Annotated in this window: 65 protein-coding genes, 1 tRNA gene and 3 pseudogenes (1 of these 69 cut by a window edge); 42 read left to right on the forward strand and 27 right to left on the reverse strand. The window is 71.6% G+C overall.

The genetic code is table 11. The annotated features are described in order from the left end of the window. Positions 1–889, forward strand: partial view of a pyridoxal-dependent decarboxylase gene (locus tag AB0C46_RS25940; RefSeq protein ID WP_362830640.1) — the 3' portion only. 545 nt of this gene lie to the left of the window's left edge; 889 of the gene's 1,434 nt are visible here — the last part of the coding sequence; its start codon lies off the left edge, out of view; the stop codon is at positions 887–889. Next, complete coding sequence (locus AB0C46_RS25945; protein WP_362830642.1) at positions 886–2,316, forward strand: SidA/IucD/PvdA family monooxygenase; 1,431 nt, start codon at positions 886–888, stop codon at positions 2,314–2,316. The genes AB0C46_RS25940 and AB0C46_RS25945 overlap by 4 nt, the downstream gene beginning before the upstream one ends. Positions 2,317–2,382: 66 nt before the next feature. Here the strand turns inward: AB0C46_RS25945 and AB0C46_RS25950 are convergent. Then, positions 2,383–3,261: pseudogene (locus AB0C46_RS25950) on the reverse strand (5'-nucleotidase C-terminal domain-containing protein); the annotation flags it as partial. Between the two features lie 136 nt (positions 3,262–3,397). On the opposite strand from AB0C46_RS25950, the gene AB0C46_RS25955 reads away from it, so the two are divergent. Continuing rightward, a complete protein-coding gene (locus AB0C46_RS25955; RefSeq protein ID WP_362830643.1) occupies positions 3,398–4,132 on the forward strand; it encodes an SIMPL domain-containing protein in 735 nt (244 codons plus the stop codon). A gap of 145 nt (positions 4,133–4,277) precedes the next feature. Continuing rightward, positions 4,278–5,714 carry a pyruvate kinase gene (gene pyk / locus AB0C46_RS25960; RefSeq protein ID WP_362830644.1) on the forward strand — a complete coding sequence of 479 codons (1,437 nt, stop codon included), beginning with the start codon at positions 4,278–4,280 and terminating at the stop codon, positions 5,712–5,714. A gap of 52 nt (positions 5,715–5,766) precedes the next feature. Here the strand turns inward: pyk and AB0C46_RS25965 are convergent, their stop codons facing one another. Continuing rightward, the gene (locus tag AB0C46_RS25965) at positions 5,767–6,540 is read right to left on the reverse strand and encodes a transcriptional regulator (RefSeq protein WP_362830645.1); all 774 of its coding nucleotides are present in this window, start codon (positions 6,538–6,540) and stop codon (positions 5,767–5,769) included. 110 nt (positions 6,541–6,650) lie between these two features. Next, positions 6,651–6,724, reverse strand: a tRNA-Leu gene (locus AB0C46_RS25970). A 97-nt stretch (positions 6,725–6,821) separates the two neighbouring features. Between AB0C46_RS25970 and AB0C46_RS25975 the strand changes: the two genes are divergently transcribed. Beyond that, positions 6,822–7,475 carry a response regulator gene (locus tag AB0C46_RS25975; protein WP_327227083.1) on the forward strand — a complete coding sequence of 218 codons (654 nt, stop codon included), beginning with the start codon at positions 6,822–6,824 and terminating at the stop codon, positions 7,473–7,475. Positions 7,476–7,564: 89 nt separating this feature from the next. Here AB0C46_RS25975 and AB0C46_RS25980 read toward each other — a convergent pair whose 3' ends face one another. The 7 genes from AB0C46_RS25980 to AB0C46_RS26010 all read right to left on the reverse strand — a co-directional run bounded on the left by AB0C46_RS25980 (position 7,565) and on the right by AB0C46_RS26010 (position 16,717). Next, positions 7,565–8,281, reverse strand: a complete 717-nt coding sequence (locus AB0C46_RS25980; RefSeq protein WP_362830646.1) for an ABC transporter ATP-binding protein — start codon at positions 8,279–8,281, stop codon at positions 7,565–7,567. Continuing rightward, positions 8,278–9,234, reverse strand: coding sequence for an ABC transporter ATP-binding protein (locus tag AB0C46_RS25985; RefSeq protein WP_362830648.1), 957 nt, complete (start codon positions 9,232–9,234; stop codon positions 8,278–8,280). Before AB0C46_RS25985 ends, AB0C46_RS25980 begins: the two co-directional genes overlap by 4 nt. Positions 9,235–9,239: 5 nt before the next feature. Continuing rightward, on the reverse strand, positions 9,240–11,036 hold the full coding sequence (locus AB0C46_RS25990) for a branched-chain amino acid ABC transporter permease (protein WP_362830650.1): 1,797 nt from the start codon (positions 11,034–11,036) through the stop codon (positions 9,240–9,242). 5 nt (positions 11,037–11,041) lie between these two features. Next, entirely contained in the window at positions 11,042–11,971 is a 930-nt protein-coding gene (locus tag AB0C46_RS25995; RefSeq protein ID WP_362830652.1) for a branched-chain amino acid ABC transporter permease, read from the reverse strand. A gap of 151 nt (positions 11,972–12,122) precedes the next feature. Next, complete coding sequence (locus AB0C46_RS26000; protein WP_362830727.1) at positions 12,123–13,343, reverse strand: branched-chain amino acid ABC transporter substrate-binding protein; 1,221 nt, start codon at positions 13,341–13,343, stop codon at positions 12,123–12,125. A gap of 483 nt (positions 13,344–13,826) precedes the next feature. Beyond that, on the reverse strand, positions 13,827–14,300 hold the full coding sequence (locus AB0C46_RS26005; protein WP_362830654.1) for a PaaI family thioesterase: 474 nt from the start codon (positions 14,298–14,300) through the stop codon (positions 13,827–13,829). Positions 14,301–14,416: 116 nt separating this feature from the next. Beyond that, positions 14,417–16,717 carry an FdhF/YdeP family oxidoreductase gene (locus AB0C46_RS26010; protein ID WP_362830656.1) on the reverse strand — a complete coding sequence of 767 codons (2,301 nt, stop codon included), beginning with the start codon at positions 16,715–16,717 and terminating at the stop codon, positions 14,417–14,419. A gap of 248 nt (positions 16,718–16,965) precedes the next feature. Between AB0C46_RS26010 and polA the strand changes: the two genes are divergently transcribed. Further along, positions 16,966–19,704 (forward strand): DNA polymerase I, encoded by a 2,739-nt coding sequence (gene polA, locus AB0C46_RS26015; protein ID WP_362830658.1) that lies wholly within the window; start codon positions 16,966–16,968, stop codon positions 19,702–19,704. Between the two features lie 194 nt (positions 19,705–19,898). Next, positions 19,899–20,603, forward strand: a complete 705-nt coding sequence (locus tag AB0C46_RS26020; RefSeq protein ID WP_362830729.1) for a rhomboid-like protein — start codon at positions 19,899–19,901, stop codon at positions 20,601–20,603. Between the two features lie 49 nt (positions 20,604–20,652). Here AB0C46_RS26020 and AB0C46_RS26025 read toward each other — a convergent pair whose 3' ends face one another. Then, positions 20,653–21,603: a DUF4184 family protein gene (locus tag AB0C46_RS26025; protein WP_362830660.1), complete on the reverse strand. Its 951-nt coding sequence runs from the start codon at positions 21,601–21,603 to the stop codon at positions 20,653–20,655. A 150-nt stretch (positions 21,604–21,753) separates the two neighbouring features. Here AB0C46_RS26025 and AB0C46_RS26030 point away from each other — a divergent pair, with 150 nt between their 5' ends. From AB0C46_RS26030 to AB0C46_RS26040, 3 genes are all read left to right on the forward strand, one after another. Further along, entirely contained in the window at positions 21,754–23,556 is a 1,803-nt protein-coding gene (locus tag AB0C46_RS26030) for a lytic transglycosylase (RefSeq protein ID WP_362830662.1), read from the forward strand. A 183-nt stretch (positions 23,557–23,739) separates the two neighbouring features. After that, entirely contained in the window at positions 23,740–23,874 is a 135-nt protein-coding gene (locus AB0C46_RS26035; protein WP_362830664.1) for an SPW_0924 family protein, read from the forward strand. Between the two features lie 96 nt (positions 23,875–23,970). Next, the gene (locus AB0C46_RS26040; RefSeq protein ID WP_362830730.1) at positions 23,971–24,984 is read left to right on the forward strand and encodes a DUF3068 domain-containing protein; all 1,014 of its coding nucleotides are present in this window, start codon (positions 23,971–23,973) and stop codon (positions 24,982–24,984) included. A 6-nt stretch (positions 24,985–24,990) separates the two neighbouring features. On the opposite strand, the gene hrpB is transcribed toward AB0C46_RS26040, so the two are convergent. Further along, positions 24,991–27,597 (reverse strand): ATP-dependent helicase HrpB, encoded by a 2,607-nt coding sequence (gene hrpB, locus AB0C46_RS26045; protein WP_362830666.1) that lies wholly within the window; start codon positions 27,595–27,597, stop codon positions 24,991–24,993. A gap of 94 nt (positions 27,598–27,691) precedes the next feature. Then, a complete protein-coding gene (locus AB0C46_RS26050; protein ID WP_362830668.1) occupies positions 27,692–28,513 on the reverse strand; it encodes a class I SAM-dependent methyltransferase in 822 nt (273 codons plus the stop codon). Positions 28,514–28,892: 379 nt separating this feature from the next. Here AB0C46_RS26050 and rpsA point away from each other — a divergent pair, with 379 nt between their 5' ends. The 5 genes from rpsA to AB0C46_RS26075 all read left to right on the forward strand — a co-directional run bounded on the left by rpsA (position 28,893) and on the right by AB0C46_RS26075 (position 34,018). Further along, on the forward strand, positions 28,893–30,416 hold the full coding sequence (rpsA, locus tag AB0C46_RS26055; RefSeq protein WP_362830670.1) for a 30S ribosomal protein S1: 1,524 nt from the start codon (positions 28,893–28,895) through the stop codon (positions 30,414–30,416). Between the two features lie 643 nt (positions 30,417–31,059). Beyond that, positions 31,060–32,013 carry a PAC2 family protein gene (locus tag AB0C46_RS26060; protein WP_362830672.1) on the forward strand — a complete coding sequence of 318 codons (954 nt, stop codon included), beginning with the start codon at positions 31,060–31,062 and terminating at the stop codon, positions 32,011–32,013. Positions 32,014–32,061: 48 nt separating this feature from the next. Further along, on the forward strand, positions 32,062–32,652 hold the full coding sequence (gene coaE, locus AB0C46_RS26065) for a dephospho-CoA kinase (protein WP_362830674.1): 591 nt from the start codon (positions 32,062–32,064) through the stop codon (positions 32,650–32,652). A gap of 23 nt (positions 32,653–32,675) precedes the next feature. Next, complete coding sequence (locus tag AB0C46_RS26070; RefSeq protein ID WP_362830676.1) at positions 32,676–33,137, forward strand: cupin domain-containing protein; 462 nt, start codon at positions 32,676–32,678, stop codon at positions 33,135–33,137. Positions 33,138–33,604: 467 nt separating this feature from the next. Then, entirely contained in the window at positions 33,605–34,018 is a 414-nt protein-coding gene (locus AB0C46_RS26075; protein ID WP_362830678.1) for a tetratricopeptide repeat protein, read from the forward strand. Positions 34,019–34,446: 428 nt separating this feature from the next. On the opposite strand, the gene AB0C46_RS26080 is transcribed toward AB0C46_RS26075, so the two are convergent. Beyond that, the gene (locus AB0C46_RS26080) at positions 34,447–34,761 is read right to left on the reverse strand and encodes a DUF6343 family protein (protein ID WP_362830679.1); all 315 of its coding nucleotides are present in this window, start codon (positions 34,759–34,761) and stop codon (positions 34,447–34,449) included. Between the two features lie 46 nt (positions 34,762–34,807). Then, positions 34,808–36,351: pseudogene (locus AB0C46_RS26085) on the reverse strand (UvrD-helicase domain-containing protein). Positions 36,352–36,855: 504 nt separating this feature from the next. On the opposite strand from AB0C46_RS26085, the gene AB0C46_RS26090 reads away from it, so the two are divergent. From AB0C46_RS26090 to AB0C46_RS26100, 3 genes are read left to right on the forward strand one after another with little or no spacing between them, the layout of a single operon-like run. After that, on the forward strand, positions 36,856–39,801 hold the full coding sequence (locus AB0C46_RS26090; protein ID WP_362830681.1) for a DEAD/DEAH box helicase: 2,946 nt from the start codon (positions 36,856–36,858) through the stop codon (positions 39,799–39,801). Further along, positions 39,798–41,243: an SWIM zinc finger family protein gene (locus AB0C46_RS26095; protein ID WP_362830682.1), complete on the forward strand. Its 1,446-nt coding sequence runs from the start codon at positions 39,798–39,800 to the stop codon at positions 41,241–41,243. Before AB0C46_RS26090 ends, AB0C46_RS26095 begins: the two co-directional genes overlap by 4 nt. After that, on the forward strand, positions 41,240–43,189 hold the full coding sequence (locus AB0C46_RS26100; RefSeq protein ID WP_362830683.1) for a helicase-associated domain-containing protein: 1,950 nt from the start codon (positions 41,240–41,242) through the stop codon (positions 43,187–43,189). Before AB0C46_RS26095 ends, AB0C46_RS26100 begins: the two co-directional genes overlap by 4 nt. A 161-nt stretch (positions 43,190–43,350) precedes the next feature. Here AB0C46_RS26100 and AB0C46_RS26105 read toward each other — a convergent pair whose 3' ends face one another. Next, positions 43,351–44,982 carry an FAD-dependent monooxygenase gene (locus AB0C46_RS26105; RefSeq protein ID WP_362830685.1) on the reverse strand — a complete coding sequence of 544 codons (1,632 nt, stop codon included), beginning with the start codon at positions 44,980–44,982 and terminating at the stop codon, positions 43,351–43,353. 735 nt (positions 44,983–45,717) lie between these two features. On the opposite strand from AB0C46_RS26105, the gene AB0C46_RS26110 reads away from it, so the two are divergent. From AB0C46_RS26110 to AB0C46_RS26120, 3 genes are all read left to right on the forward strand, one after another. Further along, positions 45,718–46,662 (forward strand): zinc-binding dehydrogenase, encoded by a 945-nt coding sequence (locus AB0C46_RS26110; RefSeq protein ID WP_362830686.1) that lies wholly within the window; start codon positions 45,718–45,720, stop codon positions 46,660–46,662. Between the two features lie 150 nt (positions 46,663–46,812). Then, positions 46,813–47,742, forward strand: a complete 930-nt coding sequence (locus AB0C46_RS26115) for an IclR family transcriptional regulator C-terminal domain-containing protein (RefSeq protein WP_362830687.1) — start codon at positions 46,813–46,815, stop codon at positions 47,740–47,742. Between the two features lie 75 nt (positions 47,743–47,817). After that, on the forward strand, positions 47,818–48,456 hold the full coding sequence (locus AB0C46_RS26120) for a uridine kinase (protein WP_362830688.1): 639 nt from the start codon (positions 47,818–47,820) through the stop codon (positions 48,454–48,456). A gap of 49 nt (positions 48,457–48,505) precedes the next feature. Here the strand turns inward: AB0C46_RS26120 and AB0C46_RS26125 are convergent. Then, positions 48,506–48,653 (reverse strand): annotated as a pseudogene (locus AB0C46_RS26125) (WGR domain-containing protein); the annotation flags it as partial. A gap of 136 nt (positions 48,654–48,789) precedes the next feature. Between AB0C46_RS26125 and AB0C46_RS26130 the strand changes: the two are divergent. After that, positions 48,790–49,251 (forward strand): type II toxin-antitoxin system PemK/MazF family toxin, encoded by a 462-nt coding sequence (locus AB0C46_RS26130; protein ID WP_362830690.1) that lies wholly within the window; start codon positions 48,790–48,792, stop codon positions 49,249–49,251. A 19-nt stretch (positions 49,252–49,270) separates the two neighbouring features. On the opposite strand, the gene AB0C46_RS26135 is transcribed toward AB0C46_RS26130, so the two are convergent. The 3 genes from AB0C46_RS26135 to AB0C46_RS26145 all read right to left on the reverse strand — a co-directional run bounded on the left by AB0C46_RS26135 (position 49,271) and on the right by AB0C46_RS26145 (position 51,422). After that, a complete protein-coding gene (locus AB0C46_RS26135; protein ID WP_362830691.1) occupies positions 49,271–49,813 on the reverse strand; it encodes a DUF1697 domain-containing protein in 543 nt (180 codons plus the stop codon). A gap of 53 nt (positions 49,814–49,866) precedes the next feature. After that, positions 49,867–50,448, reverse strand: a complete 582-nt coding sequence (locus AB0C46_RS26140; RefSeq protein WP_362830693.1) for a methylated-DNA--[protein]-cysteine S-methyltransferase — start codon at positions 50,446–50,448, stop codon at positions 49,867–49,869. Between the two features lie 86 nt (positions 50,449–50,534). Then, on the reverse strand, positions 50,535–51,422 hold the full coding sequence (locus AB0C46_RS26145) for a glycerophosphodiester phosphodiesterase family protein (protein WP_362830694.1): 888 nt from the start codon (positions 51,420–51,422) through the stop codon (positions 50,535–50,537). Between the two features lie 704 nt (positions 51,423–52,126). Between AB0C46_RS26145 and uvrB the strand changes: the two genes are divergently transcribed. From uvrB to AB0C46_RS26165, 4 genes are all read left to right on the forward strand, one after another. Next, positions 52,127–54,259, forward strand: a complete 2,133-nt coding sequence (gene uvrB / locus AB0C46_RS26150) for an excinuclease ABC subunit UvrB (RefSeq protein WP_362830695.1) — start codon at positions 52,127–52,129, stop codon at positions 54,257–54,259. Positions 54,260–54,496: 237 nt separating this feature from the next. Beyond that, positions 54,497–55,075: a TerD family protein gene (locus AB0C46_RS26155; RefSeq protein WP_362830696.1), complete on the forward strand. Its 579-nt coding sequence runs from the start codon at positions 54,497–54,499 to the stop codon at positions 55,073–55,075. Positions 55,076–55,173: 98 nt separating this feature from the next. Then, positions 55,174–57,264, forward strand: coding sequence for a TerD family protein (locus tag AB0C46_RS26160; protein WP_362830698.1), 2,091 nt, complete (start codon positions 55,174–55,176; stop codon positions 57,262–57,264). Between the two features lie 215 nt (positions 57,265–57,479). Further along, entirely contained in the window at positions 57,480–58,463 is a 984-nt protein-coding gene (locus AB0C46_RS26165; protein WP_362830700.1) for a TerC family protein, read from the forward strand. A 98-nt stretch (positions 58,464–58,561) separates the two neighbouring features. Here AB0C46_RS26165 and AB0C46_RS26170 read toward each other — a convergent pair whose 3' ends face one another. The 4 genes from AB0C46_RS26170 to AB0C46_RS26185 form a co-directional block, all read right to left on the reverse strand. After that, positions 58,562–59,629, reverse strand: a complete 1,068-nt coding sequence (locus tag AB0C46_RS26170) for a S66 peptidase family protein (protein WP_362830702.1) — start codon at positions 59,627–59,629, stop codon at positions 58,562–58,564. A gap of 94 nt (positions 59,630–59,723) precedes the next feature. Next, positions 59,724–60,380 carry an MBL fold metallo-hydrolase gene (locus AB0C46_RS26175; RefSeq protein WP_362830703.1) on the reverse strand — a complete coding sequence of 219 codons (657 nt, stop codon included), beginning with the start codon at positions 60,378–60,380 and terminating at the stop codon, positions 59,724–59,726. Positions 60,381–60,389: 9 nt separating this feature from the next. Beyond that, entirely contained in the window at positions 60,390–61,133 is a 744-nt protein-coding gene (locus AB0C46_RS26180; protein ID WP_362830704.1) for a maleylpyruvate isomerase family mycothiol-dependent enzyme, read from the reverse strand. Between the two features lie 127 nt (positions 61,134–61,260). Then, the gene (locus AB0C46_RS26185; RefSeq protein WP_362830705.1) at positions 61,261–62,817 is read right to left on the reverse strand and encodes an FAD-dependent monooxygenase; all 1,557 of its coding nucleotides are present in this window, start codon (positions 62,815–62,817) and stop codon (positions 61,261–61,263) included. Between the two features lie 60 nt (positions 62,818–62,877). Here AB0C46_RS26185 and AB0C46_RS26190 point away from each other — a divergent pair, with 60 nt between their 5' ends. After that, a complete protein-coding gene (locus AB0C46_RS26190) occupies positions 62,878–63,603 on the forward strand; it encodes a TetR family transcriptional regulator (RefSeq protein WP_362830707.1) in 726 nt (241 codons plus the stop codon). A 263-nt stretch (positions 63,604–63,866) separates the two neighbouring features. Continuing rightward, positions 63,867–66,836 carry an excinuclease ABC subunit UvrA gene (gene uvrA / locus AB0C46_RS26195; protein ID WP_362830708.1) on the forward strand — a complete coding sequence of 990 codons (2,970 nt, stop codon included), beginning with the start codon at positions 63,867–63,869 and terminating at the stop codon, positions 66,834–66,836. A gap of 312 nt (positions 66,837–67,148) precedes the next feature. Here uvrA and AB0C46_RS26200 read toward each other — a convergent pair whose 3' ends face one another. Together AB0C46_RS26200 and AB0C46_RS26205 are read right to left on the reverse strand one after the other, a co-directional pair. Next, positions 67,149–68,162 carry a carbohydrate kinase gene (locus AB0C46_RS26200; RefSeq protein WP_362830709.1) on the reverse strand — a complete coding sequence of 338 codons (1,014 nt, stop codon included), beginning with the start codon at positions 68,160–68,162 and terminating at the stop codon, positions 67,149–67,151. Then, positions 68,159–69,217, reverse strand: coding sequence for a LacI family DNA-binding transcriptional regulator (locus AB0C46_RS26205; RefSeq protein ID WP_362830710.1), 1,059 nt, complete (start codon positions 69,215–69,217; stop codon positions 68,159–68,161). The genes AB0C46_RS26200 and AB0C46_RS26205 overlap by 4 nt, the downstream gene beginning before the upstream one ends. A 227-nt stretch (positions 69,218–69,444) precedes the next feature. On the opposite strand from AB0C46_RS26205, the gene AB0C46_RS26210 reads away from it, so the two are divergent. Further along, on the forward strand, positions 69,445–69,858 hold the full coding sequence (locus tag AB0C46_RS26210) for a Rieske (2Fe-2S) protein (RefSeq protein ID WP_362830711.1): 414 nt from the start codon (positions 69,445–69,447) through the stop codon (positions 69,856–69,858). A 28-nt stretch (positions 69,859–69,886) separates the two neighbouring features. Here AB0C46_RS26210 and AB0C46_RS26215 read toward each other — a convergent pair whose 3' ends face one another. Further along, positions 69,887–70,825, reverse strand: coding sequence for a hypothetical protein (locus AB0C46_RS26215; RefSeq protein WP_362830713.1), 939 nt, complete (start codon positions 70,823–70,825; stop codon positions 69,887–69,889). Positions 70,826–71,065: 240 nt separating this feature from the next. Here AB0C46_RS26215 and AB0C46_RS26220 point away from each other — a divergent pair, with 240 nt between their 5' ends. From AB0C46_RS26220 to pgi, 13 genes are all read left to right on the forward strand, one after another. Continuing rightward, a complete protein-coding gene (locus AB0C46_RS26220) occupies positions 71,066–71,716 on the forward strand; it encodes a papain-like cysteine protease family protein (RefSeq protein WP_362830714.1) in 651 nt (216 codons plus the stop codon). A 4-nt stretch (positions 71,717–71,720) separates the two neighbouring features. Beyond that, positions 71,721–72,614, forward strand: a complete 894-nt coding sequence (locus AB0C46_RS26225; RefSeq protein WP_362830715.1) for a hypothetical protein — start codon at positions 71,721–71,723, stop codon at positions 72,612–72,614. 463 nt (positions 72,615–73,077) lie between these two features. Further along, positions 73,078–75,168: an excinuclease ABC subunit UvrC gene (gene uvrC, locus AB0C46_RS26230; RefSeq protein ID WP_362830717.1), complete on the forward strand. Its 2,091-nt coding sequence runs from the start codon at positions 73,078–73,080 to the stop codon at positions 75,166–75,168. Next, positions 75,165–76,109, forward strand: a complete 945-nt coding sequence (gene rapZ, locus AB0C46_RS26235) for an RNase adapter RapZ (RefSeq protein ID WP_362830718.1) — start codon at positions 75,165–75,167, stop codon at positions 76,107–76,109. Before uvrC ends, rapZ begins: the two co-directional genes overlap by 4 nt. After that, complete coding sequence (gene yvcK / locus AB0C46_RS26240) at positions 76,106–77,167, forward strand: uridine diphosphate-N-acetylglucosamine-binding protein YvcK (protein ID WP_362830720.1); 1,062 nt, start codon at positions 76,106–76,108, stop codon at positions 77,165–77,167. The genes rapZ and yvcK overlap by 4 nt, the downstream gene beginning before the upstream one ends. After that, on the forward strand, positions 77,158–78,147 hold the full coding sequence (whiA, locus tag AB0C46_RS26245) for a DNA-binding protein WhiA (protein WP_018091880.1): 990 nt from the start codon (positions 77,158–77,160) through the stop codon (positions 78,145–78,147). Before yvcK ends, whiA begins: the two co-directional genes overlap by 10 nt. A gap of 313 nt (positions 78,148–78,460) precedes the next feature. Next, on the forward strand, positions 78,461–79,465 hold the full coding sequence (gene gap, locus AB0C46_RS26250) for a type I glyceraldehyde-3-phosphate dehydrogenase (RefSeq protein ID WP_362830722.1): 1,005 nt from the start codon (positions 78,461–78,463) through the stop codon (positions 79,463–79,465). A 114-nt stretch (positions 79,466–79,579) separates the two neighbouring features. After that, the gene (locus tag AB0C46_RS26255; RefSeq protein ID WP_362830723.1) at positions 79,580–80,782 is read left to right on the forward strand and encodes a phosphoglycerate kinase; all 1,203 of its coding nucleotides are present in this window, start codon (positions 79,580–79,582) and stop codon (positions 80,780–80,782) included. Between the two features lie 5 nt (positions 80,783–80,787). Further along, positions 80,788–81,564: a triose-phosphate isomerase gene (tpiA, locus tag AB0C46_RS26260; RefSeq protein ID WP_362830724.1), complete on the forward strand. Its 777-nt coding sequence runs from the start codon at positions 80,788–80,790 to the stop codon at positions 81,562–81,564. Positions 81,565–81,704: 140 nt separating this feature from the next. Next, a complete protein-coding gene (gene secG / locus AB0C46_RS26265; RefSeq protein ID WP_018091876.1) occupies positions 81,705–81,941 on the forward strand; it encodes a preprotein translocase subunit SecG in 237 nt (78 codons plus the stop codon). 155 nt (positions 81,942–82,096) lie between these two features. Further along, the gene (locus AB0C46_RS26270) at positions 82,097–82,432 is read left to right on the forward strand and encodes an RNA polymerase-binding protein RbpA (RefSeq protein WP_078518748.1); all 336 of its coding nucleotides are present in this window, start codon (positions 82,097–82,099) and stop codon (positions 82,430–82,432) included. Between the two features lie 212 nt (positions 82,433–82,644). Continuing rightward, a complete protein-coding gene (locus AB0C46_RS26275) occupies positions 82,645–83,946 on the forward strand; it encodes an MFS transporter (protein WP_362830725.1) in 1,302 nt (433 codons plus the stop codon). Between the two features lie 57 nt (positions 83,947–84,003). Next, positions 84,004–85,656, forward strand: coding sequence for a glucose-6-phosphate isomerase (gene pgi, locus AB0C46_RS26280; protein ID WP_362830731.1), 1,653 nt, complete (start codon positions 84,004–84,006; stop codon positions 85,654–85,656). Positions 85,657–85,811: the final 155 nt, after the last annotated feature.

Below are 85,811 nucleotides of genomic sequence, written 5' to 3' on the forward strand. Positions count from 1 at the left end.
CCGGCCCGCCCGCCCCCTCCGGATCGTCTGCGGCGCCAACGCCCACCACAGCATCCACCGCTCCGCCTGGCTCCTGGGCCTCCCCGAACCCCTCACCCTCCCCACCCCGGACGGTGTCCTCACCCCCGACACCGTCCACAGCTGCCTGGCCAACCTCGCCGGACGCACCGGCCCCGTCCTCCTCGTCGCCACCGCGGGCACCACCGACTCCGGCGCCATCGACCCCCTCCCCGCCCTCGCCGACGTCGCCGGACGGCACGGCGCCCGCTTCCACATCGACGCCGCCTACGGCGGAGCCCTCCTCTTCAGCGACACCCACCGCGCCGCCCTGCAAGGCCTCGCCCGCGCCCACACCGTCGCCCTCGACCTGCACAAACTCGGCTGGCAACCCGTCGCGGCCGGCCTCCTCGCCGTCCCCGACCCCGCCACCCTGGCCCCCCTCGCCCACCAGGCCGACTACCTCAACGCCGACGACGACACCGAAGCCGGCCTCCCCGACCTGCTCAGCCGCTCACTGCGCACCACCCGCCGCCCCGACATCCTCAAAATCGCCGTCACCCTCAAAGCCCTCGGCCGCCACGGCCTCGGCGCACTCGTCGACCGCACCCTCGCCGCCGCCCAGACCCTCGCCGACCTCATCGAGGCCCACCCCCGCTACGAACTCCACTCCCGCCCCACCCTCAGCACCGTCCTCTTCCGCCCCACCGGCGCCGACCACACCACCCTCGCCACCATCCGCCGCACCCTCCTCACCGACGGACAGGCCGTCCTCGGCCGCGCCACCACCCCCACCGGCCTCTGGCTCAAAGCCACCCTCCTCAACCCCCACACCCAAGCCGGAGACCTCACCACCCTCCTCAAACTCGTGGAAGGCCACACCCCCAGATGAGCAGCACTCCCGAAGCGCCCCCCACCACCGACACCACGAGCCCCGACGCACCCCTCGACCTCGCCGGCATCGGCGTCGGCCCCTTCAACCTCTCCCTCGCCGCCCTCGCCCACCCCCTCACCCAGCTCCGCACCGCCTTCTACGACCAGCGCCCCGCCTTCCACTGGCACCCCGGTCTCCTCATCGACGGCGCCACCCTCCAAGTCCCCTTCCTCGCCGACCTCGTCACCCTCGTCGACCCCGCCAGCCCCTGGACCTTCCTCAACTACCTCAAGACCCGCGAACGCCTCTTCCCCTTCTACTTCGCCGAGCGCTTCCATATCCACCGCGCCGAATACGACGCCTACTGCCGCTGGGTCAGCGAAAAACTCCCCACCCTCCACTTCGGCCACCAGATCGACGCCATCCGCTGGAACCCCGAACGCGAACTCTTCGAAGTCGACTTCACCCAACTCGACCCCGAAGGCGAAGCCGAAGCCCTCGGCCGCACCTACGCCCGCAACCTCGTCCTCGGCATCGGCACCACCCCCCACATCCCCGTCCCGCTACGCCCCCTCGCCGACGCCCCCGCCGTCCCCGTCATCCACTCCGCCGACTACCTCGACCACCGCGAACGCCTGCTCGCCGCCGACCACCTCACCGTCATCGGCGCCGGCCAGTCGGGCGCCGAGATCTTCCTCGACCAGCTCCGTGCGCGCCCCGCCGGCCGCGAAGGCCTCCACTGGCTCGCCCGCACCCCCGCCTTCGCCCCCATGGAATACAGCAAGCTCGGCCTCGAACACTTCACCCCCGACTACACCCGCTACTTCCACGCCCTCCCCGAACGCATCCGCGACGACCTCGTCCCCGGCCAATGGCAGCTCCACAAAGGCATCGACCACACCACCCTCGCCGCCCTCCACGACGAGCTCTACCGCCGCACCCTCGACGGCGGCTGGCCCGACACCACCCTCACCCCCGGCGTCTTCGTCCGCACCGCGGGCCGCGTCGGCACCACCAAGGTCGAACTCCACCTCGACCACATCCAGCAAGGCACCCGCTCCCGCCTCACCACCGACGCCGTCATCCTCGCCACCGGCTACCGCGAACGCCGCATGGACACCCTGCTTGCCGCCCTCGACCCCTACGTACGCCGCGACTCCGGCGCCCGCCCCCGCATCGACGCACACCACCGGCTGGTCCTCGACCCCGCCATCACCGGCTCGGTCTACGTCCAGAACGCCGAAACCCACACCCACGGCGTCGGCGCCCCCGACCTCGGCCTCGCCGCCTGGCGCAGCGCCACCATCCTCAACTCCCTCACCGACAACACCCCCTACCCCCTCCCCACCCGCACCGCCTTCACCAGCTTCGGCCTCCCACAGCCCTCGACGGGCCGCACGGGCACCGTCCCCCGCCAGGGCTCCACCCTCGTCCCCCGCCGCTGACCCGCACCCGCACCTCCCGCCCAGGGCCTCCCGACAACACCCCGCCGCCCCGGCCCCCCGCCGGACTCAGAACACCGGCACCCCGTCTCGGGTCAACCTCCAGTCCAACGAAGCAAATACCGCCGGGTCGATTTCCCTGCTCTCCTGCACCCACCCGATCATCAGGTTCCGGATCTCGTCCGACGTCGACCACACCTGCTCAGCAGCCGCCACATGCGGGAAATTACCGCCACCACTCGCCCGGTAATTGTTCACCGCCAGCACGAACCGCGCCGCATCATCCAACGGCTTCCCGCCAAACATCAGCTTCCCGATCCGCTGCCCCGCCGGCTTCGCGATATCGACTTCGTACGACACCCCGTACACCACGTCGTAGTGGTAATCCGGGACACCGTCCGCATTCGTCACCTTCGACGGATCCACCGGGCCCCCACCGGCCGGCGTCCGCACGTAATACCGCGCCGAGAACTCCAAATACTCCCGCAGCTGAGCACCCGTCAACACCCGGGCCTCCAGAGTGTTGTCGAACGGATAAAGCGCCGCCATCGACCGGATCGTCACATCCCCCTCCGGTACCCGCGCGGAACGCGAAAAGCACGACGCCTGCGACAACACCGGCAACGACGCATACGCCGACCCCGCCAGCGCCTTGCGCACCACCTCCGCCTGCACCCACGCGATGAAATCCAGCAGAGGCGTGTCCTTCACCGGCGCCTCGGCCGCCGTCATCTCCGCCTTCGACCGGCCGATCACCCGGTTCGCCTACGCCACGACCTTCCGGTGCTCCGCCCGCAGCAGACCCGTGATCCGCGCATCCTCCGCCACCGCATTCGAATTCAAGACCCGAGAACCAACCGACCCCACCTCCCCACGCCCCCGACGCCACTCCACCACCACATCGAAAAGCGCCAGCCGCTGCCCCCACGTCAACGGCTCCGACAACAGATTCCGGCGCAGCCGCCCCCACGGGACACCCCTCACACAAGGCGGCCCGATGACCCGCCACCGGCCGCCCCGATATGCGACCCTTCACCACCCACACCCCACCCCACCCACCGATCTCGCACCCCGGGAGCCACCCATGACCGACCCCGCCGACGGCGCCCCCGCCGCCCCCACCACCGGCACCACCCCCACCGCTCTTCCCTACGGCACCCCCGACACCCCCCGCCTCGCCGTACGCGGCGAAGCCCGCCTCGAAGTCGACCCCGAAATCGCCCGCATCGCCCTCACCGTCAGCGCCCGCGGCACCGACCGCACCACCGCCCTCACCGACCTCACCCGCCGCAACGAAGCCGCCCTCACCCTCATCAAGAGCTACGGCGACGCCATCGAAAAACTCGAAACCGGCACCTTCAGCCTCACCCCCCAGCTCACCGAAAAGGGCCGCCACGAACGCATCCGCGCCTACCACGGACGCGTCACCCACACCGCCACCCTCAACGACTTCACCCTCCTCGGCGAACTCACCACCCGCCTCGCCGACCTCGACCTCACCAGCGTCGACGGCCCCTGGTGGGCACTGCGCCCCGACTCACCCGCCCACCGGGCCGCCCGCACCCAAGCCGTCCACGAAGCCGTCCAGCGCGCCCGCGAATACGCCGAAGCCCTCGGCGCCCGCCTCGACGCCCTCCTCGAAATCGCCGACCTCGGCGCCGAAAACACCGCCCCCACGGCCGCCCCCGCCATGCGCTCCTTCGCCGGCTACGGCGGCGCCACCCAGGAATCCGCCCCCGCCCTCGATCTCGAACCCCAGCGCCAAGCCGTCTACGCCAATGTCAATGCACGCTTTACGATGACCCGTCCCGTACTGTGAGACCGCCCCGCGCGAGGGCTATATTCCGCTCATCGGAGCGCCTTCGCGCGCATTCCATTACTTGTCAACAGCCTTTCACCAAGCGCTCGTTGAGCAGTCACTTTCTTACAGTTCCCTACCGTCCGGTAAGTCATAGAGTCGAAACATGCGCCGAGCAAAGATCGTCTGCACTCTGGGACCCGCCACCGACTCGTACGAGCAGATCAAAGCCCTCGTCGACGCCGGAATGGACATCGCCCGCTTCAACCTCAGCCACGGCACCTACGCCGAGCACGAGGCACGATTCGACCGGGTCCGCAAAGCATCCGAAGAAACCCGCCGCAGCGTCGGCATCCTCGCCGATCTTCAAGGTCCGAAGATCCGCCTCGGCCGATTCCGCGAAGGCCCCGTACTTCTCGAACGCGACGACGAGTTCACCATCACCGTCGAACCGTCCGTCGAAGGCGACCGCCAGATCTGCGGCACCACCTACGACGGCCTCGCCGCCGACGTCACCACCGGCGAACGCATCCTCGTCGACGACGGCAAGGTCACCCTCGAAGTCACCGGCGTCGACGGACCCCACGTCCACACCAAGGTCATCGAAGGCGGCATGGTCTCCGACCACAAGGGGCTCAACCTCCCCGGCGTCGCCGTCTCCGTCCCCGCCCTCTCCGAAAAGGACCGGGACGACCTCCGCTGGGCCCTGCGCTACGGCGCCGACATCATCGCCCTCTCCTTCGTCCGCAGCGGCCGCGACATCGAAGACGTCCACCGCATCATGCGCGAGGAAAACCGCTTCCTGCCCGTCATCGCCAAGGTCGAAAAGCCCCAGGCCGTCGACAACATCGACGACATCGTCGCCGCCTTCGACGGCATCATGGTCGCCCGCGGCGACCTCGGCGTCGAAATGCCCCTGGAAACCGTCCCGATCGTCCAGAAGCGCGCCATCAAGCTGGCCAAGCGCAACGCCAAACCGGTCATCGTCGCCACCCAGATGCTCGACTCGATGATCGACAACTCCCGCCCCACCCGCGCCGAGGCCTCCGACGTCGCCAACGCCGTCATCGACGGCACCGACGCCGTCATGCTCTCCGGGGAAACCAGCGTCGGGAAGTACCCCACCGAGACCGTCAAAACCATGAGCCGCATCGTCGAGGCCGCCGAGGAAGACCTCCTCGCCAAGGGCCTCCCGCCGCTCACCGAGGCCAACAAGCCCCGCACCCAGGGCGGCGCCGTCGCCCGCGCCGCCGCCGACATGGGCGACTTCCTCGGCGCCAAGTTCCTCGTCGCCTTCACCCAGTCCGGCGACACCGTCCGCCGCCTCTCCCGCTACCGCTCACCCATCCCGCTCCTGGCCTTCACCCCCGACCCGGCCACCCGCTCCCAGCTCAACGTCAGCTGGGGCGTGGAAACCTTCCTCGGCCCGACCGTCAACTCCACCGACGAGATGATCGACCAGGTCGACGAGCAGCTCCTCAAGATCGGCCGCTGCCGGAAGGGCGACGTCGTCATCATCACCGCCGGCTCCCCGCCCGGCATCCCCGGCTCCACCAACCTCGTCCGCGTCCACCACATCGGCGAGGACGACTCCCCGAAGTAGCCCCACCCGTACCGCGATCCCGCTGGGCCGAGGTACCTGACTGCCGTCCCTGTCAGTACTTCGGCCCGATGTGTTGGTCCATGAGGGCGACGGAGCCCTTGCGGGCCACGGAGATGTTGAATGGATCGCTGCCGCGGGCGAGGACGGTCCACTCGACGCCGACCTTGGTGAGGGTGTCCGAGAAGAGCCTGCGGATGTCATCGGACTTGTTGGTGAAGAAGTACCGCGGATACTCGTAGCGTTTGTGCTCGCCGGCCACCATCCTGGTCGTCCAGTTGGTGATACGGCAGCCGTCGGAGTGGATGAGTCCGCGGAGGAACTCCCAGGGATGCGCGTCCACGATCTGCTGCTGCCAGCCTTCGAGGACGATCGGCCGCTCGTGTTTCTTGCCGGGGCCGTGCTGGGGGAACAGGCAGGGCCAATGGTGGCTGTAACTCGTCACCATGACGCATCCTTGGCGCTGGATCACGCACACGCTGTTCATGGGGCGGACGTCTTTGACAGCCTGGCGGCACGCTCCGATCAGCCCGGGCCACGCATCCGCACAGGCAATGCGCAGCGCGTACCCGCCGCGGTGTGGCTGTCGGCTGAGGCACCCGTCGCCCAGGTAGAGGCCGAGTAAGTACGCGTACTGCTCGGCGCATTCCGGTAATCGCGGCACGGGCTCACACCGCGGGCACTGCGTCGTACGGGGGGTGGGCTCGATTCGGGTCTGCCAGGAGCGGATCGCGTATCGGGATATCCCGGTTTGCCGGCTCACCGAGTTGAGGCTGCGGCCTTGCTTGACGAGGGCGAGGGCCCGCTCGCGCGTTTCACGGTCGTACATGAAGGCGAGCGTGAGCGCCGCCGTACCTTCGCGAGGCAAATCGAAGAGATGTTCACCTGGGCGAGTGAAAGATCGCCAACGGTTCACAAATCTTCGAATCGAAGGTGAAGTGCCCCGGGTGGGACTCGAACCCACACTGAATACCTTTTGAGGGTATCGTCTCTGCCGATTGGACTACCGGAGCCCCTGCAATCCGAAGGATAGTGTAGCCCCTCCGTGACTCAAACATACAGGAGATAGGTAGGCTCATGGGGCACCACCTGCCTGGAATGAGGAGTCCCGTGAGCGCCGCCGAGCCCGAGCAGCCCGCCGCCGATGACGATCTGTCGCACGTCCCGCCGCTGACCACGCGCGTCGTGATCGCCGAGGACGAGGCCCTCATCCGTCTCGATCTCAAAGAGATGCTGGAGGAGGAGGGCTACACCGTCGTCGGCGAGGCCGGGGACGGTCAGACCGCCGTGGAGCTGGCCCGGGAGCACCGTCCCGACCTGGTGATCCTGGACGTGAAGATGCCGGTGCTGGACGGTATCTCGGCGGCCGAGAAGATCGCCGAGGAGAGCATCGCGCCGGTGCTGATGCTGACCGCGTTCTCGCAGCGTGAGCTGGTGGAGCGGGCGCGGGACGCGGGGGCGATGGCGTATCTGGTGAAGCCGTTCTCGAAGACCGACGTGGTTCCGGCGATCGAGATGGCGGTGAGCCGGTTCACCGAGCTGAGGACGCTGGAACAGGAGGTCGCGGACCTCACGCAGCGGCTGGAGACGCGGAAGCTGGTGGACCGGGCGAAGAGCATTCTGCAGACGCAGTACGGGCTGACGGAGCCGGCTGCGTTCCGGTGGATCCAGAAGACGTCGATGGACCGCCGGCTGTCGATGCAGCAGGTGGCCGAGGCGGTCATCGAGGACGCCGAGGAGAAGAAGCAGCAGAAGGATCAGTAGAGGATCCGCAGGGCTCGTACCGAGCGCGCGAGCGGCCCCGTACCGGTGTTGACCGGTGCGGGGCCGCTCGCGTTGCGGCGCTGTGCGGGTCAGTCCTCGCCGAGGTAGGCCTTGCGGACGGATTCGTCGTGGAGGAGGGATGCGCCGCTGCCGGAGTGGACGATGCGGCCGATTTCCATGACGTGTCCTTGGTCGGCGAGGGAGAGCGCGGCCTGGGCGTTCTGTTCGACGAGGAGGATGGTGGTGCCTTGGGAGCGGAGTTCGCGGATGGTCTCCATGATCTTCTGCATCATGATCGGGGAGAGGCCCATGGAGGGCTCGTCGAGCATGAGGAGTTTGGGGCGGGACATCAGGGCGCGGCCCATGGCGAGCATTTGCTGTTCGCCGCCGGACAGGGTGCCGGAGGCCTGTTTGCTGCGTTCGCCGAGGATGGGGAAGAGGTCGTAGACGCGCTGGATGTCCTTCTCGATGCCGTCGGCGTCTTTGCGGAGGAAGGCGCCGAGCTTGAGGTTTTCGGCGATGGTGAGGCGGGGGAAGAGGCGGCGGCCTTCGGGGGAGTGGGCGAGGCCGCGTTCGACGATCTTGTGGGCGGGGACGCCGTTGAGCGGTTCGCCGTCGAAGGTGATCTTGCCGGCGAGGGGCTTGAGGAGGCCGGAGAGGGTGCGCAGGGTGGTGGTCTTGCCGGCGCCGTTGGTGCCGATGAGGGTGACGGCCTGGCCTGCTTCGACGGAGAACGAGATGCCTTTGACGGCTTCGATCTTGCCGTAGGCGACGCGGAGGTCCTCGACTTCGAGCAGTGCGGTCATGGGGTGTCTCCGGTCTGTCCCTGGGCCGGCCGGTCTGCGGGGGCCGCCCCGTCTGCTGCGTCGGGTTCTGCTGCCGCGTCCGGGGTGTCGGGTGGGGTGCCGGGGCCGGCCGGGGCCGGTGCGGCTGCCGGGTCCGTGGCCGGGTCCGGGGCCGCGACGTCCTCGACGGGGGTGCCGAGGTAGGCGGCGATGACGCGTTCGTCGGCCTGGACGACTTCCGCGGTGCCTTCGACGAGTTTCTGTCCTTGGACGAGGACGGCGACGCGGTCGCACATGTTGAAGATGAAGCGCATGTCGTGCTCGATGACGAGGACGGCGATGCCCTGTGCGCGGATGGCGAGGACGAGTTCCTGGGTGGCGCGGGTTTCCTGGGGGTTCATGCCGGCGGTGGGTTCGTCCAGCAGCAGCAGTCCGGGTTCGCTGGCGAGGGCGCGGGCGATTTCGAGCTTGCGTTGTTCGCCGTAGGGGAGGTTGCGGGCGAGGTGGTCGCGTTTGTGGGCGAGGCCGGTGAACTCCAGGAGTTCCATGGCGCGTTCCTCGCTGGTGCGTTCCGCCTTCTTGAAGCCTGGGCCGCGCAGGAGGGCTGACCAGAGGCCTTCCTTGGTGCGGGTGTGGCGTCCGACGAGGACGTTTTCCAGGACGGTCATGTTGGCGAAGAGCCGGATGTTCTGGAAGGTGCGGGCGACGCCGGCCTGGGTGACGAGGTGGGGTTTGCAGGAGAGGCGGGTGCCTCGGTAGCTGACGGTGCCTTCGGTGGGCACGTAGAGGCCGGTGAGGCAGTTGAAGAAGGTGGTTTTGCCGGCGCCGTTGGGGCCGATGAGGCCGACGATTTCGCCGGCGCCGACGGTGAGGTCGACGCCGCGTACGGCGGTGAGTCCGCCGAAGCGCATGGTGACGCCGTCGGCCTTGAGGACGGTGTCGGTGGCGGGGGCGAGGGTGGCTGGTGTGGTCATGGTCGTCACGCCTTTGCCTTGGTGGCGCCGAGGGTGGCGTCTGCGTCGGGGAGGCGCTGGTCGGGCACGTCGAGTTGGCCGGTCTCGTGGAATTCGAGCTGCTTCCTGCGGTCGGGGATGAGGCCTTCGGGGCGGAAGCGCATGAGCAGGACGAGGGCGATGCCGAAGAGGAGGAGTTGGTAGTCCTGGAGGAAGTCGAGTTTGGCGGGGATGAGGAAGAGGAGGGCGGCGCCGACGAGGGGGCCGCTGAGGGTTCCCATGCCGCCGAGGATGACGGCGGCGAGGAGGAAGGCGGAGTTGGGGGGCTGCGGCCCGGCGAACTGGAACTGTTCGGGGGTGGCGGTGGTGACGACGTGGGCGTGCACGGTGCCGGCGAGTCCGGCGAGGGCGGCGCCGAGGGCGAAGGCCAGGAGGCGGAGGCGGAAGCTGTTGATGCCCATGGCGATGGCGGCGGTTTCGTCCTCGCGGATGGCGATCCAGGCGCGGCCGATGCGGGAGGCCGCGGCGCGCCGGAAGACGAGGACGACGAAGGCCGTCACGAGGATCATCAGCAGGTAGTAGTTGCCGTAGGTGGCGATGGGGATGCCGAGGATGGTGTGGGGTTCGCCGAAGTTGAAGCCGAAGATTTCGAGGTTGGGGATGTTGGGGATGCCCATGGCGCCGTTGGTGACGTCGGGGCCGGTGGTGCCGTTGAGGTTGAGCATGGCGATGCGGAAGATCTCACCGAAGCCGAGGGTGACGATGGCGAGGTAGTCGCCGCGCAGCCGCAGGGTGGGGGCGCCGATGAGGACGCCGAAGATGAGGGAGGCCGCGGCGCCGGTCAGGAGGGCTGCCCAGAAGGGGAAGTGGAGCCCGAGGGCGGATTCGGGGGAGCCGGAGACGAGGGCGGCGGCGTAGGCGCCGACGCCGAGGAAGGCGACGTAGCCGAGGTCGAGGAGGCCGGCGAGGCCGACGACGACATTGAGGCCCAGGGCGACGGTCGCGAAGATCAGGATGTTGGCCCCGATGAGCGTGTACTGGTCGGTGTCCTGGGTGAGGGGGAAGCAGGCGGCGGCGATGAAGGCCGCGCCGAGGGCCACGCCGCGGTGGGTGTGGGTGAGTGCGGTGAGCCGTGCGATGAGTCCGGCCCGGTTGAGGGCGGGGAGGGCCAGCACCATGAAGATCAGGTAGCCGACGAAGGGGGCGCCGTCGTCGGTGTCGATGCCGTAGGTGAAGGCGAGGAGGCCGGCGGCGAAGGCGGCGGCGATGATCAGGATCTCGGCCCAGGAGGGGAGTTCGCGGGTGCGGGGCCGTAGGGGGGAGGCGGCGAGGCTCGCGGTGAAGCGCTGCCAGGGGGTGCCGGGTTGCTTGTCGGCGGCCTGGTCGGGGGGCAGCGCGAGGGCGCCGGCGAGGGTGATCAGGGAGGTGACGGCCGCGAGGGCGCCGCCCGGTTCGAGGTTGATCAGGCCGTTGAGGTGGACGGCGATGGCGATGAGGGTGAACCAGGTGGCGGCGAAGGTGGCGAGGGCCGCGAGGAGGGTGGGGGCGTTGCGCCCTGCGGGGGTGAGCCATTGCAGGCCGCGGACGCCGAGGGCCGCGAGGGCGAACAGCAGGGTGAGGACGCCGCCGACGAGGGTGACGATCTGCAGTCCGGCGGGGGAGAAGTAGTAGGTGAGGTCGCCGGGGAAGTCGCTGCTCCAGGTCCAGGCGAGGCCGGTGGTGGCAGCGGTGGCCAGGGCGCCCGCGGCGGTGATGAGGCGTGCGGTGCGCTCGGGGAGCGGGATCAGGCCGCGGGCCGGGGTGGTGGTGGTCTTCGTGGTCATCGGTATCACGCCCGATCCGCGACGCGTTCGCCCAGGAGGCCTTGTGGTCGGAGCAGCAGTACGAGGATGAGGAGGACGAAGGCCCAGACGTCCTTCCAGGCTCCGCCGCCGAATTGCTCCATGCCGGGTATTTCCTCGATGTAGGCGGTGGCGAGGGCTTCGGCGACGCCGAGGACGACGCCGCCGAGCATGGCGCCGTAGATGTTGCCGATGCCGCCGAGCACGGCCGCGGTGAAGGCCTTGAGGCCCATGATGAAGCCCATGCGGAACTGGACCTCGCCGGTGCGCAGTCCGTAGGCGACGGCGGCGACACCGGCGAAGGCGGCGCCGATGGCGAAGGCCAGGACGATGATGCGGTCGGTGTTGATGCCCATGAGCTTGGCGGTGTCGGGGTCCTGCGCGGTGGCCTGCATGGCCCGGCCGCTGCGGGTCTTGGCGACGAAGAAGCCGAGGGCGATCATGCAGGCGGGGGCGGCGATGAGGACGAAGAGGTCGCCGCGCTGGACGGTGGCGCCGAGGATGTCGAAGGCGTGGCCCTTGAACTGGGGGAAGACGCGGGCCTGTTTGCCGTCGGGGTACCACTTCCAGATGGCTTGCTGGAGGGCGATGGACAGGCCGATGGCGGTGATGAGGGGGGCGAGGCGTGGGGCGCCGCGCAGTGGTCGGTAGGCGAATCGTTCCGCTGCGATGCCGACGAGGACGGATACGGCGACGCCCCCGAGGAGCATGATCGGCAGGGCGAGGGCGAGTGAGGTGCCGGCGGGCAGTGCGAGGAAGACGCTGAGCGCTCCGAAGCCGCCGACCATGAAGATCTCGCCATGGGCGAAGTTGATGAGCTGGACGATTCCGTAGACCATCGTGTAGCCGATCGCGATGAGTCCGTACATCGCGCCGAGGATGAGTCCGTTGGCCAGCTGTTGCGGCAGTTCGCTCACCGCAGGGCCTCCGTTGCGTGGGAGTGAGAAGAGTCCGGGGTGTCCCGGTGTGCGCCACGGGCCACCGGGGGTGTCCCGGTGTGCCACGGGCCGCGCCAGGGTCGTTCGTGCGTCCTGGCGCGGCCCGGGTGGTGTGGGGTGGTGCGGTCGGTCAGCTCTTGTCGAACTTCTTGAATTCGGCGCTGAAGCGGGAGGCCCACTTCCCCTTGTCCACCTGGTAGGCGGTGATCATGGTGTTGGTGGTGTCGCCGTATTTGTCGAAGGCGATGGGGCCGGTGACACCGTCGAAGGTGACCTTGTTCATCGCGTCGACGACCTTCTTGCGGGCGTCGTCGGGGAGCTTGCCGTCGTTGTCCTCGACGACCTTCTTCACGGCCTGGATGATGGCCCAGGTCGAGTCGTAGGTGGAGCCGCCGTAGGCCTCGTAGGACTCCTTGAAGCCGGCTGCCTTGTAGTCGGCGATGAACTTCTTGGCGGAGGGGAGCTCCTCGACGGGCTTGCCGACGGAGGAGGCGTAGTCGCCCTGCGCCTTCTTGTTCAGCTTGATGTAGTCGCCGCTGTACATGCCGTCGCCGCCCATGAGGGGAACGGTGACGCCGCCGTCCTTGAGCTGCTGGCTGAGCGGGCCGGAGGCGGGGTACTCGCCGCCGTAGAAGACCAGGTCGGGCTTGGCGGACTTGACCTTGGAGACGACGGCCTTGAAGTCACGGTCGTCGGGGCTGACGTGTTCGGTGCCGGCGATCTTTCCGCCGAGCTTGCTGAACTGGTCCTTGAAGGAGGAGGCGAGGCCGACGCCGTAGGTCTTCTGGTCGTCGATCACATAGGCCTTCTTGGCCTTCATCTTCTCCCACGCGTACTGGCCGTCGAAGGCGCCCTGCACCTCGTCGGTGGTGGCGGTGCGGAAGTAGGTGGGGAAGGGGCGGACGCGCTTGTTCTGCTTCCAGTCCTTGCCCTGGGTGAGGTCGGGCGTGGTGTTCGCCGGCGATATCAGGGTGAGGTTGTTCTGCTTGGAGACCTGCTGCATGGACTGGGCGACGCCGGAGTTGAGCGGGCCGACGACGCCGAGCACGTCCTTGTCGCCCGCGAGCTTGGTGGCGTTCTGCTGGCCGACGTTGGGGAGGGCCTTGTCGTCGAGGGCTTCGAGCTTGAAGGTGACGCCCTTGACCTCACCGGCCTTGTTGGCGGTGTCGATGGCGAGCTGGGCGGAGTTGCGGATGCCCAGGCCCAGGGCGGAGAGCTCGCCGGTGGTGGGGGCGTCGAGGCCGATGACGACGGTGGTCTTGGAGCCGTCGCCGCTCTTGTTGTCGCCGCGGGAGCCGCACGCGGAGAGCGTGAGGGCGCCGGCGGTGACTGCGGTGGTGAGGAGAAGCAAGGAACGGTGACGCACGATCAGTCCTTTCCCTGGCGCGGCCACGGCTGTCGCATGGCCGTTCCGCGGCCGGGCGAGCTGGAGCGCGAGGGTGCGTGCCCCGTCAGCGGGCCCGGCGGCGCGGTGACTGGCGGTGACTCTAAGCCGGTGTTCGTCGCACCGGCAGAGGCGCCGACCAGGATGTGACGCTCTTGTTATGACCTTCGATGAGCGTTATGCCGTTATGGTCCTTACACCGCAGGGCGAACGCGGTGCGGAGGGTGAACTCGCACTTCCACGGGGGGATGGGGCGCGTGGTGACGGAACGGCGTCCGGATAGCGGATGCGCCGGTCAGGGTGGTGCCGATGCCCGTGGGGGGTACGGGAGTTGCGCCGGGCGGCGCACGGCACACGGGTTACTCAGAGTTACGGATACGTGGACGGCCCCGCTCCCGGGATCGGGGCGGGGCCGTGGCGGCGGGCCGGCGGAGCGCCGGCCGGGGTGGGTCAGCCGCGGTAGGCGTCGGTGTCCGCATCGCGCAGCATGCAGGTCAGCCGGGCGGTGCAGACCCGCTTGTCCTGTTCGTCGGTGATCACGATCTCGTAGGTGGCGGTGGAGCGGCCACGGTGTACGGGGGTGGCGACGCCGGTGACCAGTCCGGAGCGGGCGCCGCGGTGGTGGGTGCAGTTCAGGTCGACGCCGACGGCGAGCTTGGTGGGGCCGCCGTGGAGCATGGCGCCGACGGAGCCGAGGGTCTCGGCGAGGACGGCCGAGGCGCCGCCGTGCAGCAGCCCGTAGGGCTGGGTGTTGCCCTCGACGGGCATGGTGCCGACGATGCGCTCGGGGGCGGCTTCGGTGACCTGCACGCTCATCCGCTCGCCGAGGTGTCCGGCGGAGAAGAAGGAGGGCAGGTCCAGGCCGAGGCCGGTCCACTGGTCGAGGATTTCCTGCGGAAACTTGGTCGTGCTGCGCTCACCCATGCCTACGGCTCCGTTCGCTCGCCCGTGATCGTCGTCGATCCGTGCCTGTTCCTATCAGGCCCCTGAGCAAGCGCTCAGCGCGGGGTCGTCGTTCCCGCCGGCCTCCCTGTGGGCGGTCAGTCCTCCCGGGGGCTCTCCAGGCGGATCACGATCGACTTGGCGGCGGGGGTGTTGCTGGTGTCGGCGGTGTGGTCGAGCGGGATGAGGACATTGGTCTCGGGGTAGTAGGCGGCCGCGCAGCCGCGGGCCGTCGGGTAGTGCACGACGCGGAAGCCGGGCGCGCGCCGCTCGCTGCCGTCCGTCCATTCGCTGACCAGGTCGGTGTACGCGCCGTCGGCCAGGCCCCGTTCGCGGGCGTCGTCGGGGTGGACGAGCACTACCCGGCGGCCGTTCTTGATGCCGCGGTAGCGGTCGTCGAGGCCGTAGATGGTGGTGTTGTACTGGTCGTGCGAGCGCAGCGTCTGCAGCAGCAGCCGCCCTTCCGGGGCGGTGGGGTATTCGACGGGCGCGGCGGTGAAGTTGGCCTTCCCGGTGGCGGTGGGGAAGCTGCGGCTGTCCCGGGGGGCGTGCGGGAGGGCGAAGCCCCCGGGGCGGGCGACCTGGGTGTTGAAGTCCTCGAAGCCCGGGATGACCTGGGCGATACGGTCGCGGATTGTCGCGTAGTCCCGCGCGAACTCCTCCCAGGGGGTGCGGCTTCGGGCGCCGAGGACGCGGCGGGCCAGGCGGGAGACGATGGCCGTCTCGGACAGCAGCTGGGGGCCGGCGGGCTCCAGGCGGCCGCGGGAGGCGTGCACCATGCCCATGGAGTCCTCGACGGTCACGAACTGTTCGGCGCGCTTGCCGTCCGGGCCGGTCTGCACATCGCGTTCCGTACGGCCCAGTGTCGGCAGGATCAGTGCGCGGGCGCCGGTGATCACATGCGAGCGGTTGAGCTTGGTGGACACATGGACGGTCAGCCGGGCGCGGCGCATCGCGGCCTCGGTGACGTCGGTGTCGGGGGTGGCGGAGACGAAGTTGCCGCCCATCGCGAAGAACACCTTGGCCTGCCCGTCGCGCAGGGCGCGGATGGCGCGGACGACATCGAGGCCGTGCTCCCGGGGCGGGGCGAAGCCGAACTCCTTCTCCAGGGCGTCGAGGAAGGCGGGCGCGGGCCGCTCGAAGATGCCCATGGTGCGGTCGCCCTGGACGTTGCTGTGGCCGCGTACGGGGCAGACGCCGGCGCCGGGGCGGCCGATGTTGCCGCGCAGCAGGAGGAAGTTGACGACTTCCTGGATGGTGGGGACGGAGTGCTTGTGCTGGGTCAGGCCCATCGCCCAGCACACGATGGTGCGGCGCGAGCCGAGGACCATGGCGAGCGTGCGGTCGATCTCCTCGCGGGTCAGGCCGGTGGCGCGCAGGGTCTCGTCCCAGTCGTCATCGGCGCGGGCGGTGCGCGCGAACTCCTCGAAGCCGTGGGTGTGTTCGCGGATGAAGTCCTCGTCGAGGGCTCCGTCGGTGTCGAGGAGGAGGCGGTTGAGGGCGCGGAAGAGGGCCTGGTCGCCGCCGAGGCGTACCTGGAGGAAGAGGTCGGTGAGCGCGGTGCCGCCGCCGGCCAGCCCGCGGGGGGTCTGCGGGTTCTTGAAGCGCTCCAGTCCGGCCTCGGGCAGCGGGTTGATCGAGATGATCTTCGTGCCGCCGGCCTTGGCCTTCTCCAGGGCGGTGAGCATCCGCGGGTGGTTGGTGCCCGGGTTCTGGCCGGCGACGATGATCAGGTCGGCCTTGTAGAGGTCCTCCAGGAGGACGCTGCCCTTGCCGATGCCGATGGTCTCCGTCAGGGCGGAGCCCGACGACTCATGGCACATGTTGGAGCAGTCGGGGAGGTTGTTGGTGCCGAATTCGCGGGCGAAGAGCTGGTAGAGGAAGGCGGCTTCGTTGCTGGTGCGGCCGGAGGTGTAGAAGACGGCCTCGTCGGGGGAGCCGAGGGCGGTCAGCTCCTCGCCGACGATGTCGAAGGCCCGCTCCCAGGTCACCGGCTCGTAGTGGTCGGCGCCCTCGGCGAGGTACATGGGGTGGGTGAGGCGGCCCTGCTGGCCGAGCCAGTAGCCGCTGCGGGTCGCGAGGGCGGCGACGGAGTGCTCGGCGAAGAAGTCCGGGGTGACGCGGCGCAGGGTGGCCTCTTCGGCGACGGCCTTTGCGCCGTTCTCGCAGAATTCGGCGGTGTGCGGCTTGTCGGGCTCGGGCCAGGCGCAGCCGGGGCAGTCGAAGCCGTTCGGCTGGTTGACGCGCAGGAGGGTGAGGGCGGAACGGCGCACGCCCATCTGCTGCTGGGCGATGCGCAGGGCGTGGGTGAGGGCCGGCAGTCCGACGGCGGAGCGCTGGGGTTCGCTGACCTGGGGCGCGTCCTGGATGGGGTCCGACGCGGGCGGCTTGCCTGCCATGGCGCTCTCCCTTGAGCCGTGAGCTGGTGCGCGCTCCGCCGGAGCCGGCGGATCGTTGCGGTACGCATCAGATCCTGTCACGGACGCGCGGGGCGGTGTAGAGGCGATCGCCGGGGTGCGGACCGGGGAGCGGCCGGGTCTGCGGCGCGGCCCGGGGCGGGGTGCGGGCGGTGGCCGGGGCCGTGTGCGGTGAGGGGCCGGGGCCGCCGCGGCGGGGATTGTCAGTGGGGCGTGGCAGGATCGGGGGCGTGGCAGCAAAGGCAGCGAAGAAGAGCGAAACGACCGGTACCGAAGCGGCGGCGGGCGGTCGCCCCCGTCTGCTCCTGATGGACGGGCATTCCATGGCATACCGGGCGTTCTTCGCCCTGCCCGTGGAGAATTTCACGACCGTCACGGGACAACCGACCAATGCGATCTACGGCTTCGCGTCGATGCTCGCGAACACCCTGCGCGACGAGGCGCCCACGCATTTCGCGGTGGCGTTCGACGTCTCCCGCAAGACCTGGCGGTCCGAGGAGTTCGCCGACTACAAGGCGAACCGTTCCAAGACGCCCGACGAGTTCAAGGGCCAGGTCGAGCTGATCGGCGAGCTGCTCGACGCGATGCGGGTGAAGCGGTTCGCGGTCGACGGCTTCGAGGCTGACGACGTCATCGCCACGCTCACCGAGCAGGCCACCACGCAGGGCTTCGAGGTCTCGATCGTCACCGGCGACCGCGACTCCTTCCAGCTGGTCTCCGACGACGTCACGGTCCTCTACCCCACCAAGGGTGTCTCGGAGCTGACGCGCTTCACCCCGGAGAAGGTCTTCGAGAAGTACGGCCTGACCCCCGCCCAGTACCCCGACTTCGCCGCGCTGCGCGGCGACCCGTCCGACAACCTCCCCGGCATCCCCGGCGTCGGCGAGAAGACCGCCACGAAGTGGATCAACCAGTTCGGTTCGTTCGCGGAGTTGGTGGAGCGCGCCGACGAGGTCAAGGGCAAGGCGGGCGCCAACCTCCGCGAGCACCTGGAGGCGGTCAAGCTCAACCGCCGGCTGACGGAGATGGTGCGCGATGTCGAGCTGTCGTGCGGCCCGGCGGAGCTGACCCGCGAGGCGTACGACCGTGAGGCGCTCACGGTGTTCCTCAACGCACTGGAGATCCGCAACCAGGGCCTGCGGGACCGGCTGCACGCCGTCGACCCGGGCGCCGAGGAGGCCGCGGAGGAGACCGCCCCGGCCGCCGGCGTGGAGGTGGACGGCACGGTCATCGGTACGGGCGAACTCGCTCCGTGGCTGGCCGCTCACGGCACGGGCCCCCTGGGCGTGGCCACCGTCGATGTGTGGACGCTGGGCAGCGGCAGCGTCGCCGAGGTGGCGCTCGCCGCCCCCGACGGCCCGGCCGCCTGGTTCGACCCGGCCCAGCTCGACGAGGCCGACGAGCAGGCCTTCGCCGCCTGGAGCGCCGACGCCGCCCGCCCCAAGGTGATGCACAACGCCAAGGGCCTGATGCGCGTCTTCGGCGAGCACGGCTGGCGCATCGACGGCGTCACCATGGACACCGCACTGGCCGCCTATCTGGTCAAGCCGGGCCGCCGCTCCTTCGCGCTGGACGCACTGTCCCTCGAATACCTGGGGCGTGACCTCGCCCCGGCCGCGGCCGGCGACGGCCAGCTGGCGTTCGGCGCGGACGAGCAGGCCGAGGCCGAGGCCCTGATGGCGCAGGCGCGCACGGTCCTCGACCTGGGGACGGCGTTCGAGGCGAAGCTGGCGGAGGTCGGCGCGGCCGAGCTGCTGCGCGAGGTGGAGCTGCCGACCAGCACGCTGCTGGCCCGGATGGAGCGGGCCGGTATCGCCGCGGACCGGGGCTGGCTGGAGCGGATGGAGCAGCAGTTCGCGGGCGCGGTGCAGCAGGCCGTCAAGGAGGCGCACGCCGCCGCGGGCCATGAGTTCAACCTGGGCTCGCCCAAGCAGCTGCAGGAGGTCCTCTTCGGCGAGCTGGGTCTGCCCAAGACCAAGAAGACCAAGACGGGTTACACCACCGACGCCGATGCGCTCGCCTGGCTGGCCGCGCAGACCGACAACGAACTCCCGGTGATCATGCTCCGGCACCGTGAGCAGGCCAAGCTGCGCACGACCGTCGAGGGCCTGATCAAGACCATCGCCGCCGACGGCCGGATCCACACCACCTTCAACCAGACCGTGGCGGCCACCGGCCGGCTGTCCTCCACGGACCCCAATCTGCAGAACATCCCGGTGCGCACGGACGAGGGCCGGGCGATCCGCCGCGGCTTCGTCGTCGGCGAGGGCTTCGAATCGCTGCTGACCGCCGACTACAGCCAGATCGAGCTGCGGGTGATGGCCCATCTCTCCGAGGACGAGGGCCTGATCGAGGCGTTCACCTCCGGTGAGGACCTGCACACCACCGTCGCCTCCCATGTCTTCTCGGTCGACAAGACCAAGGTCGACCCGGAGATGCGCCGCAAGATCAAGGCGATGTCCTACGGCCTGGCGTACGGGCTGTCGGCCTTCGGCCTCGCCCAGCAGCTGGGCATCCAGCCCGATGAGGCCCGCAAGCTGATGGACAACTTCTTCGAGCGGTTCGGCGGGGTGCGCGACTACCTCCAGCGTGTCGTGGAGGAGGCCCGCGCCACCGGCTACACGGAGACCATGCTCGGCCGCCGCCGCTATCTCCCCGACCTCAACAGCGACAACCGCCAGCGCCGCGAAATGGCCGAGCGGATGGCGCTGAACGCCCCGATCCAGGGCACCGCCGCCGATATCGTCAAGATCGCGATGCTGCGGGTCGACGCGGCGCTGCGGGCCGCGGAGCTGGAGTCCCGGCTGCTGCTCCAGGTCCACGACGAAATCGTCGTGGAGGTGGCCCCCGGCGAACGCAAGAAGGTCGAGGAACTGGTCCGCCGCGAAATGGCCGCAGCGGTCGAACTGAGCGCTCCTCTGGACGTCTCGGTCGGCTCCGGCAAGGACTGGGAGTCGGCGGCGCACTGAGCCGGAACGCGGGCCGGTGACGGCGCGGGCGCCCCGCGCCGTCACCGGCCACGCCGCCCCGGCCGCAACCCGGCCCGCACCGCACCGAGTTGTGGCCGGATCCGGCCCGCTCAGCGGTGGCGGCAGCACAGTCGTCGCCCGACGCGCCATGGATCTTGTTCACCTCGAAAGCGCTCTGCTTTGATCACCCCGTGATGCGTCGTGTGGCCCGAGCCCTGGGCACCTATGTCTCCCGCAGCCCGGTCACGGCCGGCTATGCCGGACTGCTGTTGTCGACCCATCTGTGGTGCACAGCGGTGCTGTCCACCGCGGAGGCACAGCGGGTGGTGCTCGGCGTCAGTACGAATCTGGACAACCTGCAGGACCGTCCGGTGCGTGTACTGGCGGGCAGCATGCTGTTCTTCGACGGCACGCTGACCGATTTCGCCTCGGATGCCTTCGCCGGCACGCTGATCACGCTCGGCCTCGGTGTCATCGTGTGCCTGGCGTGGCTGGAGCGACGGTACGGAGCGGCACGTGCCTACGGCCTCTTCGTCCTGGGGCATCTCGCCGCCACACTGCTGACCGTGCCGCTGATCCACGTGGCCCTCGCCCACGGCTGGTATCCGGACAGCGTCCGGCACGCCACCGACTTCGGGATCAGTTACGGGGCCGAGGCGGTGCTCGCGACGGGGGCGTTCCTGCTGCGCCGGGCGCGGTGGCCCGCGGCGGCCGGTGTCGTCGCCTGGCCGGTGCTCGGCGGCGACTGGAGCGGGAAGCTGCCCGACTTCACCACCGTCGGACATCTGCTGGCGGCCGCCATCGGCTTCGTCTGCGGCGCCTGCCTGCTGCGGGCCGCCCGGCGCGCCGCCCCGGTGCCGGTGCCGCAGCCCGCCCCGGCCCTGGTCGAGGTCGAGTAGCCCGACGAGGTGCCGCGGGCGCGGGTACCCAACTGACTCCCCGGCACCGTCACTCGGCGCCGGGTGACGTGTTCCGCGACGCGGCCGCGGCACCCGACGGCGACACCGCCCGGGGTGCGTTCCGCGCCGTGGGTGCCGGCAGCCGGCCCGTGGCGTCGGCCGCCCGGGCGCGGCGGTGCAGCAGCCGTACGGCCACCGCGTAGAGCGGCAGCCCGAGGACGAGGCCGGCCCCGGCGCCGAAGAGCACGGTCGGGAGGTAGTCGAGCCAGGCCGCCGCGGGACCGTACACGGCGCGCGCCCGCAGGACCCGGTGCACGGCGCCGGCCGCGACACACAGCGCGAGCGGGGCGGTCAGCAGCAGCCGCAGCCGTACGGTCAGCACCGGTACCGCGGCCGGCATGGCCGTCCCGGCCGCCGCGGGACCGCCGGTGCCGCCGCGCCCCCGGAGGAGCGGCCACAGAAACGCGGCCATCGCCGCCAGGGCGAGCGCCGAGGTGCCGTACTGCACGTAGGTGGAGACCGGCAGGCCGCCCACCACCCGGTCCAGACCGGGAACCAGCCGGGTGCCCCAGCGGCCCGGGTGGGTGAACGCGTCCCAGACCACATGGGTCACCGCCCCGAGGACCGCCGAGACCAGAAACCAGCCCACCAGGGCGGCGAGTTCGCGGGGACCCCGGGGGCGCCAGGGCCGGCCGAGGAGGAAGGTGTGGACCGGGCCCCGCCAGGCCCGGGGCAGCAGCGCGGTCAACGGCTCGCGCACCAGCAGCCAGCCGCCCACGAGCGCCGCGGTGACCAGCACATCCACGGTCAGCACACCGGACAGCGAGTGCGTGACCTCGCCGAAGGCCATGCCGCCCGGAACCAAGGTGTCCGCGTAGTACGTCATATCAGGTGCGAACGACCCCGCCACGAGCGCCGAGGCGACCAGCGGACCACGGGCCGCACCGGTCCGCCGGATGGCCGGGAGCACGGCGGCGGCATGGCTGAGCGTGAACGGCATGTGCCTCTCCTCGATCGATTCAGATCATTATGTGTCTGATGCGGGTGGTAGATGCCTGGCCCGAGTTGTCGTAGTCTCGCCTGAGTTGGAGCGCTGGGGAGCGCGATACCGCGTCAGGAGCGCGGTAGGGCAATGCGGAGGGGACCACGTATGGCAGCCACATTCCGACGGCGGCTCCAAAGGGGAGCGGCCTCGACGGCCGTGGCGGCCCTGGTGCTTGCCGCGCTGACCGCCTCTCAGGCGCCGGGCGCCACCGGCGCCGCGGCCGCCAAACGGCCGCCGGCCCCGCCCCCCGCCGACACTCCGATCGACGGCGGTTCGGCGTACTACACCGACCTGCCGCCCCTCAACAGCCCGGTACCGCCGCACGGTTCGCACCACACCGGCCAGGGCCCCGCCACCGGCCGGGGACCCGCCGAGGCCGGTCTCCCCGCCACCGTCCTGGCCGCGTACAAGAAGGCCGCGACCACGATCGGCACCTCCGACCCGGGCTGCCGGCTGCCCTGGCAGCTGCTCGCCGGGATCGGCAAGGTCGAATCCGGACAGGCGCGCGGCGGAGCGGTCGACGCCGAAGGCACCACCGTCCAGCCGATCCTCGGCCCGCAGCTCAACGGCCGTGGTTTCGCGCGGATCACCGACACCGACGGCGGCCGCTTGGACGGCGACCTCACCCACGACCGTGCCGTGGGCCCGATGCAGTTCATCCCGTCCACCTGGTCCGACGGCGGCCCCGACGGCACCGGTTGGGGCGCCGACGGCAACGGCGACGGCAAGAAGGACCCCCACAACGTCTTCGACGCGGCGCTCGCCGCGGGCCGCTATCTCTGCGCCGGCGGCCGCGATCTGACGGCCCAGGGCGACCTGGACCGGGCGATACTCGGCTACAACCACTCCGAGGAATATCTGCGCACCGTGCTGTCCTGGTACGCGTTCTACCGCAACGGCACCCACGAGGTACCGGACGGCAAGGGCGTGCTGCCGGTCCACCGCGACCCCGGACGGCACGACAGCGACAACGGCGGCCGGTCCGCAGGCCGTAAGCACCACGGCCCCGGCCCCGGCGGCACGCCGGGCAAGAGCCCGCGCCCCGGCGGCTCCGGCAAGCCCGGCAAGGGACAGCACCACCCCGGCAAGCCGGGCCGCCCGGACGGCACCGGCCCCACACCGGGCGGCACCCAGCCGCCCACCCAGAAGCCCACCCCCACCCCCGAGCCGCCCACCCGGCCCGCACACCCCACCACCCTCGTACGGACCGGCGACAAGGACCTGAGCACCACCGCGGGCACCGAGTTCGCCACCCCGCCGCAGGTCCGCGCCCAGGACGCCAAGGGCAAGGCCGTCGCCGGCGCCCCCGTCCGCTTCACCCTCCCCCCGACCACCGACGCCCGCTTCCCCGGTGGTGCGACCGCCGTCACCGTCAAGACGGACAAGGACGGCCTGGCCACCGCCCCCACCCTGCGCGCGGGCGACCGGACCGGAACCTTCAGCATCCGGGTCACCGCCGCGGAGCACACCGCGCCCGCCGTCGAGGTCGGCGCCACCGTCAAGGCCAAGCCCGCCCCGAAGGCCGACAAGCTCGCCCGCACCTCGGACAAGGCGCTGACGGCGACCGCCGGGAAGGCCTTCGCGGAGGACGCCGTCGAGATCAAGGCGACCTACCAGGACAAGACCGCGGCGGGTGTCGCGGTCACCGCCACCATGGTCACCGACGACCCGAAGCAGCCCGTGGAGAACGACAAGGGCCCCTACTTCAAGGACCCCGAGGCCACCGGCGCCGACAAGGACAAGCCGGTCCGCACGCTCACCGGCCTCACCACGGACGCCAACGGCCTGCTGAAACTCCCGAAGATCTACACCGACGCGCACCCGGGCACGTTCCTGCTGCGGCTGACCACCGCCGACGGCGCCGTACTCACCGTCAAGCTGAAGGTCGCCGCCCCGGCCGGCTCCTGACCCCACCACCCGGCCCGTCCGCACGGCCGGTTCCGCACCCCGGGCCGGCCTCCGCGCCCGCCACGTCTCCGCCGTCCTGCCCGCCGTCCCGGGCAGGACGGCGGTGCAACGTGTTCTCATCTCTGCCGCCCGTTGCTACGGTGCCCCCGCCCTGACGCCGTATCAGCTCCCGGGAGGCCGACCATGCGCGCCCTGACAGCAGCCGCGGTCGGACTGGCCGCGGCGCTCGCCCTCGTCCTCACCCTCACGGCGACCGGCGCACCCAGCGGCACCACCTCGCCCGAACCGCTGCTGACCGCCGTCCCCAAGCACCCCTGAGGGAGGGACGCGACCGTCATGCGCCGTACTGTGCCCACCCCGAGGACCCCCAACGGGCCGCCTGCCGCCCCCGGCCGCCGCCGGCCGCCGCGCGGAATGCGCCGCAGGGCGAGCCTGGTACTGCTCGCCTGCGCCGTCTTCTTCACCGCCCTGTCCCCGCTGATGCGGTGGTACGCCTTCCCCCGGCTCGCCAAGATCCCACCCGGCCAGTACCAGACCATGGTCCTGGAAGCCCGGCCCGCCACCCTCCTCAACTACGGGACGATGAAGGCCGAACGCGTCCCGAAGGTCACCATCGTGCAGACCCTCAAGGGCGATGTCGCCGCCTCCGACCGGATCGAGAAGTCCGCCGGCCGGGACCTCGTCGTCTGGAACACGCTGTCCTACGTCGCCGGACCCGACGGCAAGATGGTCTCCGCCATCCCCGAGCGCTACATCTTCGACGCGCACTCCCAGGAACCCGTGCACGCCACCGGCGAGATGGTCGACGGCGACCCGGTCCGCCGCGAAGGCATCGAGTACAAATGGCCGTTCCTCACCGAGCGGCGCGACTACACCTACTTCGACGCCCAGACCCGCACCTCGGCCCCCATCCACTACAAGGGGACCCGCACCTTCCGCGGCCTGGAGGTCTACTACTTCGAGCAGACCATCCCCTGGACCAAGGTCGCCCTCCCCAAGAAGATGCCGGTCAAGGGCATCACCCCACAGTCCGTCGAGAAGATGGGCACCACCCGCTGGTACACCACCAAGCGGATGTTCTGGGTCGAGCCGGGCACCGGCGCCCCGGTCAACGGCCAGGAGATCCACCGGGAAGAGCTGCGCGGCGGTGATCTGCTGCCCGGCGGCGGCAAGGTCACCGCCTTCGCCGGCCATGTGAAGATGCGCGACGACTACGTCGACTCCACCGTGGCCCTGGTGACCTCACAGCGCACCCTCGTCCTGCTGCTCACCCGCTACCTCCCCTGGGGATTCCTGCTCCTCGGCGCCGCGCTGCTCGCCCTGAGCCTGCACCTCGAAGCCCGCGGCCGCCGCCCCGCCACCGCACCGGCCCGGCCATCCGCCGCTGCGGCACCGGCCGGCGACGGCACCACAGGCGCCGGCCCGTGACGCCGGTCAGCCCCGCCCCCGCCGCGCCGACGTGTGCCGGGTCGGCTCCGCCGCCGAAGGATCCTCCGGCCAGGGATGCTTCGGATAGCGGCCGCGCAACTCCGCCCGTACGGACCGGTATCCGTCCCGCCAGAACGAGGCGAGATCGGCCGTGACGGCGGCCGGACGCCCCGCGGGGGAGAGCAGATGCACCAGCACGGGAACCCGCCCGCCGGCCACCCGCGGCGACTCCTGCCAGCCGAACAACTCCTGCAGTTTGACCGCCAGCACCGGCTGCGCACCGCCGTAGTCCACCCGCACCCGTGAACCGCTCGGCACCTCGACCCGCTCCGGCGCCAGCTCATCGAAGCGGGCCGCGTCGCCGGTCGCCCACGGCAGCAGCCGGGCCAGCGCCTGCCCCGCATCGATCCGCTCCAGATCGGCCCGCCGCCGCGCCCGTCCGAGCTCCACCCCCAGCCATTCCTCGACGCGCTCCAGCAGCGCCGCATCCGAGACATCGGGCCAGGGCGCCCCCAACTCCCGGTGCACGAACGCCATCCGCTGCCGCAACGACACCGCGGCGGCCGACCACCGCAGCAGACCGAGCCCCTCCCGGCGCAGGCCCGACACCACCGCGTCCCGCAGCAGCCCCGGGTCGGGCGCGGTCAGCGGCCGGGCCGTGAGCTCGATCGCCCCCAGCCGGGTCACGCGCCTGGCCACCACATCCCCGTCCGACCAGCGGACCTCCTCACCCGACGCGTACAACGCCGGCGCCGCCGCACACGCCGTCTCCTCATCGATCACCGCCGCGAGCCGCACCCGCGCCGACGCGGCCGCCACCGGCCGGTCCGCCACCGCGACCGCCAGCCACTCCGCCTCCCGCAGCCCCGAACCGTCCCCCCTGCCCGAAGAGCCCCGACCCGCCCCCGCCGGCTCGGCCCCGGTCCCGGACGCCATCAGGTAACTCCCGGCACCACGGGCCCGGGCCACCCGTTCCGGGAACGCCAGCGCGGCAAGAAGACCCGCCGCGGCGTCATCGGTGAGCGGTGCGGCACCGGACCGGCCGCCGCCCGCACCCGACCCGGCCCGCGGCTCCCCGGCCGCCGACGCCAACCGCCGCGCCTCCTGCCGCCACCGCGCTCCGTACGCATCGCCGCCCCGCCGCGCGGTGCGCCACGCGGCCGCCAGATCATCCCCATAGGCCCGCGGCGGCTCCTCGCTCAGCAGGGCGACCACCTCCGCCGCGCGCCGCACACCGACCTCGGGCGCCCCGTCCAGCAGGGCACGCGCCAGCCGCGGATGCAGTCCGAGCCGCGCCATCCGCACGCCCCGCTCCGTCGCCCGGCCGGCCCCGTCCACCGCACCGATCGCCGTCAGCACCTCCCGTGCCGCGGCCAGCGCCCCGGCCGGCGGCGCGTCGAGCAGCGCGAGAGTGCCGGCCGCCGGATCGCCCCAGCAGGCCGCCTGCAGGGCGAACGCCGTCAGATCGGCGACCTTGATCTCCGGATCGGGGAAGGCCGGCAGCCGCCCGTCCTCCCCCTCCGCCCAGCAGCGGTACACCGCACCCGGTGCCTCCCGGCCCGCCCGCCCGGCGCGCTGCCGGGCCGCCGCCCGGGAGGCCCGCACCGTGGTGAGCGCGCTGAGCCCGCGCGCATGATCCGTCCGCGGCACCCGCGCCAGCCCGCTGTCCACCACCACCCGCACGCCCGGCACGGTCAGGCTGGACTCCGCCACCGACGTCGCCAGCACCACTCTCCGTACGCCGTTCCCGCCCGCCAATACGGCGTCCTGCACCTCGGCCGGTGCCCGCCCGTGCACCTGCAGCACCTCGGCGGCCACCCCGGCCAGCTCCCCGGCGACCCGCCCGATCTCCCCGACACCGGGAAGGAAACACAGCACATCCCCCGACCGCTCACGCAGCGCCCGCCGGACCACCCCCGCCACATGCGTCAGCAGCGCCGGATCCACCCGCGTCCCGTGCGCCGGCCGCACCGGCCGCTCCGGCGGCGCCCACACCACCTCCACGGGATACGACACGCCCGCCGCCTCGACCACCGGCGCGGCACCCTGCGCACCGCCCAGCAGCCGCGCCCAGCCCTCCGCGTCCGTCGTGGCGGACGCCGCCACCAGCCGCAGCTCGGGCCGCAGCGTCTCCCGTACGTCCAAAAGGAACGCCGCGGAGGTATCGGCGTCGAGATGCCGCTCATGGCACTCGTCGAGCACCACCACATCGACCCCGGCCAGCTCCGGATCGCGCTGCAGCCGCTGCAGCAGCACTCCGGTGGTCACCACCTCCACGGTGGTACGCGGCCCGGCCCGGCGCTCACCCCGCACCGTGAACCCCACCCGGCCCCAGCCCTGCGCCGGGGGAGCCCCCGTGCCGATCTCCTCGCCCAGCAGCCAGGCCATCCGCCGCGCGGCCGCACGGGCCGCCATCCGGCGCGGCTCGGCGACCAGCACCCGCCGCACCGGCCCCTCGCCGGTCAGGCCCGCCAGATCCAGCGGTACCAAGGTCGTCTTGCCGGTACCCGGCGGGGCACACAGCACCGCACTCCCGGGCCCGTCGAGAGCGGCGCGCAGCGCGGGCAACGCGGTACGGACGGGCAACTGGGCGAGGGCGTCACGGCGGATCACGCCCCCAGTCTGCCGCCCCGGGCACCTACCCCGGCCCCCTACCCCGGTCCGCTGCCCGGGGCCCGCACCGGGGACCGCGCCACCCGGCCGGCCCTTAAGCCTCCGCCGTACACACGAAGATCGCCGTCCCCGGGATCAGATGCCCGCGCTGCGGGGACCAGCCGCCCCACTCCTGGGTGTTCCAGTCCGGCCATTCCGGTTCGACGAGGTCCTCCAGCCGGAACCCGGCGGCCACCACGTCCCGGACCCGGTCACCCAGCGTCCGGTGGTGCTCGACATACACGGCCCGGCCGGACTCGTCCTGCTCCACATACGGCGTGCGGTCGAAATAGGAGGCCGATACCGACAGCCCCTCGGGCCCCGGCTCGTCGGGGAAGGCCCACCGGAGGGGGTGGGAGACGGAAAAGGCGAACCGGCCCCCCGGGCGCAGCACCCGGCGCACCTCCCGCAGCACCCGCACCGGATCCGCGACGAACGGCAGTGCCCCATAGGCGGAGCAGGCGAGATCGAAGCTGTGGTCGCGGAACGGCAGCGCCCCGGCGTCGGCCTCCACCAGCTCGGTGGGATCGTCCGCGATCCCGCCGGTGATCCGCAGCGCGTGCTGCAGCTGCCGGTGGGAGAGGTCCAGCGCGACCGGGAGCGCGCCCTGCGCCGCCAGCCAGCGGGAACACTGTGCCGCGCCGGCCCCGATCTCCAGGATCCGCCGCCCCTTCAGCTCGGCGGCCGGCCCGAGCAGCGCGGCCTCCGCCTCGTCCAGCCCCTCGGGGCCCCAGATGAACCGGTCGTCCCCCAGGAACGCACCGTGCTCGCTCTGGTACTCGTCCGCGTTCCGGTCCCACCACCCACGGCTGGCCCGGCTGCTTTCGGTGTCCGAGGTGTCACGGCGGGTCGCCTCGGGTTCGTGGTCTTGGTTCATCGCGCCCGTCGTCGTAGTCTTTGCTCTGCTTGAAGCTGCAGGGACTGTGAGGCCGTTCGACCTCGCGGAACATCGCGTGTGCCGGTTATGGGGCGTTCTGCCCCGGGTGTGCGCGTTCGCGCATTGACCGGGTCCGGCTGCCCCCGTATGCTACAAGTTGCGCTGCGGGCTTGCGCGCCTCAGACGGAGCAGGCCGCGCTCGCATCTGTATGTATGTCCCCTCGGTTTTGAGGCGATCTCGGATCGCTCCGGGTGCTCCGGCATCTGTGGGCTTCCGGCGAATACGTCTTTGACACTGTCCGGCTTATGCAGAGGCGATACGGGCTCTCGGCGTAGCAGTACCTACGACTTCAATGTCCGCACCGGAGCCTTTACCCACATGACGAGCAGCACCGAGACCACCGCCACCACCCCGCAGGTTGCGGTCAACGACATCGGTAACGAGGAAGCCTTCCTCGCCGCGATCGACGAGACGATCAAGTACTTCAACGACGGCGACATCGTCGACGGCGTCATCGTGAAGGTCGACCGGGACGAGGTCCTGCTCGACATTGGTTACAAGACCGAAGGCGTCATCCCGAGCCGCGAGCTCTCGATCAAGCACGACGTCGACCCCAACGAGGTCGTCGCCGTCGGAGACGAGATCGAGGCCCTGGTCCTCCAGAAGGAGGACAAGGAAGGCCGCCTGATCCTCTCGAAGAAGCGCGCCCAGTACGAGCGCGCCTGGGGCACCATCGAGAAGATCAAGGAAGAGGACGGCATCGTCACCGGTACCGTCATCGAGGTCGTCAAGGGTGGTCTCATCCTCGACATCGGCCTCCGTGGCTTCCTGCCGGCCTCCCTGGTCGAGATGCGCCGCGTCCGCGACCTGCAGCCCTACGTGGGCAAGGAGCTCGAGGCCAAGATCATCGAGCTGGACAAGAACCGCAACAACGTGGTCCTGTCCCGCCGTGCCTGGCTGGAGCAGACCCAGAGCGAGGTCCGCCAGACCTTCCTCACCACCCTCCAGAAGGGTCAGGTGCGCTCCGGCGTCGTCTCCTCCATCGTCAACTTCGGTGCCTTCGTGGACCTGGGCGGCGTCGACGGTCTCGTCCACGTCTCCGAGCTGTCCTGGAAGCACATCGACCACCCGTCCGAGGTCGTCGAGGTCGGCCAGGAGGTCACGGTCGAGGTCCTGGACGTCGACATGGACCGCGAGCGCGTGTCCCTGTCGCTCAAGGCGACCCAGGAAGACCCGTGGCAGCAGTTCGCCCGGACCCACCAGATCGGTCAGGTCGTCCCGGGTAAGGTCACCAAGCTCGTTCCCTTCGGTGCGTTCGTGCGCGTCGACGAGGGCATCGAGGGCCTGGTCCACATCTCCGAGCTGGCCGAGCGCCACGTGGAGATCCCGGAGCAGGTCGTCCAGGTCAACGACGAGATCTTCGTCAAGGTCATCGACATCGACCTCGAGCGCCGTCGCATCAGCCTCTCGCTGAAGCAGGCCAACGAGTCCTTCGGTGCCGACCCGTCGGCGGTCGAGTTCGACCCGACCCTGTACGGCATGGCCGCGTCCTACGACGACCAGGGCAACTACATCTACCCCGAGGGCTTCGACCCGGAGACCAACGACTGGCTCGAGGGCTACGAGGCCCAGCGCGAGGCGTGGGAGAACCAGTACGCCGAGGCGCAGCAGCGCTTCGAGCAGCACCAGGCTCAGGTCATCAAGTCCCGCGAGGCCGACGAGCAGGCTGCGGCCGAGGGTGCTGCGGCGCCGGCGGCGCAGGGTGGCGGCCAGGCCGGCGGCGGCAACGCCGGTGGCGGCGGCGGCTCCTACTCCTCGGAGTCGGCGGACAACTCCGGCGCCCTGGCGTCGGACGAGGCCCTCGCCGCGCTCCGCGAGAAGCTGGCCGGCGGCCAGAGCTGAGCTCTCGCCGATAGGCACTAGCCGATAGACGAAGGCCCGTTCCCCCTCGGGGGAGCGGGCCTTCGCCGTGTGCGGGGAGGGAGAGCGGCGGGGGCGTCGGACGGCCGGCGGGTGCCGGGGATTCCGGTGCCTCGGGGACGCGGCCCGCGTGCCCGGATCGGCGGCGGTGCGGGGGCTGTGCGGCCGGGCTGCCTCGTGTCGCCCCGGCTTCGTGGCGGTGAGGGCGTTCGGGGGCTGTGCGGCCGCTGGAGTGCGTCACAGGATGGGGGCGGGGAAGCGGCGGGGGAAGCGGCCGGGGGGAGGAACGTGACTTCTTGGTAGGGGATTTCGGAGGTCGTGGCCGCTGGCTGTGGGGAGGGGCGGCGGGGCAGATCCAGGGGGCGCCTGTTGCGGGCGGAAGGCTCTGGGGGGCGTCGGTCTGCGGTGTCCGGGGGCGCGGCAGGGCCGTCGAGGTGTGTGAGGCCGGATGCGGCCGGTTTTGGACGGGCGGGGTGGGGCTCGGTGTGTGGGACCGGTGCGGTGGGGGACTGGCTCTGGTGTGGGGCTGGGCGGTGTGCACGGGACGGCGGGTCATCTCCGTTGCCGGGAATGACTGCGCCGGGCCGTGTGTTGGCGCTCATGAGAACGAGGAGGAGCAGTCACTGTGTTGGATCCCCAGGGTTTGTACGAATGGGAGCCGAGCGGGCTCGCGGAGGTGGAGGCGCTGGCCTCCAGGGACTCCGCCGGACTGGTGCTGCTGTACCACTTCGACGGGTACATCGACGCCGGCGAGACCGGCGACCAGATCGTGGAACGGCTGCTGGACGGCCTGCCGAACGAGGTCGTCGCCCGCTTCGACCACGACCGCCTCGTCGACTACCGCGCCCGCCGCCCGCTGCTCACCTTCGAGCGCAGCCGCTGGACCGCCTACGAGACCCCGAACATCGAGCTGAGGCTCGTACGGGACACCACAGACGCGCCGTTCCTGCTGCTGTCCGGCCCCGAGCCGGACGTCGAGTGGGAGCGCTTCGCGGGCGCCGTGAAGGAGATCGTGGAGCGGCTCGGCGTGCGCCTCTCCGTGAACTTCCACGGCATCCCCATGGGCGTCCCGCACACCCGCCCCGTGGGCATCACCCCGCACGGCAACCGCACCGATCTGATGCCCGGACACGGCGGCTTCTTCGATGAGGCGCAGGTGCCCGGCAGCGCGGAGGCACTGATCGAATTCCGGCTGGCGGAAGCGGGACATGACGTCCTGGGGGTGGCGGCGCATGTGCCGCACTACATCGCCCGGTCCGCTTACCCGGACGCGGCGCTGACCGCTCTGGAGGCCGTGACGGCCGCGACCGGCCTGGTGCTGCCGGGTGCCGCGCATGCGCTGCGCACGGAGGCGCTGCGGACGCAGGAGGAGATCGAGCGGCAGATCTCGGAGGGCGACGAGGAGCTGGTCGCCCTGGTCAGCGGGCTGGAGCATCAGTACGACGCGGTGGCCGGGGCGGAGAGCCGGGGCAATCTGGTGGCCGAGCCGGTGGAACTGCCGTCGGCCGACGAGATCGGCAGGGAATTCGAGCGCTTCCTGGCGGAGCGCGAGGGGGACGGCGGCGCGGGCGGATCTTGAGCCGGCCGGAGTCTCCTGCCGTCCGTGCGCAGCGTATAGCGTGGGCCCATGGTGAAGGTGGGGCTGACCGGCGGAATCGGTGCGGGCAAGAGTGAGGTTTCGCGATTGCTGGCGTCGTACGGCGCGGTGATTGTGGATGCGGACAAGATCGCACGTGAGGTCGTCGAGCCGGGTACGCCCGGACTGGCCGCAGTGGTCGAGGAGTTCGGCGACGAGGTCCTCGCGCCGAACGGCACACTGGACCGGCCGAAGCTGGGCGGGATCGTGTTCTCCGACCCGGAGAAGCTCAAGGCGCTGAACGCGATCGTGCATCCGCTGGTCGGGGCACGGTCGGCCGAACTCGAAGCATCGGCAGGCCCGGACGCGGTGGTGGTGCACGATGTTCCGCTGCTGACGGAGAACGGGCTGGCACCGCTGTACGACCTGGTGGTGGTCGTCGACGCCGCACCACAGACCCAGCTGGACCGCTTGGTACGGCTGCGCGGTATGGCGGAGGACGAGGCGAAGTCCCGGATGGCGGCCCAGGCGACCCGCGAACAGCGGCTGGCGGTCGCGGATCTGGTCATCGACAACGACGGCCCGCTGGAGGCGCTGGAACCCCAGGTCCGTGCAGTATGGGAGCGCCTGCGGACCGCCTGAGGCCGGACGGTACCCTCGCCGCCATGACTGCTGCTTCCGGCCTTGACGCCAAGACACCTGACATCGAGCCCGACCTCACGGCGGAGCCCGGCTCCGGCGCCGCCGCCGAGTCCCCCTCCGCCGGGGACCCGGCGCCGGCATCGTTCGTGGTCAACATCCCCGGCATCGCGGACGACGACCTGGAGCCCGACCCTCTGGACCCCTCCCAGATCGTCTCCGGCGAGCCGGTGGTGACGGGCAAGGTGCTGTGGGAGGCCCCCGACGGCCGGCAGATCCGGGGAATCTGGCAGATCACGCCGGGTGTGGTGACGGACACCGAGGCCAATGAGCTGTTCGTGGTCGTCAGCGGACGCGCCACCATCGAGGTCGAAGGCGGCCCGGTGCTGGAGGTCGGCCCCGGCGACGCCTGCGTCCTGCGCGAGGGCGACCGCACGCGGTGGACCGTGCACGAGACGCTGCGCAAGGCGTACCACATCAGCCTGTAACGGCCAGGGGCAAGGCGGCAGTATGTGGTGGGGGCGGAGGGTGCGTTGGCAGGGGTGGGGCGCTCTGCGGGGGCCCTCAGCTGGGGGTGGGCTGGGGCTGGGGCGGCTGGTGAGTTGGGTTGGCTGGGGTGGGGCTGGAGGCTGGGGCTGGGGGAGAGGTGGCCTGGCTCTGGGGCCCTCCCCTCCCCTCCCACCCCGCCGCCTCCTCCGCTTCCGGCCCGCCCCCGTCCCGCCGCCACCTCCTCCGTTACCGCCACCTCCTCGACCGCGCCATCCCTCCGTCTGTTTCGTGTCCCTCGTCGTTCCTCTCCCGGCACGTGTGAGTGCCTCGTGCGGGGGCGCCGGTATGGCCGGTTGAGGCCGTGCCGACGGGGGAATGCCGGGACCGATGGGATTGTTGTGCCGCAGGCAACGCCGTACGGTCCGCAGCGGATGGATGTCCCGACGGCGACCGAGAGGAGCAGGCCGTGCCCGAGAGCAGCCCCGAGACGCATGTCATCGACTTCCGTGCCGCGGAGCAGCTGTTGGCGGCCCGCGACCCGCGTGGTGCGATCCGGCTGCTGGATTCGGTCATCACCGCGCACCCCGAGAACACCGCGGCCCGGCTGTTGCGCGCCCGTGCCTTCTTTCTCACCGCTCAACTGCGTCCTGCGGAACTTGAGTTCCAGATCGTGCTGGAACGCGAACCGGACAATGCCTTCGCGCACTTCGCACTCGGCCGCACCTTGGAGCGCGCCGGCCGGTCAGAGGAGGCGCTGCGCCACTTCCGACTGGCCGCGGCTCTCGAGCCGCGCCCGGAGTTCGTCGAAGCCGCCCGCTTCGCACGCGACACCGGCGACGACGAACCCGGCCCCGGCCACTCGAACCGCGATCCGGAATAGCCGCGCCGAGGCCGTTTCGCGTGAACGTCCCATCCCCTCAGCGTGCGTTGTGCACGCCACCGGGAGCATGACGCCATGTGTTGGGTAGCCAGGGCCCGTGCCGCCTTTGCCAGGACGGCCCGCATTCAGGCGCGCATCCCCACGCCCAGGGAATCGGTGACCGGCAGTCCCGATTCCGCCGCACGCCGCGTCCCTGCCGGGAGGCTGCACGTTGCCCCTGCCGGGAGCCCGCACGCCGTCTCCTTGCCGGGGCGCGACCGGCCAACCACGGCGTGAGCGTGGGTACCCAGGTGACCGCGACCGCGCCCGCGCCGGGAGAGCCGATCGTGGGCACTGCCCACCCTCCAGCCCCCACTCCACCCGCGCGCTCGGTCCGTCGTCGGATGCGGGAGGCGTTGCGCGATACCGGCACCGCCGCGCCGCAGCGCCTACGGCCTGGTGTCCCGTCTCCGGCGCGTGCCGTTGCGTATGCCGAACGCGTTGTTCCGGCCTCGGTCAGGGGGGTATGGCGGTATGTCCTTGCCCGGCTGGTAGTGCGGTCCCTGGCGGATGTGGCGGATCACCATGGCCAGGTCCGTGGCCGCCACCATCGCCAGTGCGGCACACGCGGCGCCCCATTCCGGCCTGCCGGCGTTGACGAAGGCCACGGCTCCGGCGATCGCCCACAGCATCCCCCACAGCGCCAGCCCACAGCGTATTTTCAGCGGGCTGCGTGCCTGAAGGGGCTCATTTCCTGTACGCATCGGAACCCATCTCCTCCCTCCAGGATCCTCCCGATCGATGAGCCAGTCACCCGTCCCTGGTGCCTCTTTCCACACCTTTGACCTCTTCTTCCTCGGACTTCTGCGCGGTGGGGCGTGGGTCGCCGGCGGGGTGGCTGTTGATCCACGAGAGCCCGCCGATGTCGAGCAGTGAGCGGGCGCGGGTCACGGCGACGTAGGCCAAGCGCGCCTCGTCGATGTCGACCGGGCCGGGGACCGGGGACCCGTCCTCGTCACGCGCGTCGAGATCATCGGGGCAGGTGAAATCGTCCGCGATGCGCACGCACGCCCACTCCCGGCCCTTGGCCCGATGGGCTGTGGACACCGTCACCTCCGCGGAGTCCTCGGGGGAGAGCCGGTTCAGAGCGCACAGCAAGGCCTCCGTGCCGTGCTCGTCGACGAACTCCACCAGGGGCAGCAGATCCCGTCCGGCCGGGTCGAATTCCGCGTACTCGCGCAGTTCGCCCCAGGTCTCGAAGAGCAGAAGTTCGGGGTGGGCCGTGCGGCGCCCGCACTTGAGGTCGTGTACGGCGCGGGCAAGGGCGCTGAGTGCCTCGCCGCCGCCTGCCAGCGCGACCCGGCGGCCCCCGGCCAGCTGCCGTATCACCTCCACCATCGCTCCCACATTGGTCCGGCACAGGATCGCGTCCGGCGCACGGGCCGTGCCCAGCACCGTCTTAAGGCCGGGCGAGCCTGTGAGCCGGATCGGTGCGCCGATGATCGTGAGCCAGCGATTGGCCTCGGCCGCGAGCGGCGGCCCGAAGCGGAACGAGCGGGAGAGGCTGAGCTGTCTGCCGTCGAATCCGGTCATGACGTCGCGTGCGCCGCGCCAGCCGTAGATGGCCTGGGCGGAGTCCCCGACCAGCACCAGCTGAGCGTGGTCGCGCTGGGCCGTGAAGACCTGCTCGACCACCGGGTTGGTGTCCTGTGCCTCGTCGAGGAGCAGGAAGTCCGCAGGGATGACGGGTTCGCGCAGCGCCCACATCTTGAGGTAGTGGTCGTGCTCGAAGCGGACCACGCCGTGATCGGGGTGCTGCAGGTCGGCCCAGGCCTTGCGCGCGTAGGGAGGGTGAGCTCGGCGAGCTGCGCGTGCAGCGGCTCGGATTCGGCTCCGCGCAGGGGCGGGACATGGTGCGGCGCGATCGCCTTGTCGGCCGACTGGCAGAAGCGGGTGACGGTGCGCAGAACCGTGTGGGAGAGCGACCTGTTGGTGACCTTGCGTGCTCCGAGGCGTACGGACATCTCTTCGGCGATGCCCAGGGCTGCGCCCGTGCGCCATCCTGCTCGGCGCGGGGCGTTCATCCGCGCCTGGTAGTCCCTGCCCACGGAGGTGTAGGCGAGGGCATGGGCGGTCCCGCAGGCCACCCCGGCGGGGAAGGCCCGGGCGGCGTGGCGCGCGACGGCTCTGTTGAAGGCGATGTACCGGCCCCGTCGGCCCAGCCGCCGCGCGGTGCGGGCGAGCAGGGCGAGGGTCGTCGTCTTGCCGGTCCCGGCGCCGGCCTGGATCACGAGATGCGCGCCGGTCGGAAAGGCCTCCGTCGCGACGGTTTGTTCGGGCGTGGGGGTGTGCATGAGTGCTCCTCACCGATACTGGCCGAGTGGTCACTGAGAGTGATGATGTCGCTCACCGTAGCGGATTTCGCGGAGCGGGCGAGGAGATCTTCGCGGGCTGTGGATAACTCCGGCCGGTGCACGAAAGGCGCAGGTGGGAGCCGTTGTCAGTGCTGTCTGCTTCCATCGGACTCAGGCAGCGGCGGTCGCACGATCGTCGGCAGGCCGGGAATCAGCACGGCAGCGGCCGTGGGACGGCCGGCGGAAGCAGGCGGTGCACTCGCTCACTCCGCAAGGCGTCGGGAGCGTGCGGCGGCGGGAGTGAGGGCGAGGGCCGGGTGGGGATGGGGCCGGTGATGCATGGCCCGGAGCCGTCGGAGGGCGGGGCAGACGCGGGAGAGGGGCGCAGGAGACACAGTGGGGACGACCGTAGACTCGCAGGTCGGGGGCGTAGGAGCAGGGCGGGCGCGGCAGGTTCGGAGGGTGCTGCGACCGGGGCGGAACGACCGAGCGGTAAGGGATGGCATGGCGAGGCGGTGGGAGGAGACGGCAGCAGGGGAGGCCCGGCCGTCGGACGGCCGGACCACGGTCGTGCCCGGGGGTGCGAGGGAGGGCAGCGGGACCGGCGGTGCCGCTCTGGCCGGCTGCGCTGCGGTCTTCCTGCCCGCCCAGCCGCCACGCGCCGGAAAGATCGCTTTCTGGCGCCCTGATGGTGGCCCGCTCCCGGATCTCGCCGCCGGGGGAGGTGCAGAAGCGGTGTCGGACGAGGCCGGGGCCGCCGAGCCCGGGCGGCTGACCGTCGCCCGACGCCATGGAAACGGCGCCCGCAGCCGAACGGTCCCGGCCGTCCTGCTCCCGCCGGCCGCGGCCGTCCCCCTCCTGGTCCGCGCCCGGCACGACCCGACGGCTCACCCGGCCGCCGCCAGCTGGGGCGCGGCCACCCTGCATGCGCTGCACCTCGCCGCCCGCGGCAGACTGCTGCCCGGACTGACCCTCCAGGACACCGACGCCTGGCGCGCCGGCCCGCTCGACCCCGAGGACATCGCGCACCTCCGGGCCATCGCCGCCGCCATGCCCGCCGACGCCTACGCCGTGCCGATCCCCGGCAGCCGCCCCCTTCAGGTGCCCGACCCCGCGGCCCTGGTACGGCTCTATGTGGACGCGGTCGTCGATGCACTGCCCCGTACCCCGGCCGCAGGGATGGTGGCCGGTGCCCCGTTCGCCGCGAGCGCACCCCAACACCTCCCCGGCGCCCGGGAATGGGCCGCCGAGGTCGCGGCCGGGGTCGACGCCGGCGTACGGCTCTCCCTGCGTCTCGACCTCGCCCCGCACAAGCTCTTCGACAGGGCGGAGGAGAGCGGGGCGGGCGGTGCCGAAGAGCGCAGCGCGGCGGCCGCCGTCCTCCAGGTGCACAGCCTCACCGACCCCACCCTGGTCGCCGACGCCCGGAACCTGTGGGAAGGCGAAGGCCCCGACCACTTCGGGCCGCGCTCCCGTGTCGACACCCTCCTCGCCCTGCGCCGCGCCGCCCGCATCTGGGCCCCGCTCAGCCGTCTCCTGGAGCGGCCCGTCCCCGACGTACTGCCGCTCGGCGAGGACGAGTTGTACGAGCTGCTGGGGGAGGCCGCGCCACGCCTGGGCGCCGCCGGAGTGGCCGTCCACTGGCCCAAGGAACTCGCCCGCGGCCTGACCGCGTCGGCCGTGCTGCGCCCGGCTCCCGGCTCGGCCGCGGACGGCTTCGGCTTCTTCGACACCCGGGAACTGCTGCACTTCCGCTGGCAGATGGCGATGGACGGGGTGCCGCTGACCGAGGCGGAAATGGACGCCCTCGCCGAGGCGCACCGCCCCGTCGTCCGGCTGCGTGACCAGTGGGTCCTGGTCGACCCCGGGCTCGTCCGCAAGGCCCGCAAACGCGAACTGGGCTATCTGGAGCCGGCCGACGCCCTCGCCGCGACGCTCAACGGCACCACCGAGGTGGACGGCGAGGAGGTCGAGGTGGTGCCCCAGGGCGCCCTCGCCGCGCTGCGCGGCCGCCTCACCACGGAGGCCCGCCCCCTGCCCCAGCCGCCCGGACTGCGGGCCACCCTCCGTGACTACCAACTACGGGGCATGGCCTGGCTCGACACCATGACCACCCTCGGCCTCGGCGGATGTCTCGCCGACGACATGGGCCTGGGCAAGACCATCACCGTCATCGCGCTCCATCTGCACCGGCGGCCGAGCGCACCGGTCCTCGTCGTCTGCCCGGCCTCCCTGCTGGGCAACTGGCAGCGCGAGATCGAGCGCTTCGCCCCCGGCACGCCCGTACGCCGCTTCCACGGCGCCGGACGCAGCCTCGACGGCCTGGACGGCGGCTTTGTGCTGACGACCTACGGGACGATGCGCAGCAGCGCCACCCAACTGGCCGGGCGGTCATGGGCCTGGGTCGTCGCCGATGAGGCCCAGCACGTGAAGAACCCGCGCTCCTCGACGGCCAAGGCGCTGCGCAGCATCAAAGCCCCCGCCCGGATCGCCCTCACCGGCACGCCCGTGGAGAACAACCTCTCCGAGCTGTGGTCCCTCCTCGACTGGACGACCCCCGGGCTCCTCGGGCCCCTCAAGACGTTCCGCGCACTGCACGCCCGTGAGGTCGAGGGCGGTGAGGACCCGGCGGCGGCCGAGCGGCTGGCCAGGCTGGTGCGTCCGTTCATCCTGCGCCGTAAGAAGTCCGACCCGGGGATCGCGCCCGAACTGCCGCCCAAGACCGAGACGGACCACCCGGTGGCACTGGGGCGCGAACAGGCCGCGCTCTATCAGGCCGTCGTCCGCGAGACCCTCACCCGGATCGAGACCGCCGAGGGCATGGCCCGCCGCGGCCTGGTCATGAAGCTGCTCACCGCCCTCAAGCAGATCTGCAACCACCCCGCGCAGTACCTCAAGGAGGCCGCTCCCGGTCTCGCCGCCCGCTCCGGGAAGCTCGAACTCCTCGACGAACTCCTGGACACCATCCTCGCCGAGGGCGGCGCCACCTTGATCTTCACCCAGTACGTGGGCATGGCGCGGCTGCTCGAACGGCACCTGGCCGCCCGCGGCATCCCGGCGCAACTCCTGCACGGCGGCACCCCCGTCGCCGAACGGGAGAAGATGGTCGACCGTTTCCAGTCGGGGCACGCCCCGGTCTTCCTGCTGTCCCTGAAGGCGGCGGGCACCGGCCTGAATCTGACCCGCGCGGGACATGTGATCCACTACGACCGCTGGTGGAACCCGGCGGTGGAGGAGCAGGCCACCGACCGCGCCTACCGCATCGGCCAGACCCAGCCCGTCCAGGTCCACCGCCTGATCGCCGAGGGCACGGTCGAGGACAAAATCGCCCAACTCCTCAGCGCCAAACGGGCGCTCGCCGACGCGGTGCTCTCCGGCGGCGAGACCGCGCTCACCGAGCTCTCCGATGCCGAACTGGCCGACCTCGTCTCCCTCAGGAGGCCCGGATGAACCCTCACCGCACCTCCGGGCGCGCCGCCGCCGCGGACCGGCTGGCCCGCGCGGACCGCTCCCGTACCTTCCCGCCCCTGCCGGCCCGGACCGGTGCCCGGGGGCTGTTCGCCGAATCCTGGTGGGGCAGCGCCTGGTTGGACGCGTTGGAGACCACCGCCCTGGACAGCGCCCGGCTCGCCCGCGGCCGGACCTACGCCCGCGACGGCCATGTCGACACCATCAACGTCACCCCGGGCCGCATCGTCGCCACCGTACGCGGCAGCAGACCCCGGCCCTACAGCGCCGACATCCGTCTCCGGATCCTCAACGACCAGGAGTGGGACGCCCTCCTGGACACCATCGCCGCGGACCCCGACCAGCTGACCGCCCTGCTGGCCAAGAAGCTGCCCCGGGCGCTGGCCGACGGGGAGACGCGCCTCCTCCCCGGGCCGGGCGACCTCGTCCCCCGATGCTCGTGCCCCGACCACGGCAGACCCTGCAAGCACGCCGCCGCACTCTGCTTCCAGGTCGCCCGGCTCCTGGACGCGGACCCGTTCGTCCTGCTGCTGATGCGCGGCCGCGGCGAACGCGAACTCCTCGACGGCCTCTCCCGCCGCAACGCCGCCCTCACCGCCCACGAAGCCCGCGCCCACCCCGTCGCCGCCGCCCTCCCGCCACAGCCCGGCAAGCGGCCCGAGGCCCGTGAGGCGACGCCAACTGCCGCCTCCGGCACAGCCGCTGAGGCGGCCCCCGGCGAGCGTGCGGCACCGGGGATGTCCACCACGGACGGTGTCCTGGCCAGGGTGGCGCTCGCCGACCGCCCCCGCCCGCCGCTCCCGCCACCGCTGCCGGCGCCCCCACAGCCCGGTCGCCCGCCGGCCCTGCCGGACGGCGACGGCCTGCCCTTCGACCCCGCCGCCCTCGAATTCCTGGCAGCCGACGCCGCCGCCCGCGCCTACGCCTGCGTGTCCGCCGCCGGTTCCCCGGGCCTTGGCGCCGGGCGCCCGGCCGTCCACAGCCCGTTCCCGTCACTGCCTCCATGGGAGGACGCCATCCGTCTGACGGCCACCGCTCACCCCACCGCCGGCCTGACCTCCACCACCCGGGCCCTCTACCGCGACCTCGCCGCGGCGACCGGCCGTACGACCACGGACGTGGCCCGCTCCGTCGCCGCCTGGCGGCAGGGCGGACCCGAAGGTCTCGCCCTCCTCGACACCACCTGGAACCCCCCGGCCGGTGACTTCGACCGGGCCCGCAGCGCCCTTCTCGCCGCGGACCTCCCGTCCCTGCGCCCGCGCCACAACCACCTCACCGACCCGGACCGCGGGATCCAGCTCCGCTTCGGCCGCGACCACCGCTGGTATCCGTACGAATCCGAGCCCGGCACCGAGGACTGGTGGCCCACCGGCCCGGCCGACCCCGACCCCGTGGGCGCCCTCACCGCCCTGCTCGCGCGATGACTAACCTCAACGCCGTGGAAGGTCTCGACGCACTCACCCGGTCCCTCGCCCAGCGCACCCCCGAACAGCTCGCCGCACTGCTCACCCGCCATGCCGAGCCGCTCGCCCGCCGGCCCGCCCCCACCGAACTGCGCGGCCTGGCAAGCGCCTTGTGGTCCTACGAAACCCTCCACCAACTGGTGCTGCACCTCGACCACCCCCGGCTCCAGGTGCTCACCGTCACCGCCCGCATCAGCCAGGAGCGCGCCCGGCGTGCCGCCCCCGGCCCCGCCGCCCCCGCCCCGGGCGCCGACTACCAGTCCCTGATGGCGCACCGGCTGTCCTTCGCCCACCTGGCCACCGAACCCGTCCCGCCCGAGGACGTCTTCGCCGCCCTCGGCGCCACCTCACCCGGCCGCACCCGCACCGCCGCCGCCACCGCCCTGAGCGGCCTCTACGACGACGGACTTGCCGCGCCCACGGAGGACGGTGCGATCGTCGTCCCGCCGCGCACCCCGCAGCTCCTGGCCGCCCACGACCCCGGCCCGTTCCTCGCCGACGCCCCACGGCCCACCCCGGACGGCCCCGCCGCCCCCGTGACGCCCGCCGTATCCGTGCCGCCGACCTCGGTGCACGACGAATCCCGGGCCGCCGCGGCAACCCTCGCCGCCACCCTGGACCGCCTGCTGGCCTCCCTGGCGACGCAGCCCGCCGCGCTGCGCAAGTCGGGCGGGCTGGCCGTACGCGAGATCAAACGGCTGGCGAAGGCGGCCGGCGCCACCGAACCGCACACCCGCCTCCTCCTCGACCTGGCGCTCGCCGCCGACCTGGTCGCGCTGACCCGCACCCCGTCCGGCATCACCGCGGCCCCCACCGGCGCTTACGACGACTGGCTCGGCCGCCCGCCCGGCGCCCGCCTCGCCCCCGTTCTGGCCGTCTGGTCAGGGCTGTGGGACATCCCCACCCACACCCCGTTCGGAGAGACCCCGACCGCACTGGTCCGCGGCCACGACCGGCACGCGCCCGCCCTCCGGCACGCCCTCCTCGCCGCCCTGGCCACCGTCCCCTCCGGCGCAGGAGCCCCCCTCCCGCCACTGCCGTTCACCGAACCCCCGGAGCAGGAGACCGGCAGCCACACCCCCTGGACGGAGCTCCTCCGGGCAGCGGACTGGCACCGCCCCCTCGCCGTCACCCACCAGCCGAGTGCCGGGGAACGCGCCGCCCACACCCTCCACGAAGCCGCCTACCTGGGCCTGACCGCCCACGGCACCCTCACCCCGCTCGGCCGCGCGCTGCTCGCCGACCCGCAGTCGCTGGACCGGCCGCTCGCCGATCTGCTGCCGCCGCTCCTCGAACAGGCCCATTTCCAGGCCGATCTGACGGCTGTCGTACCCGGCCGCCCCGCCGCCGCGCTCGCCGCACTGCTCGCCGCTGCGGCCGACCGCGAATCCGAAGGCCACGCCGTGACCTGGCGTTTCACCCCCCACTCCGTACGCCGCGCACTGGACACCGGCCACACCGCCGACACCCTCCTGGAAGACCTCACCCGCGCCTCGGCGACCGGCACCCTGCCGCAGCCGCTCGGCTACCTCATCCGGGATGCCGCCCGCGCCCACGGCCGGATGCGTGTCCTGCCCGCCGCCTGCTGTATCCGCTCCGACGACGCAGCGCTCGTCGAGGAACTCGCCGCCCACCGCGCACTGCACGACCTCGGGCTGCGCGCCATCGCCCCGACCGTCCTGGTCAGCGCCCGGCCGCCGGCCGCCACCCTGGACGCGCTGCGCGCCGCCGGCTACGCACCGACCCTGGAATCCGACACCGGCACCACGACCGTCGAACGCCTCCCCACCCACCGCGCCACGGCACCCGCCCCCACCCGCGACCACCGGGCGCCGCTCGCCCTCGCCCACCGCCTCCTGGGGGTTCCGGCACCGCCCCGAGAGGCCACCAGGACCGGCGAGGCGTGACCCGTTGACAGCGGGGAACGCCCACGTACACGGAGAGGCCGAGCGTTCCGGTGGACGTCCTCGGCGACCGCCGCACGCCAGGGACCGGACCGCAGCCGCGTGGTCCGAGCCGCCAGACAGCGAGGGCGGCCACCGGACGGGCGGGGCTCGCGGTCATGACCTCAGCCGTCGGCCGGTTTCCGTCGGGTCGCCCCGCTGATCCGGCGCAGCGCCGTCGGCCCGAAGCTGAGCGGGCGGGGGAGGCGCCTGGGGGTGGGTGCGGCACCGGGGCGGTGGGGCGGGGCCGGGGGCTGCCCCGGAGCGGGCGGTGCGGCCGAGAGCGCGGCGGCCGGCCTCGCCGGGAGGGCCGAGGCGGCACCGGCCGCCGACGGAGGGTGCGGACCGGCGGCGGCCGGGATTCCGGGCGCCGCCGTCAGCGGTGCCGGGTCCGGCGACGTCTGCCGGCCCGCTGCGCTGCCGGCCGTGGGACGGAGACGTGCCTTGCCCCGGAACAGATCGAGTGCGGCAGCGGGGCGCAGGAACGGGGCCGCGGGGACGGCGGGCGCGAGGACGTCGACGTAGGCGCGGCGGACGGCCCGGCCGGTCGTGGGGGAGGGGAGCATTTCGCCGGTGGCCACGGACCACGGTTCCTGGACGAGACGCCCGATGGTCCGCTGCACCTTCCGGGTGAGCGACGGCTCGTCCATCCCGTGCCGGCGCAGTGCCCGGCGCAGCGCCGCGGCACTGTGGGCGGCGAGGGAGAGGCCCTGACCGCAGTCGTGGGCGAGCGAGACCACGGCGCCGCCCAGGGCGATGAACCCTGTGGGCCAGGACGGCAGTTGTTCATAGCGCCGCCGCCGGTCCGAGGTGTCGCGGGTCAGCCGCACCTCGCTCAGCGGCTCGGCGGCGGCGATGAGGTCACCGATGACGGAGTGGCCCGTGCAGCGGGCGAACGGCACGAACCGGTCCGCGTGTTCGGAGGGGCGGTCGTCCCCGGTGCCGGTGAGCGTGACCAGCCAGCGCCCGCCCTCGATCGGAACCAGCGTCGCCGTCCTCCCGGGAACCGGGCGGTGCGGGGCGCCAGGAGCAGGAGACGGGCCGCTGAGCCCCGAACGGGCGGTGAGCACCGGGCAGTTCTCCGCGCCCTCGGTGGCGCGGAAGATACGGGTCGCCGAGACGATCCCGGAGTCCGCGACGTCCTCATGAGCGGAGGGCAGCCCCAGCGCGGTCAGCCACTCCCGGGTGGTGGAGTGCCGGCCGGTGGCGTCGACGACGAGGTCGGCATCCAGAAGGTGAGTGGCGCCGCTGGTGGTGTCCCGCACGCGCACCCCGGTGATGTGTTCCGCGGTGCCGGTCAGCTCTGTCGCTTCGGTGCCGTCGAGGACGGTCACCCCAGGAAGGGCCGGCACCTGCCGGCGGATGACCCGGTCGAGCAGATCGCGGGAGCAGGCGAGCAGATGGCGCGAGTGCGCCCGGCGGCCCGGCCGGCCCATCGGGGCGCGCCCGGCGAACTCCGCCGGTAACGGCATCCGGCGGGCGCCCTCGGCCAGCCAGCGCGCGGCGCTGCCGGGCAGCAGGGCGTCGATCAGCCGGGCGCCGTCCGCCGTCAGCAGCTGCGCGTGCCGGGCCCGCGGGAGGTCCGTGGGGCGGGCGGGGGTCCGCGGCAGCCGGTCCCGCTCGACGACGATGACATCGGCGTGTCCGGACAGTGCCGCGGCGGCGAGCATGCCCGTGAAGCCGCCGCCGAGCACCACGGCGAGGTAAGGGTGGGTGAACTCGAGCCCGTTGCCGCTCGAGGTGCTCGACGCGTTCATGGGCAGTCCCTTTCTCGGCGGCGGCGTGCCGTTTCCCTGCGGGAGCGGGACACGTCCAGAAAGGGCGGTGCCGCATACGGTCGGGAACGTCGGCGAGCGGCGGCGATGACGGCGTCGGTGGCGGCCGTGAAGGAAGCCGTGAAGGCAGCCGCCAACGAGGACGGCAGGGATGCGGAGGCGGTCCGCAGAAGGCGCAGTGGCGCCGGTGGAAGCAGCTGTGCGCGTTGTGGGTCCCGGCAGGCCGGCGCGAACGCCGGCCTGCCGCCCCCCGATTTCCCCATCATGATTCCCCCTCAGGCCGTGCCCGCCCCGCCCCGCGCACAGCCACGTCCTCCGCCACCCGCCCGTATCACCGGGTGCGGTGGGCGGGCACAGCTGCCTCGCGGAGCGTGCTCCGCCCCGGGGGACGCGGCCGTCACATCTGGTCAACGGCGGACACACTTCGGGATCGTAGGCGGCGGCGATCACATCCGACAGCCAGGTTTGAGCGAGAGGCACGAGGCAGCCACCTCCGGGATACCCATGGGTAGATCGGCAGGAAAACGGCGCAATGGGCGGAAAACGCCGGGATGCTTTCTCGCGACACGAGAAAGCGGGCGGGAAAACCTCCCGGGGAGAGGGGCGGTGGCGCTTGGAGCGGCGCATGGTTGGCGCGAAATGATCGGGTGCCCGCGGGCATGGGGCCGCCGTGCCTACCCTGTGCGGGCACCGCACTGGAGAACCCGAGGGAGAGTCGTGCGCGCGATTGTGATGCGAGAATTCGGCGGCCCGGACGTGCTGCGGCTCGAGGATGTGCCCGAGCCCGCACCGCGCGGCGGCCACTCGCTGGTCGACGTGGCCCTGGCCGGCATCAACTACGCGGATGTGCACGTACGGGGGGACTCCTACCTCGCGCCCGTCGAGCTGCCGTACGTACCCGGGAACGAGGTCGTGGGGACGGTGGACGGCGGACGGCGCGTCGTCGGACTGTGCCGCGGCGGCGGATACGCGGAACGGACGCTGCTGCACCGCCGCGTCACCTGGGACGTCCCCGACGCCATCAGCGACGAACAGGCCGTCGCACTGGCGCTGCAGGGCAACAGCGCCTGGCATCTGCTGTTCACCTCGCTGCGCCTCACCGAGGGCGAGACCGTTGTCGTCCCGGCCGCGGCGGGAGGCGTCGGTTCGCTGGCCGTCCAGCTCGCCGCGCACGCCGGCGCCAAGGTCATCGGTCTCGCGGGCTCTCCGGAAAAGCGCAAACTGGCTGAGGAACTGGGCGCGCACGCGGTCGTCGACTCGTCCGCCGAGGATCTGACGGAACGCATCCTGGACGCGGCCGGCGGTCCCGTGGCGGCGGCGCTGGAGATGACCGGTGGCGTCACCTTCGAGCGGACCCTCGCCGCCGTCGCGCCGCGCGGCCGGCTGGCCGTGTACGGGTTCGCCGGCGGCGAGTTGGCGAGCGTGCCCACCCGGGAGCTGATGGAGCGGAGCATCACCGTCTCGGGCTTCTGGCTGCCGCAGCTCTACGCGGACCGTACGGCGCTGCCGACGTCCATGCGGGCGCTGTTCGAGGCGGTCGCCGAGGGCACACTCAAACCGCTGACCGGCGCCGTGTACGGGCTCGGGGAGGCGGCGCGGGCGCACCACGACCTGGCCGCACGTACCCGGACCGGGAAACTGGCGCTCGACGTCACCCGATGATGCGGGTGGCCCGGCGGGCCGGACGGGCCCCAGGGACGGGGGAGCACAGCCCGGGGCCGTCCACCGGGAGCAGCGGGCACAGAGGGCGGCCAGTACCGCACATGCCGCGCGCCTTCGGGCGCGGATCACTGCCAGGGGAGAGAGCACACGATGGGTCACAGCACCACAGCCACGGGATCGCCGGCCCCGGCCGACGTGCCCGCCACCGGCGTGGCGCCGCACACCGCGGGCCACTCCAAGAAGGCGCGCCAGACGCCCAAGGGCGCGTCGGCCGCGGGCTCCCGGGCGTCGGGATCCGGCCATGCCGAGCGGGTCTTCCTCGTGCAGACGGCCTTCGCCGAGCTGGGCGGATCCGCCCACGGTCCCGGTGAGATCGCCGAGTTCACCGGCCTGGACGACTCCGTCGTCTACCGCATCCTGCAGTCCGGCATCTACCAGCGCATCTTCGAGCGGGTGGACCGCGGCCTCTACCGGCTGCGGACCTCGGCCGCGCAGCTCGCCTTCACCGCACTCGACCACCGGCTCGACGGCGGGATCTCGCAGACGGTGCTCAGCGACCTGCGGACGGCCACCGACGGCGGGCTGGCGTTCCTCTACATGGTGGCGCCGTTCTCCGGCGCCCAACGGCAGTGCGTCGACATGGCAGTCGGCGACTCCGACCTCGCCGAGCTGGGAATGACTCCGCGCGATGTGCTGTCCGTGACGCGTTCCCTGCGCACCGGCGCCTCCGGGCGGACGATCCTCGCCTACCTGCCGGAGGTGCTCCAGCAGCGGGTGCTGGCGGAGCCCGTACCCGAGCAGGCGGGACCCGGCGTCTACCGCGACAACGATGCGCTGGTGGAGTCCCTCGCGGAGGTGCGCGACCTCGGGTACGCGCTCGGGTACGAGGAGTGCATGGCCGGCTGGAACTCCTGTGCGGCGCCGATCATGTGGGACGGCTCCATCATGGGAGCGGTCCTGCTCCTCAAGCTCAAGTCCGTGATGCCGGTGGCCCCCGAGGGCGCCATCGAGGCGACGAAGGAGGCGGCGGCCGAACTCAGCCGCCACGGGGCGGCCCGGCCGGCCGCGGACCAGGCCTGACGCGCGGTCCCCGGCGGCCCGCCCACCCGGGCTGCCGCGGGCGGCCCGCGCCGGGCGGCCGTGCAGAATGGCGGGGTGCGGCTCGAAGCGATCACCTGGGAACGGCTCACCGACGCGCTCGCCGAGCGGCTCGTCGCGGCGCCGGCGAAGGACGGGAGCCCCTGGCTGCGGGTGGCCCTCGACGGGGCACCCGCCGCTTCGCCCGGTGAGCTGGCCGCCCGGCTCGCCGAGGCGCTGCGGCTGCGGGGGCGAGCGGTGCACAAGGCCGGCACCTTCGGCTTTCTGCGCCCCGCCTCGCTGCGGCTCGAATACGGCCGGGAGGACCCCGACGCCTACCACGACGAGTGGTTCGACCGGCAGGCGCTGTGGCGCGAGGTGTTCCAGCCGCTGGAGCCGGGCGGCACCGGACGGGTGCTCCCGGACCTGTGGGATCCGGTGGCGGACCGGGCGACCCGCAGCGCGTACGTGCAACTGCCGCCCGGCGGCGTCCTGTTGCTGCACGGTCCCCTGCTGCTCGGTCACTGGTTTCCCTTCGATCTCGCCGTCCACCTGAAGCTGTCGCCGGCCGCGCTCGCCCGCCGCACCCCGGAGGGCGAGCGCTGGACGCTGCCCGCGTTCGCGCGCTACGAGGCGGAGACCCGGCCCGAGGAGGCGGCCGATATCGTCGTACGGGCCGACGATCCCCGCCGGCCGGCCTGGAGCGGACTGCGGTGAGCGCCGGTCCCGGTCGGAGTGACCGTCCCGGCCTGTGCCTTCTCCCGGCCGGGAACGCCGAGTTCTGCTGCCGGCCGCCCGCGCCGGTGCGGCCGTGGCGCACCGGGACGACGGTGTCCCCGCACCGTCACTTCGTAGAACTCGTGGGCGCCGCCGCCCTCTTGCGACAGCTCCCGGTACGTCGTGGTCCCGGACATGGCGCTCCCCCCGGGGTGGCCCGACAGCCGCCCCCCGCTGTGAAAAAGCGTACGGCCGACCACTGACAACCGACCGTGCAGCCGCCGGGCGCGGACCGCTGACCGCCGCGTGTACGGCGGCGGTTAGCGTGGCCCTGTGACCACTTCATTCCCTGCATCCGACGAGCCCGCCGCGCTGCCCGGCAGCCAGGGGCCCACCGCCACCGCGGAGGCCCACCCGCGCTCCGTCGGCACCGTGAAGATGACCTATGCGCCCGACCCGGACGGCGACCCGGACCCCGGTGAGATCGTGTGGACCTGGGTGCCCTTCGAGGAGAACGACGGCCGGGGCAAGGACCGTCCGGTGCTGGTCGTCGCCCGTGAGAGGGGCGGCACGCTGCTGGCCGTGCAGCTGTCCAGCAAGCGGCACAGCAACGACCGGGAGTGGGTCCCGATAGGGGCCGGCCCATGGGACCGCGCGGGGCGCGACTCATGGGTGGCCGTGGACCGGGTGCTGCGGGTGCACCCGGCCGGGATGCGGCGCGAGGCCTGCGCCCTGGACCGCGGCCGCTTCAATCTGGTCGCCAACCGGCTGCGTGAGCGCCACGGCTGGCGCTGACGGCGCCCGTGCCGGGAGCTCAGGCGGTCGCCAGGGCCAGCAGCTTGGAGACGGTGTTCCAGTTACGGGCGGTGGCCGCCACCCCGAGGGGGGCGCGGCTCACCGCGTCGGCGAGCTTGGAGCGACCGATGCCGCCGGGGCACCACAGAAACAGTTCGCGCCCGATCAGCCGGTACTGGTCGGGCGCGAACGCCGCCGGGTCGAGCGCGTCCAGCCGGGAGGTGTCGGCCGGCACCGCCGACAGGAACGTGACATGGAGGCTCTTGGGCTCCGGTACGGCCTGCGGAAACGGATTCGCGGCGACGGCGGCGGCGAGCTCGTCACCGGTCCGGACGATGACCGGCACCGTCAGGCCGAGCTCGGCGGCGATCCGGTCATGGATCACCCGGGCCGTCTCCTCCGGCGGCGTACCGGGGTCGGCGAAGACGATATTGCCGGTCTGCAGCAGGACGGAGACGTCCTTGAGGCCCAGTGACTCGGCCAGCTCCAGCTGCTTCGCCTTGGGGAAGGAGTTGTGGCCGCCGACGTTGATGCCGCGGAGCAGAGCGATCTGACGGGACATGACTGCTGCCCTTCGTAGGTGTCGGCCTCGGCGAGGCCGGAAAACGGTCGGAATCAGAAGAGCGGTGCGGGCAGCACACCTTCCAGGGCCAGCAGCAGACGCTTGGTCTCCAGACCGCCGCCGAAGCCGCCGATCCCGCCGTCACTGGCCACGACACGATGGCAGGGGACGACGACCGGCAGCGGATTGGACCCCATCGCCGCACCCACCGCACGGGCGGCGCCCGGCTCCCCGACCCGGTCGGCGAGATCCTGATAGCCGACGACGCTGCCATAGGGGACGCCGGCGGCCAGGGCATGCAGGACCCGGGCGTGGAAGCCGGAGGACAGCGACCAGTCCAGGGGCACGGTGAAGGACCGCAGCTCCCCGGCGAAGTAGGCGGTCAGCTCGGCGGTGGCCGTCGTCAGATGAGGTATCCCGGTGAGCGGCGGGCCGCCGAAGTACTGCTCCAGACGGGTCAGTGCCCGGCGGGTCGTCGGCTCGTCGGCATGGAAGACGACCTGGACCAGGCCCTCCCGGGTCGCGGCGAGCAGCAGCGGACCGATGGGGGTCGCCAGCCGTCTCCAGGCCCAGTCGCGCCGCGCCGCCGCCTCCGGCGGCCTCGCCGGCCCGGAATCCTGCTCTTCATACGTCACCTGATCAGGGTAGGACGCACCACTGACAAGCGACGGGGAACGGACCGGCGCCCCGCGCCTCCCGTCCCCCGTCGCCGCCGGGCGGCTCAGTCGTCGTCGTGGTCCTCTAGGGCGTCACGCACCACGTCGGGCTTGTTGGTGATGATGCCGTCGACGCCCAGACCGGCGACCTTCACCGCGACCGCCGGGTCGTCGACGGTCCAGGTGTACAGGTCCAGCGTCCGGCGGTGCGGGCCCCGCAGCCCGTGCACGGCGGCGACGTACTCCCGGGTGACCGCCGTGTGGACGGGGTTGATCTGGTCGCAGTACTTCGCGAACTTCGGGAGGTCGGCGACGGACGGATTGCCGAGGAAGCCCGTCTTGATGTCCGACCGGAGGGTGTGCACCTTCTTGATGGCGTCGGCGTTGAAGCTCTGGATGATCAGACGGTGCTTCACATGCCCCTTGTCCAGCCAGCCCTCGCGGCGCAGCTCCGTGAGGGTCTGCAGCTCGATGCCGGGGTAGAGCTCCGGCGACTTGAGCTCCATCAGCAGGCTCTGGTCGTTGTGCTCGACCGCGTCCATGTAGTCCTCGAGGGTCGGCACCCGCTCCCCTCGGAACTTCGGTCCGAACCAGCTGCCCGCGTCCAGTTTCTCGATCTCGTCGAGCGTGAAGTCCGAGACGTTCCACGGGGACCGGCCGGGGAAGACCTGCTCGACGTCGGTCGTCCGGGCGAGCGAGTTGTCATGGAGGATGACCAGCTCGCCGTCCTTGGTGCGCTGTACGTCGTTCTCGACCCACTCGAATCCGAGCCGGTCGGCCGCGTCGATCGCGGCGAGGGTGTTCTCGGGCGCGTACGACGAGGCGCCGCGGTGGGCGACCGTCAGCGGTGCGTGTCCGGCCGGCGCGGCCTGGACGGCGGTCGGGGAGAGGACGAGCGTGGACAGTCCCATGAGCGCACCGGCGACAACGGTGGCGACGGGGCGAATACGCATACGGGCTCCTCGTGACGTCGTGGACGTGAGCTGACGTGAAGTGACGTGAACCGGGTCGGACGGACAGAGGCTCGCAGCCGGGCCGTAGCGGGAGGCGGTCGTGTGGTGTCCGGGGCCTGAACGAGAAGTGGCCGGTGTTCCGTTCTGGAGCGACGCGCAGTTGCAGGATGCCCGGATCAGCCGTGCTACAGACGTACGCTCCGACGCCGTCCAACTTGCCGGAGCCACGGCATCCGCGCATCTTGGCCGATGATGCGTCACCCCTCGTGCTTCTGACCGGTTTTGGTCGAATGCCTCGCATGGCGGTCCGGGGCGGCCGGTTCCGGGAGCGGGTGAGCCGCGCTCACGGACCCGGCTCCGGCCGGGAGGTGGGGCTTGCCGACACGCCAGGGCCAGGTCCCGCGCGGCGTCCTCCGTGTCCCGCGCGGCGTCCCCCGTTCGCCCTGGCCCCGCGGCGTTCCGTGCCCGCCGGGCACCGCGGCCCCACCACCATCCCGTGCTCGCCGCCGCCCCGCCGTCCGCCGCCCCGCCGTGTCCGCCGCCCCGCCGCCCCGCGCCGGCTGAGCCCCGTTCCCCCGCCGTCGTTCGCCCGCCGAGCGCCGCCCGCCCCGCCCGCCGCGGGACACCGGTCGTCAGCGCGGCAAAACCGCAGGTCGGAGCATCGTCCACGTCGGTTGTCAGTGCTGGGTCGTACGGTGGATCCCATGCGGCCCGTATCGAAGATCGAACGCACGGTGGCGCCTTTCGAGGTCGTCAGCCCCTACCAGCCCAATGGCGACCAGCCGGCGGCCATCGCCGAGCTGGAGCGGCGCATCCGCGGGGGTGAAAAGGATGTCGTCCTGCTGGGCGCGACCGGCACCGGCAAGTCGGCGACCACCGCGTGGATGATCGAGAAGCTGCAGCGCCCGACGCTCGTGATGGCGCCCAACAAGACGCTGGCTGCCCAGCTCGCCAACGAATTCCGCGAGCTGCTGCCCAACAACGCCGTCGAGTACTTCGTCTCCTATTACGACTACTACCAGCCCGAGGCGTACGTCCCGCAGTCCGATACGTACATCGAGAAGGACTCCTCCATCAACGAGGAGGTCGAACGGCTGCGCCACTCGGCGACGAATTCCCTGCTCACCCGGCGTGACGTCGTCGTGGTCGCCTCGGTGTCCTGCATCTACGGCCTGGGCACCCCGCAGGAGTACGTCGACCGGATGGTGCCGCTGAAGGTCGGCGACGAATTCGACCGCGACCAGCTGCTGCGCCGCTTCGTCGACATCCAGTACACCCGTAACGACGTGGCCTTCACCCGCGGCACCTTCCGGGTGCGCGGCGACACCATCGAGATCTTCCCGGTCTATGAAGAGCTGGCCGTGCGGATCGAGATGTTCGGCGACGAGATCGAGGCGCTGTCCACCCTGCACCCGCTCACCGGCGAGGTGATCAGCGAGGACCGGGAGCTGTACATCTTCCCGGCCAGCCACTACATCGCGGGCCCCGAGCGCATGGAGAAGGCCATCGCGGGGATCGAGGCCGAGCTGGCGGACAGCCTCGCCACGATGGAGAAGCAGAGCAAGCATCTGGAGGCCCAGCGGCTGCGGATGCGCACCACGTACGACATCGAGATGATGCGGCAGATCGGCTCCTGCTCGGGCATCGAGAACTATTCGATGCACATGGACGACCGCGAGCCCGGCTCCGCGCCCAACACCCTCATCGACTACTTCCCGGACGACTTCCTCCTGGTCATCGACGAGTCGCATGTCACCGTCCCGCAGATCGGCGCCATGTACGAGGGCGACGCCTCGCGTAAGCGGACCCTGGTCGAGCACGGCTTCCGGCTGCCGTCCGCCCTGGACAACCGGCCGCTGAAGTGGGAAGAGTTCCTGGAGCGCATCGGCCAGACCGTCTATCTGTCCGCGACCCCCGGGAAGTACGAGCTCGCACGCGGCGACGGTTTCGTCGAGCAGATCATCCGTCCGACCGGGCTGGTCGACCCGGAGGTGGTGGTCAAGCCCACCGACGGGCAGATCGACGATCTGGTGCACGAGATCCGGCAGCGGACGGAGAAGAACGAACGCATCCTGGTCACCACCCTCACCAAGAAGATGGCCGAGGACCTCACGGACTACTTCCTTGAGCTCGGCATCCAGGTCCGCTATCTGCACAGCGACGTGGACACCCTGCGCCGGGTGGAGCTGCTGCGGGAGCTGCGATCGGGTGAGTACGACGTCCTGGTGGGCATCAACCTGCTGCGGGAGGGCCTCGACCTCCCCGAGGTCTCCCTGGTGGCCATTCTGGACGCCGACAAGGAGGGCTTCCTGCGCTCCGGTTCGGCGCTCATCCAGACCATCGGACGTGCGGCGCGCAATGTCTCCGGACAGGTGCACATGTACGCCGACAAGGTCACCCCGGCGATGGAGAAGGCCATCGACGAGACCAACCGCCGCCGGGAGAAGCAGTTGGCGTACAACAAGGAGAACGGCATCGACCCGCAGCCGCTCCGCAAGAAGATCGGCGACATCGTCGCCACCATCGCCCGCGAGGAGATCGACACCCAGGAGCTGCTGGGCACGGGATACCGCAAGACCTCCGAGGCCGAGGACGCCAAGGGCAAGGCGCCGGTTCCGGCGCTCGGTGCCAAGGGCGCCAAGGGCAAGGGCGGCAAGGCAGGCGCGGAGCTGACGGACCGTCCCGCCGCCGAACTGGCCGAGCTCATCGAGGAGATGACGGAGCGGATGCGCGCCGCCGCGGCGGAGCTGCAGTTCGAGGTCGCCGCCCGGCTGCGTGACGAGGTGGGTGAACTGAAGAAGGAGCTGCGGCAAATGAGGGAGGCCGGGGTGAAGTAGGGGGCCGGCGTGAGCTGCGGAGGAGTCCGGGGCCGGCGCGCGACCGGCCCGTCCGGGTGCGCCCGCGCCGGCCGCCGGTGCAGGCATCGCCGCACGTGAGCGCGGTGTCCGGTGGTCCGGTGTGTTGCAGAAGCGCCACAAAACGCGGGCCTTGCGCGCCCCCGGCCCACCACCGTGCGTAGGGTCGAAGGGCCGCCGGAAAGCTGGGCGGGGACAGTACGAGAGAGGGGACGGCGCGTGTCGGTCAATTTGTCCAAGGGGCAGGGCATCAGCCTGCAGAAGTCCGACGGAGGAGCCCTGACCGCGGTGCGGATGGGGCTGGGGTGGCGCTCGGCGCCGCGCCGTGGCCTGTTCGGGAGGCGGACCAGCGAGATCGACCTCGATGCCTCGGCGGTGCTGTTCGCCGACAAGAAGCCGATAGACGTCGTCTTCTTCCAGCACCTGGTCAGCGACGACGGCGCGGTCCGGCACACCGGCGACAACCTCGTCGGCGGTGCGGGCCAGGGCGGCGATGACGAGGCGATCCTGGTCGACCTGGCGCGGGTGCCGGTGCACATCGACCAGATCGTATTCACCGTCAACTCCTTCACCGGCCAGACCTTCGCCGAGGTGCAGGACGCCTTCTGCCGTCTGGTGGACGAGAACACCGGCCAGGAGCTCGCCCGCTACACCCTCACGGGTGGCGGCAACTACACCGCACAGGTCATGTCCAAGGTGCACCGGGTGGGCAACGGCTGGCAGATGACCGCCATCGGCGAGCCCTCCGTCGGCCGCACCTTCCAGGACCTCGTGCCGGCGATCGTGCCGCACCTGTAACCACCACCTCGCGGGGGCGCGCACCGGGCCGCGCCGCCGCTCCGGGCCCGAGCCCGGCGTCCGGCCCGGGGACGCCACCACAACCAGGGGGAACAACGATGACGGCCGAGCTGGTCCGGGGGCAGAACCATCCGCTGGACCGGACGCGGGTGGAGATCCGGGTGGCGGCGGGCGGTCCCGTCGTGGCCGGGGTCACCCTCGGCGACGAGCAGGGCAGGCTCTCCGGCGCCGAGGCGGTGGCCCACCCGGGCGCGCCCCGCCGCACCGGCATCGAGGTTCCCCGCCAGGCGGCCGCCGAACACCGCATCGCGGTGGATCTCGACGCGCTGTCCGCCGCCGTCCACCGGGTGAGTGTGCTGCTGGCGCTGCCCACCGGGATCGGCGGGCTGACCGCCTTCGGTGCGGCCGCCGCGCCGTCCGTCACGGTCACCGGCCTCGACGGCACCGGCCTCGTCCGCTACACGATCACCGGCCTGGGCGCGGAGTCCGCCGTCGTCGCCATGGAGCTCTACCGCAGGCAGGACACCTGGAAGGTGCGCGCCGTGGGCCAGGGCTACGCCGAGGGACTCCCGGCGATGCTGCGTGACCAGGGGCTGCCGCAGGCGGCGGAGCTGGCCGCGGAGATCGAGGAAGCGGTGGGTCTGGGGCAGGCCCGGGCGGTCCCCGCGCCCGCTCCCATGGCGGCCGGCCGGTCCGACCGTCCCGGCACCGGTCCGGCCGCCGCGCCCGCCCAGGACCGGCCGTCCCCCGCGCCCACCACGGCAGCTGACGGCACGGCACCTTCCGGCGCCGGAGCCGGGGGCGCAGCCGGACCCGGGACCGGAGCGGGGGCGAAGACCGCCCCCGGCGCCAAGGCCCCTGACCTGCCGCCTGCCCCGGCGAACGGCGGCCCCATCGACTACCGGCACCCCCGGCGGCGCAGCACCCCCGCCCCGGCCGCCCCCGCCCCGTCCGCCGCGCTGCCGGCCGGTACACCCCCTTCGGCCGCCGGTCCCACGGCACCGGACGGGCCGGTGGCCGGTGATGCCGCCGGCTGGAGCATGGACGAGCGGCTCTACAACCAGGTCTGGGGCATGTTCGAGGATCTGGCGCGTTCGGTCGCCGCCTACCGCAGCGCCGCCGACTTCGCCGAGTCCCGCCTGGAGCAGGAGCTCGACCGGGCCCTGGGCGACCCGCGCCACCGCCTCGGCACGGCGGGTGAGGCCGCGCGCGCCACCGCCCGCGACAAGCACGCCGCCCTCGTCACCCAGGCCCGCGCCGCCCTCGACCGTGACCTCGCGCAGCTCATGGCGGAGTCGGAGGTCGTGGAGCCCGCGCTGCCGCCGGCCTTCGCCCGCTGGGACAGCCCCGTATGGCAGGGCTACCACGTCCCGCAGGAGCGTCCGATGGCGCTGCGCCTGGGCGATCTGCACCTCCCGGAGGTCCTGGACCTGCGCATCCCCATGCTGGTCCGTCTCCCGCTGGAGCGCGGGCTGTGGATCGACAGCGGGCCCGATGCCTACGCCCACGGCGGCCCCGGTCCCGAGCGCGACATCGGCCGGCGGGAGCTGCCCGGCGCCCTCACGGACGGGCCGCCCGACGAGGCCGAGCTGCGCCGTCTGGCCATGGAGTCGGCCGTGGCGATCGCCGCCCGGCTGCTCGCCATCCACCCCGCCGGTGACTTCGCGGTCCAGGTCATCGACCCGGGCGGGGCGGCCGCGCCCGCGCTGGCGCCGCTGGTGGAGAGCGGTGCGCTGCCCGCCTTCCCGCTGCCCGGCGCCAAGGGGGTGGCCGCGGTCCTGGAGGGGCTGACCCGGCGGGTGGAGCTCGTCCAGATGGCCGTGCGCCATCGCGCCGCGGACGCCCTGCCGGCCGATCTCGACACCGCCGAGCAGCTGCTGATCGTGCATGACTTCCCGCACGGCTTCGACGACCGTGCCCTCACCCGGCTCCGCTATCTGGCCGACGAGGGACCGGCGGTCGGGGTGCATCTGATGCTGGTCGCCGACCGCGCCCAGACCCGGGAGTACGGCCCGGTCCTGGATCCGCTGTGGCGCTCCCTGCTGCGGATCACTCCGGTTCCCGACGCGCACCTCGCCGACCCCTGGGTCGGCCATGCCTGGACGTACGAGCCACCGCTCGCCCCGAAGGGCAGCCAGGTGGTGCGTCAGGTCCTGGGCCGGCTCGCGGCGGCCAGAAGGGCCTCCTGAACAGCGATTTTGCCTTTTTCTTTACTATTCATTGGGCTTCCTTTACGCTTCTTGGTGCGGAGGGGAGTATTCCTGATACGACGTACCCGTCATCACGGATTGCGAGTGTGACGAGATCCCGGGGCGTCGGCCCTGTCCCCCTCGGGCGGACAGGGCGGAAGAGACCTCCGGCAGCGACGACGCTGTGAGTGCCGTACGACTCTGCCGGAGGAGCAGTGGACGTTTCCCTGAACCTGTGGGTGCTGACCATCCTTGGTCTGTGCGCCCTGATCGCCGCCGATTTCTTCATCGGCGGCCGCAAACCACACGAGGTCTCCCTCAAGGAGGCCGGAATTTGGACCGGTGTCTGGATCGCCCTCGCCGCGCTGTTCGGCCTCGGGCTGCTGCTGTTCGGCGGCACCGCACCGGCCGGTGAGTTCTTCGCCGGCTTCATCACCGAGAAGTCCCTGAGCGTCGACAACCTCTTCGTCTTCGTGCTGATCATGGCGAAGTTCGCGGTCCCGGCGATCTACCAGCAGCGGGTGCTGATGGTGGGTGTGCTGATCGCGCTGGTGCTGCGGGCCGGCTTCATCGGTGCGGGCGCCGCGATCATCGCCAACTTCTCCTGGGTCTTCTACATCTTCGGCGCGTTCCTCATCTGGACCGCGTGGAAGCTCATCAAGGAGGCCCGGGCCGACGCGGAGGACGAGGAGTTCGAGGAGAACCGCTTCCTGAAGATGGTCGAGAAGCGCTTCCCGTCGACCGACCAGTACCACGGCACCAAGCTGTTCATCGTCGAGAACGGCAAGCGGCTGATGACGCCGATGCTGATCGTCATGCTGGCGATCGGTACCACCGACGTCCTCTTCGCACTGGACTCCATCCCGGCGATCTTCGGCCTCACCCAGGACCCGTACATCGTCTTCACCGCCAACGCCTTCGCCCTGATGGGTCTGCGGCAGCTGTACTTCCTGATCGGCGGACTGCTCAAGAAGCTGGTCCACCTCTCGTACGGCCTGTCGATCATCCTGGGCTTCATCGGTGTGAAGCTGGTGCTGCACGCCCTCCACGAGTCCGGGGTGCCCGTACCGGAGATCACCATTCCGGTCTCGCTGGGCGTCATCTGCGCCGTCCTGGTCGTCACGACCCTCACCAGCCTGCGCGCCTCGAAGAAGCAGGCCGCAGCCGAGGCCACGGCCAAGGAACGCATAGACGCCTGAGGCCGGCGCCCAGCGCCCCGGAACGGCATCCCGGCGCCCGGTTCCCGCTCCTCCCGGAGCGGGGCCGGGCGCCGTCGCCGTGTACGGGGGAGCACCCGTCAGTACGTCACCGTGATCCGCCGCGCCACCCCGTCCACCCGGATCGTGCCGCCGTACGGGATCACCAGCTGCGGATCGGTGTGCCCGAGATCGACATCGAAGACCGCGACGGTGTCCGGGGCGTACGTAGCCAGCGCACGCAGCACCGCCGCACGCTGCTCGCGTACGTAGGAAGCCTTCGCCTCGCCGGAGAGCGGACGGGACAGCGACCATGCCTTGGGGCGGCCCATCAGCAGGGCGGGAAACCGCCGCAGCAGACCGCGTTCGCCCATGCTGCGCAGCACGAAGTACACCTCGTCGGCCCCTGGCAGCTCCTCGGAGGTCTCCAGGAACAGCACACAGCCGTCGTACGCGGCCGGATCCTGCTGGATCTCACGGTCCGCCATCAGCATCCAGGACAGCACCTCGATGCAGCCGCCCCAACTGGGGCCCTCGACCACCCGCTCCGGACCGTGCCACCGCCAGCCCCCGCCCGGCCACAGGGCGGGCTCGGCGGCGAAGGTCTCCGGGTCGCCCCAGTCACCGTGCTCGTCGCCGTAGCGCTCCGCGGGGCGCAGTGCATACGGCCCCGGGGTGAACAGTGCGGCGCGCAGCGACTCCGCGGTGAGCGGGTGCATCGCCCCGGGGCGGCCCAGTTCGCACATCACCGTGGCGCCGTGGAAGCCGACGATTCCGGTGTTCCAGAGATACGCCAGCAGATTGGTGTTGTCGCTGTAGCCGAAGAACGGCTTGGGGTGGGCGCGGAAGACCTCGCGGTCCAGGTAGGGCAGCACGGTGAGCTGGTCGTCACCGCCGATACTGGCGAAGACGGCGGCGATGTCCGGATCCGCGAACGCCGCATGCAGATCGGCGGCCCGCTCCTGCGCCCCGGCGCCCCACTTCCGCGTGGTCGGGTACTCGACCGGGATCAGCCCGAAGTCCTTCTCCAGCAGGGCCAGACCGAGTTCGTACGGAACCGGGAACCGCTGCGGCAGCGCCGAGGAGGGCGAGAGCACAGCCACCCGGTCACCCGGACGCGGATTGGGCGGGTGACGGAGCGCGGAGGAGGACGGTGACGACAGCGGCATGACGTGAGGGTACGGGCGCTCCGGCGGACCGGCCGCCCCATTTTCCCGTGTGCCTGGCCGACGCGCCCGGACCCGCCGTCCGCCGTCCGGTGTACTACCAGCCGCGCTCGCGCCACTGGGCGAGGTGCGGACGCTCCGCGCCGAGCGTGGTGTCGTTGCCGTGGCCCGGATAGACCCAGGTCTCGTCGGGCAGTTCACCGAAGAGCTTGCGCTCCACGTCGTCGATCAGACGGGCGAAGTTCTCGGCGCTGCCGAAGGTGTTGCCGACGCCGCCGGGGAACAGGCAGTCCCCGGTGAACAGATGCGGGGCCCCGTGCGGGTCGTCGTAGACCAGCGCGATGCTGCCCGGGGTGTGCCCGACCAGGTGGCGCGCGGTCAGTTCCACCCGGCCGACGGTGAGCGTGTCGCCGTCCTCGACCGGCACGTACGTGGGGACGGGGATGCCCTCGGCGTCGTACCGCCCCGCGTAGGTCCGCGCGCCCGTCGCCTCGACGACCTCGCGCAGCGCGCCCCAGTGGTCACCGTGCCGGTGGGTGGTGACCACGGAGGCGATACCGCTGTCGCCGATCAGCGCGAGAAGGGTGTGCGGCTCGGCGGCCGCGTCGATCAGCAACTGCTCATCGGTCGCCCGGCACCGCAGCACATAGGCGTTGTTGTTCATCGGACCGACCGCGACCTTGGAAATCATCAGGTCGGTCAGCTCGTGCACGTCGGCCGGTCCGCCGACCTTCACTGCTCCGCTGTAGCCCATGGGACCACTCTAAAGCGGCGGTACGGCAGGCAGGACGCAGCCGTGGCTGTCCAGTTTGCGGCCGTCGCCGCGTCCGGTGAGCCAGCCGACCAGCGCGGCCGGGGAGCCCGTCACCACCAGCGGCGCGGCCCCGGCAGCCGGTCCGGTGACCGTGCGGCCGGTGCGCCAGCGGCGGCCGTCGTCGGCCTGCAGCTCCAGCGGGGGCAGATCCGGGTGCCCGGCGAACTTGATCGTGGACAGAAAGTCCAGTTCACGGTCGATGAAGGCGGGCGACAGCTGGTCGACGGTGTGGCCGACACCGAGGTCGACATGGTGCAGTTCGAGCTCGGCCAGCCGGCGCAGCGGCAGCCGGTCGGCCCGCTCGACAACGCCGTTGCGCATCTCGACCTCGAAGGCCCGGCGTGCCTCCGGCAGCGCCTCCATCGCCGTGTCGAACCGCGCGGCGGTCTCCCTGAGGTCCTCCAGCTGCGCCGCCAGCGGACGGTCGGCGCCCCGCTCGATATCGCGCTCCCGTGCCTCGGCACTGGCGTACATCGGTGTCCGCACGTCCGTACGCGCCCAGGTGAGGAGATTGCCCAGCGCGTCCGCGTTACGCGCCAGATGGGCGAGGACATGGCCGCGGGTCCAGCCGGGGAGCAGCGACGGCTCGCCGATCGCCGCGTCGTCGAGCTTGCTCACCGAGACCAGAAGCCGGTCGGTGGCCTCGCGGACGGCTGCCACATCGTGCGGGAAGTCAGGCGGGGTGAGGGTCATGGTCCGACGCTAGCGCCGTCGGGGCGGGCGCGGGAGTCGGCCGACGCCCATCGGGGCGTACGCGGGCGGGGCGGGCGGCGCGAATCAGCCGGTCGGGCCGGCCGTTTCGCGCCACCCGCCGTGGTGGTCAGGCCGCCGCGCCGTCCGGCGTGCCGAACCAGCTCCGGAGCGCCGCCTCCAGATCGTCCCAGGTGTCCGGGGCGCCGGAGTCCGCCGCCCAGGCGGTGCAGCCGTCCGGCCGCACCAGCAGGCCGGCCAGGCCGGGCCGCCCGGGGCAGGCCGCGGTGAGCACCCGCACCCGGTCGCCGTATCCCGCGGCGCGCTCGCGCACCGCCGCGTCATCGGCGAGATCGAGCAACAGCCCCCGCCCGTCGTGGAGATGGCCGGCGAGCCGGGTGCCGTCGGAGAGTTCCAGGTCAGGTGCGCTGCCGCCGGTCAGCGGATGGTCACCGGGCAGGTCGTAGCGCTGCTGGACGCCGGAGATCTTCTTGGCGAAGAAGGTGGTGGCGTCGACGGTTCCGGTCAGTTCCGCGATCACCCCGCGCAGCGCCCGGGCGTGCGACTCGGGCCGCATCAGGGCCACTTGGGCCCGGGTCCACTCCAGTACCCACGCGCCCAGGGGGTGCCGCTCGGCCGTGTACGTGTCGAGCAGCCCCTCCGGCGCCCGGCCGCGTACCGTGGCGGCCAGTTTCCAGCCGAGGTTCATCGCGTCACCGATACCGAGATTCAGCCCCTGGCCGCCGAACGGCGAGTGCACATGGGCCGCGTCACCGGCCAGCAGCACCCGTCCGGAGCGGTAGTCGGGCACCTGGCGTGCGTGGTCCGTGAACCGGGTCGCCGAGAGCACCTTGTGGATCGTGACGCCCGGCACCCCGGACACCTTGCGCAGGGATTCCTCCAACTCCGCGGCGGTGACGGGCGCTTCGCGGTCCTCGGGCGGCCCGTCGAACTCCACGGTGAGGATCCGGCCGGGCATCGGCCCGTGCACGTACGTCCCGGTCTCCGTCCAGTTCCAGCCGGCCCCCAGCCTCTCGGCGCCGGTCATCTCCACCAGGGCCTGGCGGCCGGTGATCTCGGGTGCCGTTCCGGAGAACGGGAAGCCGGCGAGCCGGCGGACCGTACTGCGGCCGCCGTCGCAGCCGACGAGCCAGCCGGTGCGCAGTGACCCGGCCGAGGTGTGGACGTGGACGCCGTCGTCGCCGGCGTCGAAACCGGTCAGGGTCACCCCGCGGCGCAGGTCGACGCCCAGTTCGGCGGCGCGGGCGCCGAGCAGCCGTTCCAGGACCTCCTGCGGGACGAGGCCGACCTCGGCGGCGGGGCCGTGGCCGTCGAAGTCCGGGTCGGACTCGTCCAGCAGGTCACCGCGCAGCATGATGCCCGCGAAATGCCCGGCGAACTTCGGCGGCTGCTGGACCGCGGAGGCCCCGGCGGCCTGCCGCTGCCGCAGGAAGGAGCTGAACTTCTCGAAGGCCTCGCGCTGTGCCTGTGCCAGGCCGGGCAGCATCCCGCGCCGGTAGAAGGCCTCCGAACTGGGGGAGTTGATCGACCCCGCCTTGATCTTCGTGTCCACCTTGGTCAGCCGCTCCAGGACGACCACCGGGACATCTGCCAGTGCGAGTTCGCAGGCGAGCATCAGCCCCACCGGGCCGCCCCCTGCCACCACTACGTCTGCGTCATGCGTCATGCGGCATAAGTGTAGTGACTAAAAATTTGTTGCGGCTAAAAATGGCCTAAAATTCCGGCCATGGTGGACGAGGAGCGGCATGGCGCTGGGCGGGCGGCGGACGGCGGGCGGCCAGGGGGCCGGCGGCCGGAAACCGGCTTCGGGGTGGAGGAGGGGCGGCTGACGCTCCGCGAGCGCAAGAAGCTGCGCACCCGGCAGCGGATCTCCGGTGAGGCCACGCTGCTGTTCATCCGGCGCGGCTTCGACAATGTCACCGTCGCCGAGGTGGCCCGCGCCGCCGAGGTGTCGACGATGACGGTCTTCAATTACTTCCCGCGCAAGGAGGACCTCTTCCTCGACCGCATCCCCGAGGCCCGGGAGCTGCTCGCCCGCGCCGTCCGGGAGCGCGGGGCGGACGAGCCGCCGCTCGCCGCGCTGCGCCGGCTCGTGCTCGGCCTGCTGGCGGAGCGGCATCCGCTGGCCGCGGTGGGGGAGGGGTTCGAGCACTTCTGGCGCACGGTGCTGGACTCACCGGCACTGCGGGCACGGGGGCGTGAGGCGGTCGAGGAGATGGAGGACACACTCGCCGCGCTGCTCGCCGAGGCCGCGGGCGGCGACGCGGACCGGCCCGGTCATGACGCCCGGCTGGGCGCGGCACTGGTCGTCGCGGCGATCCGGGTGGCGCACGTCGATGCCGCGGTCCGGCAGCTCGGGGGTGACCCGGTGGACGCGGTGGCCGTTGAGCAGGCGGAGGTGCTGCGGCGCACGTTCGATGCGCTGGAGCGGGCGCTGCCCGGCTTCGCCTGACGAGGGCGTTTCCGCAGCGTACGGGCGTGGGGCGGGGCGGGAAGGTTGTGGGGCCGCCACACGTTTGGGTGAAGAGGGCTTGCGGGCCCCGTAAATCGAATGCGCGTGCTATAGGCTCGTGTGTGGCATCGCAAAGTCAGTGCCGCGGCGGGTCCCATACCCTGGGGCGGGGGCTCCGCTCCGCTCCGCCGCCTCTGCTCACTCACCGAGCGGCGGACGCAGAGCCGCGGCTCCCGCCCCCTCCAAGAAAGGTGCCGACCGGCGTGGCCGACCGTCTCATCGTCCGTGGCGCTCGCGAGCACAACCTCAAGAACGTCTCGCTCGACCTCCCCCGCGACTCCCTCATCGTCTTCACGGGGCTCTCCGGGTCGGGCAAGTCCTCGCTCGCCTTCGACACGATCTTCGCCGAGGGGCAGCGGCGCTATGTCGAGTCGCTCTCCTCCTACGCCCGGCAGTTCCTCGGGCAGATGGACAAGCCCGATGTGGACTTCATCGAGGGCCTGTCCCCCGCGGTATCGATCGACCAGAAGTCGACCTCGCGCAACCCGCGCTCGACGGTCGGCACGATCACCGAGGTCTACGACTACCTCCGTCTGCTCTTCGCGCGTATCGGCAAGCCGCACTGTCCCGAGTGCGGCCGTCCGATTGCCCGGCAGTCGCCGCAGGCCATCGTCGACAAGGTGCTCGAACTGCCCGAGGGCAGCCGCTTCCAGGTGCTCTCCCCGCTGGTGCGCGAGCGCAAGGGCGAGTTCGTCGATCTCTTCTCCGACCTCCAGACCAAGGGCTACAGCCGGGCGCGGGTGGACGGGGAGACGATTCATCTCGCCGAGCCGCCGAAGCTGAAGAAGCAGGAGAAGCACACCATCGAGGTGGTCGTCGACCGCCTCACGGTCAAGGAGACCGCCAAGCGGCGGCTGACCGACTCCGTCGAGACCGCCCTCGGGCTCTCCGGAGGCATGGTCATCCTCGACTTCGTCGACCTGGACCCGGACGATCCGCAGCGCGAGCGGATGTATTCGGAGCATCTGTACTGCGCCTACGACGATCTCTCCTTCGAGGAGCTGGAGCCCCGCTCCTTCTCCTTCAACTCGCCCTTCGGCGCCTGCCCGGACTGCACCGGCATCGGTACGCGTATGGAGGTCGACCCCGAGCTGATCGTCCCCGACGAGGACCGCTCCCTCGACGAGGGCGCGATCCACCCCTGGTCGCACGGGCACACCAAGGAGTACTTCGGCCGCCTGGTCGGCGCGCTGGCCGACGCCCTCGGATTCCGTACGGACATCCCGTGGGCCGGGCTGCCGGCCCGCGCCAAGAAGGCCCTGCTGCAGGGCCACAAGACCCAGATCGAGGTGCGCTACCGCAATCGGTACGGCCGTGAGCGGGCTTACACCACCCCCTTCGAGGGTGCCGTGCCGTTCGTCAAGCGGCGGCACTCCGAAGCGGAGAGCGACAGCAGCAGGGAGCGCTTCGAGGGCTATATGCGCGAGGTGCCCTGCCCGACCTGTGAGGGCACCCGGCTCAAGCCGATCGTGCTCGCCGTCACGGTTCAGCAGAAGTCGATCGCCGAGGTCGCGGCCATGTCGATCAGCGACTGCGCCGACTTCCTGCGGGACATGAAGCTCACCGCGCGCGAGAAGAAGATCGCCGAGCGGGTCCTCAAGGAGGTCAACGAGCGGCTGAAGTTCCTGGTCGACGTCGGCCTGGACTACCTCTCGCTGAACCGCGCGGCCGGCACCCTCTCCGGCGGTGAGGCCCAGCGCATCCGCCTCGCCACCCAGATCGGCTCCGGCCTGGTGGGCGTGCTCTACGTCCTGGACGAACCGTCGATCGGTCTGCACCAGCGCGACAACCACCGGCTGATCGAGACCCTGGTGCGGCTGCGCGACATGGGCAACACCCTGATCGTCGTGGAGCACGACGAGGACACCATCAAGGTCGCCGACTGGGTCGTGGACATCGGCCCGGGTGCCGGTGAGCACGGCGGCAAGGTCGTGCACAGCGGCCCGATGAAGCAGCTGCTGGCCAACAAGGACTCGATCACCGGTCAGTATCTGTCCGGCAAGAAGGCCATCGCGACACCGGACATCCGGCGGCCCGCCGACCCGGCGCGGCAGCTGACGGTGCACGGCGCGAAGGAGAACAACCTCCGCGACATCGACGTCTCGTTCCCGCTCGGGGTGTTCTCGGCCGTCACCGGAGTCTCCGGCTCCGGCAAGTCGACGCTGGTCAACGACATCCTCTACACCCACCTCGCACGCGAGCTGAACGGCGCCAAGTCGGTGCCGGGCCGGCACACCCGGGTCGCCGGCGACGACCTGGTGGACAAGGTCGTGCATGTCGACCAGTCGCCGATCGGCCGCACCCCCCGCTCCAACCCGGCCACCTACACCGGCGTCTTCGATCATGTCCGCAGGCTTTTCGCGGAGACGATGGAGGCCAAGGTCCGCGGCTATCTGCCGGGCCGCTTCTCCTTCAACGTCAAGGGCGGCCGCTGCGAGAACTGCTCCGGCGACGGCACCATCAAGATCGAGATGAACTTCCTGCCGGATGTGTATGTGCCGTGCGAGGTCTGCCACGGGGCGCGCTACAACCGGGAGACGCTGGAGGTCCACTACAAGGGCAAGTCCATTGCCGAGGTGCTGGACATGCCCATCGAGGAGGCCCTGAGCTTCTTCGAGGCGGTGCCGACCATCGCCCGGCATCTCAAGACGCTCCACGAGGTCGGCCTCGGCTATGTCCGCCTCGGGCAGTCCGCGCCGACGCTCTCCGGCGGTGAGGCGCAGCGCGTCAAGCTGGCCAGCGAGCTCCAGAAGCGCTCGACGGGCAGCACGGTCTATGTCCTCGACGAGCCGACCACCGGTCTGCACTTCGACGACATCAGCAAGCTGATCAATGTGCTGGCCGGCCTGGTCGACAAGGGCAACACGGTGATCGTCATCGAGCACAACCTCGATGTGATCAAGACGGCCGACTGGGTCATCGATATGGGCCCCGAGGGGGGCAACGGCGGCGGCCTGGTCGTCGCCGAAGGCACCCCGGAGGACATCGCGTCCATCCCGGCCAGCCACACCGGCAAGTTCCTGCGGGAGATCCTCGGTGACCGCGTCAGCGATGCCGCGCCGGTGAAGGCGTCCGCAAAGAAGCCGGTGGCCAAGAAGGCCGCAGCGAAGAAGACCGCGGCCAAGAAGACCACGGCGAAGAAGGCCACGGCGCGTACCCGCCGGGCCTCCTGACGCCCACGGGCCGCTGTTACCGCCGGGCCGTCACCGCTCTCCGTACGACGGGGGCGGTGGCGGCCCGTGGTGCTGACGGGGCGGCGGCGCCTGACGGTGCGCCGGAGACTGCCGCCCGTACGCCCGGCGCCGGAGCGCGCCGCCGGCACCTGCCTCCGGTGCCTCCGGGCCACTCCGCGTCCCCACTCCGCGTCCCCGCGCTGCGTCCCCGTGCTGCGTCCCCGTGCTGCGTCCCCGTGCTGCGTCTCCGTGCTGCGTCTCCGCGCTGCGTCTCCGCGCTCTGTCTCTCTCCCCCCCCGCGCCCCCTCCGTGCTACGCCGCCAACTCCGCGGCGAACGGCGGCTCCGCGCCTGCCCGCGAGCAGGTGACAGCGGCCGCGCGGGCGGCGAAGCGCAGGATGTCCTGCCATTCCTCGGCCCCGAGGGCGGCGACGGCGGTGCGCGAGAGGGCGTCGTGGGCGTCCAGACGGTGCAGCAGCGCGGCGTTGACCGTGTCGCCGGCGCCGATGGTGTCGACGACGGTGACCCGTTCGCCGGGCACCGTCAGCGTGCCGCCGCCCGGGGTCAGCACCGTCAGACCGTCCCCGCCATGGGTGAGCACGATTGCCGCGGGCCCCGCGGCCAGCCACCCCTTCGCCGCCGCGGTGACCGTGTCCCGGCCCCCGCCCACGGCACCGCACGGCCCCTCACCGGAACCCGCCAGCCACAGGGCGTCCTCCTCGGAGAGCTTCAGCAGGGCGACGTCGGGCAGCCAGGAGCGGAAGCGGGCCCGGTAGGCATCCGGATCGGGGATCAGACCGGGCCGGATGTTGGGGTCGAGGGCCGTGAAGACCCCGCGCCGGGCCTCGCGGCGCAGCAGGGACTCATACGCAGTCGCGCCCGGCTCCAGGACGAGCGAGCAGGTGCCGAGGGAGAGCGCCCGGACCCCGGCGGGCAGCGCCGGCGGCAGGGTGAAGAGCCGGTCGGCGGTGCCGTCGGCATAGAAGCCGTAGCCCGCCGACCCGTCCGGGCTGATGTCCGCCACGGCAAGGGTGGTCGGCTCACCGCCGCGCTGCACCAGGGAGGTGTCCACGCCACCGCCGCGCAGCCCGTCCAGCAGTGCCTCGCCGAAGGAGTCGGTGGAGATCCGGGAGCAGAACGCGGCGGGGGAGCCCAGCCGCCCCAGCGCGACCGCGGTGTTGTACGGGCCGCCGCCGCGCCGCGGCAGCAACGCCGGCAACGGGCCGTCAGGGGTGGCGGAGGGGGCCCCGTCGTGGGGGGAGGCCGGGAGGGGGCTCTGCGGGCTGGGGACGAGGTCGATCAGCGCCTCGCCGGCGACGACGATCACGGGGTGCGGTTCCTTTCCTGGGAGGCCTGGGGTGCGGCCGGGTGCGTGTCCGGGGCGGGTTCGGCGCAGCCGCACGACGTACGGTGCACAAAGGTGCAGGGGAGGCGGATGGTGCGCGGGGGCCGGTCCGGCTCCTCCAGACGCTCCAGCAGCAGCCGGACCGCCGCCGCCCCGAGATCCTTGCTGGGCTGGGCGATCGCGGTCAGCCGGGGCGTGAACAGCTCCGCCCACGAGAAGTCGTCGAAGCAGGCCAGCGCCGTATCGCGGGGCACCTCCCGGCCCAGCTCGCGCAGCGCCCGCAGCGCGCCAATGGTCATCGCGTTGTTCGCGGTGATGACCGCGGTGGGCGGTTCCGCCGCGGCGAGCAGCTGCCGGGTGGCGTCCTGGGCACCCGCCGCCTCGGAGTTGCCGCCGGCGAGGAGTCCGGGCGCGAACGGCAGACCGCGGGCGCGCAGCCCCGCGCGGTAGCCCTCGACCCGCTCGGTGGTGGTGCTCAGCCCGGGGAGGCCGGCCACCAGGCCGATCCGGGTGTGTCCCAAGTCGGCCAGATGCTCGACCAGTTGACGCATCGGGCCGGTGTTCTCGGCGCACACCTGGTCATGGCCGTCGCCGACCAGCCGGTCCAGGAAGACCGTCGGCACCTGGCGCCGGCCCAGGTACTCCACCATCTCCGCGGGCTCCGCTGACGGCGCGACGATCATGCCGTCCACACGTCGCTCGTGCAGCAGCCGGACGACCTCACGCTCATGCCGTGGGTCGTCGTGCGGATCGGCGATCAGCAGGCTGTAGCCGGCCGCGAGGGCGCCGGCCTCGACGCCCTGGAGGATCTCGGTGAAGTACGGGTTGCTGATCGCGGAGACCGCAAGACCGATCGAGCGGGTGCGGGAGGTGACCAGGGAGCGGGCCAGGGTGTTGTGGGTGTAGCCGAGCTCGTCGATGGCGCCGAGCACCGCGGCACGGGTGCCGGGGCGTACCGGCCGGGTCTCGTTCAGCACATGCGAGACCGTGGCGACCGAGACCCCGGCCCGCCGCGCCACATCCACCATCGTCGTCATCCGGCTCTTCCTCCCGCGTGTGCGGCACCACGGCGGTGCCCCGGCCTCCCAGGGCCTCGTCCCGCGAAGTCCCCCACCCTACGAGCACCCGACCCTATACGTAAACGCTTACGTAAGCGTTTACGCACGGCTGTCGACCGGGCGCCCGGCCCGGGCGGAACCGGAACGATCTGCGCCGGTATCGTCGGGAGCCGCCGGCCTCTGACCCCCTGACCTCTGGAGCAGCCATGAGCCAGTCCCCCGACCGCCGAACCGTGCTGCGGGGGGCCGCGCTCGCCGGGGCCGCCGGCTTCGGGCTGGCGGCCTGCTCACCGGGGGACTCGGGCGCGAACGCCTCGGCGGTGCCCGACGGGCCGGTCGAACTCGGGACCGCCGCCGCGGTGCCGGTCGGCGGCGCCAAGCTCTACCGCGAGGACCGGCTCGTCGTGTCGCAGCCCGCCAAGGGCACATACAAGTGCTTCAGCGCCAAGTGCACCCACGCCGGCTGCATCCTGTCCGACGTCGAGAAGAAGGAGGGCAGCTGCCCCTGCCACGGCAGCCGCTTCGACGTCACCACCGGCAAGGTCATCCAGGGTCCGGCGTCCGAGCCGCTGCCCGAGGTCCCGGTCAGGACCAAGGACGGCAAGCTGATCGCGGGCTGAGTCGCCGGCCCGCAGGCACCGCGGGGACTCATCCCCAGTCCCAGGCGATGCCCAGTATCCCGGGCCGCACCCCCTGCTCCACGAGGTGCACGGCGCGGTGCCGTCCGCTGAGCGTCAGCTCCTGCTGACCGCTGCGCGGGGCGCCCGCGGAGGTCTGGGCGAAGCGGCGGCAGCGCACCGGCAGCGCCGCGTCGTCGAAGCGCACCTGAAGGACGTACTGTCCGCCGGCGAAGCTGAAGCCGCGCAGATACTCGGTGCTCGGACCGCCGCTGCCGTCCTCGAAGACGTAACCGAAGACATGGGTGTCACCGGCCCGCAGCCGGGCGTCGAAGAGCAGCTCGGCGACCACCACCCCGGTCTCGGCGTGCCCGCGGACCCGGCCCAGCCGGCAGTTCTCCGCGGCCCGCACCCGCACCCGGGACGTCTCGCAGCCCGACTCGCCCCGGTGAATGGCGATATAGCGGTCCACGCCGTCCCGGTGGGCCCGGACCACCTGGAGCGATTCGCGGGCGAGGAGCTGATGCTCGGGACCGATGGCGACCCGCTCGTGATGGCCCACGGTGTGCAGCCCGCCGTCCGCGGGTGTCTCCAGTTCGGTGAACAGTTCCTGCAGCGCGGCGGCGGGCGCCACCAGGGAGCGGTACGTGCGGGCGACCGGCCGCTCGGCCTCCGGGCGGGCGGCGCCCTCCGGCACCAGCAGCCGGTGCAGCGAGTGCGCGGGCAGGTCCAGGACCTCCTCCAGGGCGCGCACCGCGCGCAGCGACTCGGGGCGCTGCGGCCGCCGGGCGCCCTGCTGCCAGTAGCTCAGGCTGGTCACACCGATGGTGATGCCACGCTGGGCGAGCTTGTGCTGGACACGGGTGAGCGCGAGTCCGCGCTCGGTGAGCGCGGACCGCAGCGCGAGATGGAACGGGCCGGTCTGCAGCAGTTGTGCCAGTTCGGCCGACTGCGGAGTGTTCTGTGCCATTGCCTCATTCCTCCGGCGCGCGGGTGAACGTTCACAACCGGATCGCGCGCTGCACGCTCTGCCTTCCTGTTCACTGCAGTACGCCGGGCATCGGCCGTTCACATCCGGGCCCGTGCGTCCACACCCCCATGTCATCCCGCATTGAAGCGTGTTGACCTGCCTGCGACAACACCCGATGCTCCTCAGCAGCATCCGGATGCGCTCCTCTCACCCCTCACCCCCCTGTTCGGGAGGAACGCCATGACCCGTGCACCCCACGCACGCCGTTCCCGCCGCAGATGGCTGTCGGCCGCAGCGCTCACCACCGCCGCACTGACCCTGCTCACGAGCGCGACCGTCGCCTCTGCCGCGCCCCTCGCGCCCCCGGCGCACGCCGCTACCGCCGCGGACGCGGCCGCCGCCCCGCGCCTCGCCGCCAACCGCCTCAACATCTCCATGCAGGCCCAGGAGAACACCAACTGGTGCTGGGCCGCTTCCGGCAACACCATCGCGACCTGGTACGGCAGGAACTACAGCCAGAACCAGTTCTGCAACGCCGCCTTCAACCGCCAGCAGGGCAGCACCTGCCCCAACGACCAGGCCACCCTCGGCAATGTGCAGACCGCCCTCAACTGGATGGGCATCAACTCCGGCTCCTATGTGACCGGCTGGCTCCGCTACGACACCGTGCAGAGCGAGATCGCCGCCAACCGTCCCGTCGAGACCCGCATCCAGTGGTCCTCCGGCGGCGGCCATATGCACGTGGTCTATGGCTATGACACAGAGCGGAACTGGATTTACTGGGGTGATCCCTGGGCGACCAACTCCCGCTACAACTGGGGCGATTTCGACTACTACGTGAACGGTAGCTCCTTCTCCTGGACGCACTCCCTCTACCGGATAGGAGCCTGAGGTCATGACGAAGCGCACCGCCGTCCGCACCACCCTTCGCGCCGTCGCCACAGGAGCGTTCGCGACCACCCTCATCGGCCTCGCCCCACCTGCCGCACTGGCCGCACCCGTCCCCACACCCCAGGCCCCTGCCCGCGCGAGCATCGCCGCCGCCCACGATGCGGCCGCCGCCCCCGCGACGCTGGACACCCTCGCCCGCTTCTTCGCCGCCGACCGCAAGCGCGGCGGGGCGCCGGCCGTGGCCCCCGGCACCGCGCAGGCCGCCCCGCACATCGAGGGCGGCACCGTCCCCGTCTACGTCCTGTCCCCGGACTTCGTACGCGGCAGGACCACGGCTCCCGTCGCCCGCCTGGAGTTCCTCGCCAGCAAGGCCGTCGCCGCCGACGGCCGCACGGCCTCCGTATGGACCGTGCGGCAGGGCGCCGCCTGGAAGGTCGTCAACATCGCCGACGGCGATGACGAGACCCGCTACACCGCGGCCGGGGCCACCCGGTCGAAGAGCGGCACGGTGTTCCACGAGCCGCAGATCAACGCCTGGTACGTGCAGCGCGGCGACCGGATCGAGCCACTGGACGCCGACGCCCGCAAGGCCGTCGGGGCGCACGGCACCACCGTCGCCGCCTACCGGAAGCGGGTGGCGAAGGCCTACGGGGACAAGCTGCCGGGCTCCGCGTACGACCGGCGCGGTGAGGCCGGCGGCTACGGGCCGGAGGAGGCCGCCGCCGGCGCCGAGGGCCCCCAGGGCCGGCCGGCGCAGGCCCAGCAGCCCGTCACGGCGGGTGCGTTCACGGACGACAGCCTGCCGGTGACCGCGGCCACGTCCGTGGCGGGCGCCGCCGCCCTGCTGGCCCTGGGACTGTCCGCCGCGGCGGCCCTGCGCCGGCGACGCAGCGGCTGAACCCTGTACGCCTGCCCGTCGCACGCCGTCCGTGCGGCGGGCCGGTCTTCCCCCGCCCCCTCCCCCTCTCCCCCTTCGGGGGAGGGGGCGGGGGTGGGTTCGGGGGTGGGGGGATGCAGCCGCCTCGCGAACCGACCCGGCGCCCCGGCGACCCTCACGACCCGCACGGTCCGCCCGCGCCCGCACGATCAGCGCGCCCATGACCTGCACGATCTGCCCGCCGCCCTGCCCACGCGGCCGGGGGCACCGCGCAGCGGCCCCGAGGGACACCCGGTCCGGATGGATGCCCGGTTCCGAAGGACGCCCGGTCCCGGCGGACGCCCTGCGCCACAGCCGCCCGCCGCCCCGCCGCCCCGCCGATGGCGGAGTACCGGCCAAGGTCCCCGCCGCCCCCGCCGCCCGGCCGGGAACGGGGGTGGTCCGGGAACCGTGATTGTCGGTGGCGGTCAGTAGGGTGGTGTGCATGGCAGACCCCAGCAGCTATCGACCCAAGCCGGGACAGATCCCCGACTCGCCGGGGGTCTATAAGTTCCGCGACGAGCACGGCCGGGTCATCTATGTCGGCAAGGCCAAGAGCCTGCGCCAGCGGCTGGCCAACTACTTCCAGGACCTGGCCGGCCTCCATCCGCGTACCCGCACGATGGTCACCACCGCCGCCTCCGTGGAGTGGACCGTCGTCACCACCGAGGTCGAGGCGCTCCAGCTCGAATACACCTGGATCAAGGAGTTCGACCCCCGATTCAACGTCAAGTACCGTGACGACAAGAGCTATCCGTATCTCGCGGTGACCCTCAACGAGGAGTTCCCGCGCGTCCAGGTCATGCGCGGCGCCAAGAAGAAGGGCGTGCGCTACTTCGGTCCCTACGGACACGCGTGGGCCATCCGCGAGACCGTCGACCTGATGCTCCGTGTCTTCCCCGTACGGACGTGCTCCGCCGGTGTCTTCAAGCGCTCCGCCCAGATCGGCCGCCCCTGCCTGCTCGGCTACATCGGCAAGTGCTCGGCCCCCTGCGTCGGCCGGATCTCCGCCGAGGAACACCAGGAACTGGCCGAGGAGTTCTGCGACTTCATGGCCGGCCGGACCGGCGCGTACATCCGCCGTCTGGAGCGTCAGATGCAGGACGCGGCAGAGGAGATGGAGTACGAGCGCGCCGCCCGGCTGCGTGACGACATAGGGGCGCTCAGGCGGGCCATGGAGAAGAGCGCGGTGGTGCTCGCCGATGCCACCGACGCCGATCTGATCGCCGTCGCCGAGGACGAGCTGGAAGCCGCCGTCCAGATCTTCCATGTCCGCGGCGGCCGGGTGCGCGGCCAGCGCGGCTGGGTCACCGACAAGGTTGAGGCCGTCACCACCGGCGACCTCGTCGAGCACGCCCTCCAGCAGCTGTACGGCGAGGAGCGGGGCGACGCCGTCCCCAAGGAGGTCCTGGTCCCGGCGCTCCCCGAGCCCGTCGAGCCGATCGCCCAGTGGCTCTCCGAGCGCCGCGGCTCCCAGGTCTCACTGCGCATCCCGCAGCGCGGCGACAAGAAGGACCTGATGGCGACGGTCGCCCGCAACGCCCAGCAGGCCCTGGCGCTGCACAAGACCAAGCGCGCCTCCGACCTGACCACCCGCTCGCGCGCCCTGGAGGAGATCGCCGAGGCCCTCGGGCTGGATTCGGTGCCGCTGCGTATCGAGTGCTTCGACATCTCCCACCTCCAGGGCGATGACGTCGTCGCCTCGATGGTGGTGTTCGAGGACGGTCTCGCCCGGAAGAGCGAATACCGCCGCTTCCAGATCAAGACCTTCCAGGGCCAGGACGATGTCCGGTCCATGCACGAGGTCATCGGCCGCCGCTTCAAGCGCTATCTCCAGGAGAAGCAGAAGGCCGGCGAGTGGACGGAGGAGCCGGCCGAGGACGCCCGCGTCGACGACAACGGCGCCACGGCCGCCACCGTCACGGCGCCCATGGACGATCCCGAGCCGGACCCCCTGGCCGGCCGCCCGACCGACGAGGACGGCCGCCCCAAGCGGTTCGCCTACCCACCCCAGCTCGTGGTCGTCGACGGCGGTGCCCCGCAGGTCGCGGCCGCCCGCCGGGCCCTGGACGAGCTCGGTATCGACGATGTCGCGGTCTGCGGCCTGGCCAAGCGCCTCGAAGAGGTCTGGCTGCCCGAGGACGACGACCCGGTGGTGCTGCCGCGCAGCAGCGAGGGTCTCTACCTCCTTCAGCGTGTCCGCGACGAGGCACACCGCTTCGCCCTCACCTACCAGCGCAGCAAGCGCACCAAGCGGCTGAAGTCCTCGCCGCTCGACGCCGTCGCCGGGCTGGGCGACACCCGCCGCCAGGCACTGCTCAAGCACTTCGGCTCGCTGAAGAAGCTGCGGGCCGCGACGGTCGACGAGATCTGCGAGGTCCCGGGCGTCGGACGCAAGACCGCGGAGACGGTCGCCGCGGCGCTGGCCGGGGCGGCACCGTCCGCCCCCGCGGTGAACACCGCCACAGGAGAGATCATTGAGGATGACGGGGCCCCACCGGCCGCGTTGTCAGCAGAACGGGGGCAGGACCGATGAGTACACCGCACGAAGAGCAGGAAACCGAGAGAGACGGTGCACAGGTGAGTACGGGCACGACCGACCAGGGCGAGAGCGCCGCGATCCCCGAGTTGGTGATCATCTCCGGGATGTCCGGCGCCGGCCGCAGCACGGCCGCGAAGTGCCTGGAGGACCTCGGCTGGTTCGTCGTCGACAACATCCCGCCCGAGCTGATCGCCCCGATGGTCGAGCTGGGCGCCCGCTCGCAGGGCAATGTCGCCCGGATCGCGGTCGTCGTCGACGTCCGCGGCCGCCGCTTCTTCGCCAACCTCAAGGAATCGCTGGCCACTCTCGACGCGCAGAACGTCAAGCGCCGCATCGTCTTCCTGGAGTCCTCCGACGAGGCCCTGGTGCGCCGCTTCGAATCGGTGCGCCGCCCGCACCCCCTCCAGGGCGACGGCCGGATCGTCGACGGCATCGCCGCCGAACGCGATCTGCTGCGCGAGCTGCGCGGCGACGCCGACCTGGTCATCGACACCTCCAGCCTCAACGTCCACGAACTGCGCGCCAAGATGGACGCCCAGTTCGCGGGCGAGGAGGTCCCCGAGCTGCGCGCCACGGTCATGTCCTTCGGCTTCAAATACGGCCTCCCGGTCGACGCCGACATGGTCATCGACTGCCGCTTCATCCCCAATCCGCACTGGGTCCCCGAGCTGCGCCCGTTCACCGGTCTCAACGACGAGGTCTCCCATTACGTCTTTAGCCAGCCCGGCTCCAAGGAGTTCCTGGACGGCTACGCCGAGCTGCTGCGGATCGTCGCCGAGGGCTACCGCCGTGAGGGCAAGCGCTATGTGACCATCGCCGTGGGCTGCACGGGCGGTAAGCACCGCAGCGTCGCGATGTCCGAGAAGCTCGCCCTCCGCCTGGTGTCCGAAGGGGTGGAAACCGTCGTTGTCCACCGGGACATGGGGCGCGAGTGAGCGGGCGTACACCGCGGCTGCGCCGGGTCCGCCGATTCGTCCCCAGCGGCCGCATGACGAAGGGGGCCACCCCCAAGGTGGTGGCGCTGGGCGGCGGCATGGGCCTGTCCGCCTCGCTGACCGCGCTGCGCCGTATCACCGGTGATCTGACCGCCGTCGTCACGGTCGCCGACGACGGCGGCTCCAGCGGCCGGCTCCGCGACGAGCTGGGCGTGCTGCCGCCCGGCGATCTGCGCAAGGCGCTGGCCGCGCTGTGCGGCGACGACGACTGGGGCCAGACCTGGTCCCGGGTGATCCAGCACCGCTTCCAGAGCGAGGGCGAGCTGCACGACCACGCGGTCGGCAATCTGCTGATCGTCGCCCTGTGGGAGCAGCTCGGCGACCATGTCCAGGCACTCGACCTGGTCGGCAAGCTGCTCGGCGCGCACGGCCGGGTGCTGCCCATGTCGGCGGTGCCCCTGGAGCTCCAGGCCCAGGTGCGGGGCCATGCCCAGGACCGGCCGGACGAGATCACGACGGTCCGCGGCCAGGCCACCGTCGCGCTCACCCGCGGCGAGGTCCAGTCCGTCCATGTGGTCCCCGAGGACCCGCCGGCCGTCCCCGAGGCGGTCGCCGCGGTGCGGGACGCCGACTGGGTGGTGCTCGGCCCCGGCTCCTGGTTCTCCTCCGTGATTCCGCATCTGCTGGTGCCGGAGTTGCGTGAGGCACTGGAGGAGACCAAGGCCCGAAAGGTCCTTTCGCTCAACCTTGCGCCCCAACCGGGCGAAACCGATGGCTTCTCCCCGCAGCGTCATTTGGAGGTTTTGGCCCGACACGCCCCTAAACTCGCCTTCGACGTGGTGCTGGCCGACAAGGCCGCCGTGCCCGACATCGAAGGTCTGACGGTTGCCGCCAAGCAGCTGGTCGGCAGCGAGGTCGAGCTGGCGGCGGTCGCCGCACAAGGAGACGACACCCGGTCGAGTGCCGGGGGAGCCCCCGACCGGCACGACCCGGAGCTGCTGGCAGCCGCGTACGACCGTATTTTTCGGATGCATGGAAGGATCGGCCCATGGCGATGACGGCAGCGGTGAAGGATGAAATCTCCCGGCTCCCCGTCACCCGGACCTGCTGCCGGAAGTCGGAGGTCTCGTCGATCCTGCGGTTCGCGGGCGGTCTGCACCTGGTCAGCGGACGCATCGTGATCGAGGCGGAGCTGGACACGGGCATCGCCGCCCGGCGGCTGCGCAAGGACATCCTGGAGATCTTCGGGCACAGCTCCGACCTGGTGGTGATGGCCCCCGGCGGCCTGCGGCGCGGCAGCCGCTACGTCGTACGCGTCGTGGCCGGCGGTGATCAGCTGGCGCGCCAGACCGGCCTGGTGGACGGCCGCGGCCGCCCCATCCGCGGACTCCCTCCACAGGTGGTCTCCGGCGCGACCTGTGACGCCGAGGCGGCCTGGCGCGGCGCCTTCCTGGCCCACGGCTCACTGACCGAGCCGGGCCGCTCCTCGTCCCTGGAGGTCACCTGCCCCGGGCCCGAGGCGGCGCTCGCCCTGGTCGGCGCCGCCCGCCGGCTCGGCATCGGCGCCAAGGCCCGTGAGGTGCGCGGCGTGGACCGTGTCGTCGTCCGTGACGGTGACGCGATCGGTGCCCTGCTGACCCGGCTCGGCGCCCATGAGTCGGTGCTCGCGTGGGAGGAGCGGCGGATGCGCCGCGAGGTCCGCGCCACCGCCAACCGCCTCGCCAACTTCGACGACGCCAACCTCCGCCGCTCGGCGCGCGCCGCGGTCGCCGCGGGCGCCCGGGTCCAGCGGGCCCTGGAGATCCTGGGCGAGGAGGTCCCCGAGCACCTCGCGGCGGCCGGCCGGCTGCGCATGGAGCACAAGCAGGCCTCGCTGGAGGAGCTGGGCGCCCTCGCCGACCCGCCGCTGACCAAGGACGCGGTCGCCGGCCGGATCCGCCGACTGCTGGCGATGGCCGACAAGCGCGCCCAGGACCTGGGCATTCCCGGCACCGAGTCCAACCTCACCGAGGAACTCGCCGAGGGCATGGTCGGCTGACGACCGGTGCCTCGCACCCCACCGGGCATCCCCTCGCGCCCCCGGCGTCACTTCCGAAACGGTGCCGTCCGGGGAGGCGCGGGCGGGCGCGCACGAGGGCAGTTCAAACCGCTCGTCTGAGGGGCCGGGAGTGCTTCTGGGCTCGCTCGTTTGAGGGGCCGGGAGCCCTTCTGTGGCTGCTCGTTTGAGGGGTCGAAGGCCCGTTTGTCAATGTCACGTACGTCTCTTATTGGGGGTAGGGTCGGAGGCGGTCGGGGACAGCCCATACAGCTCGCCGGTACCCCATCGGCGCACCTAACGAGGAGATCGGTTCGTGACGATCCGCGTAGGCATCAACGGATTCGGCCGCATTGGTCGCAACTACTTCCGCGCGCTCCTGGAGCAGGGTGCGGACATCGAGATCGTCGGTGTCAACGACCTGACCGACAACGCCACCCTGGTCCACCTGCTGAAGTACGACACCATCCTGGGTCGCCTCAAGCAGGACGTCAGCCACACCGACGACACCATCACGGTCGGCAACCAGACCTTCAAGACGATGGCCGAGCGCGACCCGGCGAACCTCCCCTGGGGGGAGCTCGGCGCCGACATCGTCATCGAGTCGACCGGCATCTTCACCAAGAAGGCCGACGCCGAGAAGCACCTCCAGGCCGGTGCCAAGAAGGTCCTGATCTCCGCGCCCGCCAAGGACGAGGACATCACGATCGTGATGGGCGTCAACAACGACAAGTACGACGCGGCCAAGCACCACGTCATCTCCAACGCCTCCTGCACCACCAACTGTGTGGCGCCGATGGCGAAGGTTCTCGACGAGAACTTCGGCATCGTCAAGGGCCTGATGACCACGGTCCACGCGTACACCAACGACCAGCGCATCCTGGACTTCCCGCACAGCGACCTGCGCCGCGCCCGCGCCGCCGCGGAGAACATCATCCCGACCTCGACCGGTGCCGCCAAGGCCACCGCCCTGGTCCTCCCGCAGCTCAAGGGCAAGCTGGACGGCATCGCCATGCGCGTCCCGGTCCCCACCGGCTCGGTCACCGACCTGGTCCTGGAGCTCGACCGCGAGGTCAGCAAGGACGAGATCAACGCCGCCTTCCAGAAGGCCGCCGAGGGCCAGCTCAAGGGCATCCTGGAGTACACCGAGGACCCGATCGTCTCCTCGGACATCGTGAACTTCCCGGCCTCCTGCACCTTTGACTCCTCCCTGACGATGTCGCAGGGCAAGCAGGTCAAGGTCGTCGGCTGGTACGACAACGAGTGGGGCTACTCCAACCGCCTGGTGGACCTGACCACCTTCGTCGGCGGCCAGCTCTGATCGCTGGTTGACACCCGAGGCAACGAGATGTGAGGTCGGGGCTCGTACGACGCGAGGAAGCGTCGTACGGGCCCCGTCCCGTGGCCGATCTACGCAAACACGGAGTCACTCCTCATGAAGACGATCGACGACCTCCAGGTCGCCGGCGAGCGCGTCTTTGTCCGCGCCGACCTGAACGTGCCGCTGGACGGCACCACCATCACCGACGACGGCCGGATCCGTGCCGTCGCCCCGACGATCGCCAAGCTCGTCGAGCGCGGCGCCAAGGTGATCGTCGCCTCGCACCTGGGCCGTCCCAAGGGCGCCCCGGACCCGGCCTTCTCGCTGGCCCCCGCGGCCGCGCGGCTGGGTGAAATCCTCGGGCAGGACGTGGCGTTCGCGGCCGACACGGTCGGCGAGTCCGCCCGGTCCGTGGTCGCGGGCCTGGCCGCCGGCCAGGTTGCCGTGCTGGAGAACCTCCGCTTCAACGCGGGCGAGACCAGCAAGGACGATGCCGAGCGCGGCGCCTTCGCCGACCAGCTCGCCGCTCTCGCGGACGTGTACGTGGGTGATGGCTTCGGCGCAGTGCACCGCAGGCACGCCTCCGTGTACGACCTGCCGCAGCGTCTTCCGCACGCGGCCGGCGACCTGATCGCCACCGAGGTCGCGGTCCTGAAGAAGCTCACCGACGACGTCAAGCGCCCCTACGTCGTCGCGCTGGGCGGCGCCAAGGTCTCCGACAAGCTGGCCGTCATCGACCAGCTGATCGAGAAGGCCGACCGCATCCTGGTCGGCGGCGGGATGGCGTACACCTTCCTCAAGGCCAAGGGCCACGAGGTGGGCATCTCGCTGCTCCAGGAGGACCAGGTCCCGGCCTGCCTGGAGTACCTGGCGCGGGCCGAGAAGCGCGGCGTGGAGTTCGTGCTCCCCGTCGACGTGCTGGTCTCCGCCGAATTCCCGGACCTCAAGACGAAGGCCCCGGCGCACCCCGACACCGTCGCCGCGGACGCCATCCCGGCCGACAAGGAGGGCCTGGACATCGGCCCGAAGACCCGCGAGCTCTACGCCGCGAAGGTCGCCGACGCGGGCACCGTCTTCTGGAACGGGCCGATGGGTGTCTTCGAGCACCCCGACTACGCCGACGGCACCAAGGCCGTCGCCCAGGCGCTGCTGGACTCGCCCGCCTTCACCGTCGTCGGCGGCGGTGACTCGGCCGCCGCCGTGCGCCTGCTGGGCTTCGACGAGACTGCATTCGGCCACATTTCGACCGGCGGTGGCGCCAGCCTCGAATACCTCGAAGGCAAGACGCTCCCCGGCCTCGCCGCTCTGGAGGACTGAACAACGTGACTGACCGTACCCCGCTGATGGCGGGCAACTGGAAGATGAACCTCAACCACCTCGAGGCCATCGCCCACGTCCAGAAGCTCGCCTTCGCCCTTGCCGACAAGGACTTCGACGCCGTAGAGGTCGCGGTCCTGCCGCCCTTCACCGATCTGCGGTCGGTGCAGACGCTGGTCGACGGCGACAAGCTCAAGATCAAGTACGGCGCCCAGGATCTCTCCGCGCACGACTCCGGTGCCTACACCGGTGAGATCTCCGGCTCGATGCTCGCCAAGCTCAAGTGCGCGTACGTGGCCGTCGGCCACAGCGAGCGCCGCCAGTACCACGGCGAGAACGAAGAGATCTGCAACGCCAAGGTCAAGGCCGCCTTCAAGAACGGCATCACCCCGATCCTGTGCGTCGGTGAGGGCCTGGAGGTCCGCAAGGCCGGCAACCAGGTCGCGCACACCCTCGCCCAGGTCGACGGCGGTCTGGCGGACGTTCCGGCCGAGCAGGCCGAGACCATCGTGATCGCCTACGAGCCGGTGTGGGCCATCGGCACCGGCGAGGTCGCCACCCCCGAGGACGCGCAGGAGGTCTGTGGTGCGATCCGCGGCCGCCTCGCCGAGCTCTACAGCCAGGAGCTGGCCGACAAGGTCCGCATCCAGTACGGCGGCTCGGTCAAGTCCGGCAATGTCGCGGCGATCATGGCGCAGCCCGATGTCGACGGCGCACTGATCGGCGGCGCGGCGCTCGACGCGGACGAGTTTGTGAAGATCGTCCGTTTCCGCGACCAGTAGCAGCTATGACGAGGGGGAGCCCTCGTCGTACCCTGTCGGGGCCGGGACCGGTGCAGCAGCACCGCCCCGGCCCCGCATCATTTGTTCTGTATATCGTGATCCATACGTCCGTCCGTCAGTCCTAGAGAGTTGGTCCAGCCGTGGTCATCGGGTTCTCGATCGCCCTCATCGTCTTCAGCCTGCTGCTGATGATGCTGGTGCTCATGCACAAGGGGAAGGGCGGCGGTCTGTCCGACATGTTCGGTGGCGGCATGCAGTCCTCGGTCGGTGGCTCCTCGGTCGCCGAGCGCAACCTCGACCGCATCACCATCGTGGTGGGTCTGCTGTGGTTCGCCTGCATTGTCGCGCTCGGCATTCTGATGAAGCTCAGCAACTGACGCAGCGTCGGAGGCGCGGCTTAACATGAGGGTGGCGTCCTCGGACGGGTAACTCCAGCCACTGGACGCGCGTTGGGCCTTACGTAGACTGGGGCGTTCCGCAGCGCAGCTGCTGCGAGAGGCTGTGCAGCACCATTACGCAGGGAGTTACGACCGTGGCAAGTGGCAACGCGATCCGAGGAAGTCGGGTCGGGGCGGGGCCGATGGGGGAGGCCGAGCGCGGCGAGTCCGCGCCGCGCACCCGCATCTCCTTCTGGTGCTCCAACGGGCACGAGACGCAGCCCAGCTTCGCCGGCGATGCGCAGGTTCCGGACACCTGGGACTGCCCGCGCTGTGGTTTCCCGGCAGGCAAGGACCGGGAGAGCCCGCCGGACCCGCCGCGCACCGAGCCGTACAAGACCCACCTCGCCTACGTCCGCGAGCGTCGCAGTGACGCCGACGGTGAGGCGATCCTCGCGGAGGCGCTCGCCAAGCTCCGCGGCGAGATCTGACGGACCAGCACATTTCTCGGTCGGCCCGGCCGGAGGGGACACGCCCCCTCCGGCCGGGCCTTCCGCGTCGGTGCTCCCTCCCGGGCGATACGCGTCCCCCGTAGGGCCTGCGGGTCGCATCTGAGGTAGCGGATGGGGAAGTCGCCCGAGGGTCACTGTCAGTGGCTGCCCGTACCGTTTTTCGTACGCACACGATGCGGACGGGGGACGGCATGGCAGACAGCGGGACGGAAGCGGGCGGGACAGTCACAAAAGCGGGCCGGGCGGCGGCGGTGGGCGCGCTTGCCTGGCGCGGCGGCTTCGGGCGGCTGTGGATCGCCGCCGTGGTCTCCCGCTTCGGTGACGCGCTGCGTGGCACGGCGCTGCCGTTGCTCGCCTACGCCCTGACCGATTCGCCGCTGCTGATCTCGCTCGTCACGGCCTGCGGCTTCGTTCCGTGGCTGTTCTTCGGGCTGCTGGGCGGAGCCGTGGCCGACCGGGTGGACCAGCGGCGCGCGATGTGGGCCGTCGATGTGCTGCGCGGGGTGCTGGTGGCCGGGTTCGCGCTGGCCGTGGCGCTCGACCGGGCAAGCATTGCGCTGCTGTTGGCGCTGTCCTTCGCGCTCACCACCCTCCAGACACTGTTCGACAACGCCGCCACGGCCCTGTTGCCCGCGGTGGTGCCCAAGGAGGCGCCGGCCGCCGCCAACGCCCGGTTGATGACCGGTCAGGAGCTGGCCGGGCGGTTCCTCGGCGGCCCGCTGGCCCCGGTGCTGCTCGCGCTCGGCGCCGCACTCCCGTTCCTGGCTGACGCGGCCACCTACCTCGTCGCGGCTGCCCTCGTCGCCTCCTTGCGCACCGGCCCACCGGCCGGGAAGCCGGTCACCGCCGGGCGCACCCTCCGGCGCGAAATAGCCGAGGGGATACGGCAGTTGTGGCGCGACCGGGTGCTGCGTGCCGTCTGTGTGTCGGTGGCGCTGGGCAATGTCGGCATCGGCGCGCTGATCGCGACCCTGGTGGTGGTCATCAAGGGCTGGCTGGGCGCCGGGGACTCCGGGTACGTCGTGGTGACCATCGGCTACGGCATCGGCATGGTCCTGGGCGGGCTCCTCGCGGGCCGGATCATCGCTGCCGTGGGCGGCCGGGGCCGCACCCTGCTGCTCGCCGGGGTGCTCCAGGCCGTGACCCTGGTGGGCCTCGGGACGCTGCGTACGGTCTGGCTCGCGGCCCTGCTGCTGGGGCTGTTCGGGCTCGCCGGCATGGTGTGGAACGTCCTGGAGACCACGGTTGTGCAGCAGCGGAGTCCGGCCGGGATGCTCGGCAGGATCAGCGCCGCCTTCCGTACGGTCTCGGTCGCCGGGACACCGCTCGGCGCGCTGTGCGGCGGTGCGGCCGCCACGGCGTTCGGCCCGAACGCCCCCGCGCTGCTGGCCGCCGCCCTGCTGGCCCTGGGGACGGTCGCGTTGACACCTGTTCTTCAGCCCCCCGACGGTGCCCCGTCCGGCGGCGGACAGATACCTCCTACCGCGCGCTGATCAATTAGGTTGGGAGATGGCGGGGCCGGTACGAGATGAAGAAGGCTGATGTCCGAGATGAACGCAGAAGGCCGCAGCAGGCTCGATCAGATGCCTGAGTGGACCGCGCTGAGCAAGCACCGGGAGCAGCTGGCGGAGGTGCATCTGCGCGAGCTGTTCGAGCGGGATCCCGCGCGCGCCGGGCGCTACACCCTCCAGGTCGGCGATCTGCACCTGGACTACTCCAAGCACCTGGTCACCGACGAGACGCTGGGGCTGCTGCGCGAGCTGGCCGCGGCGACCGGTGTGGCCGAGCTGCGGGACGCGATGTTCCGCGGCGAAAAGATCAACATCACCGAGCAGCGCTCCGTGCTGCACACCGCGCTGCGCGCGCCCGGCTCGGCGGTCATCACGAGCGACGGCGAGAACGTCGTCCCCGGCGTGCAGCACGTCCTGACGAGGATGGGCACCTTCTGCGACCGGGTCCGCTCCGGCGACTGGAAGGGCCACACCGGCAAGCGCATCAAGACCGTCGTCAACATCGGTATCGGCGGTTCGGACCTGGGCCCGGCGATGGCGTACGAGGCGCTGCGTGCCTACACCCACCGGGACATGCAGTTCCGCTTCGTCTCCAATGTGGACGGCGCCGATCTGCATGAGGCGATCCGTGATCTGGACCCGGCCGAGACGCTGTTCATCATCGCCTCGAAGACCTTCACCACCATCGAGACGATCACCAACGCCACCTCGGCCCGGGACTGGCTGCTGACCGGCCTGAGGGCCGGGGGAGAGGCCGTCGCCAAGCACTTCGTGGCGCTGTCGACCAACGCCGGGAAAGTGGCGGAGTTCGGCATCGACACGGACAACATGTTCGAGTTCTGGGACTGGGTCGGCGGGCGCTACTCCTTCGACTCCGCGATCGGCCTGTCGCTGATGATCGCGATCGGCCCGGAGCGCTTCCGCGAGATGCTGGCCGGCTTCCACCTCGTCGACGAGCACTTCCGCACCGCCCCGCCGGCGGAGAACGCCCCGCTGCTGCTGGGCCTGCTCGGTGTCTGGTACGGCAACTTCTGGGATGCCCAGTCGCATGCCGTACTGCCCTACAGCCACTACCTCTCCAAGTTCACGGCCTATCTCCAGCAGCTGGACATGGAGTCCAACGGCAAGTCCGTGGACCGCCAGGGCAACCGGGTCGGCTGGCAGACGGGGCCCGTCGTCTGGGGTACGCCCGGGACGAACGGCCAGCACGCCTACTACCAGCTGCTGCACCAGGGCACCAAGATGATCCCGGCCGACCTCATCGGTTTCGCCGCGCCGGTCGCCGATCTGCAGCCGGGGCTGGTCGCCCAGCACGATCTGCTGATGGCCAATCTCTTCGCCCAGGGCCAGGCGCTGGCCTTCGGCAAGACGCCGGACGAGGTGCGCGCCGAGGGCGTGGCCGAGGAACTGGTGCCGCACAAGACGTTCCCGGGCAACCGCCCCACCACCACCATCCTGGCCGCTGAGCTCAGCCCGTCCGTGCTGGGCCAGTTGATCGCCCTCTACGAGCACAAGGTGTTCGTCCAGGGCGCGGTGTGGAACATCGACTCCTTCGACCAGTGGGGCGTCGAGCTGGGCAAGGTCCTCGCCAAGCGCGTCGAACCGGCTCTGACCGAGGGCGCCGAGGTGCCCGGTCTGGACGCCTCCACGGCCGGTCTGGTCGCCAAGTACCGGGAGCTGCGCGGGCGTTGATGCCCGGGAGCGCCGCAGGACCGCCGCGCTGACGCCGTAGGCCCCGCACCCTCAAGGAAGGGGATGCCGTTGGTTAATCCGGGGCCGAGCGTGACGTCGGCCTTCAAGGCCCGGTTGGGGTCTTGAAGGCCGACGTTGTCGTTTGGGGAGGACGC

This window comes from Streptomyces sp. NPDC048637 (genome assembly GCF_040650675.1).
In the GTDB taxonomy this organism is placed as follows: Bacteria; Actinomycetota; Actinomycetes; order Streptomycetales; family Streptomycetaceae; genus Streptomyces.

Excerpts from the sequence above, each read along its gene's own strand:
- AB0C46_RS26035 (WP_362830664.1), top strand. The coding sequence starts at position 23,740 with ATGCGCGCCCTGACAGCAGCCGCGGTCGGACTGGCCGCGGCGCTCGCC.
- rpsA (WP_362830670.1), top strand. The coding sequence starts at position 28,893 with ATGACGAGCAGCACCGAGACCACCGCCACCACCCCGCAGGTTGCGGTC.
- uvrC (WP_362830717.1), top strand. The coding sequence starts at position 73,078 with ATGGCAGACCCCAGCAGCTATCGACCCAAGCCGGGACAGATCCCCGAC.
- AB0C46_RS26220 (WP_362830714.1), top strand. The coding sequence starts at position 71,066 with ATGACCCGTGCACCCCACGCACGCCGTTCCCGCCGCAGATGGCTGTCG.
- AB0C46_RS26020 (WP_362830729.1), top strand. The coding sequence starts at position 19,899 with ATGCGTCGTGTGGCCCGAGCCCTGGGCACCTATGTCTCCCGCAGCCCG.
- AB0C46_RS26205 (WP_362830710.1), bottom strand. The coding sequence starts at position 69,217 with ATGACGACGATGGTGGATGTGGCGCGGCGGGCCGGGGTCTCGGTCGCC.
- AB0C46_RS26100 (WP_362830683.1), top strand. The coding sequence starts at position 41,240 with ATGACTAACCTCAACGCCGTGGAAGGTCTCGACGCACTCACCCGGTCC.
- AB0C46_RS26225 (WP_362830715.1), top strand. The coding sequence starts at position 71,721 with ATGACGAAGCGCACCGCCGTCCGCACCACCCTTCGCGCCGTCGCCACA.
- AB0C46_RS26005 (WP_362830654.1), bottom strand. The coding sequence starts at position 14,300 with ATGGGTGAGCGCAGCACGACCAAGTTTCCGCAGGAAATCCTCGACCAG.
- AB0C46_RS26185 (WP_362830705.1), bottom strand. The coding sequence starts at position 62,817 with ATGACGCATGACGCAGACGTAGTGGTGGCAGGGGGCGGCCCGGTGGGG.
- pyk (WP_362830644.1), top strand. The coding sequence starts at position 4,278 with ATGCGCCGAGCAAAGATCGTCTGCACTCTGGGACCCGCCACCGACTCG.
- rapZ (WP_362830718.1), top strand. The coding sequence starts at position 75,165 with ATGAGTACACCGCACGAAGAGCAGGAAACCGAGAGAGACGGTGCACAG.
- whiA (WP_018091880.1), top strand. The coding sequence starts at position 77,158 with ATGGCGATGACGGCAGCGGTGAAGGATGAAATCTCCCGGCTCCCCGTC.
- AB0C46_RS26190 (WP_362830707.1), top strand. The coding sequence starts at position 62,878 with ATGGTGGACGAGGAGCGGCATGGCGCTGGGCGGGCGGCGGACGGCGGG.
- AB0C46_RS25985 (WP_362830648.1), bottom strand. The coding sequence starts at position 9,234 with ATGACCACACCAGCCACCCTCGCCCCCGCCACCGACACCGTCCTCAAG.
- AB0C46_RS25945 (WP_362830642.1), top strand. The coding sequence starts at position 886 with ATGAGCAGCACTCCCGAAGCGCCCCCCACCACCGACACCACGAGCCCC.
- AB0C46_RS26010 (WP_362830656.1), bottom strand. The coding sequence starts at position 16,717 with ATGGCAGGCAAGCCGCCCGCGTCGGACCCCATCCAGGACGCGCCCCAG.
- AB0C46_RS26275 (WP_362830725.1), top strand. The coding sequence starts at position 82,645 with ATGGCAGACAGCGGGACGGAAGCGGGCGGGACAGTCACAAAAGCGGGC.
- AB0C46_RS26095 (WP_362830682.1), top strand. The coding sequence starts at position 39,798 with ATGAACCCTCACCGCACCTCCGGGCGCGCCGCCGCCGCGGACCGGCTG.
- AB0C46_RS26215 (WP_362830713.1), bottom strand. The coding sequence starts at position 70,825 with ATGGCACAGAACACTCCGCAGTCGGCCGAACTGGCACAACTGCTGCAG.
- uvrB (WP_362830695.1), top strand. The coding sequence starts at position 52,127 with ATGCGGCCCGTATCGAAGATCGAACGCACGGTGGCGCCTTTCGAGGTC.
- AB0C46_RS26070 (WP_362830676.1), top strand. The coding sequence starts at position 32,676 with ATGACTGCTGCTTCCGGCCTTGACGCCAAGACACCTGACATCGAGCCC.
- AB0C46_RS25955 (WP_362830643.1), top strand. The coding sequence starts at position 3,398 with ATGACCGACCCCGCCGACGGCGCCCCCGCCGCCCCCACCACCGGCACC.
- AB0C46_RS26090 (WP_362830681.1), top strand. The coding sequence starts at position 36,856 with ATGGCGAGGCGGTGGGAGGAGACGGCAGCAGGGGAGGCCCGGCCGTCG.
- AB0C46_RS26210 (WP_362830711.1), top strand. The coding sequence starts at position 69,445 with ATGAGCCAGTCCCCCGACCGCCGAACCGTGCTGCGGGGGGCCGCGCTC.
- AB0C46_RS25965 (WP_362830645.1), bottom strand. The coding sequence starts at position 6,540 with ATGTACGACCGTGAAACGCGCGAGCGGGCCCTCGCCCTCGTCAAGCAA.
- AB0C46_RS26170 (WP_362830702.1), bottom strand. The coding sequence starts at position 59,629 with ATGCCGCTGTCGTCACCGTCCTCCTCCGCGCTCCGTCACCCGCCCAAT.
- AB0C46_RS26160 (WP_362830698.1), top strand. The coding sequence starts at position 55,174 with ATGACGGCCGAGCTGGTCCGGGGGCAGAACCATCCGCTGGACCGGACG.
- AB0C46_RS26145 (WP_362830694.1), bottom strand. The coding sequence starts at position 51,422 with ATGCGTATTCGCCCCGTCGCCACCGTTGTCGCCGGTGCGCTCATGGGA.
- AB0C46_RS26115 (WP_362830687.1), top strand. The coding sequence starts at position 46,813 with ATGGGTCACAGCACCACAGCCACGGGATCGCCGGCCCCGGCCGACGTG.
- AB0C46_RS25990 (WP_362830650.1), bottom strand. The coding sequence starts at position 11,036 with ATGACCACGAAGACCACCACCACCCCGGCCCGCGGCCTGATCCCGCTC.
- AB0C46_RS26030 (WP_362830662.1), top strand. The coding sequence starts at position 21,754 with ATGGCAGCCACATTCCGACGGCGGCTCCAAAGGGGAGCGGCCTCGACG.
- pgi (WP_362830731.1), top strand. The coding sequence starts at position 84,004 with ATGAACGCAGAAGGCCGCAGCAGGCTCGATCAGATGCCTGAGTGGACC.
- AB0C46_RS26080 (WP_362830679.1), bottom strand. The coding sequence starts at position 34,761 with ATGCGTACAGGAAATGAGCCCCTTCAGGCACGCAGCCCGCTGAAAATA.
- coaE (WP_362830674.1), top strand. The coding sequence starts at position 32,062 with ATGGTGAAGGTGGGGCTGACCGGCGGAATCGGTGCGGGCAAGAGTGAG.
- AB0C46_RS26180 (WP_362830704.1), bottom strand. The coding sequence starts at position 61,133 with ATGACCCTCACCCCGCCTGACTTCCCGCACGATGTGGCAGCCGTCCGC.
- AB0C46_RS26050 (WP_362830668.1), bottom strand. The coding sequence starts at position 28,513 with ATGAACCAAGACCACGAACCCGAGGCGACCCGCCGTGACACCTCGGAC.
- AB0C46_RS26025 (WP_362830660.1), bottom strand. The coding sequence starts at position 21,603 with ATGCCGTTCACGCTCAGCCATGCCGCCGCCGTGCTCCCGGCCATCCGG.
- AB0C46_RS26135 (WP_362830691.1), bottom strand. The coding sequence starts at position 49,813 with ATGTCCCGTCAGATCGCTCTGCTCCGCGGCATCAACGTCGGCGGCCAC.
- AB0C46_RS26040 (WP_362830730.1), top strand. The coding sequence starts at position 23,971 with ATGCGCCGCAGGGCGAGCCTGGTACTGCTCGCCTGCGCCGTCTTCTTC.
- AB0C46_RS25980 (WP_362830646.1), bottom strand. The coding sequence starts at position 8,281 with ATGACCGCACTGCTCGAAGTCGAGGACCTCCGCGTCGCCTACGGCAAG.
- AB0C46_RS26255 (WP_362830723.1), top strand. The coding sequence starts at position 79,580 with ATGAAGACGATCGACGACCTCCAGGTCGCCGGCGAGCGCGTCTTTGTC.
- AB0C46_RS26105 (WP_362830685.1), bottom strand. The coding sequence starts at position 44,982 with ATGAACGCGTCGAGCACCTCGAGCGGCAACGGGCTCGAGTTCACCCAC.
- AB0C46_RS26175 (WP_362830703.1), bottom strand. The coding sequence starts at position 60,380 with ATGGGCTACAGCGGAGCAGTGAAGGTCGGCGGACCGGCCGACGTGCAC.